The organism is Maridesulfovibrio pacificus (SeqCode) (genome assembly GCF_048612815.1).
GTDB lineage: Bacteria > Desulfobacterota > Desulfovibrionia > Desulfovibrionales > Desulfovibrionaceae > Maridesulfovibrio > Maridesulfovibrio pacificus.
On sequence record NZ_JBLZNE010000001.1, the window covers coordinates 3,304,045 to 3,392,500 of the forward strand.

Below are 88,456 nucleotides of genomic sequence, written 5' to 3' on the forward strand. Positions count from 1 at the left end.
TCAAGCAGGTTAACCCCGTGACAAACAGCACCAGCTGGTCTGCAATTATCGGGTACTTCCTGTCCTGCTTCTGGCTGGTTGTATGGTACGGTAACTTCCACGGCTGGTGGGGCCAGTTCATGGATGTTTCCGAGCTTCCCATCGCATTCCTGTACGTAATCTACATCTCCATCTACATCTGGGTGATGAAGACTTTCACCGATCTCGGCCCGATAAGCCGTTACCTCTGTCCGCTGCTGGCAGGGTGTGGTTCAGTCTACATCATCTGGGGTGCCATCCAAAAAGATATGTTCATCCATTTCCTGATTCTCTTCCTGCTTATACAGGGAGCAGGGGCCATGTTGATGAACAGCTCCAGAAAATAATGACAAAAGCCCGCACTACGCGGGCTTTTTTATTGATGTCTCCGATGGCTGGGTAAGGGCAACTTTTTAATAAGCTTTGCTTTTTCAAATTAAGACTTGAATAAAATTTGAAATTAGACGTAAGTTTTTTAAATAACGGAGGCATAAACATGGCTACACTTGACGAAAAGATTGCTGAGCTTAATAAGAGGTATGCTGTAGCTTTGAGCGGACGTGTTGCTGAGCTGGAAGGGTATTTGAAAGGATATGAAAACAGCGGATCTTTCAGTGATCTGGAAAAGCTGTATAAGAATGCCCATGCCGTAGCAGGATCGGCTCGCACATTCGGGCTTCCTGAAGTGACGGTCAAGGCCAAGGAGCTTGAATTGGCCGCTCGTGATGGTGTTGAAACAGAAATTTTACAAAAAAAATTATCAGCGTTGAAAGATTGTATTTCTTCCTGATTATTTAAGGGTTTAAAAATAACATTTAACTGCTGTGCATACGGATTCCGAATGGTGAAATTCCTGTTTCGGTGATTTTTTATGGTTGCATAGTGTTCTCTTGGTGGTTATAGGCTGCAAACTATGAGCAAAGATTTGATTGTTGTTGAGTCCCCGGCAAAGGTGAAGACTATCAGTAAGTTTCTTGGCAGGAACTATCAGGTTGCTGCGTCCGTAGGTCACGTACGTGATCTGCCCAAGAACAAGCTTGGCGTCGAAGAAAATGGTGATTTCACCCCCCAGTATCAGGTCATTCCCGGTAAAGAGGATGTGGTCAATAAGCTAAAGAAGGCAGCGGCTAAAGCCGACCATGTCTTCCTCGCACCTGACCCCGACCGCGAAGGGGAGGCTATCGGCTGGCACGTGGCAGCCATTATCAAGGAAGTGAACGAGAACGTCAGTCGTATCCAGTTCAACGAAATTACTGCAAGGGCGGTTAAAGAAGCCCTGGAACATCCGCAGCCGCTCAATGAACAGCTTTTTGATTCCCAGCAGGCCCGTCGTATTCTGGACCGTCTGGTGGGTTATAAAATTTCTCCCATCCTTTGGAAAAAGGTAAAAAGGGGCATTTCCGCAGGGCGTGTACAGTCCGTTGCGCTCAAGCTTGTAGTAGAGCGTGAAAAAGCCCGCCGTGCTTTCATCCCTGAAGAATACTGGCTCTTCAAAGCCCATGTGGAAGGTAAGAATCCGCCGCCGTTTATAGCCGATCTTTGGAAGGTTGATGGCAAAAAAGCTGAAATCGGTTCTGCCGATGAAGCCGAAGCTTTGCAGAGCAATGTTAAAGGCGTGCCTTTCGAGATCACTGATCTCACCGAAAAGGAACGTAAGCGTAATCCTTTGCCGCCTTACATTACCTCTACCTTGCAGCAGGACGCCAACCGCAGGCTCGGTTATTCCGCTAAGCGGACCATGACTCTTGCCCAGCGTCTGTACGAAGGTGTTGAGCTTGGTGATAAAGGTACCACCGCACTGATCACTTATATGCGTACTGACTCCGTTCGTATCGCCAACGAAGCGCGTGATACCGCCAAGAAGGTAATTCTTGAAAAGTACGGTGATGAGTTCTATCCGGCCAAACCGCAGGTTTACAAATCCAAAGGCGGTGCTCAGGATGCTCACGAAGCGATCCGTCCTGTTGACGCAACCATTCTTCCCGAAGACGTAAAGCCTTACCTGCCTGCTGATCAGTTTAAGGTTTACAAGCTGATCTGGAACCGTTTCATTGCTTCTCAGATGGCTCCTGCACGCTTCTGGGATACTGTAGTGACCATTCAGGCAAAGAACACCATCTGGCGTTCAAAGGGTGAAAGGCTGCTTTTCCCCGGTTTTATGCGTGTTACCGGAAAGACCGGTGATGAAAAGCTCATCGAGCTGCCTAAGCTGGAAAAAGGTGAAGTGCTCAAGGTTGATAAGATCGAGAGCGAACAGAAGTTCACCCAGCCTCCGGCCCGCTATTCTGAAGCTTCCCTTGTTCGTGAGCTGGAAGAGAAGGGGATCGGTCGTCCGTCTACCTATGCATCAATCATTTCCACCATTCAGGATCGCGGTTACGTGAATCTGGAGGAAAAGAAATTCATTCCCACAGAGCTTGGTTTTGTCGTCAGCGATCAGCTTTCCGAACATTTCAAGGAGCTCATGGATGTAGGATTCACTGCTGCCATGGAAAAGCAGCTTGATGATGTTGCCGAAGGCAAAATTGAGTGGACCTCACTGATGAAAGATTTCGTGGACGGGTTTTATCCCACCCTTGAAACTGCTGCCAAAGAAATGAAGCGCGGTGGTGAGGATACCGGGATAACCTGTGATAAGTGCGAATCGCCCATGGTCATAAAGTTCGGACGTACCGGAGAATTTCTCGGTTGCTCCAACTACCCGGAATGCAAAAATATCGTCAACTTCACTCGCGACGAGAAAGGCAAGATTGTCGTTCTTGAAGAAGAGCCGCCGGAAGAAACCGGTGTTTCCTGCGAAAAGTGCGGCAGCGCTATGGCTATCAAGCGGTCCAATCGCGGTGAATTCCTCGGCTGTACGGGATATCCTGATTGCCGCAACATCAAGAATTTTGAGCGCGACGATGAAGGCAAGATCAAGGTCGTTGAAACTCCCACATCTCAGATTGTCGGCAAATGTCCCGATTGCGATGATGGCGACCTGATCATCAAGCATGCCCGCACCGGCAGCCGCTTCATTGCCTGCTCCAATTACCCGGACTGCAAACACGCTAAACCTTTCTCCACCGGTGTTAAATGTCCCCGTGAAGGATGTAAGGGAGAGCTGGTGGAAAAAAGCTCCCGTCGCGGAAAACTTTTTTATTCCTGCGACCAGTACCCGGATTGTGATTATGCGGTCTGGTATCCGCCCATCGACGGTCCCTGTCCCAAATGCGGACATCCTGTGCTGGTCAAAAAGACCACCCGCGCCAAAGGTGAGCATATCGCCTGTCCCGAAAAAGGTTGCGGCTACGTTCAGGGTGAGGAAGAAGGTTAAATTTGATAAGTATTTGGTTTCACGTGAAACTAGAATTTTTTATGAAAAAATCTAGTTAAGTGTTAGATCAATAAAGACCTTTCCAAAAATACTTTGGAAAGGTCTTTTAGCGTTTAATCAGCCCGTTTCAGGAACGTTGTTTTTTGAAATTGGCCTAGTATCCATTTTTCGTGTATTTTGCCTTTGGCGTTCAGCGGAGAATCCAAAAAGCCGATAGCGAAAGCTTGATTAAAGTTTTTGGGATTCTTAAACCCCCTTTTCAAGAAGGGTTTAAGTCCTCGGAGAGCCGCCGGAGGCATCTTCAAAATAAAAGCGCGATAGCGCATCAAAATAAGGAAATAATATGTCTGAAGAATATAAATTTGGCTGGGTTGCTTTGATCGGCCCGCCTAACGCAGGTAAATCCACTCTCATGAACCACTATCTGGGCCAGAAGGTGGCAATTGTTTCACCTAAACCCCAGACCACCCGTAACCGCATCAGCGGTATTCTGAGCAATGAAAATTCACAGGTAGTCTTTCTGGACACCCCCGGTATCCACCGCATGCGCGGCAAGATGAACCGCTTCCTGCTCGATTCCGCTTGGGAAGCTCTGGGCAACGCGGATGCTATTGTGGTTCTTTTTGATGCTGCTCTTTACGCAGCTAAACCGCACCTGATGGAACAGGAACTGGCTCCGGTTGTTAAACCCGTGAACCAGTCCCGCAAAAAGCTGTTTGTTGCTGTGAACAAAGTCGATAAGGTTAAAGACAAAGCCAAGCTTCTTCCGGTTATGGAAAAGGCTCAGGAACTTTGGCCCGAAGCTGAGTTCATTCCTGTTTCCGCTTTGAAAGGTGATGGCGCGGATGTGCTGTTGGAAAAGGTTGTTGAGACCCTGCCCGAAGGCCCGCCCATGTTTCCTGAAGATCAGGTTTCCACTGTACCCATGCGTTTCATGGCTGCAGAGACCGTGCGTGAAAAGCTTTTCATGAGCCTGCAGCAGGAGCTTCCTTACTCCACAGCGGTTGAGATTGAATTCTGGACCGAGGAGCCGGAGCGTAATCTGGTTAATATCGGGGCGATCATCTACACCACCAAGAAGAATCATAAAGGCATGATCATTGGTAAGGGTGGACAGAATCTTAAGAAAATCGGCACTCAGGCCAGACGCGAATTGGAAGAAATGCTTGAGATGAAAGTTATGCTCGAACTTTGGGTTAAGGTGCGTGAAGGCTGGACTGAAGATGTCGGTTTCCTGCGCTCTCTTGGACTCGGTGAGTAGTCGATTCTGTGAAATATTGTCCTTTTGTTTTCTTTTTATTAAAGAAATTTATATAATCAACCGAATTTTACTGTATGCCGTTGCATAAAATGGCAGTGTGACGATGAGTAACAGGGAAAAAGAACTTATTGAAAATATCTCAGAGGTTAAGGAAGAAGTAGCTCAGGCCTGCCTTAGGGCTGGTCGAAAACCGGAAGAAGTGACCGTCATGGCGGTCTCCAAGCTTCACGCCGCCTCTGATATTGAGATTTTGTATAATGCCGGGCACCGCTGTTTTGGGGAATCCTATGTGCAGGAGGCCCTTGCCAAGCAGGAAGAGCTGTCCGGTCTGGATATAGACTGGCATTTTATTGGCGGTCTGCAATCCAAGAAGGCCAAGCAGGTTGCCGGGAAGTTCAGCGCCGTACATAGTGTGGACAGCTCTAAACTTGCCAGCCTGCTGAATAAAAAAGCTGAGGCTTTGGATGTTGTTCAGAATATCCTCATTCAGGTGAATACCGCTTGTGAGGGTCAGAAGTGCGGAGTGACTGAAGAGACACTCCCTGCTTTGGTTGAAGAGATTCAGGGCTATAAAAACCTTAAGTTGATCGGACTGATGGCTCTGCCGCCTTTTTTCGGAGACCCGGAAGGGGCAAGGCCTTATTTCGCGAGGCTGCGTATGCTTTCCGAAGGCATGGAAAAGCTTTTCGGAATCAAGCTTCCGGAACTTTCAATGGGTATGACCGGAGATTTCCGGGTAGCCATTGAAGAAGGTTCAACAATGATCAGGGTCGGTACTAAGATTTTCGGCACCAGACCGGGCTATTAAACTTTAAAACACCCACAGGCGGATTGAATGGATCTGGGTACAGTTATAGGAATAGTTCTATCTTTCGGGCTTGTTCTTTCGGCTATTCTGGTCGGAAGTTCGCTGGCTATTTTTATTTCCGTGCCCTCAGTGCTGATTGTTATCGGCGGGACCATCGGTGCATCGCTGGTTAACTATCCCATGGGGCATGTGCTGGGGGTTGTAGGGGTAATTAAAAAGACCTTTTTTTCCAGTCTTGAATCCCCGGGTGAGATCATCGATAAGTTTATGGATTTCGCTAACCGCGCCCGCCGCGAAGGTATTCTTTCCCTTGAACCTGCCTTGAAATCCATTGAAGACGATTTCCTGCGCAAAGGGCTGCAACTTACAGTTGACGGCCTTGAGCCGCAGGTTATTCAGGAAATTCTGGAAACAGAAATCCAGTACCTTGAGAACAGGCATGAAACCGGGGCTGAAATTCTTAAAGTTTTTGCTGACTTTGCCCCGGCTATGGGGATGATCGGTACTGTTATCGGTCTGGTACAGATGCTTCAGACCATGAGCGACCCGAGTACCATTGGCCCCGCAATGGCGGTTGCGCTGCTGACGACACTTTACGGTGCGATTCTGGCCAACCTTGTTTTCACGCCTATGTCCGGTAAGCTCAAGACCCGCAGCAAAGAGGAAGTCCTGCTTCGGGAAATGGTTATGGAAGGCATTATCTCAATTTCCAAAGGTGAAAACCCCAAAATTATCGAGGAGAAGCTGAACAGCTTCCTGCCTCCTAAAATACGTAAGATTACGGATTAACTGGCGTAACGTACTGAAACGTTTACCGGGGGATAAATGGGTAGGAAGAAGAAGCCGCCTGAGCCGGAGGGCCAGCCTTTATGGCTGATTACCTTCAGTGATCTCATGACCCTGATGCTCACCTTTTTTGTGCTTCTGGTGAGTATGTCAGTTGTTGATGAACGCCGTAAGCTTGTGGTCCTTGGTTCTATCATCGGTACTTTCGGGTTTGGGAGCAAAGGGTATGATGTTCTTTCCGATACCCAGTCCCGCAAGACTGTTCAGGTTGGTCCTATGGAATTGCAGGAAGACCTCGAGCCAATCAAACCGTTGCTCTGGGAATTTGCGGAAGAAGATTTGCGCTTTGAATCAAATCGTTTTGTGCAGATTCTTTCCATTGGTGCTGATGTCCTTTTTACTCCTGACAGCACCAGCCTTTCAATTGAAGGTACACGAATTCTCGATACCGTTCTTCCTGTTTTGAAAAGAGTGAAGCATCCTGTTCTTGTTGCAGGTCATACTTCTATCCTGCGCGATGAGCTGGGTGAGGATTACCGGGTCGAAGACCGGGATCTCACTCCTGATATTTCATGGAAGATTTCCCTGAACAGGTCTCTTGCTGTTTATAATTACCTGATCCGCAATGGTATGGATTCAGAGATGCTCAAGATGGAGGCTTTTGGTAAATTCAGGCCCCGGCATCCCAACTCCACTCCTGAAGGGCGCAAGATGAACCGCAGGGTGGACCTTGTACTTGATACTCGCAGTGCGGCTGTTTCCAAGGAAATCAAAGAGTATCAGCCTCCGCGTAAGGAAGATGATAAATTCAAGTTTGATGATTTTGTCTTCCCCATCGGTGATGCCGAAAAACCGCCTAAAGGTCAGTGAGAATGACTCATGGGTCGTGATAAAGTAAAAAAGCCGCCGGATCCGGGCGGAGGATGGCTTGTAACATTCTCCGATTTGGTTACCCTGCTTTTGACTTTTTTTGTGCTCTTGCTAAGTATGGCTTCAATGGACCAGAGTTTTATTACTCGGGTTACCATTATGCCTGCGGAACTCGGCTTTCTGGATAAGCGAGGTTCCGGGCGGGTAACAGCCAAGGTAAGGCTGGTCAGTGAATTTCTGGAGCGGCCCTGGGAAGTTCTGGAAAAACAGAATCGCATTAAGGATTTGCTTTTCCCGGATGATGTTTTGCCGCCGGATATGGATCGAGCCACTCTCGATGAGAACCTGAAGGTTCTTGCAAAACCCGAGGGTGTCGCGCTGGTACTGACGGATAAGCTTATGTTTCCCCTTGGTAAGTCAGAACTTGACGAGAGGGCAAAAATACTGCTTTACCAATTGGTTCCAGTACTTGATTATCTTGGGTCCGCTGATGTGAATATTGCCGGATATACCGATAATGTGGGCGGCATGAGACCTGCTAATTTTCGGTTATCAGGTGAGCGGGCCATGGCCGTGCTTACATATTTTGTGGAGCAGGGTATAAAGAATGACAGATTGACTGTTTCCGCTTGCGGGCCGACTTTTCCGTTGTACAGCAATACTACTCCGGAAGGGCGAGCCCAGAACAGGCGGGTCGAAATTTTGATAAAGACGACTCCCCCTATGGGGGGCTATTAGTTCAGAAAAAATACATAAGAAGGTGAATCATGGCTGATGAAGGTCAGGAACCGAAAAAGAAAGGCGGAATGCTGAAGTGGATAATCCTTATCCTGCTTCTTGCTATACTTGGTGGCGGTGGTTTTTTCGCCTACAAGAAATTTTTTGCCGCCCAGCCTGAAGATGCTGTGGAAGAACCTAAGGATAATCAGGCCGCTGAGGGTGAAGATCCGGGAACCCTTCCCGGTGACGGTTTTACCGTTACCCTGCCTACTTTTGTCGTTAACCTTGCTGACCCTCTCGGGCGTAGGTACCTTAAGCTTGGGGTGGATGTTGAGGTTATAAGCGAAGAGGCCGTGGCGGAGCTTTCCAAAAAAGAACCGATGGTCAAGGATACGCTTATCCTGTTGCTTTCCAGCAAGACCTATCAGGACCTTTCGACAATGGAGAGCAAGATTCTGCTGAAAAAGGAAATTGTGGACCGGCTGAACCAGATTCTGGGCGGCTCTAAGGTTTTACAGGTATATTTTACGGATATGGTTATCCAGTAGCACGGTTTTTGCTTAACCCATTGATGGTGTGTCGATTTTATGTCGTCAGGACTGTTTTTACGGGATGGCCAATGAATAATCCGGAGGTAGGCTGCAATGATGTCAGATGATCTTGATCAGGATAAATTAGCGCAGGAGTGGGCGGACGCACTCACTGACGATTCCGCAGGTGGTGACCCTCTGGGCGGTGATCCCGGTGACGGTAATGACGAGGCTTTAGCCGACGAATGGGCTGCTGCTTTGTCGGAGCAGGATGATAGCGGTGCCACTGATGATGAAGCCCTTGCCAATGAATGGGCTGCCGCACTTGGCGAGCAGGGTGATGAAGGTGGCGGTGATTTGGATCTCGGCGGCGGTGGCGGCGGAGATGACGATGCCCTTGCTGATGAGTGGGCTGCTGCACTTGCGGAAGATACCGGCGATGACATCCGCAAAGAAAAGGAACAGGAATTTCTGCGTACCCAGACCCGGGATGCAGATTTCAAAGACCTGACCAATGAAGCTAAGAATCCGCGTCATGACGGATCAAGGCGTGACCTTGATTTTATCCTCGATATTCCGCTGGATGTTTCCGCAGAACTGGGCCGGGCCAAGATGCTCATCAACGAACTTTTGCAGTTGGGAACCGGATCGGTTGTTGAATTGACCAAGCTGGCCGGGGAACCTCTTGAAATTTATGTTAACGGCAAATTGGTCGCTCGCGGAGAAGCTGTTGTTATTAACGAAAAATTCGGTATCAGGCTGACTGATATCATCAGCCCCATTGAACGGGTGAAGCACCTTGCCTAACGCAACTGCCACCGCATTTATGGCACCTGAGTCCGGGCTTGGTTCTGTGCTCAAGATGTCGGCAGCGCTTTTTTTCATTCTGGCAATGCTGTTGCTGGCGTATTATTTCATGCGCCGCTTGAATATCGGGGGATCTTTTCCCGGTGCCAGAAAGGGTGTGCTGGAAATTGTGGATCGGCTTCCGCTGGGGCCACGCCAGAATATTACTGTGGTTAAGTATCGCGATCAGGAAATTGTGGTCGGTGTTACTCAGGATAACATTACTCTGCTCCAAGCAAGGGATGAAGGGCATGCAAAGATTGATTCCGACTTTGCCGGATACCTTGAAAAAGAACGTTCCGGCTCTTCTGACTCTTAGCGCAATTTTTCTGCTGCTGATTCCGGCAGCCGCTTTTGCACAGGAGACAATACCTACACTTACGCTCAATCTTGCTGCCGGACAGGAAGAACCGGAGCAGGTCGCCAAGCTGCTGGAAATCCTGTTCCTGCTTACTATTCTGGGTATGGCCCCGTCTATTCTGTTGACCATGACTTCCTTTACCCGGATCATTATTGTATTTCATTTTTTGCGTCAGGCCATGGGAACGCAGCAGATGCCTCCCAACCAGATTCTGGCCTCTCTTGCCATTTTCATGACTGTGGTCATCATGATGCCTACCGGAAAGGCTATCAATGATTCAGCCCTGCAGCCCTACCTGAATGAAGAGATCGGATTTAGTGAAGCCATTGATCGGGCGCAGGTTCCCATTCGCACATTTTTATTCAAACATACCAGAGAGAAAGACCTTTCTATCTTTTATTCCATAACCGGGGAAAATAGACCGGAAACCAAAGAGGACGTTAACACAATGCTCCTTGTTGCCGCCTATACCATCAGTGAGCTGAAAACCGGTTTTACCATTGGCTTTCTGATTTATGTACCGTTTTTGATCCTCGATATGGTTATCGCCAGTATCCTGCTGGCTATGGGTATGATGATGCTGCCCCCGGCAATGGTTTCGTTGCCGTTTAAAATTTTACTGTTTATCATGGTTGACGGCTGGTCGCTTTTGACGGGTTCTATCGTCAACACATTCCAGTGACCCGGGCAGTAGTGCGTCTTTTTTACGCGGAGGCATAAAAAAATGACCCCAGAATTTGTTATCGGATTTGCTAAGCAATCTATTGAACTGGCCCTGACGCTGGCTTTGCCCATGCTCATGGTCGGGTTGGTTGTGGGTATTTTTGTTTCCGTTATTCAGGCCGCAACCCAGATTCAGGAAATGACCCTGACCTTTGTGCCGAAGATTGTTTCCATGTTTCTGGCGTTGCTCTTTGCCTTCCCGTGGATCATGGATAAAATGATCGATTTTACACGCAATATCTTTCTGAATCTGCCTAATTATATTAAATAAATATTTTCAAGTTAATTTGAAAAAAATAGCCCCCTGAAGAAAAGCTTTTCTTCAGGGGGCTATTTTATGTTTATCCAGTCAGAAATTAATAATATTTAGCCTAAACGTCTGGCAAATTCGCTGATCAGCATAGCTCCTGCCTGCGCAACGTTCAGGGAATCGAAGTCCCTGCGGAAAGGAATGTGGATAAGTTTTTGACAACGTTTTTCCACATTGAAACGAATACCTTTTTCCTCGTTGCCGAGAACGAGGATAGCGGGAGTGTGGATTTCTGCTGTGTAGGCGGATGAAGAGTCTTCGTCCAGCCCTGCGCCGTAAACATTGATTCCCATGTCGATGGCTTTGTCGAGGGCTTGGGAAATATTGTTTACCCGTGCAGTTGGCAGTTTATTCAGTGCTCCGGCGCTTGCTTTTACTGCTGCCGGTCCGAGAAATGCTCCGCCATGCTTGGCAGTTACAATCCCGGCCCCGCCCAGTGCGTAGAGTGAGCGGGCCAAGACTCCGACGTTGCCGGGGTCCTGAACCTGATCAAGGACGATAAGCAGGGGAAGTGGGGAATCAGCAAGGTTTTCCAGCATATCGTCGTAATCGGCAAAGGGCATTGCAGCCACGCGGGCGATCACTCCCTGATGGTTACCGGAAAAAACACGGCCCAGTTCTGCTTTGTCGGCAATTTTATATTTGATGCCGTACTTTTTGCAGCGCTGGATGGTGCGTTCGAAATTTTTGTCCTGACGCCCTTTTTGCAAGTAAAGCAGGTCAATCCTTTCAGGAGAGTCTAAAAGTAGCTCCTGAACCGGTTTGCGGCCCGCTATGATGGTATTATCGTCTTCTCTGGTCTGTTTTTTCATGCAAGATCTACCTTTTTATTTAAAATATAAAAATCTGCTCAGGGTGCGGATTTTTTGTATTTGTCTTTTTTTTGAATGAGAGTTGAATTCGGCTTACATTCAGATCTCATAATTGGCTAATTAAAATGCTTTGTTACGGTGAATACGATTTTCATTATTTTAACACCGAACCCGCTCAATACATGGGTATAATTGGCTGAAACCCTTGCGCCCGAACGGTTTGGGCAATCTATACCTTTCGTTTTACTATTGCAAACCCTCGCGCTTTAGTATAGCTCTACATATGTTTGAACAACTCAATTTTTTGCACTGAAAAGCTTTTATTTTTAAGCTCTTGAGCTTCTTTTTATGTGCCTAACCGGGTAAAATTTATAGTTTTTCTAGATAAATTATGGATAAAATCAATACGTTTGACGTCCACAGTGACAAGGAGTCGAAGATGCTGAAATCTTTTCGGTTAATCGCACTTCTGGCTTTATTTGCTTTTTTTGCCGGGTGTACTGCCAAGACCGCTCCGGTTGAAGAAGTTGCAATTGATGCCCAGACAGCGGCTGCGCTGAAAAGCGAAGCTTCAGTTGAAACCGAAGTTACGGATTCCGGGATTGAGCCTCTTGATCCTGAACTTGAGGCAGCACCGCAGGAAGCTGAAGAGCTGACCCCTGAAGAAGAGAAAGTCCTTCAGTCCAGCAACGGTATTTACTTTAACCTTGATGAGCATGATACCAAGGAAGTGCAGCAGTACTTCGGTTTCTTTACTCATAAAGCGCGTAAGACCTTTGACCGCTGGCTGCAGCGCTCCGAGCCTTTCCTGCCTTATGTGCGTCAGGTACTTTCCGAAAATAACATGCCTCAGGATCTGGCCATGCTGCCATTTGCTGAGAGTGGCTACAATGCCTGGGCTTATTCCCGTGTTGGCGCAGCTGGTATGTGGCAGTTTATGCCTTATACAGGTCGATTATACGGTCTGCGTGTGGACTGGTGGGTTGATGAGCGTCGTGATCCATATCAATCCACTAAAGCAGCAGTAGAATACCTCAAAGTCTTGCACGAAATGTTCGGCGATTGGTATCTGGCTCTTGCAGCTTACAATGCAGGTGAAGGTAAAATCGGACGGGCCTTGAAAAAGACCGGTTCCAAAGATTTCTTTGACCTGACCAAGAATAACCACAAGCTCAGTAGAAGAGCGAGGCTGCGCGCTGAGACCAAGAACTACGTTCCTAAATTTATCGCAATCTCCAAAATTTTCAAAAACCTTGATGAACTCGGTTTTACCAACATCAATTGGGAAAACGGTATTCAGGTTGAGACTGTTAAAGTTCCCGGTGGAACCGACCTGCTGGCCCTCGCCAAAGCCTGTGGTATGAAATGGAGTGAGTTCCATAAACTCAACCCTCATTTCCGCAGACAGGTCAGCCCGCCTAATGCTGTAATTAATGCCTACCTGCCTGAAAGGGTGATGGCTGATGCTTCAGATTATCTCGAATCCCCCAGTTCCCGTCCTTTTGCCGGGTATAAGCGTTACAAAATCCGCAAGGGCGATTCCTGGTACCGCATTGCCAGCCGTTACGGTATTCCCGTGGCTGTGCTTAAGTCTGTCAACAACCGCAGGTCAAACCTGATCAAGCCCGGTCAGTACATTATGATCCCGGGTAGAGGCTCTTCCAAAGCTATGTACGCTTCGAAGTCCAGCAAGACCCGCCGTACTGCACAGAGCCGCGCCAACTATCGGGTTCGCAAGGGTGATACCCTTTGGGATATCGCCAGCCGCTACAACGTAAGCGTTACCACCCTTAAGCGCGCCAACGGTATCTATTCTTCCAAGTTAAAGATCGGTCAGAAGCTCTACATTCCCGACAACAATGCCCGCAGTTCTGCACGTTCTGTTGCCAAGGCTGAGAACGTGAAACAGCAGATGGTTAAATACCGTGTACGTCGCGGTGACAACCTCTGGAAAATCGCTCGCCGTTTTGGAGTGAAAGTTTCTTCGCTTATGGAATGGAACAGCCTGAATTCAAAATCAATTCTGCGCCCCGGCGACAGAATCAAGGTTTACGTTCAGTAAAATCAGTTTTGTTATATGTAAAATAAAGGCGGTTTCCCAATGGGTGCCGCCTTTTTCTTTTGCCCCTTTCTTGTTAAGTAGCCTTTCCACGCATTATTCATATTCAGATCTCATTTGAGAAAAATCATATAAAATAAGGTATTGCCCCGATGGCTATTCAGAGTACCAATCCTATGACCGGAAAGGTCGAAAAAAATTTTGATGAATATAGCTCAGCTGAAACTTCTTCTATTTTAACCTCAGTTGCGGATGCTTATTCGACTTGGAAATTAAGCTCCCTTGAGCAGCGCGCGGATTGCCTGCGCAATCTGGCTGCTCTTCTTCGTGAACGCGCGGATCATTTTGCAGCACTCATGGCGGCTGAAATGGGTAAACCGCTTAAGTCAGGCAGGGCAGAAGTGCTTAAGTCTGCTACTGTCTGCGATTTTTATGCTGATAACGGTGCTACCATGCTCGCAAGTGAGCCCAAGACTGTGGACGGGATGCAGTGCTATGTTGACTATGCACCCATGGGAACAGTGCTGGCTGTAATGCCTTGGAACTATCCCGTCTGGCAGGTTATGCGTATTGCGGTACCGACTCTTATGGCTGGTAACACCATGGTCTTGAAGCATGCTTCAAATGTCCCACAGTGCGCTTTGGCTCTTGAAGAACTTGTCCGCGAATCCATCTTCCCTGAAAATGTATTTCGGACCCTGCTCATCGGGGCTGGACAGGTTGAAGATGTTCTTAAACATAATTCAGTTGTAGGTGTCTGTCTGACCGGTAGTGAAGGAGCAGGTCGCAAGGTTGCAGCCGCTGCCGGAGCTCAGCTTAAGAAGAGTGTTATGGAGCTGGGCGGAAGTGATGCATTTGTAGTTCTTGATGATGCAGATCTGGACAAGGCCTCAGCTATTGGTGCTGAGTCCCGCTGTTCCAATGCCGGACAGGCCTGTATTGCCGCCAAGCGTTTCATTGTCCACAATGATGTTTATGATGTGTTCGTCGGAAAGCTGAAAGAACGTATGGAAGCTGTGCCCATGGGCGATCCTCTGGATGAAAATACCGTTATGGGCCCTATGGCATCACATCAGTTCCGCAATGATCTGCAAGCACAGGTTGATGCGTGTATTAAAGCTGGCGGAAAGCTCGTAACCGGAGGGAGCATTCCTGAAGGTGAAGGTGCATTTTATCCCACGACTATCATCACTGATGTTCCTTTTGACAGTGAAGCGGGGCGTGATGAATTTTTTGGACCTGTAGCCCTTGTTTTCCGGGCTGAAAGCGAAGAAAAGGCCATGGAAATGGCTAATGATAGCGCATTTGGACTCGGCGGTTCTGTATGGACTCGTGATGAGGAGAAAGGTCTTAAGCTCGCTCGTCAGATCGAAGCCGGGCTGGTTTATCTGAATGGACGGGTCAGCAGCCGTCCGCCGCTTCCGTTCGGAGGGGTTAAGAATTCAGGTTACGGTCGTGAACTTTCCACCTACGGAATTCGTGAGTTCGTGAACGTTAAGTCTGTTTGTATTGGATAGCCTTCGGATGCCCCGCCTGGGGCCTTAAACCCTTCTTGTAAAAAGGGTTTAAGAATCCCAAAAACAATTATTAGGCTTCGCCTCTTCGTATGGAGAGGCGAAGTTTTTTTATAACTTCTCCAACAAAAGCTCCCGCGCTTTCTTCTCATCAAGTTTAATTCCCGTCCATAATCTGAACTGCTCCAGTCCCTGATGAACGAACATTTCGATTCCGTGGATTACTGTGCATCCCTTGGCTTTAGCTTCTTTGATAAAAACAGTTTCCATGGGATTGTAGACAAGGTCAAAGACGATGGTGTTTGCATCCTGATTATCCATGATCATAGGGTTGATCTCTTTAAATTTTCCAGACATGCCCAGCGAGGTGGAATTTACGATAAGATCGAAGTGTTGATCTCCACGAGCGTCCCAATCAAGGGCTGATATTTTGAATTCAGCAGCGAGATCATCCGCTTTGGATTTAGTGCGGTTGGTAATGAAAATTTCCTTGATACCCAATGACTGAAGTCCTGTGATCGCAGCGCGAGCGGCACCGCCTGCCCCGATCAGCAGAGCTTTTTTTACCTGATCAGAATAAGGACGCAGCGGTTCTGATACGCCTGCGGCATCAGTATTGTCTCCCACTATTTTATCACCGTCCCAATACAGAGTATTCACTGCTCCAACGGACTTTGCCCGTTCGGTTAGCTGATCAATGTAGTTAATTACGGAAAGTTTGTGCGGAATGGTCACACTGGCACCTGAAATAGGCAGATTTCTAAAAGTCTGCATGAAGTTTTCAACTTTCTCAGGTTCAGTGGGCCAAGCCATGTAAACTGCCGGAATTTTGTGTTCTGCGAATCCCCAATTGTGAAGCAGAGGACTCATGGTGTGTCCCAGAGGGTGTCCAATTATTCCAAAAAGCTTTTCAGGCTTGAATACTTCCATATTTAGCTCCTGAAGACGTTTGTGGTCTTTCGTAAAGTCAGTGTCGTTTTTTTGAAATAAAACGCTCAAATCAAATGATAAAATTAAGGGAAATTTTTAAAGGCAGGGCATTGCGTTTCTTTGGTCCCGTTGAAAGCGCCACCGGAGGCAAAATCTGTTTTATCAAATAGCGTGAAGCGCATCAAAAAGAAATGCCCCCAGCGATAATTCGCTAGGGGCATTTAAATTGTGCGTACTTAGATAGCTTCAGCGCCTGCTTTGAGGGCTTCTGCGTTTTTGGGGATGAGATGGTGGTAGTGAGCTGAGATCACGTTTTCGAGGGAGTCAATGACTGCCTGCATATCCATGATTCCGGTTGCCTTGATGAAGGCACCGAGTGCTACCATGTTTGCCAAGCGTGTATTGCCGAGTTTGTCGGCGATATCGTTGCAGGGCACCATGTAGGATTTGATGCGCTCGTTATCTACCAGCTCTGCATCAATAAGAGATGAGTTGACTATCTGGATACCGTCATCCATGAGCATGGGCTGGAACTTATCCAGAGAAGGACGGTTCATGATGATCAGGCTGTGCGGGGTGCGGATGATGGGGGAACCGATTTCGTCGTCGGAAAGTACGACTGTGCAGTTCGCGGTACCGCCGCGCATTTCAGGGCCGTATACCGGAATGTAGGTTACGTTCAGTCCGGCATTCATGCCTGAGTAGGCCAGCAGGTTACCGATGAGCATAACGCCCTGTCCGCCGAATCCGGCAATGATGCTGTCGAGGTATTTGCTCATCTTAGTCCTCCGCGGTTACGTCTTTGTAAACACCCAGCGGGAAGTACGGGATCATTTCATTTTCGATCCTTTCATTCGCCTGAATGGGGGTCATTCTCCAGTTGGTGGGGCAGGTTGCGAGCAGTTCGATAAAACCGAAACCGAGTCCCTGCTGCTGCACTTCAAAAGCCTTTTTCATGGCTTTCTTGGCCTTGCGAATGTTCTTCACATTGTTCAGGGCCACACGGGCGGCATATGCAGTACCACCGAGGGAGGCGATGATCTCAGCCATCTTGATGGGCATACCTTCCTTATCCCGGTTACGGCCGAGAGGGGAGGTTGTGGTTTTCTGGCCTTCCATTGTGGTGGGAGCCATCTGTCCTCCGGTCATACCGTAAACAGTGTTGTTTACGAAGATGATGGACACTTTTTCACCACGGTTAGCGCAGTGCATAATTTCAGCCATACCAATGGATGCGAGGTCGCCGTCACCCTGATAGGAGAGGACGAACTTGTCACCGCGGGCGCGCTTTACACCTGTTGCAACTGCCGGTGCGCGGCCGTGCGGAGCTTCTACACTGTCTACGTTAAGGTAGTTGTAGAGGAATACGGAACAGCCGATGGAGGTGACCAGAAGGGTGTTCTCGGTCAGGCCCATTTCGCTGAGCAGTTCACCCGCAAGTCTGTGGGCGATACCGTGCTGGCAGCCGGGACAGTAGTGGGTGGGAACGTCAACAATAGCGTCAGCCTTGTCAAAGGCGAGAATTTCTTGTTCGCTCATATCTATTTCCCTCCAAGGCTTTTGAGGATGGGTTCCTCGAAGTCGTCGGGGGTAGGCAGGTTTCCGGGCATAAAGCCGAAGAAATCACTGTCGGTAACGGTGCGGATGGAAAGACGTACGTCTTCAACCATCTGACCGAGGTTATGTTCAATAGTCAGGAATTTCTTACCCTGTTTGGCGAGCTTGTTCAGCTCTTCGGAGGGGAAGGGGTAGAGGGTGATGGGACGGAACAGACCGACCTTATGACCCTGTGCGCGCAGCTTGCGGACTGTGCTTTTTACGATACGTCCGATCGAACCGTAGGCTACTACGATGAGTTCAGCATCTTCAGTTTCGAAGAGTTCCTGCTTGGTGGATTTAGCCATGTCGTCATATTTGGCCTGCAGTGCCATGTTGTGACCTGCAAGGGAACCTTCGGTGAGGAACAGGGACTTGATGATACGATGATCACGGCCCTTGGCACCTTCAATGCGCCATTCGGCTCCTTCTTCCGCGTTCCTTTCTTCGGGAGTCCAGGTAACAACCGGTTCTTTCATCTGACCGACAATGGCATCACCGAGGATCATGACCGGGTTGCGGTATTTGAAAGCAAGGTCGAAAGCTTCGATAACCAGATCATAGCATTCCTGACAGGTACCGGGAGCGAGGACGAGAGTACGGTAGTCACCGTGGCCGCCGCCTTTGGTTGCCTGAAAATAGTCACCCTGACTGGGGCCGATGTCGCCAAGACCCGGTCCGCCACGGTTCATGTTGACGATGACCGCGGGAAGCTGGCTGCCTGCGAGGTAGGAGATGGCTTCCTGTTTGAGGGATACACCCGGGCTGGAGGAAGAGGTCATGCAGCGTTCGCCTGCAGCAGCAGCGCCGATGAGCATGTTTGCTGCAGCTACTTCACTTTCAGCCTGAACGAATTCACCGCCGACTTTCGGCAGTTCTGCGGACATGTATTCCGGAATATCGTTCTGGGGGGTGATAGGGTAGCCGAAATAACATTTAAGTCCGGCTGCAATCGCGCCGCGGGAGATAGCCTCGTTGCCTTTGATGAAAAGCTTTTCGCCATTCTTAGTCATACTATTCTCCTTTGGCCTTCTTGGTTCTGTAAACCCGGATAGCAATATCCGGACAGATCAGCGCACAGGAAGTACATCCGGTACACTTTTCCATATCCTCAGCCGCGACTTCAGCAACTTTGTAACCGTGCTGGTTGAATCGGTCGGATTGCCTTATGATTTCCTTTGGACAAACGGTAGTACAGAGCAGACAGCCCTTGCACCGTTCATCCAAAAATTCTACTCGTGACATCCTAAACTCCTGTTACCGTGGACAGAAAAGCCCGTTATATCAACGGGCTGGGACCAATAGAGTCTTATTTACTTGTAGGCAGCACATGTGAGAAATGTAACTGTTGAGAAACAAGGTATAGTTATTTGCAGTCAGGTGCAAATTTTTCCGGAAAAAATACGTCAGACCGTTATTCCTAACTTATTTTATATACATTGAATCGCCATAAGAGAAGAATCTGAATTTATTATCGACTGCTTCTGTATAAGCATTCAGAACATTTTTTCTACCGGCAAGAGCGGAAATCATAATGACAAGGGATGACTCTGGCAAATGGAAATTGGTAATCATGCGGTCTACTACCTTGAATTCAAAGCCGGGGTAGATGAAAATATTCGTCTCCCCCTTGAATTCACATATTTCCCCGGTCTGCTGGAAAGCTCCTTCCAGAGTTCGCGCAGATGTAGTACCCACGGCAATCACCGGACGTCCTTCTTCTTTGGCTTTGATCACTGCAGCAGCAGTTTCTTCCGGGATTTCAATGTATTCGTGGTGCATTTCATGATCACGGATATCTTCTGCACGCACCGGACTGAATGTTCCGTATCCTACATATAAAGTAACCTCAGCCCGCTCAATATTTTTGGCCTTGAGTTTCTCGTTGATTTCTTCTGAGAAATGCAGGCCAGCAGTAGGAGCCGCCACAGATCCGGCCTTTTCATCGCAGGCGTATAAGGTTTGGTAGCGCTCATTGTCAGTTTCATCTGCTGCACGGCGAATATATGGTGGCAGGGGAATCTTGCCGCATTCTTCAAAAATCTTTTTCAGATCTCCGGACCATTCAAGTTCAACTTCAGAAAGACCAAACTTGCCTTTGCCCAGCACTGCCAGCTTCAGGCCGCCCTCAAAAGAAATTACATCACCGGTTTTAGGTCCCTTAGATGCTCGTAGAAGTCCACGGGCCTGCGCTTTGTAACCGTCTGAAGTAGGTTCGGCTTCGATGAGCGGCAGGGGGGTCAGCAGCAGGAATTCTACCCGTCCTCCGGTAGGCTTTTTACCGAATATACGAGCCGGGACAACTTTTGAGTTATTGGCTACCAGCAGAGCGCCTTCGGGAAGCAGATCCACAATGTCGGTAAAGTTTTTGATTTCGGTTTCACCGCTTTTTTGATCAAGGACCATGAGCTTGGAACCGTGGCGCATTACTGCGGGACATTGTGCTATCTGTTCTTCCGGTAATTCAAAGTCGTAGCTTTTAAGGAAAAAGTCTTCTGTATTTATGTTCATTTTTTCAGTTTTCATTATTGATGATAATCTGGTAAGAATCTTTACAACAAACACCTTCAAGGTTTATGAATACTGTGTTTGTTCTTTGATTGCCCAGTCAAACAAGACTGTTTGATTGTCACGTTGATCACCAAATCCGGATTAGTTTATGAAATGGTTGTCAGTAGCTGAAATATCCAAGATTACGATGATCCCCGCTCCTACAGCAAGGCGCTATGCTTCGCTGTTCAAGGATTTCCTTTCCAGTAAAAAAATGGGCCGGGTTACCAAGTACCCGGAATCCGCTGTGGAAATCTTCAAGCGCATCGTCACATTATATAATGATGGGATGGTTACCACGGAAATTGAGCAGCAGTTGCGTTCCGAATTTCCCCGCACTATTGAGATCAGCCCTTCCGAGCGAGGCGTGCCTGCACAGCCGGCCATGAATATTCAGGCGGAACTGAGCGGAGCCTTTGCCGAGATGATGGACAAGATGAGCAAGTCACTTGAAGTGATTGCCGATCAGAAGTCAATCATTGAAGAGCAGCGTGAAGATATTTACAAGCTCAAAAAAGCTTTTGTTCTTCTTGCCCGCAGCCAGAAAAAAATCAAGGCTTTGCCGCAGCTCGATATTAAATCCATCACGGAAGAATATGATGAGCGGACTATTGCTTTGGAGCAAAAGGACGTTGAGCTTGAATCTGCCACTAATGAATTAGCTCAGGAAAACACCACCTTAAAGCATAAGCTTGAAGTTATGGAAGCAGAGCTCATTCGTTTGCGCAAGGACCGCCGGGAAATGGAAAATTATTTTATGGATAAGATCAAGCGGTTGAACGGTTGATTTTCCTGACTGCGGAATTGATTTTTTGTTCTCATGGCTGTAGAAAAAGTCTAGATGATGCAGTGGCTGTTTTGAAATAATGCTGCATTATTTTCGGGTTATAAATTACTGCCCAGCTCAGCTGGTCTGAATTTCAATATGCGTCGGCATTAAAATCGGAGGATTAAATATGCGTACTTTTATTAAAATGCTTCTCATTTCCATGATCTTTGCGGGGCTGACCGGTTGTCTGGCCGGAACTAACAAAACTTCTGAAGAACCCATCGTTGCTACTGCCGGTGCAACAGAAAGCTTCGAAGAATTTGTACCTTATACTGAATTTGATGATATTGCAGTTCCCAACGAGCTGAGCAGGGTACCTGACCAGTCATATGTTGCAGAAGACCAGGCTTTTAAGTATGGAAAAATCGTTTTGAAGGGACGTGTTGAAAACCAGTCCCTTATTGATTTCTTCGTAAATCAGATGGCAAAAGATAACTGGACTAAAGAAAGATCCATTACTTCCACAGTTTCCACTCTTTCTTTTACCAAGCCTTACAAAAGCTGCACAGTGAGGATTTTTGACGGATCTTACAATACTGAAGTCGAAATCTACGCCGTTGAAATGAAGTCTGCCCCTATGTCTTCTTCCGGCGGTATGCAGGAACAGAATATACAATAATGAATGAACATCTCAATTTTGACTGCTTTTTAGGAAAACGCATCCACCTTGGTGTCAGCGGTTCCATCGCAGCTTATAAGTCTCTGGACTTACTGCGCATGTTACGTAAGGCCGGGATCGAAGTAAGTGTGACGCTCACTTCAGGTGCGCAGGAATTTATCAGGGGCCTCAGTTATGAGGCCCTTGGTGCTTTTAAGGTCTGGGAAAAAATGTACCCGACCATGGATGACACCTTCGGCCATCTTGAACCCGGACAGGCGGCCGATGCCATGCTGGTTGCTCCGGCAACAGCTTCGGTATTGGCGCGCATGGCCCACGGTCTGGCAGATGACATGCTTTCCTGTCAGGCTTTGGCTTTCAGCGGCCCTAAGTTGGTTGCTCCGGCTATGAACCCGGCCATGTGGGATGCTCCGGCGACTCAGGATAACTGCCGTGTTCTTGCTGAAAGAGGGGTCGAATTCATCGGTCCTGACTGCGGAGATGTTGCTTGCGGTGATCATGGGCGAGGTCGTCTTGCACCTCTTGAATCCATTTATGCCCATAGCTTACGCGCTGTCGCTCCTGATGATATGAGCGGTAAGCACGTGCTGATAACGCTTGGCCCCACCCGTGAGAAATGGGATGCTGTCCGTTTCTGGTCCAATCCTTCTTCCGGTCTGATGGGTGCTTGTATTGCTATGGCTGCATGGCTTCGCGGTGCCAAGGTTACTGTTGTTTCCGGTCCGGTGAACTGGTGGTTTCCTGAAGATGTCAACGTGATCAAGGTTGATTCTGCTCAGCAGATGTTTGATGCAGCCACTGAAGTCTGGCCCACTTGCACTACAGGGTGTTTTACCGCTGCAGTTGCCGACTTCAAGCCCATTCCCCATGGAGAGGGTAAATTTAAGAAAGAGGGCAGCAGTGCATTGCGGGTTGATTTTGACACCAATCCAGACATCCTGAAGACCATCGGCACTATGAAAAAGGATGATCAGCAATTGATCGGTTTTGCGGCCGAGACTTCCAATATTCAGGAAGCAGCAAAGGGCAAGCTTGAGCGCAAAAATCTTGATTTGATTGTTGCAAACCCCATTAACAAGCCCGGAGCCGGATTTGAGTCATCTACAAATTCAGTCTATGTTCTGGATAGGGCAGGGCGTTCCGAAGAATGGCCCGATCTCCCTAAAACCGAAATAGCGTGGCGTATATGGGATCACCTTCTGCTGAATTAAATGTACTTGAAAGTGTCAGGCCGTGGTATCAAAACGGCCTGCAATATGTTTTCAAGGATGCACTGCCCGGTATCGAGGAACTTGAGAAACCGAAGCGGCAGCGTCCTGTTGCGTCTCCGCAGCAGCGTCAGCAGGCGCAGAGCAGACCGAAGCAGTTCGGACAACAGCAATCCGCTCAGCAACAGAGAGCAGGGCAGCAAGCCCCGGCACAGCAATCTGTTCCTCCACAGCAACAGCAGCGGCCTTCCTTTGACCGGACTCCTCCGCCTAAGCCTTCGCGTATGCCTGCGCAGCGTAAAGCTCCGGCTCCGGCTCAGGTTAATTATCCCGATCCGCAGTCTTGGCCGGCTCCTTGGTCAAACCTCGCTGCACGCATTACACCGCGTTTGCAGATTTTCTGGACCTACTCCCAGATGGGCCAGGACCTATCCGGTCAGGCTGATGCTGCACGTCGTAAGTTGTTTCAGTCTTTGATCGGTTACATGGGGCTGCCTAAGGGTGCCATTTCCTTTTGGCCATGTACTGCATGGAACGGCAGCGAGTTTGAAAACAAGGCTGACATTTTCTGGAAAGGTGTTGAGTCTTACGGTGTGAAGTTTGTGGCTTGTTTTGGAGATCAGACCAGATTCATCATTGCCCCGGATGCTCCTTCATCATCAGCTTCTGTACACACCAATGGAGTGCAGATGCTCATGCTTCAGGATCCTGATTTCCTAAAAAATCTTGCTCCTGACGAGCAGCAACTACTCTGCATTTCTCTTTTGCGCCTGCCGCTATTTTAAAGTTCATTTCTGTTTTTAAATTTAGAACCCCGTCTTGATAAGGCGGGGTTTTCTTTTTCCGTAGTTTATTTATTTCCCGCGATTTGGCATTATGAACCATAAAAGACTATTTTTACGGGAGTCGTTATGCATGGTTCAAAGAAGTGCTCAGTTTTCATTTATTGCTCGATCATCATTGCGATGCTTTTCTTATGCTTACCCGCAGAGTTATTGTTCGCCAAGGATATCAGTGTGCTGTCCCTTGATATACAAGGCGGCATAAGTCCGGCTCAGGTTCATTTGCTTGAAGACGGACTTGAGCAAGCTGGTGATGACAATCATGATCTTATCTTGCTTAGGATAGATACTCCGGGAGGTCTGGGTACATCCATGCGTGAACTGGTTAAGATTATCATGAACAGCAAAATTCCCATTTGCGTATGGGTCGGACCTGAAGGAGCCCATGCTGCTTCGGCAGGAACTTTCATTACTGCTGCTGCTCAAGTAGCGGCGATGGCTCCCGGTACATCTATCGGTGCAGCCAGCCCAGTTTCCTCTTCGGGAGATGAGCTCCCTGAAACCATGAGTAAGAAAGTTACCGGTGATATGGTTAGTCTGATCAAAGGAATCGCACGTAAGCGAGGGCGCAACATTGAATGGTATGCGAAGTCTGTTCAAGAAGGGATCAGCGTGGATGCACAGGATGCAGTGACCCTGAATGTTGTCGATTTCATGGCTCTTTCTGTTGATGATTTTCTTGAGCAACTGGGGGCAAGGGGAGTGCTTATCGATGGAAAGAAGGTTAAATTTACGAAATCAGATGTCGCTGTCTTTAAATTTGAACCGGGGTTTCGCTATGCGGTGCTTTCATGGCTCCTAGATCCACAGATTGCATATTTCCTTATGCTTGGCGGAATTCTGGGGTTATTTTTTGAGCTTACCCATCCCGGAGTAATTCTGCCCGGTGTGATTGGTGCTTTCTGCTTAGTCACGGGACTTTACGCCATGTCTGTCTTGCCTACCAATGCCGCCGGTTTACTTTTGCTCTTGTTAGGTGCGGTGCTCTTTCTGCTTGAAGTATTTATTGTAAGTTATGGACTGCTCAGTCTCGGAGCTGTGATCAGTCTCTTTGTCGGATCTTTAGTATTGTTTAGGGAAGGTACTCCGGGAATACCTTTGGGAACTATTTTAGGAACCGTATTCACTTTTGCCGCATTTATCGGAGTCATTGTTTATCTGGTAGCCAAGGCTCAGATTTCCAAATCAGGCGTAGGTATGGATAGTATGATTGGTCTAGAGGGCGAAGTTCTTGAGCTCAAAGGTGAGATTATGAAAGTTCGTGTGCGTGGTGAAATTTGGAATGCTGAGACAATTGATAAAACTTTTTTTAATCCCGGAACAATGATCAAGGTTGTTGAGGCACGTGGTCTGACCTTGATTATTGTAAGAAACAGCTGATCAAATAAATTTTTAGGGAGGTTTTTATGACTTTTGCTATTCCCGTTGCTTTACTGGTCGTGTTTTTTCTGATCACTGCCCTGAAAGTGCTGAACGAGTATGAGCGAGGTGTGATTTTTAGATTGGGAAGGGTGATAAATGCTAAAGGTCCTGGGCTGATAATACTGATTCCTGTTGTTGACCGGATGACTCGTGTTTCGCTTCGAATCATGACTCTGGATGTGCCCAATCAGGATGTTATCACTCGTGATAACGTTAGTATCAAGGTCAATGCGGTTGTGTATTTCAGAGTGACTGACCCGATCAAGGCTATTTTAGAGGTAGAGGATTTTATGTTTGCCACTTCTCAGCTTGCACAAACCACCTTGCGTAGCGTATGTGGAGGCGTTGAACTTGACGAGATACTTTCCCAGCGCGAAAAAGTTAACAGCGAAATTCAGGAAATTCTGGATACCCACACTGATCCCTGGGGCATCAAAGTAAGCACTGTCGAGCTCAAATATATTGACCTGCCGCAGGAAATGCAAAGAGCTATGGCCAAGCAGGCTGAAGCTGAACGTGAGCGTCGGGCCAAGGTTATCAACGCACAGGGTGAGTTCCAGGCTGCAGACAAGCTTTCTAAGGCCGCTGAAATCATCTCTGTTCACCCCGAAGCGTTGCAATTGCGATATCTGCAGACCTTGAGAGAGATGTCTGCTGAAGGAAAATCTTCCACCATAATTCCTCTCCCTCTTGATTTATTGAAAATGTTGGCGCCGAACAACGGCAGGGGAGAGGCAATGGATAAAAAAGACCAAGAGAGCGATTCATAATGAAAGTCCTTGTAACAGGAGCAGCCGGTTTTATCGGCTTTCACCTTTCCAAACGTCTTCTTGCTGAAGGCCACGAAGTAGTAGGCCTCGACATTCTTAATGATTACTACGATGTAAATGTTAAGAAAAACCGCCTCAAACAGATTGAGGACAACGATAAGTTCACTTTTGCCTACATGGATATGGCTGATCGTGAAGCTATGGAAAAACTTTTTGCCAAAGAAAAGTTTACCCACGTGGTCAACCTCGCGGCTCAGGCAGGGGTACGTTACTCCCTGATCAACCCGCAGGCATATATCGATTCCAACGTTGTCGGCTTCATGAACATTCTTGAAGGCTGCCGTCATAACGGAGTGGAGCATCTCGTTTATGCTTCTTCCAGTTCTGTTTACGGTCTGAACACCAACATGCCTTTCAGTATCCATGACAACGTTGACCACCCCATCAGCATGTATGCTGCTACCAAGAAGTCTAACGAACTGATGGCTCATTCCTACAGCCATCTTTTCAACATCCCCACCACCGGACTCCGTTTCTTCACTGTATACGGTCCTTGGGGTAGACCTGATATGGCTCTTTTTCTTTTCACTAAGGCCATTTTTGAAGATAAACCCATTAATGTGTTCAACCACGGCAAAATGCTCCGCGACTTCACATTTATTGATGACATCGTAGAAGGTGTTGTTAGGGTTATGAAAAATACCGCTACTTCTAATGCAGATTGGTCCGGCGATGCTCCCGATCCGGGAACAAGTCCCGCTCCTTTCCGCATCTACAATATAGGCAATAACCAGCCCACTGAGCTGATGCGCTATATTGAAGTCCTTGAAGATTGCATCGGTAAGAAAGCTGAAAAGAACATGATGCCTTTGCAGGCAGGTGATGTTCCTTCCACTTATGCAAATGTGGATGACCTTGTTCGCGACGTTGATTTCAAACCTGAGACCACCGTTGAAGAAGGTATTGCGAAATTTGTTGAGTGGTACAGAGGTTACTACAACGTGTAATTTTTAGATTCATATAGATTTATTTTAGGCCGCTTTTTAGCGGCCTTTTTTTATGATGATCAAATAATTTAAACTTTTTTTAGTTTGCTGAAATAGTTTATCATTTTTATAATTGTCGGTAATAATCAGCTGATATTCTAATTTTAACGAATCATTTTTGTCGTCACTTTTCTTGATTTAAAGTTTTTTTCAGACTAGCTTTGGCTCTGTTGTTTTTGTGTCAACTTAGTTGAGATGTTTCACGTGAAACATAAAAAATTGAAATCTCATTAATAAGGTGGTTTCAAGTGGCAAAGAGAATTGTTGTAGCCAACCAGAAGGGTGGAGTAGGTAAGACTACTACATCCATCAATCTTTCCGCTTCCCTTGCTGTGATGGAAAAGAAGGTCCTGCTTGTTGATTGTGACCCACAGGGGAACGGTTCAAGTGGACTCGGATTTTACCCCGGTGACTCCAGAGAAAATGTTTACTCTGTCCTTTTTGAGCCGGAGAGAGCACGGGACGCTATATATCAAACTGATATCCCCTACCTTTCACTCATGCCTGCAAGTCAGGATTTGGTCGGTGCAGAGATTGAACTGATCGACAAGATGGGGCGTGAATATTATCTGAAAGACCTCGTAGAGACGGTTGATGATGAATATGACTATATCATCTTCGATTGTCCGCCTTCACTGGGACTGCTGACCGTAAACGCACTTTGCGCAGCGAAGGAACTTTTGGTCCCGCTTCAAACTGAGTATTATGCCCTTGAAGGGGTGGCTCAGCTCTTGATGACTTTTGAGCTGGTGAAGAAAAGGTTGAATCCGGATCTTTCTGTGCTGGGCGTAGTTCTGACTATGTACGACAAGCGCAACAGGCTTGCTCGTCAGGTAAAGAATGAAGTGCGAAAAGCTTTTCCGGATAGTCTTTTTGAAACTATTGTTCCTCGAAATGTGCGCCTTTCTGAAGCACCGAGTTTCGGAAAGCCTGCTATCTCCTACGATGCAAAATCAAATGGAGCCTTGGCCTACATAAGTCTGGCACAGGAAGTCGTTAAGCGTCATAGCCAAGGTTAGTTAATAAAAAAAGGCCGACATTCCTGTCGGCCTTTGATTGTGCTGGCTTAGTGAAGCGATTAATAGCGAGCTTCAAAGTTCGTATTCTTTTCTTCAATGTAGGCTGTACATTCGACGGTGATTTCATCTTTGAAGTGCTTTTTGACTATGCGGGCATTGCACTGGGTGCATTTAAATGAAACAAGTCCACCGAGGTTGCAGGACATAAGTCTGAACTTGCGGGGATCATCCTTTTCCCAGTCTTCAGTTTTGTTACCGCAAAGTTCACAGTGCACATCTGTATCCACGGGGTAGGGAAAATCCCAGTACTCTTTCAAAGTTTCCCACTCGCCGATGGGTTCCGGACGTTCCGGCGGAGCCTCCTGCGGGAGCAGATCTTTAACCATTGGTTTTACCTTGGCCCAGAGATCTGCAGTGAGCAGGGCGCCGATCAGGTTGCCGTTTTTATCGAAAAGTTCTGTAAGATTGTCATCGTGTTTAGACATGTAGCCTCCGACGTCATTGTTATAGATGAGTTCGGGATACAATAATCACGGTTTCAATCAAGTCAAAGGAAATATTATCAGGCCCGCTTAATGGAGCCGAAAACATAAGGAGAATATCCATGGCAGGTGTCACTGGTGGTTTAGGAAGGGGACTTGATGCCCTTCTAGGTGGCGGCAAGGGTGTTGCAGAAGCGTCTTCTTCTGATCTTTCAATCGATGCGCGGAAGATCAATATTGATATGATCGTTGCCAACCCCAACCAGCCGCGTAAGGAGTTTTCTCCTGAAGCTCTGAAGGATCTTTCAGAATCTATCCGCGCAAAGGGTGTCTTGCAGCCTATTCTGGTCCGTCCTGTTGCTGGTCGTAAAGATCGTTTCGAACTGGTTGCTGGCGAGCGCCGCCTGCGTGCATCCAAGCTTGCCGGTCTGGGCGAAATCCCGGCGTTGGTTAAGGAAATGACAGACCTTGAAAGTATGGCCATTGCCCTGATCGAAAACCTGCAGCGTGAGGACCTGAACCCCATTGAAGAAGCCAAAGGTTATCAGGAACTGATCACGAAGTTCGGTCTTAGTCAGGAACAATTGTCCGGGCAGGTAGGTAAAAGCCGTTCCGCGCTTTCGAACTCCATGAGGCTGTTGACCCTTTCAGAACCTGTGCAGAACGCGATTGGCGACGGCAAGATTTCTGCCGGTCATGGACGAGCCTTGATGGCAATTGGTGATGATGATGCTCGTGATGAACTCTTTGAAAGGCTCATGAGCAACGGTATGTCCGTGCGTCAATGTGAAGGTGCCGCTACATATTTTAAGGAACACGGTGAGCTTCCCGAAGGCGAGGTGGTTGCAAAACCAAAGTCCAAAAAAAGTAAGAATAAGGAACCCAAAAAAGTTGACGAAGGCCTTGAGCGAATCAAAGGTCGACTTGAATCCGCACTTGAAACCAAAGTCAGATTCAGCGGTTCCCCCAAAAAAGGTAAGATGACTATCAGCTACGCCAACGAAGAAGAGCTTGAGCGTCTGGTAGCTATCCTTGAACTTCGTTCTTAAAGGGAAAAATAAGAATGGATAATAAAATCTTAAGTGTCCTCCCGGAATTAAAAGACCGCAAGGTTCTCATCATCGGCGATGTGATGCTTGATCATTATGTGATTGGTTCGGTTGAACGCATTTCCCCGGAAGCACCTGTGCCTGTTGTTCAGGTTACCGAAGAAAAATATCTGCTTGGCGGAGCCGGAAACGTGGCCCGCAATATAGCTGCCCTAGGTGGGGAGCCTCATCTGACCGGATTTGTCGGTCACGATGGAGAAGGGGAGGTCTTTGAAAGGCTTTGTTCCGAGGCGGGAATTCCGTATTCCCTGTATGAAGCCGATGATCGCCCGACAACCAAGAAGACCCGCGTCATGGCTCATAACCAGCAAATGGTTCGCGTTGACCGGGAAAAGACTGTCGATTTTGCCGATTCTCTCATGGATCAGCTCTTCACATTTCTTGATCGGGAAATTTGTGATTACAAGGTGGTCATCCTGTCTGATTATGGAAAGGGGCTCTTGTCAGATTCCTTTTTTGAAAGGTTCTGGAAACTTCTGGAAGAGAAGAGTCACAAGCCGCACATTCTGGTTGATCCTAAGACTGTTAACTACGACCGCTACAAATCTGTCAGCATGCTTACTCCCAACTCCAAGGAAGCGGGAGAGGGTGCCAATATGCAGGTCAAAACCCGTGAAGATGTTCTTGAAGCCGGACGCAGGCTCTTTGACCGTATCGATCCCACTCACTTGCTGATCACCCTTGGCGGGGACGGCATGGCTCTCTTTGAATCAAGAGATGTAGTCAAGCATGTGCCCACCTTTGCCCGTAAGGTATTTGATGTTACCGGTGCAGGTGATACGGTTATCGCAACTCTGGGACTCGGGCTTGCCGCAGGGCTTGATCCGTTAACCTCGGCAGTGCTGGCTAACTATGCGGCCGGTATTGTTGTCGGGCAGGTTGGTGCTGCAACAGCTTCTGTTGATGAACTGGCTGAGGCTGTACGCAACTGGCCGAAGCCGGAAGTTAATACCTGGAACGGATAAGATCTGTATAATTTAACAATTGATTGAAATAGTGTATGCTGCTCAGTCTGGGTAAATAATAGTACAGCTGATTCGGGGGGAGTCTTGAACACACAGGTTAACAGGCTAAAGAAATTGATTCAGGCCAACGAGGTATTGGCTAGTATTGAGTCTTTGGTTGATCTGCTGCCTCAATTATTGAGGCTGGCTCAGGATGTGACCGGAGCGGAAGCCTCCTCGATCATGCTTTACAATGAAAAAAAGAATGTCCTCGAATTCGCTTGGGCCATGAACGATGTGCTCGGTGATCAGGCGATGAAAAATCTGAAAACCGGATTTGAATTACCGATGGGGCAGGGTATTGCCGGATGGGTTGCTGATCATCGGGAAGCCCTGAATGTTCTTGATGCCCAGAATGATGATCGCTTTTCAAAGGCGGCGGATAAAAAATCCGGGTTTGTAACCAAGTGCATTCTCTGCACCCCCATTATTCATCAGGGCAAGCTCTTGGGGGTCGTTCAGGTTCTTAATTCTGTAGATAAGGAATGTTTCGGCAAAGAAGACGAAGAGCTTCTTGAGAGCTTCGGACATTTAGCCGGGGTTGCCCTTGTCCGTTCGGAACTTATGCTGCAACGCCTGAACCAGCAAAAGTTTGAAACTCAGCTGGAAGCAGCAGCACGTATTCAGAAACAATTTAATCCCTGTCAGCCAGAACTGGAAGGTGATAACCTCATCTGGGGCAGTTCCGTTCCGGCTCAATTTGTTGGCGGGGATTTGTACGATTTTATACCCAATTCCGACGGAAGCTGGTATATTTATGTGGCTGACGTCTCCGGTAAGGGTTTGCCTGCGGCTTTGATCATGTCCGCTCTGTGGACTAGAATCAGAGCAGAAGCGCTGGGCGAAAGGACTCCCGGTGAAATGCTCAAGGCAGTCAATGCCGGTGCATATGAATTTATGAATGGTGAAGTGTTCGCTACCATGGTTCTCTTGCGTTACTTTCCGGAAAGTGGAAAGTGCGAATTTGCTTTGGCTGGGCATCCCTCTCCAGTGCTGGTGGCTGATGGCAAAGTGGAGTCCCTCGAAAGACCATTCGGTTTGCCTGTAGGAATTTTAGAGGAAGGAGATTTTGGTACCAGCGAATTTGTGCTCAATGAGGGGGAGTCGTTGATCATCGTTACTGATGGTGTTGATGAAGCCCGGGCCGCGAATGGAGACTTTTTCGGAGAAGAGCGCATGGAAGAAATGCTCAGGCTGGGCGGAACTCCCGGAGCCGGAGAAAAGCTTCTTAAGGCTGTAGCCGATTGGAGAGGGGAGACCCCTCCTAATGACGATACTACTGTGGTTGAAATATACAGGGCTTAATGCTGCCTGACTGGCAGTAAGGAGATATTTATGGGTGTAGGCTGGAAAATGGAATCTTCGTTTGAAGAGGTCCTCATTAAAATCAGCGGTGAGGTTGATTTTACAGGGACCCCTGACCTCCGGGAGAAGATGCATGCTTTTGTTAAGCAGACTTCAGGTGAAGTTCTGGTGGACCTTTCCGAGCTTGAGTACCTGGACAGTTCCGGTTTGGCTTCGTTGATTGAGCTGCGCAGGATACTGAACAAGGACAGCCGTAGTGTTAAGATTATTGCTGTTACGGATCAGGTGGACAGGCTCTTGAATCTTACGCAGGTAAAGTCGTTGTTCGGGATGGACTGATAGGCTGTTCCGGCTGGGCAGGAAAGGGAGTTATTCGGTATGAATGGTTTGCATGTTCTTGCTTGGATGGTTTCCAGACTCCTTGGCTGCCTGCGCCTTACGCCCGGAAATAAAAAATCATTTTACCGTAAAAGACTTCTCCGTGATCTCGCCTCGGTCGGGGCGGATTCTATTCCTATCGTCAGTGTCATATCCGCCTGTACAGGCATTATCCTCGCTTTACAATCCGCCCAGCAATTGGAAAAGGTCGGTGCCATCAGTTACGTGGCCAACCTTGTGGGCGTTACCATTATCCGTGAGCTTGGCCCCTTGCTCACCGCTATCATCGTTACCGGCCGTTCCGGAGCCGCTTTTACCGCGGAAATCGCGACCATGCAGATTTCCGAAGAAATCGATGCCCTCGAAGTTATGGGCATCGAACCTGTGCGCTTTCTTGTTGTCCCCAAGATGATCGCCATGGTTATCATGGTGCCCTGTTTAACTGTATGGGCAGATTTTGTGGGCATCTTTTCCGGCGGAGCCTTTTCCGCAATCGCCCTCGGGATAAATGAAGTTACCTATTTTAATAATTCTGTAGAATTTCTCAAATTACACGACGTGCTGGCCGGACTGGTTAAGGCCGGGGGCTTTGCCGTAGCCATTACTCTTATCGGTTGCTGGCAGGGCTTTCTCGCCCGCGAGGGAGCAGCTGATGTCGGGCGCAAGACAACCAATTCTGTTGTTATTTCTATATTTATGATAATATTGCTGGACCTGTTCTTTACGGCACTCAACTTTATTTTCCGGTAGTCGATCATGAAATTATCAAGGATTGCACAAGACATAACGCTGAAAAAGCTCAGTCTGGGGTATCCGGGCAAGGTGCTCATGGAGGATCTTAATGCTGTTCTGCCAGCCGGAAAGATCAGCGTTATTCTCGGGGGATCAGGGTGTGGAAAGTCCACTTTACTGCGCCATATTCTCGGTCTGAATACTCCCGTGTCCGGTGAGATTTTTTTGGGTGATACAAATTTGACCGCTTTGAAAGATGAGCGTGAGTACAAGAAAATCCGTACCCGTATGGGAGTTCTGTTTCAGGATGGTGCCATGCTTGGTTCTCTGACTCTTGGTGAGAATGTAGCGTTGCCGATGCAGGAACATACTGAACTTCCTGACTCGATCATCGAGGAAGTTGTGCAGATGAAGTTGCGGATGGTCGGCTTGGGTGATTTCATGCATTATTTCCCCAGCCAGCTTTCCGGGGGCATGCGAAAACGGGCAGGGCTGGCAAGGGCCATGGTAATGGACCCGACCACGTTGCTCTGTGACGAACCGTCTTCCGGGCTGGACCCGATCACTGCCGCAGACCTTGATCAGTTGATCCTCAAGCTTAAAGAAACTTTCCAAGTGACTACTGTGGTGGTGACCCACGATCTGGACAGTCTTTTTAACATTGCGGATCACGTTGTGGTTCTGCATATGGGACGTTGTCTGTATCAGGGAAATGTTGAAGGACTGCAGCAGTCCGATGATAAATATATAATCGACTTTCTGGAACGCAGGCCTACGGAACTTGACCCAAGTATGGAAAGGGCTGTTAAGTTCCGAAGCAGGTCCTGATTAGGAGATATGTGATGGTTCTCAATCCGCGAAGCTCGGCTTCCGATATGATCAAAGCTGCTTTGGCTGCTCTTGCAGGGCTGACAGTTCTCGGCATGTTTATCGTATTTTTGGGCGGACATGATTTTTTTTCCGACTACTCGCAATACAAGATTCTTTTCCGCAATGTGAAGGACCTTACCCCCGGCCGTCCGGTTAAGTATGCGGGCCTTAGCGTGGGTAAGGTGGATTCAATCAATGTTGATGCTGAAAATCCGGGACGCATTTCAGTGATCATCAATGTGGACCATGACTTTCCTCTCTACCGTGGGACAACTGCCATGGTAACCCAGAAAGGGTTGGTGGGGGATAACTACATCCTTTTGGAGCTGCGCGGAGATGCAGGGCCAAAATTGGCTGACGGGGATTCAATTCCATCCGCGGTCATCATGAGTATGAACGAAGTGGCCGCTCAAATGGGCCGTTCGGTTGCTGATTTGACTCCACAGCTGGAAAGGGCCGTAAATGCCTTTGAGATGCTTTTTTCTTCTGAGAACATGTCCAACATCGGAAAAAGTTTAAAAATGGCTCCTGAGGTTCTTGCTGAAACCAATGCAACATTGGTCACTTTCCGTAACGAGTGGAAGAAATTGGCTAGCTCCGGTGCCGGTGCCATGGATAACGGTTCCAAAAAGATCACCTTACTGACCAATGAGCTGATCGATACCCTGCAGCAGGTTGAACAAGCAATTGTTACCCTGCAGGGAGATATGAGTCATACTCTCGGCGGTGTCGGAAATGATGTGACTCGTGCGGTTGACGGTATTGAGGGTTTGACCGCGGACCTGCGACGTAATGTTGAGTACGATCAGGAAGAACTTGAAATCATACTTACGAACATAAACCGTCTTTCCAGAGAGATGAACAGGTTGGCCCGGTCATTGCGCGAACGTCCGTGGCAGGTTTTGAATCCTCCGCAGGGAGCTGAAAATGAGCAGTAGATATTTATTCATAGCAATTTTGATTCTCGTAATTTCCTGCGCCGGTTGTATCGGCGGAAAATCTGTTGAGTCATCCTTTCTCCGGGTGGATGGTTATAATTCTGCGAGCGAATGCGACAGGGTTAACCCGGATATGCCGCGTCTGGCCCTTAAAAGATTCAGCAGTCTTCCCGCATTGGACCGTGAGACTGTGATTGTCGCTAACGGAAAGGTTATGAAGCCAGATTACCGGTGGAGCTGGGAAGGGACCCCGGCGGAAATTTTTGATCTTGTTGCCGGACCTGCGCTGACCTGCATGAACAGCTATGAGATTATAAGTCCTTATCGGCCGGGAATTGAAAAGGATCTCGTCCTTTCAGGAGTGATTACTTCGTTCGAAATTCAGCGTAGCGGGGGGGATGCTTTTAAGGTCGCAGTACGTTATTCACTCTGGGACGGAAGCGGCAAAAATCTGCTGGCCAGAAAGCTGGTTGAAGCGGAAGCTCCGGTCAAGTCCATGCGCGGTGAGGCAATTGCCCATGCTGCGCAGGAGGCTGTTGACGGAATTATGAAGAACACCATTGCTTGGATCGATGGATTGGGAGGGGAAATGCTCTCCCGTAACGCGGGGCGTTAATGTATTTTATCGCGGCAATAGCCGAGTCTCGGATTAAGGAAGCTGAGCGTAAGGGGGAATTTGAGGATCTTCCGGGCAAGGGAAAACCCCTTGAGCTGGAAGACGATTCCATGATTCCCCCTGAGTTGCGCATGGCGTATAAAGCCTTGAAGAATAGCGGCTACCTTCCTCCTGAGATGCAGCTTAGAAAAGATATTCATTCTGCTCTTGATTTGCTTGAATATATGGAAGATGAAAAGGAACGCTATACCCAGATGCAAAAAGTTAATCTGCTTTTTGAACGCATTAAGAACATGCGCGGAAAGGAAATAGCCATCGATGAAGAAGACGAATATTACAAAAGCATAGTTGAGCGCATTACTTTACAGAGCAGGACAACCAAGGAAAACGAGGGATGATTTCTAAAAATTTCAAGGTCGGCCTTACCGGTCTGGCTTTATTATTTGTTACAGCCGGGATGCCTGCGCAGACAAATGCAGCATCCAAGGAACGCGTGGGGCAGTCATACATTGACGTGCCTTCCCAGTTGCGGAAGGGAACTACAAAATCCCTTAAAAGTTATGTTTCCCAATTGCTGAGTAAAAAATATGTAAGTGCTAAAAAGCTCTATGAACCGCCCTTTGAAGGTTTGGAAGACAAGCTTTATATTTCTGTAAAACGAGAAAACGCCATGCCGATCATTGCCGGTGGTGTTGCTTCGTATGCCGGGAATGAAGAAGGATTAGCCGCAGCTCTTTATGACGGCACTGTACGGATATGGAGTAAGCATAAATGCAGTAAAGTCCGTCTCCCCGGAGGGGGAGGAGCCTTGCATACCGGATACGGTCCCGGCAGTCCGACACTGGCTGCAACCGGGCGTGATGGCGGAAATATTTATGTCTTCAATCTTGATGAGTGTTCAAGGATACCGGGAGAGATTCCGGTTGAGCATGGTCCGGTCAGAATGATGGCACTTTCCCGCACAGGTGAATGGCTAGGTGTCATCGATAGTTTCAATGCCCTGCATTGCGGTCCTGTTTCCGGTCCGCTTCAGGAAATTTCAATTCTCGAAGGAACTCCTCTTTATCTTGGATACACCCCGGGGCAGGGCGTTCTGGTGGCTGTGGAAGCTTCCGGCAGAATCGTCAAGCAGGGTATGAAGACTCAAACCCGCCTGGAGTCCGATGAAGTGCCCGGAGGACCTTTTGTTGATGCCAGAATGGCCGGATACGTGGTGTGCCTGACCCGTGATAACGGGAGTGAGGTCTATTGGGACCTAAGTAAAAGGGCGACAGTAAAAAAATCTGAAGCCCTGCAACAGGAGCCGGCTTGGATTTATAAACGTGATGGCGGGCTGGTCTATTCGACCGGGGTGGACCGCTGGAAGATTACCGAACATCTGGGCATGCCCATGTTCATTGTTTCCTATTCTGCCACAGAAAAGATGCTAAGGGTTCGTGACCTTGATCGCGAAACCCGTTATTATAGTGTCTTGGACGGTAAAGAGATTTCCGGATCTGATGCTGAAGACTGGAAGTTAATTTCTCCAAGTAAAGGTGTATACAAGGTTGGAAAGAAACAATTTCGCCTCTATGATAACATCTGCCAAAGGGGGACAATGCGTCTTTACGGCAGGCATATAGAGGATAAGGGGTTTTATCTCTGGTGGGAAAATATTGGTTCCCCGGCGCATTTGAATCCACATCCCATGGAGTTGCCCATCCGTGAGTCCATAATGGATGATAGCCCTGTCATGTGGGTGCCCCTTGTTCAAGGTGAAGTAAGATAACTGCTATTCACGACTGGCGGATTTAATTCCGCAGGAGGTTTGAAATGGTTAAAAAAGCTAACAAAGCAGAGCAGATAAATACCGAGATTCCGGTGTTGGGCAAGGCTAAAATCCCTTCTCCGCTTAAACGGTGTGTCTTCATTGAAGATAAGGAACGGACCTTGGTCAACCTCGCTGAAGAGGAAATGGATTCATCTTCCGGCAATGATGTTTATCAGGAATTTGAAAAAGCCGGTCCTCGTGCATTTACCTATTTTGATCCTTCAAAAACCAAATGTGCGGTGGTTACCTGTGGTGGACTTTGTCCCGGTCTGAATGATGTGATCCGTTCAATCGTACTTGAAGCCCACTACCTGTATAAGGTTCCGTCCGTAATTGGTATCAAGTTCGGCTTGCAGGGATTTATCCCCAAGTACGGACATGATGTTGTGGAGCTTACAGCCGATACTGTAGCAAATATTCATCAGTTCGGCGGAACTGTTCTCGGTTCCTCCCGAGGTCCACAGGACCCTGAAGAGGTTGTCGATGCTTTGGAACGCATGAATATTTCAGTGCTGTTCATGATCGGCGGTGACGGAACCATGCGTGCTGCTCAGAAAATTGTGGAAGAGATTGAGAAAAGAAAAATCAGAATTTCCATTATCGGTGTCCCCAAAACCATTGATAATGACATCAGTTTTGTTACCAAGTCTTTCGGTTTTGATACCGCTGTAGACAAGGCAACAGAAGCCATCCAGTCCGCTCATGTTGAATCCGTGGGTGTTGTTAACGGCATCGGTCTGGTTAAGCTTATGGGCCGTGAATCAGGCTTTATCGCTGCGCAAGCTACTTTGGCGCTCAAAGACGTAAACTTTGTTCTCGTTCCTGAGCATCCTTTTGAATTTGACGGGGAATACGGTTTGCTTCGCTCTCTTGAGAAGCGTCTGGATGAACGTCAGCATGCAGTTATTGTCTGCGCAGAGGGAGCAGGGCAGGAACAATGCGAATACACCGGGGAAAAGGATGCATCCGGCAACCCCGTGCTTTGCGATGTCTGCACCCTGATCATTCGCCGCATTAAGGACTACTTCAAGGATGTGGGCAAAGACATCACCCTGAAATTCATTGACCCCAGTTACATTATCCGTTCAGTCCCGGCTAATGCCAATGACTGCGTTTATTGCGGTTTCTTGGGACAGCATGCAGTACATGCAGCTATGGCAGGAAAAACAGGAATGGTAGTCAGCCGTTTGCAGGCCCGCTACGTGCACCTGCCGCTCAATCTGGTAACCATCAAGCGCAAGAAGTTGAACATCAAGTCCGACTACTGGCGCGCGGTTCTCGAATCTACCGGTCAGGGCCATCTGCGTAATGACATGGAGAAGGATATTTGTGAACTGTAGTTCATTTTTTAGAGTGAATTAAAGAAGAACGCCCTGTCGAGTTGATCGGCAGGGCGTTTTGGTTCGGTAAGAAAAAGCCTCTGGAACATATCATTCCAGAGGCTTTAATTTTTGGTATGAAGCTAAGTTTTAAGCTTTCTTAGCCTGATCGATAACGTACTCAATGGCTTCGTCCATGGTTGTTACGTCACCGGCAATCTGTGCTTTAAGCAGGGATTCGCGGATGATACCGACACCGGGACCGGGTTTGAGGCCGGTGTGCTGCATGATCTCGTTACCGTTGAGGAAAGGATCAAGAGCTTCTTCGGGGATATCTGCGCGCTCAAGCATTTTGATGTTGTGGTTGAATTCCTTGTAGGTGGTGTCGCGGGCTTTAATGTCAGCGCGAACCATCTCGATGAGGCGGGGATATTCGTCCAGAGCTTTGAACTTACGGATACCCTTGTCGGTGAGCATGAAGTGGAAACGCATGTGGTTGCGTACCAGATCGCAGATCAGGTCCACATCTTCCTGAGGGAAGTTGAGGCGGGTCAGGATCTTTCTGGTCACTTTTGATCCAACGCGGTGATGCTGCAGGAACTGCCAGCGTCCTTCCACTTCTTCAGCGGTGTAGAGTTTGCCCACATCGTGGAACATGCATGCTACTACACCGAACCAGTCGTAAGGCAGTTCTTCGGGGTAGAGGCGCATGACATCGAGAGTGTGGGTGAAAACATCTTCGGTTTCACCTGTCTTGCTGTTCTTAACCTGAGTAAGACGGGAAAGAGCTGCAAGTTCGGGAATCAGGCCGTGCAGGAGCATGGTTTCGAAGAGCAGGGAAACGAAAACGTACATGTTTTCAGCTTCAACCTTGCGCCATTCGTCCATGATTTCAGGCACGGGAACGTAATCGAGAATACGCTTGCAGGAGCGGATAATCGCGATTTTGGTATTGGTCTCAATGGGCAGGTTGTAGTTGGCCGCGAAGCGCAACGCCCTGATACCCATGAGGTAATCTTTTTTAAGAGTCTGATCCGGGATACCCAGCAGACGGACTTCACCGCTGCTCAGTTCAGCGAATCCTTCATAGGGGTCCTGCGCCTTAGGGATGTAAGGGCAGGCTGCAGACATGGGGATCTGGTGCTGTTGCTCCAACGCCTTGAGCAGTCTGGGAGTCATGCGGGATACGCATTCTTCAGGATGTGAAGAGTTGCTGGTCTCGGAAGTATAGAAATAAAAAATATTTCCGCCTTCCCTCAGAATAGCGGTAACGTCCTGTTGCTCAGTGGGCTGGATGTTGGGGAACAGTTTAGCCAGCCTTTTGAAATCAAGATCGGTGGAAATATCCAGTTCGACTTCTTCGCCTTTATCTTCAATGGTCAGCTTTTGCAGCCTTTCATTAATGATATAGGCATCATAGCCATTGCGCATGATGGTTTTGCAAATTCCCACCGCGTCCTTGAAAGGTTCGCTCATTAAAATCTCCTTATCAAAAATAAACCGTCTGTTGCCTTGGCAGCAGATGCAGATCAACTATATAAAATTATTAGTTTTTACCTTTGCACAACAGACTTATTCACTGTCTGTTAAAGAGGTCATACTATTTTTTTGCCACTAAGGAAATGGCTTATAACCCGTCCTTTCAGGGTTTGTCCGCGGAATGGAGTGTTTTTACCTTTGGAGTGCATTGTAGTCGCATCCAGCACCCATTCCTCGCTGGGATCAAAGAGGAAAAAGTCAGCCGGATCACCTTTCTTAAAGCTGTTCAGCGGCAGGTTGAAAGTTTCGCATGGAGCAGTGGTCCACATGCGAATGAAATCATCAAAGGTAATCTTCCCGGAGGCTACCAGCGACCATGTCAACGATAGGGCAGAATCCAAGCCGGAGATACCGCATGGTGCGTGCATGAATTCCACTTCCTTTTCATGTGCTGCATGGGGGGCATGGTCGGTGGCGAACATGTCAATTGTGCCGTCTTTAATGCCTGCCAGCAGAGCATCAACATCGTCTGCGGTGCGCAGGGGAGGGTTGACCTTGGTATCGGAGCTGTAGCCGTTCAAGGCATCTTCGGTGAGCAGCAGGTAGTGGGGACAAGTTTCAGCGGTGACTTTAACTCCGCGCTTCTTGGCCCATGCGATCAGGTCCACTGATTTGCGGCAGGAGATGTGCGCAAGATGTATGTGCATGTCCAGATATTCAGCCATGAGCAGGTCGCGGGCGACCTGTGCTGCTTCTGCAACATCGGGTTGTCCGGCAAGGCCGAGCACAGAAGAGACTTCGCCTTCATTCACTCCGACAGCTGGTGCAAGGTAAGGATCTTCGCAATGGTCGATAATCGGCTTTCCGGTATCTGAACCGTATTCCATGGCTCTGCGGAATAGCTCACTGTTTTTGACCGGGATACCGTCGTTGGAAAAAGCTGCACATCCGGCTTCAGCCATTTCATGCATGGGGGCCAGTTCTTTGCCTTCCAGTTTCTTGGTCAACGCACCGATGGGGAAGAGGCGCGGACCGCCTTCCGGGAAGGCTGCTTTGGCCTTACGCAGCATTTCATCGGTAACAACAGCATTGTCGTTGACCGGATCGGTATTGGCCATACACATGATGTTGGAGAAGCCGCCGTGAACGGCAGCTTTCAGGCCGGAGGCAATGTCTTCCTTGTATTCAAATCCCGGTTCGCGCAGGTGTGTGTGCACGTCGGTCATGGAAGGCATGAGCAGCAGACCTTTTGCAGCTACTACCTCCGCTCCTTCATACATGGTGTCGGAAGAGGGGATTACATCTAAAATTTTACCGTCAGCAACAAGGAGATCGACTTCTTCGCCTTTCCATACTGCCTTGCGGATAACAAGTTCAGGATGAGTCATATTTTATTCTCCTTATTTTTTGCGGGTGAGGTAGAGGTAGAGTAAGGCCATGCGGGTTGCTACACCGGATGCGACCTGATCAAGTACGAGGCTGGCTTCGCAGTCGGCAAGCTCGGAGTTGATTTCAACTCCCCGGTTCATGGGGCCGGGATGCATGATCTTTACATCAGGGTTGGCAAGCTCAATCTGTTTGTGTCCCAGACCGAAGTAGTTGGAGTACTCACGCAGGTCAGGTAGAAGGCCGTCCTGCTGACGTTCCAGCTGAAGACGGAGACACATGATTGCATCGACACCTTTGCAGGCTTCGTTGATGTCGGTGTAAACTTCTGCGTCCCATTTTCTGATCTGCGGAGGCAGCAGTGTGCGAGGGCCGCAGAAACGAACCTTGGCACCCATCTTGTTCATCAGGATCAGGTTTGAACGCGCTACGCGGCTGTGTGCGATATCGCCGAGGATGAGTATTGTCTTGCCTTCCAGAGATCCCCATTCCTGATAGAGGGTGAAACCGTCAAGCAGGGCCTGTGTGGGGTGGGCGTGGCGGCCGTCACCTGCGTTGATGATACTGCAATCGAGGCGCTCTGCCAGAAATTGAGACGCGCCGCTGGCCCAGTGGCGCAGGACAATGCCGTCCGGATTCATGGCCTGCAATGTCAGGGCGGTATCCTTGAGAGTTTCGCCCTTGGTCAGGCTGCTGGAGCTTTTGGCAAGGGAGAATGTGTCACAGGAAAGACGTTTCCCGGCCATGTCAAAGGAGGTCTTGGTCCTTGTACTTGCTTCAGCAAAAAAAAGGACCACACTATGGCCTTTTAAAGTCGGTACCTTTTTTACCGGACGGGAGTTGATTTCCTGAAAGTAAGTGGCAGTTTCAAAAATGTGCTGCACTTCCTCTTTGTTGAGCTGGGTAACATCCAGCAAATCTTTATGTCGCCATTCCATAAGAGTTCCTCTCAGTTGTGGTGCGAAAAAATATTAAAACAAAAGATCTTCAAGATGGGCGGGGATTGTAGCGTAAACAGCGCGTTTCCCCTTATCCAAAGATCCGTATAAGTCATCTATCTTCAAAGCCTTGGCGCTGTTTGTGGTTACAAGTGCCAGCGCTTCAGCCGTGGACAAGGACATTTTGATGTTTTTAAGCAGGTATTCCAGCTCGTTCCACATGGATAAGTCATGATTGGAAGCAATGCTGTCCGTTCCAAGACAAGTGTTTATACCAGATTTCAGGATCTTTTCCCACGGAGCACGGCCTTCACCTATGTATGTATTGGAACGGGGGCAAATGCAGACATTTACCTTGCGCTCGGCAAGGGTCTTTATGTCGTTTTCCGCAACCCGAACACAATGAACCGCAAGGGTCGAACCATCCAGTAAACCGATGGAATCTGCATATTCAACAGGGCGTAACCCTTTGTTGCCGCAATCGGCCAGCAGTCCGGCTCCTTTGAGCATTCCTGCGAATTCTCCGGTGCCGTGTGCTACGATTTCATCCTCTTCCTCATTTTCAGCAAGATGGACGGGGTAGGGCAGTCCGGCTTTGTTGTTGGCTGTTTTCACAGCCTGCAAAAGCGTTGCTCCGGTTGAGTAGAGGGAATGACCGGACCCGGCGCCGCGGCCGTGGTTGAATTTTTTTTGCGGGAAGAACTTTGCTCCTTCTTTTGGTTCCTGCACTCCGATTGCTTCGCAGCAGGCATAGAATCCCATGGCAAGTTCATCCATAATTCCTGCAACCTGAGCGCAGTTGCGGGTGGATATATCTACGCAGAATGCAGTGCCGTCAGCACGCATTTGCTGTACCGCGTCTCGAACGGCCTCGGTATCAAGATCGTAAAGGGGATTGGAAAGCAAAGATTTGATCCAATTGGTGAATCCCTGCCCCTGCACGGTCTTGCCTTTCAGATGGGAAAGCTCAAGGTGCACGTGGGCGTTGATCAGGCCCGGAACGATTGTCACATCGCCTAGGTCTTCAACTTCACCTGAAAAACTATCTTTCAGCGCGGACCACGTCCCTGTTTCCAGAATCCGCTCCCCGTCATGGATGAGGGCGAAATCATCGATAACCGGATTTTTTCCGTGGGCCATTGTTACGGCTCGTGCCGCTCTTATGCATTTGTTCATGGGCAAAAAAATGCCGGACCAAATAGGTCCGGCAGGAATAGTTAATTTTTAGCTTTGGGGTCTTCAAAGAAAACGTAATTGGTAGCGTAGTCGCTGAATTCAAAGTAGACCTTGTTTTCACCGGGGTCTGCTTTGCCGTTCAGGTTGGCATCAAGAATACCGTAACCAAATCGGTATGGTCGCTGAACGCGTTCCTTGGTGCCTGCGGCAGTGGAAAGCTTATCGATTTTTACAAATCGTTTGACCAGCTTGCCGCCGGAATAGATTTCAAGAACACCGTTTACCCCGGTCCAGTTCTGAATGGAACGACCGATGCGGTTCTGGGTTTCCTGAGTGCATGCGCTGAAAACAGCGAGAGAAAAAAGCAGGATGAGTGTAAGTGTCAGGCTGTTCTTTTTCATTTGGTTCTCCGTTTAAGAGTTTGCTGTCATCAGGTCAAACGGGCAGTTCATACATGTTTTTTTCTGGAATGCAAAGCAGTGCGACTATAATCATTCCGCTGCCGGGAGCCAGAGGTAATGAAACCCGGCTTTGGGCGGCATGAGGTTGCCGGCATCAATATTAATCAGCGCCGGGGAGAATGCTTGTGATGAAGCAGAGTTATAGAGAGTGTCGTTGGGGTAACTCTTGCGTTTGTAGGTAATAACTTGTGAATCTTCAGAAATTCCGGCCAGCTTACAGGCTGTTTTTACCGCGTCAGGAAGATATCCGAGGCTGTCCACCAGTCCTGTTTTCTTTGCACCCTGTGCACTGAAAACCTGCGCGGTGAAGATGGTCTTCAGTTGATCATCAGAGATGGGACGGTGCTTTTTGACCAGTCCCTGAAAACGGTCAGCGTAATCTTTGATAATATCGTCGATGATTTTTTTCTGTTCAGGAGTGTCCGGCTTGAAAGGGAAGCCCATGTCTTTGTTACGTCCCGATTTGGAAACTTCCACGGATACACCGATTTTGTCCATGAGTCCTTCAACTTTTGGGCGGATGAAGATAACCCCGACTGAACCGGTCAACGTGGTGGGGTGGGCCATGATATGGTCAGCGGGCAGGCTGACATAATACCCGCCGGAAGCAGCCACATCCATCATATTAACTACAACTTTAGCTTTAGTTTTTTCTTTGAAGCGCACGATCTCATTATAAAGGATGTCGCTGCCGGTAACTGAGCCACCGGGAGAATTAACCTTGAGCACAAGGGCTTTAATCTTGTCATCTTTGGCAGCAAGTTTGAGGCGCGATGAAACCTCCTGAACGAGGCTGGGGGAAGTTCCCAGCAGTCCTCGCTTGCCCTCATCGGAAATTGTTCCATCAATGGATACGACAAGAACCTTGTATTCCCCTTCGCCTTGCAGCTGCTTTTCAAGCAGGGGATCAGTTCCGTCCGGAAAAATATTCATCTTGGGCTGGCAGCCGCAAAGTGCGATTGAAGTGAGAATGAATATGGTCAGTAATATTTTTTTCATGGGTAACTCCTTTGGTTACCCGGAAACTAGCAGATGGGGGTGGTTAAATAAAGGGTGCTTACGCACCCTTTGTTTTATCTCTCATACATCGCCAGTTTAACCCCAAAGGCGACAAAGACTGATCCCAGTGCTCTGTCCAGCCATCTTTGCAGTTTTTGGCTTTCACGCAATCTTCCGGTGATGCGGTCTCCGGCATAGATTAACGGAGGCTCGACAAATGCTGCGGTGACGATGATCAATGTGCCGTGCAGCATGAGCTGTGCCCAGACTGGGCCGGCACCTTCAACTACAAATTGGGGCAGGAAGGCTATGAAGAATGTTGCAACCTTCGGGTTCAGCAGGTGGATGAACATGCCCTGTTTGAATATTGCGGAAGGGTCTAGCTGTTTTGAATTCTTGCTTATATTCAGCGGGCTGCCCTTAGACCTGAAAGCGCCGATAGCCAGCCAGAAAAGGTAGGCTACCCCGACCCATTTTACGATGGAGAAAGCCGTGGCGGATGCTGCAATAATGGCGGCAAGTCCAAGCGCAGTCAGGATCACATAGAGGAAAGCTCCAGACCATATTCCGAACATTGCGGCAAATCCGGCTTTTCTGCCTCCGGTGACGGTATGGCTGAGTATGTAGGCCATGTCCGGTCCCGGTGCGATGTTGAGCAGCAGGGCGGCCAGCAGAAAGGTTGTCCAGTGGGCAAGATCGTATTCAAACATGATTGAACCTCGGTAAGTTGAAAATACAGATGACCACGGCACATAAGTTGTGTCGCGTAGCATGACAAGGTTCTGTTTTTGGCGCGGGAAACAGGACTGCCATTTCAGGCGAAATGGCGGAAAGGCAAGTTGATATTATTTCAACCGGCTCGAAAAGCAAACCCCGGAAAGGGATTCTCAATTGAATAAAACCCGGTCCACTTGTAATTGATCACAAGGGACCGGGTTTAAATATGGCACCGCTTTACTTAAAAGCGGTTAAAGATCTATTCTCCGAAGACCATTGGAACAAAATCAATCAGCATTAATCTTGTTCCCCAAATTCATAAGAGCATGAACTTGAGCTGCGCAGTCCTAGCGGGACATACGTGCAAGCTGTCTGCGGTATTCGGGGGAGATTTCAAGACGCTCGATGTGGCGCAGGTCCACGAGGGAGCTTCTCATTTTTGCACGGTTGGTTTCGCGGATTGCAGCCACGGTCCAGACTGGAAGCCAGAGACCGAGGGTGGCAATGGTCAGCACAGCGTGAATGCTGTGGTTTACTTCGCCGCCGTTGCGTGCTGCGCGGGTAGCTGCCCAAGCCTTGATGGTTCCGATTGCGTACATATTATATTCCTCCAAAAAAATTTGGTTCAATTGTGTTGTTCACAATTCCCACCTATGCCCGAGACCACTGCAAGTCAACAGTAGGCAATGCAAAACTTAAAAATACATGGCAAATAATGTTCACTATATTTTTAGCTAATATAGTTATGAAAAAACAGTAGGTTATGTTTGTTTAGATAAGCTCATGAAAGGGCTGTGTCGGGATTCAGACAGTGTTGATTTTGAAATCAATACGTAGGTGAAAAAATTCTCAAGCGTGTCTTGTGGGTACACGCTTTAACAATATTGGGATAAGATAGGTTTTTATATCATATTGAAATAATATAACTAATTTTCAAAATAAGCAAAAATATTTCAAAATTGTAAAATTGCGGACAAGCAAACAAATGGTCAGGAAAAAGTGAAATTGATTGTCCTGTACTGTTTGTTCTCAGGTGGAGATGTAAGAGTGAATGCAGTAGTGATGTGCATTATGTGTTGTATTGGTGCTTACAACATTGATTTATAAAAAATTGCATTGGATATACATGAAAGATACTTTCATTAGAATATAAATCAAAATTCAACGAACTAAATTCACGCTTTTAAATAAAAGATCGTTTTTTAGGCGGTAATTCTGTGATGTGTCTGAATAAAATTCAGATGTTTTGCGGGCTGTCCAGTCTAAGGCGATAAATTATTGGTAGCAGAGGTTTTGGTACTTGCTTTAAACATTGCCCCAACTCCGGCAACTCTGGGCAGCTCAGTAATCCTTCCGTCCACTTCAAAGCGTGGAGAGAAAGGAACATTACGCTTGAGGGCCGTTTTCCAGCTGTTATCTTTCTTTGCTAGGGCTATATTTTCTGCGCCTATGGGATCAAAATTCAAGGCCACAGCATTCTGGGGAGAGTTGAGCATGTCCACCACCAGTCGGTATGAATAGTCGATGATGGAACGCAGGTAGGCTTGGCGAAAGGCCGGGACTACTTTTTTAGAAATTTTCAGGGACTTGCTGACTGCCTTGTATTCCAGCAGTCCGATGGTCTGATGGAATACCTTTTTCTTGAACAGGAAGCTGTATTTCTTGGCATCCATGTGTTTGCGCAAATTAAAGTCTGCATCCTGATTGGCCTTGCGGAAAAGACGGGCTGCTTCTTGTGCTGACCAGTCGACCCGGTCATCAGCAAGCATTTCTATGTAGACATGGCTCAACCTACCGCCGGATGGAGCCTGCGGCATGAGGTTGGGTACATAATAGTTGTGAGCAATTATGTCTGCTGCCAGATGGGAAAGGTAACCCAGAGAATAAGCTTTCAGGTGATCATCATCGGATTCATCCAGCAGATTGAATCCGGTCTGCCAGTTGTGGCTGTGCAATCGTTTGGCTTTGCTGCCTTTACCGATGAAAATATCCGCACTCAAGCAACCGTAAAGGAAGAGCGTTGAGTTGGAAAGAAGCAGCTTTGCCACGGTATCGGAAAGCTGCATGGTATTGGAAAGCACAGCATTGCCGATGGCCATGTGCACACCCGGACCCCAGGCAAAGCAGCTAGCTGCGAAACCAAGGACCAGCAGAATAGTAAAGAATAAAATCAGAGTCAGTTTTCCCATATCTATATGGTAAGTTCCGCTCCGTGTGAGGTCAATGAATTCCGCTTAAAGTAGCGGGGCGACCAGTCTTGCCGCTCCTTCAATGGTGTCACGGACCATTCCTACAGGAACAGTTCCCTCGGTGCTTACGTCAATAAGCCCCTGAACCCAGTCGCTGACCGGCTTAACATCAGCTTCGGAATAGGTGAACATGACTATTTCATAGTTGAGAAACAAGCTGCGCATATCCATGTTTGCCGACCCGACAACTGCCAGTCGATCATCGACAACAAGAACCTTGGCGTGGACCATGTGGGGATATTTTACCACCCGTCCGCCGCATTCTTCCAGATCACGCAGGTGGGTACCACGGGCAAGGTCAGCCAATTTGTGGTTTGATTTTGCCGGAACTACCACCCGCAGGTCCACACCGCGTAGAGCGGCCAGTCTCAGGGCCTGTGCAAGAGCTTCGTCAGGAACGTAGTAGGGAGTAACTATCCAGAGCCGTTTTTCAGCAGTGAAAGCTGCGGTGAGCAGGGCATCGTGAACGGGGTCGCGCGGGACGTCAGGCCCGGAAGGAACAACCTGCATGACCCCTTCCCCGCTGATCGCAGATCCTTTAGTGCAGGGTGGGATGATGTTAACTTTTTCTCCATGTGCAAAGAGCCAGTCGGATTGGAAAACTTCTATGTAATGGCGTACCGCAGGACCTTGCAATACAAAGGAAAGGTCAGTCCAGCGGTCTTCGCATGGCTCTGGTCCAATGTATTCATTGGCGATATTTGTTCCCCCGGCCAGCACTATTTTCTGGTCGGCGATGGCTACTTTGCGATGGTTGCGCAAGTTGCTGTTACCATGAAACGGCGCGCGGAAAAGGGGCATGAAATAGGCAACCTTGCCGCCGTTATCGATAAGATTTTTCAGGAAGCGGCGGGAGGTGAACATGGAGCCTATATCATCCAGCAACAGCCGTACCGTAACTCCTGACTCGGCTTTACGGGCCAGCCTTTCCACAATGTCTTTACCTACATCGTCCCGGGAGAGGATAAAGGTGGTAATCAGGATTTGGTGTTCGGCGTTTTCAATGAGTTTTACCAGCTCATTATAGATGTCGATGCCAGTAGGGCAGAGTTGAACTTTATTGCCGCTGGTTGCTCCGGGGATTCCGTATTCACGCAGCATGACGTCAATGGGATCGGATTCTTTTGCGGGAATTGTTTCCTGTACTTCAAGATGGATGTCCTCTTTGGTGTGGGCATCCCGTTTGAGCTTCCGTCCTCCGAAGATGAGGTAAAAGGGAACTCCGACGTATGGTACAAAGAAAATTGCCAGCAACCATGCAAAAGCAGCTGATGATGTGCGTTGTTTACGCAGGATGGACATAACCAGAATTGCAGCCAGCAAAAAACCGCCTACTACCGCGAGGTGTCCAAATAAGAGATTCCATTCCATGTCAGTTCCTGAAGTAGGTTTAATCATTTATTACTGGGCCTTGCTCAAGCCTGAGGTCAGCTTAGCAGTATTTCAATTACAAGGTAAACAATTAAACTGAGATTAAAAAGGAGCCGGTTTCTTAATAGCAAATGCTTGTATCATTAATGCTTCATTCTGGTATCCTTGAAGATAAATCCTGAGCGTATTGTTCTTTATCCTGATCTAATATATGATAATATGTGTTGTTGCTGTTTTTATAACCACAGGGGAAGTTCAATTTCCGATGGTATCAGGCTTCAGGTTCTGAGCTGTTATTTGTGAGTTTTTATTTCTCGCCCGGAAAAGGGCAATATTGAGGGGAGTTTCTTAATGGGGTCCAGCAGTCCTAACATCAAGTCCTTTTACAAGGGGCAGGAAATTTTCAAGGAAGGACAGGAGAGTTCTGTCGCCTATATGATCAAAAAAGGCGCAGTGAACATCTATAAAGTCCAGAATAATGAAAAGATCATTCTTGCCCGTCTCGGGGAAGGCGAAATCTTCGGTGAAATGGGCATTATCTCCAAGGGAACCCGTTCCGCCAATGCCGAAGCTGCCGAGTACTGCGACCTTGTGATCCTTACCGATCAGATCATTCTCAAACTTTTGGATCAGTGCCCGCGTACTGTACAGTACATGACCCGGTTGTTGGTAAAACGGCTGCACCGTACCGGTGAAATGATTTCCGCCAAGGGGCATCGCAGCAATTTTACCAGTATCTGCAATATCCTTGATCTTGCCTACCGGACCCACATCAGCATGGACCGCGAGCAGGCACGCAAGGAACGAAATCATGATCTCGGTCTTGATTACAACAAGCTCTGTAAAACAATTCGCAGTATTATTCTCGTTTCTCAAAATGAGATAGACGCAGTAATCAGCAAGCTCAAAAGCTTGAAGATTATCGACGCCATTGATCTCCGTACCGGAAAAGCCTTTCCTGATCGTTTTATCCAGATTTCCGATCCTGACAATTTTCTTGAAGTTGCCAACAACCTGTTCAAGGAATTGCAGCAGACCGCTTATACTCCCACATCTGAGCTGCAGATTGTGGATATCTATGAAATTTCTGAAATGCTGGATAGTGATCCCAAGATCATCTACAAAAAAATTGCACAGGAAGACTTCCCGGAAACCATGTTCATGTTTGACCGGAACAAGGTAAGTGACTGGGCATCTGAAAAAGAACCTGATTACTTCAGCAAGGTTAAGAAAAAGAAGAAGTCCATTGAAGAGTTGGAGGACATCGAAGATATCGTCTACGTGGACAACGCCACTCTCAAGGAAGTGTTCAACCGTCTTGGTTACCACAAGCTCGGCGTGCTGATGAGTATTGCCGAGGATGACGCCCGTAAGAAGATTCTGGCAAACCTCGCCAAGAAAATCGCCAAGATTGTGCAGGATGAGGTCCGCGATAACGTGGATGAGACTGAGGCCGAAGATGTTCTCACCGAGCTGTTTGAAATGGTCCGGGAAATTAAAGGGGGAGATAAAAAGTGAATATAGCCACCATAATCGGTATCTTCTTCGGTATCGCCATCCTTATGGTTGCCACTTACACCTCCACTGATTCAGTGGGTGTGTTTATCAATATCCCCGGTATCGCCATCGTCGGCGGGGGAACTATTGCCTCCACTTTCATCTGTTACCCTCTGCGTGAAGTAATGCGTGTGCTTGGGGTTTTCATGATGGCTATGGGTGCAGATGAACTTCCTCTTGAAAACTACATCAACGTTATTGTCGGTCTTTCCAAGGATGTAGCCAGCAAAGGAGAGGAACATCTTGAGGGCAGTCTTAAAAATATCGAAAACGACTTCCTGCGTGAAGGGTTGCAGATGCTTGTGGACGGATACTCCAAGGAAGAGATTAAAGAGATTCTCGATAACCGTATCCAGCAGTATCATGAGCAGGAATACAGTGCTGCCGGGATTTACCGGACCATGTCCACACTGTCTCCGGCCTTCGGCATTATCGGGACCCTGATCGGTCTCATCGCCATGATGCAGGGCATGGGTGCTGACATTGCCGCCATCGGTCCGGCCATGGCAACAGCACTGACCACAACTCTCTACGGCGCTCTTTTCGCCAACATGCTTTTTATGCCCATCGCTATTAAGGTTGAGAAACGCATTGACGAGATTACCCTGCTCATGCGGGTTATCCGTGACGGTATTCTGTTCATTAAGGATAAAACCCCGTCAGCTATCGTCATGGATAAGCTTAAGGGTTACCTGCCCCCGCGTAAGTGGGCTACCGTTAAGGCTAAGAAGTAGGCGGAAAAATTTATGTCGGATGATTTCAGCCTGAAAAAGCCCGCACAGGGCGGAGAGGAGGGCGGCTGGGCCCTTACTTTGGCAGATATGATGACTCTGCTACTCTGTTTTTTTGTGCTTTTGCTGGCTATCGCCGATGTGGATCAGAAAAAGTATAAGGATGTTTCCGATTCGCTGGCTTCAGCCATGGGAGTACCAGTTCCTCCTAAAGGTGAGGCAGATACTTTTGAAGGTGCTCCGGTTGCCCGCAGGGTGATCAGTGATCAGCAGCGCAATATTTTTGAAATGCAACTGGAAATGGCTCGTCTTGTAGGACGGGAATCTGATGCCCTTAAGATTAAGATGCGTCCCGATTCTGTAGCTATCGTGCTTAAGGGCGGTTTCTTTTTCCCAAGCGGACAGGCGGACCTGACTCCCGGAGCTGAAAGGGTGCTGGCTAAGATTGCGCCGACCCTTGCGAAGTCTCCCTATCAAGTTGTTGTCGAAGGTCATTCAGACAACATCCCCATGCGTTCAAAGCAGTTCCCTTCAAACTGGGAGCTTTCCTCTGCCCGGGCTAGTGCCGTCGCTCGTTACCTTCTTGATCATGGCTTCAGTAAGTCCCGCATCAAGGTACTGGGCATGGCTGACACAGCGCCCGCCTATCCCAATGAAGATGATAATGGTAATGCCATTCCCGCCAACCAGAAGCGCAACCGCAGGGTTGTCTTGCTGGTTTATCCACCTAAGAAGAAATAACTATTAGCCTTTATCGTTAATTCTAGCAGGCCTGTTCACTAGTTAAAGATGGAAGATAGAGTAGTTCCTCATATAATCTTTGAATGTGTTTTTTCAGATTAACCGCCAAGGGGTCGAGTAGCGTTATTGCGTCAAAGTTGATCTGCTCCGACAAAAGCATGTATATAAGGTAAGGCTTTGAGCTTGACAGGAAGTGACAGCCGACAAAGACTCCATTGAGTTTCGCCATTTTTTCATCGAGGCAGGGAGGAAGTGTTTTCCATGCCGGGATTGATATGGATACAGTACGTATCTTTGTCCACGAGAAGAATTTTTTTCGTAACTGTGAGTCCCAGTCTTTTCCTGTCCTATCTAAAAGGAGCATGGCGAAGCCTTGCATGGGAGAAAATTGGAGTTCGGTAAAAGATGTATCTGACGATGCGAGAGATTCATATTCGCTCCTGAAGGTTGGCTCGCATCCAATTTGGGCGAGCAGCGGGCGCATAACCTGATGATGCTGTTCGGGAAGATACATTGTTTTGAATTTCGGTTCGGCCTTCAGCCATGAATACATGGCTACTGTCTCCCTTTCGGATATTTTGATGCCCATGCCTCGATAATCCGTTGTGGGGGTACAGGAGAGTATGAGTGCGGTGCACCCTCCTTCTGCCTTTTGGCTGGCCTTTTGCGATCCCGTATGCGTAGTGACATTGGTACAGTAATATATCTCGGCTCCAAGTCTATTCTCGCTTATCACCTTTCTACTCTCTCTGAAAAGTGTCATTGCAGAACGGGTGTGGATGAATGCTCTACTTCCCATGAATGCGCCCATAGAAACGCATTCGTTAGTTAAGCGGCTAAATGTTACAAGACCGGTAATAATATTAAGTGTTTCCACTATGACTGGAATTGCCTTTCCATTTTCAATGGCGGCTCGCAGCTTGTCTAGATGGTAGTATGTTTCATCCAAATACGAATAACGATAAGTTTCGTGAACCAAATTCATGAGCTGCGGTGCATCGTCAGGGACGGCTTTTCGGCATGAAAATGCTAATTTCCCTTCTGGAACATTGTCTTTTTGCTTCTTGCGTAGCTCAAAGACGGGGGCGGAGAGCTGGTGATTAATGTCAATTCTCCATCCCTCTTTTCCAAGAGATTGGAATTGGCAATTGTCCACTGCTTCGCGTACCAGCAAGTACCATAGTCCGTTCAAGTTGTTATCTGTAGGGTTAAGGGGATTGTATCCAGCAAGCTTATCCAAGTGTATCGGGGGGCCGCTGTTTGCGATAATAAAGTGCACGACCCCGTCAGTGGTAAATTGAAATCTTACTTTGATTAATTCCCATTCCTCGGCATCAGGATAGGCCTCAATCAAAAAGGCCAGTGTTTCCTCAAGGGCAAGGCGCAATTTATTCAATTCGTCTTTCTGGGCTCCAACCAAAGTGGCGGCGGCAGAGGCCCAGTCCAATGTCGGTGAAAGGAAATTTATATTGTAGGGAAATTCAATGTTGGTTGCGAAATGTAATTGTATCTTATCGTCAGGCACTTGCGGTAGTACTCCAGCTGAATTTTAGATGATAAATTTCAATGTGAAAATCAATTCTGTCATATTGCTGCCTACCTAGACAAGGGTAAGGATGGTGTATATGTGCAGTTTTCTGATAGTATTCTCATATTTATGAATAAAAAACGGGTCAGTTGAAAGTTTCAACTGACCCGTTTTTTATTCAATTTTTAAAAGAGCTTACTCTTTCTCAACAACTTCCCGTATCTGATACGTTTTCGTCCCCATGACAGCGTCATAGGTGTTGGCCAGCGATTCAAGGATGAATCCTGTGGACATGAAGCCCAGTGAGCTCAGGTAGAGCAGGATGCAGCCCATGAATGGGGGGCGGGTGCCCATGTGGACTCCGAAGAAAACTTTTTCATAGAGCAGCCAGACCATTACAAGCGAGGCAAGCATGAACATGAGCAGACTGATACGTCCGAAAAGGTAAATGGGGCGCTGCTTGAATGAGGACTGGAACCAGAGCATGACGATGTCGAAAAGGACATCGATTGAGCGTGACAGCCCGTAATGGCTTTCTCCGGCAAAGCGCGGGGGAGCGGAAATGGGTACCTCGGAAGTGGAACCGCCCATGCCGTAAACCAGAGCAGGGATGAGCCTGTGCTGGCCTTCACGCAGGGTCATGGAGCGGGCCAGTTTGCCCTTGAGTACAGAAAGGCCGCCCATATCCTTTACCTGACAGCCGCTGGTTGCGCGCATGAGGTAGTTGGCGATTTTGCTGGGCAGTTTGCGCTTGATCATGGACTCGCCACGGTTGGTGCGGCAGCCGGAAACAAGGTCGTAGCCCTTGCGGATCTCCTCAATTAGAGACGGTACTTCTTCGGGCTTGTGTTGCAGGTCGCCATCCATGATAACTACATAGCATCCTTTACTTTCCTGAATTCCGGCGTAGATTGCGGTACATTGCCCACGGTTGCGGGCGAGCATAACTCCCTTAAGGTTGGGGTCGTCTGCGGCAAGTTCGCGGATGATGGATTCAGTGCTGTCGGTGGAACCGTCGTTAACCAGCAGGATTTCATAAGTGGTATTCATCCCCTGCAGGGCGGCAGTTATGCGTTTGTGGAATTCACGAACACAACCTTCTTCATTGTGCATGGGAGTGACAATGCTGACTTCGATCTCTCTTTTACATTCTTCAGCTTTCATCATTATTTAATCTCTCCGCTACGGGGATTAATCTGCCCGTAGTTGACAGGGGTCGCCCCCAGTTCTTTAAATATTTCCAGCCATTCCTTATGAAGCAGGGATTCGGATTCTTCTTTCCACTGGGCTTCCACCCGCATGGGGCCGAATTCAGACGGCAGCGGGCCGTCGCCCTCTTGCGGTAGGCCGGGATGGCAGACAATTTCTACTATTTCAGGTCGATATGTTTCGACATATTTCTTAAAAAGATGCGGGTCCAGATTTTCTTTCTGGTCTCCGATTCCCCATACGCAATCGGCTGTGCACGGCTTCTTATCAGGGAAACTTGCCCCGAGGCAGAGCTGTAGAAAACGGGTACGCAGCATGCCTTTATCAAAGCGGTTCAGGGGAGTGTGCTCAAACGGGCGGCGCATCCACTTGATGCCGTACTTGTTGGCAATTTTACCTGCCAGATTGTAGAGTCCGGGCCAGGCATGGATGTGCTTTTCGCTATCAAAATGGGTCAAACGGATTTTATGGTCAAGCAGATATTCAACCTGTGCCGACCACTCCTTTTCCACTTCGGAAAGCTTGATGCGACCGCTTAGGTAGCGCATGAGCAGGGATTTGTAGTTACCGAAAAGCAGCCCGTCATCATCCACAAGGCTGGGGATATGGTCCGGGTTGGAGATGGGTTTGCCGCGCAGCAGGTTTAAGTGTGCACCAAGTCCCAATCCTTCATGCTTGTCCTGCAAAAGTACGGATTCGGATAAATCCGGACCATTGGCAAGAGTGGTGGACGAGGTAACAACCCCGGCCTCGGCAAGTTTGTCCACTGCACGGCGAACAGCCGGATGCAGTCCGAGATCATCCACATTTATTACAACTAGCATCATACCTCCGGTTTCAGACCCGGCAGTTTAAATGCATGTGGCGTGAAGGTAAAGTAAAATGGTGTGGTAATGCGCTAGATCAGCCAAAACCGCTGATTTTGGCTTCAGAACGGACCAGATTAATGGCGATTTCTCCAATGGCAGGGCGATAGGTCCCGGCCCGGATCTGGTCGCGGAGCTTGCTGAGTTTTTCGCGCCGTTCTGCAGAATCCTCTTCATTGAAAGAAGCGGCCTGCTCTTCGGGCGTAAGTAGACAGGACAGCATATGGCTGTCAGCGTCAGTCTTGTCGAAAGTCATCTCCCCTCCCGGAGTTGTTTTCCAACTATACTGGTTATGGTTTTTGTGTGTGGTTAATAATCCTATCGTCCATCCGCGTAAGAAATTTAGTGTTAAAGTTTAAATATATCCATTAAAGAGGCAATGTATAATAGATTGTAATGATTTGTTTTTTTGGTGAGCACAAAGTTGTTTTGCATGCGAAGTTGCTGTAACTTATGTTTTAATTTAGTTTAGGCCGACTTCAGAAAAATATCTTCGCTAAGCGGCATTTTCACTACTAATCATCTAAACAAATTTTCATGAAATGAATGCAGATATATTAGGATATTTTGCTGCCGGGGCTGCTTTGGGTCTCGGTGCAGGAATGACACCCGGTCCATTATTGACCTTGGTTTTAAGTCAGGCAATGGCTCATGGTCCCAAAGAAGGAATCAAGGTTGCTTTTGCTCCACTGCTTACGGATTTACCTATTCTTTGTATTTCCCTACTGGCAATGTCGTGGATAAAATCTCATCCGGCATTCATGGGCATTGTTTCATTTGCCGGGGCAATTGTTGTCACTATGTTCGGGATCGATTGTTTTAGGACGAAAGCTATTACCTTGCCGGGGATCGAGGTTAATCCCGGTTCCTTGAAAAAGGGCATGTTGACCAACTACATGAACCCCCATGTATATATTTTCTGGGCCACTGTAGGGGCACCGACTATCCTTGGGGCAGGGGAGAAAGGTTTGTCCGGGCCGATTTTATTCCTGACGGGATTTTTCGGCTGTATTGTTGGCGTGAAGATAGGAATTGCCTGCCTTGCCGGACGATTTAAAACTTTGCTTTCCAGTAGAGCCTACCTGCTGGTCATGAGGTTCTTAGGATTGGCACTATTTGTTTTCGCTGCATTTCTGATTCGGGATGGTTACTATTTTTTAACTTCCTGATTTTTTTGTGCTTGTTGAAATTAAAGCGGCGGAGTCGTATCAATACGATTCCGCCGCTTTTTATTTTTATATTCTCAGCTATTACAATACGTCTACGAGATCCAGTTCAAGGCCGGATTCTTCCATAGCTTTCTTGCTGCCGAGTACGACTACATCGCCATGTTCAGCCACTGACTTGGCTGCTGCTCCGAAGTTACGGAAGTCCTGTTCGCTGCAATTCAGCACCTGATCACGGATACTCTGCCTGAAGGCTGCATCTTCACCGCTCAGGTGGCGGACCATGGAGGTGTATCCCTTGGCATCGGGCAGCATGTAGTTGTCGATTTCCCCGATTCCGCCGAGTATGGCTTTTTCCAGCTCATCGCTGTTCACTGCAAGCGTGTTCAGGTAATCGGCAACACCGTCGTAGGTGTCGAGGGTTCGGGTCAGGTTGGGGTCGCGGTAGGATACGAAGCTTAAACTGCCGGAAGCACGGTCAAACATGGAGAATGAACCGTAAGCACCGCCCTGTACGCGGACTTTATCCCAGAGGTAGCCGGTGCGCAGATAACGGCTGATTACGTGCGCTGCGCCGGAATATTCATATCCGTGCTCATAAACATTGGCACCCTTGGCAACATAGTTGACCTGTGCGGGAATGCACAGACCTTCGGCCTTGGAGAAAGCCTGTCTGTTACGGGTGGCAATGGATTTATTGCCGGCAGGCAGAGCTGAAACCATACCAGTGATGGAACTTTCAAGCGAACCGAAAGTCTTTCCGTCCAAAGTCACGTTGGTCAGCAGGTTTGCCTGATTAAGGATGGCAGTACGGATAGCTTCAAGATCAGCTACCACGGAATCAAAATCATTATCTACACGGTCAGCCAGCTCACGCAGAAAATCAAGACCGGAAATACCGTTCATGAGCTCGTTGATGTATCCGGCTTCATTGAAACGGGCTTTCATGCGTGTTGCAGCCATGATGTGACCGGAGGGGACAAGAGCCTGTTCCTTGCGGGCCTTGGATTCCAGTACCAACTGGCGGATGCGTTCCTTGTTGTCCAGAGAGGCTTCGCGGAGCAGCTCGCCCATGATGGAAAGGAGATCCGAACTGCGTTCGGTAGTGGCCTTACCGCGCAGCACAAAGCGGGTGTAGCTTTCGTCCAATCCATGTTTGGAACTGACTATGGAAGTCGGGGATATGCCGCCTGTCTTTGCAGCCATGCGTCTGGTCATGGTTACGAAGTCAGTGGATTTTGTTCCGGTCTGGACCAATGCCCGCCCGAAAAGGGGCAGGTAGGGCAGCAGTTTGTCTTCCAGCCCTGCGAAATCAAAGGCAAGGTCAAGGTAGATGATGCCGTTGGTATCCAGATCATGGAAAAGCATTTCCCCTTTTTCCTCGCAGACGATTTCCTTGCCTTCCTTGTCGAGGTCGGAAACCTTGAGTCGGGGGATGGTTGCCAATGCTTCGGGATCATCGTGGGCTTCTTGCTCCTTCTGGAGTTCTTCAGCCTTGGCGACCACTGCTTTGTATTCGGTATCGTCCATATCCGCACGGGCGGCGGCGAGTTTGGCTTTTTCCCTTTCTTCCCGCTCAGGTCCGACTTTACTGTCAGGGGTGAGGAGTACGGAAGTACGGTAATTGTTGTTCAGGAAAATCTCTTCGATAAGAGGTTCGAAAATCTTTTCGCCCTTTTCAATACGTTCTTTGAGGTCTACCAGAGGCTGTTCATAACGCACGTATTCAAGCGGATGTTCATCGTAGAGCCATGAAGTCAGGGCAGTAATCATCACTGAAAGACCACGCGGGTATGATCCTGTGTTGTTCTCGCGCAGGGAGAACTCAATGGTGTTCAGTGCGGCGTCAATGTCTTCGCGGGCAATACCTGTGGCAGCAAGATCCTTAAGTGTTGAAAAGACCAGTTCTTCCACCTTGGGTGCGTCCTCGGCATTGATTCCTTTGAGTCCGGTGGAAAAGTAAAGCTGGCGCAGTTCATTTTCGAGTCCGACGCCGGCCATGTCTTCACCCAGCCCGGAATCATTAAGAGCCTTGCGCAGTGGGGAGGAGGGCAGGCCGATGAGGATCTGCTCCAGCACGCTCAGTTCAAGGTCTGACATGGAATCGCGGTCGCGTCCGATGCCTAAGTTGACGGTGAACATAGCTTTCTGATTACCGTCATCGGAAGCGGCATATTTCTTTTCAACTGCCACGGGCTTTTCAAAAGGAGCCTGTACCCCGATCTCGGATTTGGGGTCGATTTTTTCGAACTGAGAAAAGTATTCGTCGAGCATCGCCAGTCGGTGCTGCGGATCATCATCACCGTAGAAAAATGCGTAAGCATTGGACGGGTGATAGTATTTTCCATGAAAGTCCATGAACTCATCAAAAGTCAGCTCAGGGATTACTTCGGGGTTACCACCGGAATCAAGTCCGTAGGTAATATCCGGGAAGAGGGAATTCTGGGTGGCTTCATAAAGCAGGCTGTCCGGGGAGGAGTAGGCCCCCTTCATTTCATTGAAGACAACACCTTTATAGCTCAGTGTGCCGTCTTCTTCGGGAACGTAATGCCAGCCTTCCTGCATGAGGGTGTTGGGGGTCAGGTTGGGGAAGAAGACAGCATCAAGGTATACGCCAACGAGGTTACGGAAATCCTGTTCGTTAGGGCTGGCTACCGGATAGACGGTTTTATCCGGGTAAGTCATGGCATTAAGGAAAGTCTGTAGGGAGCACTTCAAAAGTTCAACAAAGGGTTCTTTGACCGGATATTTTTTTGATCCGCAAAGTACGGAATGTTCAAGGATGTGCGGCAGTCCGGTGCTGTTCTCCGGGGGAGTACGGAAGCTGATGCCGAAAGTCTTGTTTTCATCATTATTAATAACGGACAGAACCCGTCCGCCGGTTTTCTCGTGTTCATAGATGACGGCCTCGCCGTTCAGTTCACTTAAATATTCTCGTGATATTTCTTTGAAGCCATGTTCGTTGGTCATTTATATCTCCATATTTTTGATGATGACCGGAAATTACCTAAAATAAAATTTCTTGGCAATGAACTAAACATTAATATTAGCTTGTCCAGTCCTTATAAAATCAAGCTTTTAAAAACTTAATGATAAAGATTACGATTATTGTTGACATGTGAAAAAGATTTTCATACTCTGCGTTCAACAGATGAGAAAAAAATGTTATTAAAATATTGATTTTGAATTTAAACACACAGGAGATAGAATATGAGTTGCACAGAAGTTTACGAAGAAGTCCTGACCTCCGCATCAATCGGTGAAACAGTTCCTGACTTTGTGATGGAAGCATATGATCCCGAAGATTGCGGATTTACTGAAGTAAAATTTGAAGACGTACGCAAAGCAGGTAAGTGGCTGGTACTGTTCTTTTATCCGGCTGACTTCACCTTTGTCTGCCCCACCGAGCTTGCTGACCTCGCAGACAAGCATGCAGAGCTCGAAAAATTGGGTTGCGAAGTCGTTTCAGTTTCTACTGATACCAAGTTCACACATCTGGCTTGGAAAAATGACGAAAGACTGCTCCAGAATGTGAAATACAAAATGGCAGCAGACCCCACCGGCGAAGTTTCCGACTTCTTCGGTGTGTATGATCATAACACCGGCCTCGCGCTGCGCGGAACTTTTGTAATCAACCCCGACGGAGTGCTGGTTTCTTCTGAAGTCAACTTCTACAATGTCGGCCGTAATGCTGAAGAGCTGGTACGTAAGATTGAAGCAAACGTATACCTCAAGGATCACCCGGAAGAAGCCTGCCCCGCAAAGTGGACTCCCGGTGAAAAGACCCTGACTCCCAGTGAAAAGCTGGTAGGTAAGGTTTACGAAGAACTTAACGGTGAATAGACAGGGACTTTCCTAGTTGTCTCTTCTATAGAATAAGAAAAGTTGACCAAAATTACAGTCTACCCTCGGTTAACATGATATAAACACACACCTCTCTCCTCATACCACAGCTGTGCGCCCGGAATCCTCCATGTTCCGGGCGCACTTGTCTTTTGTTTAGGTGGAAAAGTTTGACCGCAACACTCATGGAGTTTATCGTGAGAGTCTGAGTAGAACTGTTTGAATAAATTTGAGGTAGATATGGTTTGGGACGGTTTTGATGCGGAAAAATATGAGACATGGTTCAAAACCCCTGCCGGGCAGTTTGCCCTTGAGCAGGAGTTCGGACTTATGGATCACCTTATTTCCGGATGGCCACGCCGTAAAAGAAAGCTTCTGGAAGTGGGCTGCGGCACAGGGCTTTTCCTTGATCATCTGTACCGCTGCGGTTTCGATGTCAGCGGAGTGGATCATTCTCCGGTGATGCTTGAGGCTGCACATAAGCGTTTAGGCAATCGGGCTTCCCTGTATCTTTGCAATGGGGAGCACCTGCCGTTTACAGATAATGAATTTGATTTCACTGTACTCTGGACCGTGCTTGAGTTCTGTTCTGAACCCGAGGAAATGTTGCGAGAGGCCGTAAGGGTTTCTGCCGGGGGGATTCTCATCGGATTTCTAAACCGTCATTCAATTTATTTTTTCACCCACGGCAGGATGTGGCCCTGGGCTTCCCCCTCAACTCTGCGTCAGGCTCATTGGTACTCGCCTTCTGAGATGCGCAGCGCGGTAAAGAAAACCAGCGGTTACAGTCCGGCTATGACCCGTTCAGTTTTACCCGGTCCTATGTGGAGCTGGAAAAACAGGACTCCGCTTAAACAGTTAAATGGAATTATCTACCCGCCTTACTTTGGCGCTTTTACTGGATGCAGGGTCGATTTCCATAGCCGTCGCCCCATGAACCCGCTACATGCATGGAAGAACATGCCTTCTGCTGCGACTTCCACCAAAAGGAAAACCCTGAAACCGGAATGCTTCCGTGATTCAAAGTAAATTTGCTAAGGAGATTTTCAGATGAAAAAAATGATTCCGCTGCTGATTGTTTGTATTCTATTTGTTGCTTCCGGTTGTGCCAATAAAGCCCAGTCCGGTGCCGGAATTGGAGCGCTGGCAGGGGCGACCATCGGTGCGCTTACCTTTAAGAATAAGGCTTCCGGTGCTGCCATTGGAGCGGGTATCGGTGCGCTCATGGGGTATGTGGTCGGTAATGAGTGGGATAAAAAAGATGAGCAGCAGGTCTCAAAGACTTTGGAAAACAACCATTCCGGTCAGACTTCCAGCTGGACCAACCCGGATACTGGGAAATCATATAGCGCAACACCTTCTCCTGCTTATATGAATCAGGACAAAATCTGCCGCGATGTTACTATTACCGAAGACGGCGGTGAGCAGATTCTGGCCAAGGCCTGCCGTGGCGATGATGGTGTCTGGCGTCTGAAACAGTAGTTAATCTTTTCTAGAAAAAACGGCCGCTATCCTAATTAGGATCGCGGCCGTTTTTTTAGGAGGGCTGATTATTAATCATGAAACCATCGCCTGAATCAATTTATCAAGTTCTTTGGTCATCTCTGCAATTTCGTCAACTGAATGTGCTGCTTGGCGCATAGAACTACTGGTTTCTTGTGATATGCGGTCGACTTCTTCACTGGCTCTGGTGATTTGTTCAGCTGCAGCGGATTGTTCTTCGGATGCTGAAGCGATGGATTGCACCCGCTGGGAAGAATCATCAGAGTAGTTTACTATTTCTTTAAGGACTTCTCCTGCCTTATCAGCTAGTTCCGTACTTGTGTTAACCGATTTTACCGCAGCTTCAGTAGATGAGATGTTTTTGCGGCTTGAAGTCTGAATTGCGGTGACTGCATTGTTCACTTCTGTGGTTGCTGTCATTGTCTTCTCTGCAAGTTTACGAACTTCATCTGCTACAACAGCAAATCCGCGCCCGGCTTCACCTGCACGGGCGGCTTCAATTGCGGCATTGAGTGCCAGCAGGTTGGTTTGGTCTGCAATATCACTGATGACTTCAATGATACTGCTGATTCCTTCAGCGTACTTGCCCATTTCAACGGTATCCGCCCGCAACCCGTCTGCCTGTTTTTGGATGTCTTCAATAGCAACCACAACATTACCAACAACTGTTGCGCCATCTTCGGCCTTTGTTCTGGCAAGGTTGGTGTTTTCTGCTGCTTCTGCCGCATTACGGGCAACTTCCACTACTGTGGCATTCATTTGTTCCATAGCAGTAGCTGTTTCAGCAGTTCGTTCACTTTGAATTGCTGCTCCCCGACTCGCTTCATCGACTTGTTGGTTTAGTAATTCCGATGAAGATGCCAGTCTTTCAGAAATAGTGGAGGCCTGTTCGGCCAGAGCCTCAACTTTGCGCTGCATACCGATAACTTCTGTCTGGTCGACAATGATTTCAAATACTCCGGTAAGTGATCCCTTGTTATCTGATATGGGAATACCGGTATATGATACTGTGGTGTCGGGATTGATGCTTGCTTTGTGGACAAGGTCGTCAGCGCTCAGGATTTTTTCGAAGTGGTTCCCATTAGTATTATTACTTAGCTGACCGATGCATTCCTTTCTATTATCTGCGGAAGGGATGAGTTCTGCAGATTGCGCAGCTTTGTTGCTGAACAAAACGGTTTGATCTTTGCCGATGCAGGTGATGGGATTGGCAATATCATCAAGATAATCAACAAGGGAGTCAGCAAGAGTATTGGCGTTGTTCATTATTCCGGCAAAGAAACCTGAAAGAGTGCTGCTATCGGCTCTGAAGCGCAGATCGCCGAGTTTGATTTTTTCTACTGTTTCTTCTAGTTCTCTGGAAATTGAAGTCAGGCTGTCGTTGATGCCCAGCATGGCAAGGCTGACTCCTTGAGCTTTCTCTCTGACAATTTCTTTGGCTGCATCAAGGTCTCCAGCTGCAATTCTGGTGGCGATATGCTGAATTGCCTGAGGTTCTCCTCCAAGCTGAGACATAATGGAACGACCAATCAGGATGGTAACCACGATAGAAATAAATATAGCGGCAACAATGATCGCAATCATCGTATTTTGTCCTGCTGCGTAATCAGATTCAGCCTGATGGTATACTTTTTCGGCAACAACGAGCTGTACATCAATGAGCTTTGCAATGACCTCGGTCACTGGATCGATGACCGGGTAAAGTTCTTGTTGGATGTAGCTTACAAGATCCTGTTCGTTCTTTTCTTGTATAATTGAACGCAGTTTTGCTATGGATTCATCGGCAAGCTCTAATTTAGGTTTAAGTTCGTTGACCAGTCTTTCTTCATCTGCAACCAACTCCGTGCCCAAGTAAGCCTCAAGCTCATTTTTTATATTTTTTTGAGCTGTATCAATATTTTCAATTCCCTGATTCCAGTTCAAAGCAGTGCTGCGAACCTTGTGCGATGTATCGACAATGTTGACAGCATATTCATCGGAAATGATTTTAAGCTGTTTCAGTGGAATAATTCGGTCAAGATAAACAGTTTTAAGCCCTTGGTTGGAATTTGATGTTAGTTTCAGTCCTAAGGCTGCAGAGAATACCATCATCAGAACTAAAGCGGTGGCAAGTATCCCTATACGAATACTGATGCGCATGTTGCCGAGAATATTCATAATACCCCTCCAATATTGTGAGACCTATCAATAATTACTATTGATATTAACACAAATATCCCTAGGCAGGGAGGAGTATTTGGAAAGATTTAGTGAGGGATGTAGCTGCTGAAACGTCAGTAAGAAATGTTAGGAAATAGGAGTGAGTACTGATTATAATAAATAGAATAGGTTGCACTCAGGTTAAATGGAAGCTAAAGGAAGTGCTTGCTCCTATGTTGGAAAGAAGACCACTCCCTGGGGAAGTGGAAGAATGGAAGTGGCCTTCTTTTCAGCGGAATCCCGCCAACTATTTAACGATTAGCAATTGGACGTCGCAAACGTTAGTGTTGGTGGGGCCTGTTTTAAACAAGGCTCCTACCATTTGAAGGAAGTGGTAGGAGTCGTTGTTTTTTAAATATTCGGCAATGGAAAGTCCCTTTTCTCGTGATTTTTCCAGAACCGCAGAGTCGGCAAAGCCTCCGGCTGCGTCAGTTGGGCCGTCGTTGCCGTCAGTTGATGCGGCGAGGAAGTGTATGGACTCGCCGTTAAGCTCATCCTGTCCCAGTCGCATAAGAAATTGCAGGGCCATTTCCTGATTGCGGCCGCCCTTGCCGTTGCCTTTCAGGGTAACCACTGTTTCACCGCCTACAATTATGCAGGCCGGTTTCTTTTCCAGAAGTTCCCACTCCCGCTCATCCTGAGCTACAGCCCAAAGCATGTCTGCTGCATCAGCAGCTTCTCCCTGCAGGCGAGAGGTCAGCATACGGACATTATATCCAAGCTCTTCGGCTTTATCGCGCGCACCGAGCAGGGCGATGCGGTTGGTGCCGATGAGGATGTTATCGGCCCGGATTTCACTGAACTCATCTTTCTTCAGGGTTTCAAGCAGCTTGCCTGTGTTGCCCAGCTCTAAGGCCCTGACAACGTTGGCTGGGATTTTATCGCGCAGTTCGTAATTATCAACGATGGACATGGCATCACAATAGGTGCTGCGGTCATAGCTGGTCAGTCCGGAAGCGATAGTGTCGAGGTTGTCACCTACAACATCAGAAAGAATGAAGTTCAAACTGCGGGCAGGGCGCAGGCAGCGCAAAAGCCGTCCGCCCTTTAGGGATGAAAGATGTTTGCGGATGCAGTTGATCGCGCTGATATCAGCACCACAGGCCAGCAGTGCCTTAGTGGTATTCTGCTTGTCCTCAAGGGTTACTTCGATTTTCTCCCCGTCCACCTCAGCATGCATAGGGCTGGAGAGCAGGGCGGAACCGCCACCGGAAACAAGGTTGATTACCAGAGTTTTGTCGGTGGTGGAGCAAGCCAGTTCTTCGATTTCACGGGCAGCACGAACGCTGTTGTCGTCCGGTACCGGATGGGCTGCTTCGATGGTTCGGATATATTTGAGCTCTTCGGTGTGTCCGTATTTTACCGAGATAAGACCTGATTCAATGCGCGATCCTAAAATTTTTTCAATGGCGAGGGCCATTTTGGCTGTAGCCTTACCTGTACCGATAACAACAATGCGCTCGAATTCCTGAAGATCGACAGTCACATCACCCTCGTCCATAGCGACAGTCAGGATTTCTCCTTTTAGGGAAACCCTGTTGGTGATGATTTTATATGGATCAACGCGGTCCAGAGCTTCGGCGAATATCAGCCGGAGATGTTCCTGTTCGTTGGTCATCATAATTTGATCCTCAAGTTTGTTTTTGCAAGGAAGGCAATGCGTGTCTCCGCCATATGCAACCTTGCCGCATGCAGGGTTACAACACCTTCCGGCAGAGAATGCCCGCTAGCCGCGCATTGCCTATTTATTCAAACCGGCATCGCCCAGAGCTTTCAAGGCTTCACGTAAATGGGAAGCCATCAGCTGTGCGGCCAGTTCGCCATCTCGGTTCTTGATTGCGGCCAAAATCTCTTCGTGTTCTTTCAAGCTTTTGTTGGGCTGCCCCGGAATTTTCAGAGGAGCTTTCCAGCCTTCAATCATTGATTTGTAAAGAGCATCCATAATGGATGAGAGAACCTTGTTGCCTGTGGCCTTACCGATTAAGCGGTGAAATTCCGCATCAACCATGATCGCGCGGGGCAGATCCTCTTCTTCGACGGTCTTCTTGAATTCTTCGTGGGTTTTCAAAAGTTCCTCAAAGTCTTCATCAGAAATCCGTTCCGAAGCCATGCGGGCCGTGCTGGGTTCCAGCAAGGAGCGCACTTCGAAAAAGTGGCGTAAAGCTTCGTAATTGTCAGTCAGCCATGTGGAGAGGGGGCTGAAAATATCCCCTTCGTAGCTTTTTACGAAAGCTCCGATTCCGGGCTGTGTTTCAATGAATCCCTTGATCTCCAGAATTCTAAGTGCTTCGCGGATAGAACCCCGGCCTACCTGCAGTTCCTTCATGAGTTGGCGCTCGGAAGGGAGCGGTTCGCCTTCGGCAAAAGTCTTGTTCTGAATCAGTTCTTCCAGCTGTTTGGCTGCTGTTTCAGAAACCCTGACTTTCTTGATGGGTTTAAACATTTTTGCGCACATATAATGATTCTGGTCTCTTGTGTGTTTGAAACGGGATTCCTTTTATTGTTGGTCTGACATCTTACTGTCTACTGGTCCTACCAGTATAACTGAGAAAGAAAATAGTCAAGTAAAGCCTTATTTCAAGAAGCCATAATGATAGAAAATATATTTTTGGGTATTCCTTTAGATAGTTCAATGTGTTAGATTCTGAGAATGTGAGGGGGTAAGTAATCACAGCGGGGAGTGTGATTTATGGTGCTTTAGAGGAGAGTGTACTATGAATTGGAAGAATTTAAGATTAGCCTATAAATTTGTAATAGGCTTTGGGGCTGTATTGTTGTTGCTGGTTCTACTTGGGGGGTGGTCCATATCCGGAATCGGCACAATAGTTGGAAATGCAGAAGAGGTTATTGCGGGGAATAAGCTCCGGGGAGATTTTGTACAGAAAATTGTCGATCATCTGAACTGGGCCAATGAAGTGAATAGACTACTGACAGATAAGGATGTTCACGAAATTGATGTTCAGGCAGATCCTCATAAATGCGGTTTCGGTAAATGGTACTACAGTGAAGATCGCAAGAAAGCGGAAGATTTGGTTCCTGAGATCAAACCGTTGCTGGCAAAGATCGAGTCACATCACAACAAGTTGCACAAATCAGCCATTGCGATTGAAGAGAAGTATGAAAATGTAGACCCGTCCATGGGCAGCTTTTTGAGAGAAAAGAAAGTGGACCACCTAAATTGGATGGTTGCTGTCTTGAAGCAGCTCATGAATACTGATTCCAAATCCATAACTGTTCAGGCAGATCCGCATAAGTGTGGATTGGGTAAATGGCTTTATTCGTCAAGGGTTAAGGAGATGGGAAGAGAGCACCCTGAATTCGGAGCTCTTTTGGAAAAGGTCTATGAACCGCATACTAAGCTGCACGATACTGTAAAAGCTCTTAATTCATATCTCGCCCGTGGAGATAGGGAAGGAGCACAGAAGTATTTCTCTGCAAATGTTGAAAAGTATGCCGCTGAAACTTTGGATAGGATTGAAGCCCTTATCCAGTGGCATGAAGGTGAAACAAAACTTCTTGCTGAGGCTACTGATATCTATGCAACAGTCACGGTCCCGGCACTTAAACAGATTCAGTCCATATTGACGGAAGTACGCAAGACGGTTGCCGATAATATTATGAGCGATCAGCAAATGCTTGATGCCGCAGCCGCAACGAGACAGATCATCGTTGTTGTCAGCCTTGTAGCGGTAGTTATCGGTATCCTTATGGCATGGATTATTGCGAAGGGAATTTTAGGTCCTCTGAATAAGGGCTTGGATTTTGTCGCTGATGTAAGCGAAGGCGACCTTTCCGCAGATGTGAACCTTGATCGCAAGGATGAACTCGGTAAGCTCGCAGATGGAATGCGTAATATGGTTCATAGGCTGCGGAGTGTTGTCGCTGAGGTAAATAGTGCTTCCGACAGTGTTGCCAGCGGTAGTGAGGAGCTTTCTGCTTCTGCTGAAAGTCTTTCGCAGGGAGCGACAGAACAGGCTGCCTCTATTGAAGAGGTCTCATCATCCATGGAAGAGATGGCTGCCAATATTAAGCAGAACGCTGATAATGCTGTCCAGACCGAAGGGGTTGCAGAGAAATCTCAGGTTCAGGCTTCCCAGAGTGCTGAAGCCGTAGGTGAAGCGGTGCAGGCGATGAAAAGCATCGCTGAGAAGATTATGATTATTGAAGAGATTGCCCGTCAAACCAATTTGCTGGCACTTAACGCTGCCATCGAAGCAGCCAGGGCAGGTGAGCACGGTAAAGGCTTTGCCGTAGTTGCCGCCGAAGTGCGCAAGCTTGCTGAACGCAGTGGTATCGCTGCTGCTGAAATCAGTGAACTCTCTTCATCTTCTGTCGTTGTGGCGGAAAAAGCAGGGGAGATGCTACAGGAATTGGTACCCAGTATCAGTCGTACAGCCGAATTGGTGCAGGAAATTGCTGCAGCCAGTAATGAGCAGAATACCGGCGTAGGTCAAATTAACAAGGCTATTCAGCAGCTCGATACTGTTATTCAGCAGAATGCTTCGGCCTCTGAAGAAATGGCTTCCACCGCAGAAGAATTGTCTCGTCAGGGGCAGCTTTTGCAGCAGGCTATGTCTTTCTTTAAGTTAAGCGGTGGTCCTGCTCCCATGCTTCCTGCGGGTAGTTCTTCTCTCGAAGATGATGGTTTTGACAGGTTTTAAGTAGATAAGAAACGTTCTGGAAAATTAAAAGGGTATCAATTTTTAAATTGATACCCTTCTTTATTAGAATGAAATTTATGTCTTATTATTTTGATAGCTTCACAACTACGTTTGCCATTCCTACTTTTTTCAGCATTTGATACCTTGTTTCAGGATTGCTGATTTTTTCAATGGCTTTTTCAATACTGAGGTATAATGGCATGGGAGCTGTGCAGCTTGTATGTCCAAAGAAAGGTTGGACTTTGAAGCCAGCCTTGGTTCCGAGTTCGGAAATGCTGCGGTATGTGGGCAGACCGATGTGTTCCGGGATATGTTGTCGGACGTTGTAAAGGTGCGGAGCGCGGATGTAGAAGATACCGCCTTCTTCCAGCATCTTATACATGGATTTGAGATGGTCTTCCTGCAACTCGTAGGGGAGATGTTCAAACATATCAAAGGAATATGCGATATCAAATTTTTCATCGAGAGGCTTGGTTGCATCAAGGGGCAGGCAGCGGACACAGACATTGTGTCTGTCGGAAAGGGTCTGGGTCTGGCTGACATTTGTTTCCGAAAGATCAGTGGCGGTGACTTCTTTCCCTTTCAGGGCAAAGAAAACAGCGGAAGAACCAAAGCCGCATCCTACTTCCAGAGTTTTTGTCTTTTCATTCTTAAGGATGGCAGTGAATAGGGATTTGACCTTGTTTGGATATTTGCCTTTAAGATAACGGGCAATGTGTTTTTCTTCATTGTTCATGTCCAGCATATGAGGCTCTCAGTATATTTAGTTGGCTGTTAATTAGAACAAAAAACACAATCATGATTTATACAATCCGAGTCAAGACTTTTTGAGTTTTCGCCAGATACAGAAAAAGGGCATTTCATCTTAGATGAAATGCCCTTTTCTTTCAAAATGGTGGGTCGTGCTGGGCTCGAACCAGCGACTCTCTGCTTAAAAGGCAGATACTCTACCAACTGAGTTAACGACCCGTATATTTTAAAGCGCGTCTATCAAGATTATCAAGTTGCTCGAAGCTTGTCAAGAACTTTATTAAACGGGTTTTGATAGACCGCCGTTTTGAAAGATCATTTCCGCTCTCGCGGAATTTGTTCGGGTGGTGGGTCGTGCTGGGCTCGAACCAGCGACTCTCTGCTTAAAAGGCAGATACTCTACCAACTGAGTTAACGACCCTCTCCGTGCGAACGAAGAAGCTTTTATCCAGACAGCATCTTCCTGTCAACCAAAAAAATGAAAAAAGTTTATTTTTTCTGGTTTTAGTGTTAGAATCTTTGCTCTCTAATATACCTCTTGAATTCTTGTTGTTGTGTTTTTTAATTGCATCTACCTGAAATAAAAAGATAAGTTGTAAAAAAGTTGACAAATGTGTTTTGTTTTCCTATATTGGCTAAGCTGAATGGAGTGCCGACACCTATTTGGCAATAAATTATGGAGGAAACCTATAAATGACTCGTAAAGACCGTACCGAAGGCATCTATAGCCGTCGTGAAGTTCTTGATGAAGGTGAAAGACGCCAATATTGCGCCCTGCAGCTTAAAGAACTTTTGACCTATGCCTACCGTTATTCTGAAGACGTCAAAAAACGTTTCGACAGAGCTCAGTTTCAAGTCGATAAGTTCAAAGAACTTTCCGATCTTAAGCATATACCTATATTAAAGAAGAAAGAATTAATCTTCCTGCAGTCCATGGGACCACGTCTCGGCGGATTGCTGACCAAAGACCTCGGCGAACTGCGCCGCATCTTCCTTTCTCCCGGTCCTATCTTCGATCCCGAAGACCGTTCCGATGATTACTGGGGATGGACTGAAGGTTTCTACGCCGCCGGATTCCGTTCCGGTGATGTAGCTCAGGTTACTTTCAACTATCATCTGGCTCCCGCCGGACTTATGTTTGAAGAACCCCTGCGCAATCTTAACTGCGCAGTTGTTCCTGCTGGTCCCGGTTCTACCAACAGCCAGCTTGAAATCATGCAGAAGCTTCGTGTTACCGGTTATGTCGGTACTCCCAGTTATCTGATGCATCTGGCTCAGAAGGCTGAAGAAGCCGGCCTGAACCTGCGTAAAGATCTGTACCTTGAAGTCGCATTTGTTACCGGTGAGAAATTCTCCGAGAAAATGCGTTCCGATCTGGAGAAGAAATTCGACCTGATCATGCGCCAGGGTTACGGAACCGCTGATGTAGGTTGTATCGGTTACGAGTGCTACCACAAGAATGGTCTGCACATCACCAACCGTGCTTTTGTTGAGATCTGCCATCCCGATACCGGTATTCCGCTTAAGGACGGTGAAGTTGGTGAAATCGTAATCACCGCTTTCAACAAGACTTACCCCCTGATCAGACTCGCCACCGGCGACCTAAGCTACATTGACCGCACTCCTTGTCCCTGCGGACGTTCCACACCGCGCCTCGGAAACATCGTAGGCCGCGTGGATACCACTGCACGTATCAAGGGTATGTTCGTCTACCCCCATCAGGTGGAACAGGTCATGGCACACTTCGAAGAAGTCAAACGTTGGCAGATCGAAGTTACCAACCCCGGCGGCATTGATGAAATGATCCTCAACATCGAGGTTTCCAACTTTAAGCGTGAAGATGAGCTGCTGCACATGTTCCGCGAAAAGATCAAGCTGCGCCCAATCCTCAAGGTTCTGACTCCCGGCTCACTGCCTCCGCAGATCAGGCCCATTGAAGATAAGCGTAACTGGGATTAGCCCGGGTATGACTTTTAATACCATCAACAAGTGCGCAAGGGCCGTTCTGGTCCTTTGCGCACTTTTTTTTGTGCTTGGCGGTTGTGTGAAGAAAAACATTCCACCAGAAATGGCGGTTTCTTTCCTGCCTTGTTCCGGGGATTATATTGATCCGGTAGGAGATCCGCTTCCTTTCGATAAGCTCATGGTTGAAGCCTCGAAGGCCGACTACGTGCTCATCGGGGAAGGGCATACCTCCATCTGTGACCACAAGGCTCAGTTTGAGATTCTTGAAGGTTTGACCCGTGGGCACACTAAGGTCGCAATCGGTCTTGAGATGGTAACTGCTCAAAAGCAGGATATTCTGAATCGTTTCAATTTAGGTCAGATTCCGGTAGCGGAACTGCCCAAGGAACTTGATTGGGAGAACGGCTGGCGTTTTGACTTCAATATGTTCAAGCCGATTTTCGAACTGGCGGAAAAGCGCAGGCTGACCGTAGCCGGATTGAACTTCCCTTTTCGTGTGGTCAAAGAGGTTCGCGAGAAAGGTCTTGAAGGGCTTTCCCCGGAAGACAGGGCCATGCTGCCGGAAGAAGTAATCCCCCCCGCGCCTGAACAGGAAGAAGGTTTAAAAGAGATTCTCGCCATGCATCAGGGGCGCGATGCCACCGACTCCAAGCAAATTGAGCGTTTTATTCTTGTCCAATCCCTTTGGGATACGGGAATGGCGGAAAAGGCTGTGCAATTGCGCCGAAGTTCCGGTCATCCGGTAGTGATTCTAGCCGGGGGCGGACATGTTGAGCACGGTTGGGGCATACCCCGCAGGCTGAAAGTACTTGACCCGCAGGCTAAAGTTATGACCATCATGCCTTGGCGTGGTGATGAATTTTATCCCACAGCAGCGGATTCATTCTTTTATTGTCCGCCGGCTTATGAAAGTCGCATGGGCATGACTATTGAAATACGTCAGGGAAGGGCGGTGATCACCGCTGTTAAACGAGACCGTAAGGGCTACAAAAAAGGATTGCGCCCCGGCGACATTATTGCCAAAGCTCAGGGTATTCCCGTAACCAGCCTGACTGCCATGCACATGGCCGGGTCCAAGGCCCACAAGGAAGACAAGCCGTTGGTCTTCACCATTGACCGCCGCGGTGAGTTTTTCGATCTTGATATGGGCATGCTGAACCGCATGAAGAAAGATAAATAAGATATTTCAGGAAGTGTAAAATGCCAGAATTGCCGGAAGTAGAAGTAATATCCCGTGGGCTTGCCAAATCTCTTGAAGGCAAGACAATTGAATCTGTTAAAATTCTCAACCACAGTTCTGTAAAAATGCCGTGGTATCTGTTTTCCTCACGCGTAGCCGGGGAGAAGATTACCCGCATTCATCGTCGCGCCAAGCTGCTGATCATGGATCTTGGCGAAAATTTGCATGTAACTTTTCATCTTAAGATGACCGGACGGGTTCTGGCCCATGATGGCCCAACCACCCCCGAGCCGCACACCCGTATTGTTTTCGGTCTTACCGACGGCGGTTCTATTGAATTTCACGATACCCGCAAGTTCGGTGAAGTACGTGCATTGAACAATGAAGAGCTTCAGGAATGGGATTTCTACAAAAATCTCGGTCCCGAGCCGCTGGAAGTAACTGCCGAAGAGCTTGCGGAACGCATCACCGGACGCAAGGCCCAGATCAAAGGATTGCTGCTCAATCAGTCCATAGTGGCCGGGTGCGGAAATATTTATGCTGACGAATCCTTGTTTCGTTCCGGCATTCATCCCAAGGCAAAGGCATCAGATCTTTCCAATGAATCTCTGGTAAGACTTTTCACTGAATTGCAGGCTGTGCTTAAGCAGGCTATTCAGGAAAACGGCAGTTCTATCCGCGATTACGTGGATGCGGGCGGCGATGCCGGAGGCTTTCAGAACAGCTTTAAAGTTTATGGTAAGAAAGGCGAGCCCTGCCCTGATTGCGGAAAGATTTTTGAAGGAGCTACCGTCGCAGGACGTTCGTCTACTTTTTGCAGCAATTGCCAGAAAATGAAGGATTAGGGGGCGATGACCGCTGAATCCAGTAAAATAGTCCGCAACGCCTCGGTAGTAGCCGGGGCGACTTTGCTTTCAAGGGTCCTTGGCTTTGTCAGGGACCTTATTGTTGCGTTCGCGCTGGGCGCAGGCCTGCCTGCGGATGCTTTTTTTGTGGCTTTTCGTATTCCAAACCTGCTGCGCAGGCTGTTTGGAGAAGGCTCCTTGACCATGGCTTTTGTACCGGTTTTCAGCCGCGTGCGTAAGGAACAGGGGGATGCTGCGGCCTTTGAAATGGCAAGGTCTTCCATGCTTTGGCTGCTGCTCATTCTTGGAGCACTTACCGTGCTGGCAATTGTCGGTGCTAAATACATTGTGCTGCTCATTGCTCCCGGATTTATCGGAAACCCGGAGTTGATGTCTCTTACAGTTGATTTGGTAAGAGTTTGTTTCCCTTATGTAATTTTTATTTGCGGTGTTGCGCTTTGCATGGGCATCCTGAATAGCATGGGTCATTTTCTGGCTCCGGCACTGGCTCCGTGTATGCTCAATGTTGCTTTGATCGGATCGGCACTGATCGGCTATTTTACCGGAAATAGCGTGGCTCTGTTCATGGCTTGGGGTGTGCTCATCGGCGGAGTGCTGCAATGGATGCTGCAACAGCCTTATCTTAAGCGTATCGGGCTGTATTGGCGCGGCAAGGCGGAGCTTGATAATCCCGGTGTAAAACGCATGGGGAAACTCATGCTGCCTACCGTTCTGGGAGCGGCTGTCTATCAGATCAACGTTGTGTTGGGGACTTTGCTGGCTTCGTTTCTTCCTGTGGGATCGGTTTCATATCTATATTATGCAGATCGACTTGTGCAGTTTCCTCTGGGTGTTTTCGGTATAGCTGTAGGTACAGCGGCCCTGCCCAGTCTGGCAAAGCTGTATGTGGAAGGGCAGCATGATGATTTCGCCAAGACCCTCAAGCAGAGTGTCGGCTTGATCCTGTTTATTTCCCTGCCTGCAATGGCTGGTTTGGTCTCCCTTGCCGAGCCTCTTATCGGTTTACTTTTTCAGCGCGGGGCCTTTGATGCACAGGCGGTGACAGCGACTTCGCAGGCGCTTATGGCTTATGGAATCGGCCTTCCGTTTATTGCCATGTCCCGTCCGCTGGTTTCTGCATTTTACGCGCAGGAAGATACTCGTACTCCGGTTAAGGTCGCCATCTTGTGTTTGCTGGTTAACGTCGGCGCAGGTTATTTGCTCATGCAGCATATCGCCCATGTGGGGCTGGCTTTGGCGGTGTCGCTTTCCTCCATGCTTAACTGCCTGCTGCTTTCCATTATTATGGGCCGCAGGACCGGACTTTTCCCGATGCCGTTTGGGAGTGTGGCAAAGAGTGTGTTGCTCAGTGCATTGATAGGTGCAGGGGCATGGTACAGTGCCGGGTATGATATTATATGGTTCGCACTTATCCCGGTTTGGATGGTAGTTTATGGAATTGGTTCGCTGCTGCTCAAGTCAGATGATGCCCGCATGTTGGTTGGAACATTGCGAAGAAAGATTTGATGCGCCTCGCGTTTTTTGATGGATTGATTTTGCCTCCGGCGGCGCTTTCAGCGGGTCCAAAGAAACTTTTATTAGTTTTGGTTTGTTCTTATGCCTCAAATTTCCAGAGAATATTTTCCGCGCGGGTTAGTTCAGCCTGAAACAGGTTTCAGATTTTCCACTGATTCATTATTGATCAGCAGTTTCGTGTCTGTTCCTAGTCGGGCTCGTGTGCTTGATCTTGGAACTGGCAGCGGAGTTATTCCGCTGGGCATTATGCTGCGTCATCCGGATAAAGGGCTTACCATCACCGGGCTGGAAATTAATCCTGATATGGTTGCGGCTGCGGAAGAGAATGTGCAGCGTCTGGGCTTTGCCGAGGAAATCGGTATTGTGCAGGGCAATGTTTGTACACCGGATTTTGCGCCAGCCGGGAGTTATGATCTGGTGGTTTCCAATCCGCCGTACCGTAGCGAGGGCAGGGGGAAAGCCTGCCCCGACGATGATCGTAACAAGGCCCGCTTCGAGGTTGATTGCGATCTTGATGCATTTGTTGCTACGGCTTCACGCATGGTCCGTAACCGGGGGCGGGTCTGCTTTGTTTTTCTCGCAGAACGGCTGACCGAACTGATGGATTCCTTCACCCGTCACAAGCTGGAACCCAAGCGCATGAAATTTATTCACGGGCGTATAGATTCCCCATCAAAAGTAGTGATGCTGGAAGCTGTAAAGGGCGGCAAACCGGGATTGATCATGGAACCGCCGGTAATTTTATTTAAGAAGGATAATTCCTTAACCCCATCTTCAATTGAATACTGCCCATTTATTGCAAAGTAGATGATCGACAGGTAATGAATTACCAGAACAAATTTCAAAGGCTGCTCTTAGTTGACAGAGCGAAGCCTATTAAAAGTTTTCCCCCTCTGGTCGCCGAAGGCATAAATGATCAAAAAAATCTTATTAAAAAATTTCTTGGCCCATGCGGAAACCGAGATTGAACTCGGTCCGGGCATGACCGTGCTGACAGGTCCCAACAACAGCGGTAAATCTTCCATTGTTGAGGCTTTGCGCTGTATTGCTACTAATCCGCTGCCGAAACATTTTATTCGCCATGGTGCCAAGCAGGCCCGTGTTGAATTGGAAATGGATGACGGCGTTCGTGTTGCATGGATTCGTAAAAAGGCTACTGCGTGGTACGAAGTATTGCGCCCCGGTGAAGATGAATGGGAAGTTTACGCCAAGTTCGGGCGTAATACCCCGGAAGATATTTTGAATATTCTGCGTCTTAATCAGGTTCCGCTGGAAGGCGGCAAATCGCTGGATGTTCATATCGGCAACCAGCGTAATCCTATTTTTCTGCTTGATCAGCCTTCGTCTGTTGCTGCCCAGTTTTTTGCTTCGTCTTCGGAAGCCTCACATTTGCTTGCTATGCAGACCGAACTTAAAAACCGTGTCCGCGCTGCCAAGCGGGAGAAAAGTTTCCAGCAGCAGAAACTAGATGAAATACGCACTGAGCTTGATGAATTACAAACCCTTCCTGATGTAAATCTGGAACTTGAAACCGCCCGTGAACTGAAAGGGCGGATGGATGTTCTGGATAATGAAATCCCGGCGGTAGAAAAATATTTGCAGCGTAAGGGCGAGCTTGAAAATTATAAAGCCAGCCTCTGCGCGCGGGAAAAAGAATTGTCGGAATTGCAGGAAGCACCCGAACTTTTCCCTTCAGCACCTTTGGAGCGTGTTGTTTCAGGCATGGAACGTTTGCGTATTCATGGTCAGGCTCTCAAAGAAAGCTCCAAATCTCTTGCCGGATTACAAGTACCTCCCGAACTTTTCCCGGTACAGCGTCTGGAAGCGGAGCTTGTGCGGCAAAATCAACTTACTTCTGCAGAAGAAAAACAGAAGGCACTACGTAAGGTGCTGGAACCGCTAGCATCTCCTCCTCTGCTGGAAGATGTTACTGCTCTTTCCGCAACTATCCGCAATGTGGCCGGCATCTCTTCGGTAAAAGATGAGATTCTCCGCCGCACTGCCGTGTTGGCTCCGTTGAATGACCCGCCGGAACTTCATGACTTCTCGGGTGTTATGCAGGTTATGAACAATCTTTCCGCTTTACGTAAAGCACAGACAGACGCACAGGACCGTTTGACCGAACTTGAAAAGTCCGAAGCTGACCTTAAGCAGAAAATTGAAGCCCGTCTGGCTGAAATCGGGAATTGTCCACTCTGCGGCGGTGATCTTGATGCGCAAAAGTTGATCGGGGAGGAAAGTAATGAGTCTTGAGAAAGTAAAAGCTAACGGGCTTTTCCTTATCGGAGATCCTCATATTGCCTCCACCCCTCCGGGCCAGCGTCTGGGAGATTTTGCTGCGGATGTGTTGGATAAATTGGAAGCTTGTTTTGAGCGGGCTGCTGAATTGGACATGGTCCCGTTAATTTTAGGTGATCTTTTCCATTGGCCGCGCGATAACGGCAATTCATTGCTGGTGGATATGATTGGGCTGTTCGGTAAGTATAAGCCGTTTGTGCTGGTGGGTAACCATGACAAATATCAGGCCCGTTTCACTCCGGATGTTTCCATGGCTGTGCTTGATGCCGCCGGGGTAATTAACTTAATCAGCGAACAGGGTCCTGCCTTTGAGCTTGAGACACCGCAAGGGCTGGTGCTGATTGGTGCGTCCCCGGATTCTACACCCATTCCCAAGGAACTTGATCGTGAGGATGGGAAGTATATTAAAGTAGTATGGGTGACTCATCATAATATTTCTTTTCCCGAATGTGAGAAAAAACAGCACGCTATTAAAGAAAAAACGGGCATAGACTGGATAATCAACGGACATATTCATCGCCCGCGTGAATCCATCACCAAGGGAATGACCACTTGGGCCAATCCCGGCAATATTACCCGGTTGGTGTTTTCCCGGCTTGCCCTTGAGCGTAAACCGCAGGCTGGAATCTGGACCCCGGATTGTGATGATCTTGAGAAATGGGAGATTCCGCATCGTGATTTTTATGATGTTTTTCCTAATCAGGAATTTTTGCCCGAGGCCGAAGATGCGGCAGCAGCTGAATCAAAATTTTTACAGGGCCTTGAGCGTCTGGCATGGAAACGGACCCATGAAGGCGAGGGGCTTAAGCAGTTTTTAACAGATAATATCGACCCGGAAGAGCCGGAAAGTACTCTCATCTGGGAATTATATACGGAGGTTACCGATGGCAATGGGTAATGGAATGAATAACGGTGCAAATCAGCCTGTAAATGGACTTGAGCAGGAACTTAATCTGCTCAAAGATCAGCATAAATGGTTGCATGACAAGAAAATACGTACTGAGCAGGAGCTTGCAAGCACCACCACCCAGCTTGCCGCGCTGGAAGAAGAATCCAAGGCTCAATACGGTACCAGCGATCCGCAGGAGTTGAGCAAGCTTTTGGAAGAAAAAAAAGCGGAAAACGCACGATTGGTTAGCGAGTATCGTGCTCACATCATGTCGATTAAAGAAGGCTTGGATAATCTGGAAGGCAATAATTAATGCCGCCGGAGGCCTATATGGAACAGTCTGAAATTACGCTAGAATCCTTAGAACGCCGTGCCGATCGTTTGAGCGCGAAGGCTTTATCACGCATGGATGACTGGATGTCTTTGCGTGAAGAGGGGCGCAAGGTTGATGAATTTCTGGAACTTGCTCCGGGCGCGGCTGATCGGCTGGAAGAGCTTTCCACCGCTTTGTTCGGTGAACTTTTAAGCGAACTTGAGACCAACCTGACTCATGCCATCCGTGAAATTCTCGGGCAGGATCGTGAAGTTAAGGCTGTAGCTTCCATCCGTGATAAAAAGCTGCAGGTTGATTTCCAGATTTTAAATCAGGGCGGCGAAGAAGATATCATGGTCGGGCAGGGCGGCTCGGTTTGCAATATCTTATCTGTGGGATTGCGGCTTATTGCTTTGTCGCGACTAAATCCCGAAGCGCATAGGCCGTTTCTGGTGCTGGATGAGCAGGATTGCTGGCTGCGTCCTGACCTTGTGCCCGGATTCATGGAATTGATTAGAACCATTGCTGAGAGGCTGGGCTTTCAGGTGCTCGTTATCAGTCATCATCCTTTGGATTTATTTTCCGAAAGCGCGGATGCAATTCTGGCTTTGCAACCACAGAAAGAAGGTGGTCCGTCTGTGGAAAGGGTTAAGTAAGGGGCTGAAATTAAAGAACTGGTCTTTTGCTGGTTGTTTGCGGATTTTTGCTGTATCCTGCCTTCAGTTAATCAAGTTTTTTAGCGGAGTTTATATAAAATGGCTGAGCAAAGTCTGAAACGCATTCTGGATATCCCCCTTGAAGTTAAAGTTGAAATGGGACGGACCAAGCTTTTGGTCAACGAGATTATCCAGTTCGGTCAGGGTACGGTTATCGAGTTGCATAAACTGGCCGGAGAACCGCTGGATATGTACGTGGAAGGCCGTTTGGTTGCGCGTGGTGAGCTTGTTGTAATCAATGAGAATTTTGGATTCAGGGTTACCGAGATAATCAAGCCCGAGGACAGGATTAAGAAGCTGGGACTTTAACCGGAGCCAGACTCAGTCCGGGAAAAGTTTTTTGGAATGCTCCGCCCCCTGCTAACGGGGGCTTTGTTTTTGGTTTTATCTGCCGTAAAACGGGCTGTTGTTTTCTTATGCAGCCTCGGATAAGTAGTTTCCTCGCAAGGAGGTCACATTAAGTGTCATCATTAAATGATTCGTTTAAAAGTAAGCCCGTAATCTGGGCTGTTGCCATAATTTTTATCAGTACTTTTGCCCGCCTCTGGTTTCTAGGAACAGGGCAGCTCAACCTTGTGCAGGATGAATCTCAATATTGGGATTGGACCCGGCACATGCAGCTTACCTATTATTCCAAAGGGCCGCTCATTGCTTGGATTATCAAGCTTTGGACTTCTGTTTTCGGTAATACTGAATTCGGAGTCCGCTTTGGATCGGTGGTTGGATCGTTTTTAACTCAGATTGTGCTTTTCTGGGGCGTTGCCCGTATGTGGAAAAGACCTGTCGCTGCGGTCTGGACCCTGATTATCTATAATTCCATGCCTGTTTATCTGGCTCTTGGAATTCTGATGACCACGGACAATCCATTTATTCTATGCTGGAGTTGCGCTCTTTTCGCTTTGTACAAAGCATCCATCCCGCATCCTCCGGGGCTGGACCGTGATTCCAATGAATCGCAGACCAAACCCTTTTTTCTGATCAGTATTTTCTTTGGGATAGGAATTCTGGCTAAGTACACCATGCTTGGCTTTGCCGGGCTTTCGGTAATGTACGGACTTTTGCTCATGCGCAGGGAACGGTTGCCGCGGGGATTCTGGCGCAAGCTGTTCCTGTCGCTTACAGGCGGTGTTTTCCTTGGTTTTCTGCCGACCCTGATCTGGAACATGCAGAATAATTTTGTGGGTTATAAACACGTTCTGCATTTGGTTGGTGCTTCTGGGAACAAGGCTTCCCACCTGTTGCGTTTTGATCGCTTTCTGCCGTTTTTGGGTGAGCAGGTCGGTATGGCTACCCCATGGTGGCTGGTTTTCATGTTTATCGGTGGATTTGCAGCTTTAGCCTTTGTTCTTACAGGCAAAGGTCGTAACCTTATGAATTTGAATCACAGGCAAAGTGCACTGCTCTCTGTGTTTTTTCTACCTGTCTGGATTTTCTTTTTCCTCTGGAGTTTTCATGCCAAGGTGCTCGGCAACTGGGCAGTCATATCATATGTCAGCGGAGTGATGATTGCCGGTTTTGCTTTTGAAAGTTTCTGGGGCCGTAAAGGACGTTTTCGCTCTTTGTGGATGTCTTTGAGTCTCGTGATTTTTGTAGTTCTCCATTTCCAGAACCTTGTTCCCTTGCCGGATCATCTCAACCCCACGCATCGTCTCAAAGGCTGGACTGACCTCGGTCAGCAGGTGGTGGAGCTGGAAAGAACGCAGTTCAAGGACCCCTCTAAAGTTTTTGTCATGAGTGATGAGTATGATATGACTGCGGCTCTGGCTTTTTATGTGCCGGGGCAGCCTCGTACTTATTGCGCATGGATTGACCGGCGTATGAATCAGTATGACCTTTGGCCCGGTCCTGTGGATAAGATCGGCTGGGATTGCGTATATGTTATTAAAAAATTTAACAGCAATTCCAATGAAGAAATGAAGAAGATGTTTAAACGAGTCAGTTCACCCATCTTTATTCAGACCACTTTCCGCGGGAAACCGTCCAGAAAGTTTACCGTCTATCTCTGCTATGACTATAACGGATATTGGCCGCGTGATCCTCGTTTGAGATTCTAGGCTATCTCCAGCAAGATGTAATTAAGCCCTTTCGGTTCTGCCGAAAGGGCTTTTTTTTACTTTTTTTTAAAAAAATAAGAAATTTATTTTGAATGTTTGATTGCAGATGGTTTTCAGTGGAGAGTGCTTTTTGGGTTATTTCCTTTGTAATTTCGGTTGATTTAATGCTTGTTGGAGTATTGTCGCAGAAATAAAGAGACAGGAATGCATTTCTTTGACATTTTTTGACAAATAATGTCATAACGTCTACATCGTAGTGTAATTTTGAAAAATCAGGACAAGGCTTTGACTCCATCGCCTACGCTATACACGGTACGTGAGATTGCCGACACGCTGAGAATCCATCCTAGAACAGCCTACAGGTTGGTTCAGGAGGGGAAGATCCGCGGTATAAAGGTTGGCAGCCAGTGGCGTGTACCGGAAAGTTCCCTGCTGGAATATATTGAGTCCGGTTTGCAGGCGGCTCCCAAGAAAGGGAAGGATGACAAGAAAGGTTCTGAGCAACTGAAACTGCCCATTTGAGAAACATCGGTGGACAAGGATCATGAAAAAGTCAGCTGCCCTTAAAAGGGTGACTCTGGAAAATGATTTTGGTGGCCAGATTTCCTTCGTCGGAAAACTTGAAAATGAATCCCTCAACTACAACGAGGACAGCGGGGAGCTGGTATCTGAAAAGATTTACAGTACCGAGAAGGGGCGCACAGGCTATTCCATTGCAACCAGAAATGGTGAGGAGCGAGACAAAAGGGCTTATCTGATGGAAGATCAGGGTAAAACCTGTATTGTATCCAACGGTTCCATTCTGCTGGGACTTGATACAGATGTAATGCTTACCTTCTGCGCTCAGGCTCTGGCTGAGCAGGCTGCGACCAAATCTGAAGACGAACTGGAATTTGTAAAAAAACAGCTGCAGGTAGTTAACGGTTAAACCGTTTTCGCAGCATTCGATTAACAAGCGCGAAAAGAAATCCCCGGAGTAAGGTTACTCCGGGGATTTTTTGTTTTTAAGTTCAATGACAGTTTGTCATTCTTAATTCTTTTTCAATTCCTTGATAAAAGCGTCAGCTTCATCGATTGAACGCTGCATTTCCTTGATCAGCCTGCCGATGTCAGCTTCAAGGGTGTTCAGTTCAGATTTGAGTGAGGCAATGGCCTGAGCATTCAGGTTATGTTTCAGGTAGAGCACCTGATCCCGGAAAACATTGAGCACAGGGTCAATTTTCTTTTCAGCCTTGCGCATGGCGGAGAGCAACCGCTTGAATTTACTTTTGGTCTTGGAAAGTTTTACCCGGCTTTCGTTGCGGAGCTTTCTGCTGGTGTACTGGTCAAGCTCAGCATTCCATTCGTCAAAAAGATCGTTTCCAACTTCTTCAACCGCATCAATTCTTTTGCGTACTTCCAGTGCGGCTGCTTCGCTGTTCTCATATTCATCGTTGAGGCGTTCGTAGGTTTCCTGAAGATCGCCGCCGTGGAATCCGGTCAGGGCACTGAATTTTTCGAGCGCGCTTTTAAACTGTTCGCTGGCCTCTTCCTGTGATTCCCGAGCCTTTTCGACGTTGGAAACAAGGATGTCTCGTTTGTGGTAGCCGAAGCTTTCCATGGTTTTGTAGTAAGCGGACTGACATCCGGCCAGTCCGAGTGTCAGGGCAATTATGAGTGAAAGGGCGATTTTATTCTTCAGGTTCATGGAATTTCCTCCGGGAATATTTTTAGAAGCTTATAGTATTCACTTACATAAAAGTTCGAAGTTGGGTTGTCAAAAAAAATACCCTGCCACATGGTGACAGGGTATTATAAATGATTAAACTTAACATCTGATTATTGCTTAAGCTCTTCAGCCTTGATGATAGTGATTGGTTTCACCGGGACATCGCTGAAATGTCCCTTGCGGAAGGTTACGGTCTTGGCTATTTTGTCGACAACCTTCTTGCCGCCGATGACTTTACCGAAAACAGCGTAGCCCCAGCCGGAGCCTGATTCTGACTTGAAGTTGAGGAAACTGTTGTCCTTAACATTAATAAAGAACTGGTCTGTGGCTGAGTGGGGATCATTGGTGCGGGCCATGGCAATGGTATATTTGTCATTGTAAAGGCCGTTACGGGCTTCGTTTTCAATGGGAGCGTGGGTGGGCTTCTGTTTCATGTTTTTGTCGAAGTTGCCGCCCTGAATCATGAAGCCGTCAATTACGCGGTGAAAGATGGTTCCGCTGTAGTGTCCTTCATTTACGTAGCGCAGGAAGTTTTCCACAGTAATGGGAGCCTTGGCTTTGTCGAGTTCGAGCACTATGTTACCCATGCTGGTCTGCAGTTTAACGAAAACTTTAGAGCCTGCTGCGTTAGCGGTTCCTGCGAAAAGGGCCGCACAGAAAAGAGCACTGACCAACAATATCTTGAAAAATTTCATTTTTAATTTCCTCCTTAAATAGGGTTTATAGCGGTTTACCAGAAACGCTCTTTGCGGGCAAACTTGATATGGCAGTAATATATGTTTACTGGCCTCGTACATTTATGTTGAGAGAATGTCAGAAATCAATGTCTTTTAAAAATAATACGTGAATAGGAGTTAGGATGCCGATTTTAGAATGGAATGATGATTACTCGGTCGGGGTAAGCATCATAGATACAGAGCATAAACAGCTAGTAGGTATGATTAACAAAGCTTACGACTCGGTTAAAAATATGGAAGAGGAGAAGGTCCTCAAGATTTTAGTTAAAGATATGTGCGATTATGCGGTAAGCCATTTTTCCACTGAAGAAAGGTTTATGGAGAAATATGGTTATCCTGATTATGAAGAGCATGAAAAAATGCATCATGACTTTACTACGAAGGCTGAGGCTCTTGATCTGCTTGTAAAATCCGGAAACCCTGTCGAGCCGGTTAAGGTCTTTAAGTATCTTGCCGACTGGTTGCGGAACCATATTATGAAAACAGACAAGGACTTTGGCAGATTTTTGAACGAGAAAGGCGTGGAGTAAATTTAAATGGAAAAGGCTCCCCGTGGTAGAGGGAGCCTTTCTCGAGGGGGGTGAAGGAGTGAGGTCTTCTTTTATTCGTTGGTAATTTGTATCTTGCGGGGCTGAACTTCCGGCATCTTGGGCAGGAATAGTTCCAGCACACCGTTTTTCAGGTTGGCTTTAATGTTCTCTCGATCAACAACATCCGCGATGGTAAATCTTCGGGTGTATTCGCCTTCGCAGAATTCCTGATCAATGAATTTTTCATCTTCGCCCAGTGCAGTAGCAGCCTTACCGGAGACAATGAGTGTGTTTTCATCAAGGTCTATTTCAAGGGCTTCTTTACTTACGCCGGGCAGGTCAACATACATGTAAAAGCCCTGTTCACTTTCAACAATGTCTGTTGCGGGACTGAATTTTTCCATATTTTTTTCAGTAGTCATATTAATCCTCCCTTACTCAACAGTAATTCCGACTTTTCTGGGAACGGAAGCTTCAGTTTTTGGAAGAGTAATATTAAGTATTCCGTCTTTGGTTGATGCAGTGATTCTGTCTACATCTACAGTAGTGTTGATGGATACAATTCTTTGGAATACTCCAGACGGTCTTTCCTGACGAAAGTATCTTCCTTCAGGAAGTTTTCTCTCTCCCTTAAGGACAAGATTCTTATCTGTGACCGTAATCTCCATATCTTCAATGGAAATTCCAGGTACTTCCGCACGAATATATATGTTGTTTTCATCCTCTACGATATTCAACGGAGGATATGATACTTTTCTCCGTCTATGGTGATGAGGATTAAAGACGTCGTTGAATATTTTATCAAATTCATACGGAAAGTTATAGAATGAACCAAAGTCGATAACCATAAATAACCTCCTGTTTTCTTCGTCTGCATTACAAATATGCATTCGGTTTAGGTTGTCAACGTTGGAACAATAATATTTTACAGGATAAATGAAGATTTTATATGTAAGTTGTCGACATAAAAGAAAAATCCCCGCAGAAAGATTCCTACGGGGATTTAATTCTTCTCAATTGGGCTCTAAACCCATGAAAAATTAAGACATGATTTCAAGCAGTTCAATCTCGAAAACCATGGTCTGACCGGCGAGAGGGTGGTTGCCGTCGAGGACAACTTTCTCATCGGATACGGATTTAATTGTTACGTTGGTAACACCCTGGTCGGTGTTAACCTGGAGCATCATGCCCACTTCGGGGTTGATTTCAGGCGGAATCTGGTTGCGGTCTACTTCGAAGGTGTGTTCCTCGTGGTAGGGGCCGTAGCCTTCTTCGGGGCTGATGGTAGCTTTTACCTTTTCACCAACGGAAAGGCCTTTGACAGCGTCTTCAAAACCCTTGATCAGCATACCCTGACCGAGAACGATCTCAAGAGGTTCGTCTCTTTTGTAAGAGGAATCAAATTCGGTACCGTCTTCGAGGGAGCCGGCATAGTGGACGCGGATTTTGTCGCCGTCTTTGGCTTGGGACATGGAAACTCCTTGTGGTGTCGCGGTTAGCCAATAAGGCTGTTCCCGCATTGTTTAGAATTGTACTTATTTATTTTCCCACTGGTCAGCGGGAACGGCTTCATCAACGAGCATAATCGGGATTTCGTCTTTGACCGGATAGATAACATTACAGGCATCACATTTGAGCCCTGTTTCACCGGGAAGAAGCTCCAGCTCGCTTTTGCATTTAGGGCAGACGAGTATGTCGACCAGTTCTTTATTCAGAGTCATAAAGGTACTCCTTGCACATTGTTTGATCCCTACCCTATAACTATAGAAAAAGAATTCCTCAACCCCGCATTTTCTGCGCTACTACCGGAGATTATTATGTCTGCCATTGATCTGCATACCCACTCCACCGCTTCAGACGGAACATTTACTCCCAAAGAACTTGTTAAGGCTGCAAAAGAAGCCGGACTCACCGCTATTGCTCTTACCGACCATGATACTATGGAAGGATTGCCCGAAGCCCTTGAAACCGGGGTGAAAACCGGAGTTGAAGTTGTGCCCGGCTGTGAATTAAGTGTTGAGAGCAAAGTAGGAGTTTTGCATATTGTCGGACTTTGGGTGGACCCGTATTCTGAGCGTTTGAAGCGTGTTTTTGATGAAGTCCGCGCCAGGAGAATCGAGCGCAATGAAGCAGTAGTAGCTAAGTTGCAAAAACTCGGCTTTGACATCTCTATGGAAGAGGTGCAGGGTCAGGCCGCCGGAACCCTCGGCAGGCCGCATATGGCCCGGGTCATGCTCCAGAAGGGGTATGTGCATAATTTTGATGAAGCTTTTGATAGTTATCTGGGTAAAAAAGGTAAGGCCTATTATCCCAAGAACAATATTTCAGCTGAAGAAGCCTTCAACCTGCTGCGTTCAACTGACGCTACAGCTATTCTTGCCCATCCATTTCTGCTCAGTTCTGATGAGGAAGAATTGGATCGTGAAGTAGGGCGTTTAAAAGAAATGGGATTGCAGGGAATCGAAGTTTATTACAGTTCGCACTCCATTGAAATGACCGGGATAGTCAAAGGTCTGGCCCGCAAGTATGATTTGCTTCCCAGCGGAGGGTCTGATTTTCACGGTTCTGTAAAGCCGGATATCAAGCTCGGTAAAGGTACTGGAAATCTTTTTGTACATCACAGCGTACTTGACGGGATAAAGGCCTTCAGGCAGTCCAGAGGACTCAAAATTTAACACTATTAATCTTACTATGAATACATCTACAGAAAATAAAACAGACAATCCTGATATCGCCCGTCCGATCCTTGGTGAAATGCCGGAACTTCTTTGTCCTGCCGGTAATATGGAAAAACTCGAAACCGCTGTGACTTATGGTGCAGATGCGGTTTATCTTGGAGCAGGGGATTTGAACCTGCGTTCCGCCGGGGCGGGGTTTAAGTGGGAGGAGCTTCCCGCGGCCTTTGAGCTCTGCCGTAATAACAATGTGCAGGTTTATTTTTGCGTTAATGCCTATCCTAAAGAAAAAGACCTCGCCAAGGTCCGAGCTGATCTTGAAAAGCTGGCTGAATGCCCACCGGACGGACTTATTATTGCCGACCCCGGAGTGCTCATGCTGGCAGCAGAGGTCCTGCCTGACATTCCGGTGCATATCAGCACTCAGGCTAATACCGGAAACAGCGAAGCCGCAAAATTCTGGCAGAAGTTCGGAGCTTCAAGGGTTAACCTTGCGCGTGAGCTTTCCGCTGCTGATGTAACTGACATTGCCGGGAAATGTCCTGAAATGGAGTTGGAAATGTTTGTGCACGGGGCCATGTGCATGGCTATTTCAGGGCGTTGTTTTCTGAGTGCATGGCTTAATGACCGTTCTGCAAATATGGGCCGCTGCACCCATCCCTGCCGTTTTGAATACAAGGCTACAGGAATGCGGGTGGAGGAGAAGACCCGTCCCGGTCAGGATGTTTGGGAAGCGGTTGAACATGACGGTTATACAGAATTTTTTGCAGCGGAAGATCTCTGCCTTGTGCATTATGTGCGCATGCTGGCCAAGCTGGGGATCGCATCCTTGAAGATCGAAGGGAGGACCAAGAGTTCTTCCTATCTTGCGCAGGTAGTGGATGTATACCGCACGGTCATAGATAAGGCCAAGGCGGGCGGTTCACTGCCCGGAAATGCCTTGGACGAATTGACCAACGCCGCAACCCGTCCTTTGACAACTGCTTTTTTTAAGAAATCCGGTCCCAGCACCATTGCTCTGCCTCCCTCCCAGGAAGAGCGCAAGCCTGTTGTGGGGCGTGTGTTGGAGCAACGTGAAGATGGAAGCTGGCTCATCTCAGTAAAAGCCCGTTGGGAAAATGATTGTGATGTGAATATTCTTGTTCCCGGTTT

90 protein-coding genes, 2 tRNA genes and 1 pseudogene (2 of these 93 running past the window's edge) are annotated in these 88,456 nt (G+C 47.8%); 58 read left to right on the forward strand and 35 right to left on the reverse strand.

What is annotated here, in order from left to right; genetic code table 11:
• The 13 genes from ACNI23_RS15225 to fliQ form a co-directional block, all read left to right on the forward strand.
• Nucleotides 1-365 carry the end of an APC family permease gene (locus tag ACNI23_RS15225; RefSeq protein WP_420249956.1) on the forward strand. It extends 961 nt beyond the left edge of the window, so 365 of the gene's 1,326 nt are visible here — the last part of the coding sequence; the start codon falls outside the window, past its left edge; its stop codon occupies nucleotides 363-365.
• Nucleotides 366-514: 149 nt separating this feature from the next.
• Nucleotides 515-808 (forward strand): Hpt domain-containing protein, encoded by a 294-nt coding sequence (locus ACNI23_RS15230; RefSeq protein ID WP_420249957.1) that lies wholly within the window; start codon nucleotides 515-517, stop codon nucleotides 806-808.
• 123 nt (nucleotides 809-931) lie between these two features.
• Complete coding sequence (gene topA, locus ACNI23_RS15235; protein ID WP_420249959.1) at nucleotides 932-3,334, forward strand: type I DNA topoisomerase; 2,403 nt, start codon at nucleotides 932-934, stop codon at nucleotides 3,332-3,334.
• 343 nt (nucleotides 3,335-3,677) lie between these two features.
• Entirely contained in the window at nucleotides 3,678-4,595 is a 918-nt protein-coding gene (gene era, locus ACNI23_RS15240) for a GTPase Era (RefSeq protein WP_420249960.1), read from the forward strand.
• A gap of 103 nt (nucleotides 4,596-4,698) precedes the next feature.
• Nucleotides 4,699-5,403 (forward strand): YggS family pyridoxal phosphate-dependent enzyme, encoded by a 705-nt coding sequence (locus tag ACNI23_RS15245; protein ID WP_420249962.1) that lies wholly within the window; start codon nucleotides 4,699-4,701, stop codon nucleotides 5,401-5,403.
• Nucleotides 5,404-5,430: 27 nt separating this feature from the next.
• Complete coding sequence (locus ACNI23_RS15250; RefSeq protein WP_420249963.1) at nucleotides 5,431-6,192, forward strand: motility protein A; 762 nt, start codon at nucleotides 5,431-5,433, stop codon at nucleotides 6,190-6,192.
• Between the two features lie 36 nt (nucleotides 6,193-6,228).
• Complete coding sequence (locus tag ACNI23_RS15255; RefSeq protein ID WP_420249964.1) at nucleotides 6,229-7,059, forward strand: OmpA/MotB family protein; 831 nt, start codon at nucleotides 6,229-6,231, stop codon at nucleotides 7,057-7,059.
• A 9-nt stretch (nucleotides 7,060-7,068) separates the two neighbouring features.
• A complete protein-coding gene (locus ACNI23_RS15260) occupies nucleotides 7,069-7,797 on the forward strand; it encodes an OmpA family protein (RefSeq protein WP_420249966.1) in 729 nt (242 codons plus the stop codon).
• Nucleotides 7,798-7,826: 29 nt separating this feature from the next.
• Nucleotides 7,827-8,327 carry a flagellar basal body-associated FliL family protein gene (locus tag ACNI23_RS15265; RefSeq protein WP_015853675.1) on the forward strand — a complete coding sequence of 167 codons (501 nt, stop codon included), beginning with the start codon at nucleotides 7,827-7,829 and terminating at the stop codon, nucleotides 8,325-8,327.
• 96 nt (nucleotides 8,328-8,423) lie between these two features.
• Nucleotides 8,424-9,116: a flagellar motor switch protein FliN gene (gene fliN, locus ACNI23_RS15270; RefSeq protein WP_420249968.1), complete on the forward strand. Its 693-nt coding sequence runs from the start codon at nucleotides 8,424-8,426 to the stop codon at nucleotides 9,114-9,116.
• The gene (gene fliO, locus ACNI23_RS15275) at nucleotides 9,109-9,474 is read left to right on the forward strand and encodes a flagellar biosynthetic protein FliO (protein WP_420249970.1); all 366 of its coding nucleotides are present in this window, start codon (nucleotides 9,109-9,111) and stop codon (nucleotides 9,472-9,474) included. Before fliN (ACNI23_RS15270) ends, fliO begins: the two co-directional genes overlap by 8 nt.
• Nucleotides 9,407-10,198, forward strand: coding sequence for a flagellar type III secretion system pore protein FliP (gene fliP / locus ACNI23_RS15280; protein ID WP_420249972.1), 792 nt, complete (start codon nucleotides 9,407-9,409; stop codon nucleotides 10,196-10,198). The genes fliO and fliP overlap by 68 nt, the downstream gene beginning before the upstream one ends.
• Before the next feature lie 42 nt (nucleotides 10,199-10,240).
• Entirely contained in the window at nucleotides 10,241-10,510 is a 270-nt protein-coding gene (gene fliQ / locus ACNI23_RS15285) for a flagellar biosynthesis protein FliQ (RefSeq protein ID WP_015853679.1), read from the forward strand.
• Nucleotides 10,511-10,605: 95 nt separating this feature from the next.
• Here the strand turns inward: fliQ and rlmB are convergent, their stop codons facing one another.
• Nucleotides 10,606-11,361 (reverse strand): 23S rRNA (guanosine(2251)-2'-O)-methyltransferase RlmB, encoded by a 756-nt coding sequence (rlmB, locus tag ACNI23_RS15290; protein ID WP_420249974.1) that lies wholly within the window; start codon nucleotides 11,359-11,361, stop codon nucleotides 10,606-10,608.
• A 439-nt stretch (nucleotides 11,362-11,800) separates the two neighbouring features.
• On the opposite strand from rlmB, the gene ACNI23_RS15295 reads away from it, so the two are divergent.
• The gene (locus tag ACNI23_RS15295; protein ID WP_420249975.1) at nucleotides 11,801-13,423 is read left to right on the forward strand and encodes a LysM peptidoglycan-binding domain-containing protein; all 1,623 of its coding nucleotides are present in this window, start codon (nucleotides 11,801-11,803) and stop codon (nucleotides 13,421-13,423) included.
• Nucleotides 13,424-13,572: 149 nt separating this feature from the next.
• Nucleotides 13,573-14,937 carry an NAD-dependent succinate-semialdehyde dehydrogenase gene (locus tag ACNI23_RS15300; protein ID WP_420249977.1) on the forward strand — a complete coding sequence of 455 codons (1,365 nt, stop codon included), beginning with the start codon at nucleotides 13,573-13,575 and terminating at the stop codon, nucleotides 14,935-14,937.
• Nucleotides 14,938-15,045: 108 nt separating this feature from the next.
• Here ACNI23_RS15300 and aroE read toward each other — a convergent pair whose 3' ends face one another.
• The 6 genes from aroE to queA all read right to left on the reverse strand — a co-directional run bounded on the left by aroE (nucleotide 15,046) and on the right by queA (nucleotide 19,971).
• On the reverse strand, nucleotides 15,046-15,864 hold the full coding sequence (aroE, locus tag ACNI23_RS15305; protein WP_420249979.1) for a shikimate dehydrogenase: 819 nt from the start codon (nucleotides 15,862-15,864) through the stop codon (nucleotides 15,046-15,048).
• A gap of 236 nt (nucleotides 15,865-16,100) precedes the next feature.
• A complete protein-coding gene (locus ACNI23_RS15310; protein WP_420249981.1) occupies nucleotides 16,101-16,643 on the reverse strand; it encodes a 2-oxoacid:ferredoxin oxidoreductase subunit gamma family protein in 543 nt (180 codons plus the stop codon).
• Nucleotide 16,644: 1 nt separating this feature from the next.
• Nucleotides 16,645-17,403 (reverse strand): thiamine pyrophosphate-dependent enzyme, encoded by a 759-nt coding sequence (locus tag ACNI23_RS15315; RefSeq protein WP_420249982.1) that lies wholly within the window; start codon nucleotides 17,401-17,403, stop codon nucleotides 16,645-16,647.
• 2 nt (nucleotides 17,404-17,405) lie between these two features.
• The gene (locus tag ACNI23_RS15320) at nucleotides 17,406-18,473 is read right to left on the reverse strand and encodes a 3-methyl-2-oxobutanoate dehydrogenase subunit VorB (protein WP_420249984.1); all 1,068 of its coding nucleotides are present in this window, start codon (nucleotides 18,471-18,473) and stop codon (nucleotides 17,406-17,408) included.
• A 1-nt stretch (nucleotide 18,474) separates the two neighbouring features.
• Nucleotides 18,475-18,705 carry a 4Fe-4S binding protein gene (locus ACNI23_RS15325; protein ID WP_015853687.1) on the reverse strand — a complete coding sequence of 77 codons (231 nt, stop codon included), beginning with the start codon at nucleotides 18,703-18,705 and terminating at the stop codon, nucleotides 18,475-18,477.
• 180 nt (nucleotides 18,706-18,885) lie between these two features.
• Nucleotides 18,886-19,971, reverse strand: a complete 1,086-nt coding sequence (gene queA, locus ACNI23_RS15330) for a tRNA preQ1(34) S-adenosylmethionine ribosyltransferase-isomerase QueA (protein ID WP_420249986.1) — start codon at nucleotides 19,969-19,971, stop codon at nucleotides 18,886-18,888.
• 148 nt (nucleotides 19,972-20,119) lie between these two features.
• On the opposite strand from queA, the gene ACNI23_RS15335 reads away from it, so the two are divergent.
• From ACNI23_RS15335 to ACNI23_RS15370, 8 genes are all read left to right on the forward strand, one after another.
• Nucleotides 20,120-20,797 carry a hypothetical protein gene (locus ACNI23_RS15335; protein ID WP_420249988.1) on the forward strand — a complete coding sequence of 226 codons (678 nt, stop codon included), beginning with the start codon at nucleotides 20,120-20,122 and terminating at the stop codon, nucleotides 20,795-20,797.
• A gap of 169 nt (nucleotides 20,798-20,966) precedes the next feature.
• A complete protein-coding gene (locus ACNI23_RS15340; protein ID WP_420249990.1) occupies nucleotides 20,967-21,458 on the forward strand; it encodes a hypothetical protein in 492 nt (163 codons plus the stop codon).
• Nucleotides 21,458-22,669 (forward strand): bifunctional phosphopantothenoylcysteine decarboxylase/phosphopantothenate--cysteine ligase CoaBC, encoded by a 1,212-nt coding sequence (gene coaBC, locus ACNI23_RS15345; protein WP_420249992.1) that lies wholly within the window; start codon nucleotides 21,458-21,460, stop codon nucleotides 22,667-22,669. The genes ACNI23_RS15340 and coaBC overlap by 1 nt, the downstream gene beginning before the upstream one ends.
• A complete protein-coding gene (locus ACNI23_RS15350) occupies nucleotides 22,645-23,451 on the forward strand; it encodes a hypothetical protein (RefSeq protein WP_420249993.1) in 807 nt (268 codons plus the stop codon). Before coaBC ends, ACNI23_RS15350 begins: the two co-directional genes overlap by 25 nt.
• 210 nt (nucleotides 23,452-23,661) lie before the next feature.
• Nucleotides 23,662-24,888 (forward strand): NfeD family protein, encoded by a 1,227-nt coding sequence (locus tag ACNI23_RS15355; protein ID WP_420249995.1) that lies wholly within the window; start codon nucleotides 23,662-23,664, stop codon nucleotides 24,886-24,888.
• Nucleotides 24,889-24,914: 26 nt separating this feature from the next.
• The gene (locus ACNI23_RS15360) at nucleotides 24,915-25,700 is read left to right on the forward strand and encodes a slipin family protein (protein ID WP_420249996.1); all 786 of its coding nucleotides are present in this window, start codon (nucleotides 24,915-24,917) and stop codon (nucleotides 25,698-25,700) included.
• A complete protein-coding gene (locus ACNI23_RS15365; RefSeq protein ID WP_420249997.1) occupies nucleotides 25,700-26,707 on the forward strand; it encodes an NAD-dependent epimerase in 1,008 nt (335 codons plus the stop codon). Before ACNI23_RS15360 ends, ACNI23_RS15365 begins: the two co-directional genes overlap by 1 nt.
• A gap of 287 nt (nucleotides 26,708-26,994) precedes the next feature.
• Nucleotides 26,995-27,765, forward strand: coding sequence for a ParA family protein (locus ACNI23_RS15370; RefSeq protein WP_420249999.1), 771 nt, complete (start codon nucleotides 26,995-26,997; stop codon nucleotides 27,763-27,765).
• Between the two features lie 59 nt (nucleotides 27,766-27,824).
• On the opposite strand, the gene ACNI23_RS15375 is transcribed toward ACNI23_RS15370, so the two are convergent.
• Entirely contained in the window at nucleotides 27,825-28,250 is a 426-nt protein-coding gene (locus ACNI23_RS15375) for a hypothetical protein (protein ID WP_420250000.1), read from the reverse strand.
• A gap of 119 nt (nucleotides 28,251-28,369) precedes the next feature.
• On the opposite strand from ACNI23_RS15375, the gene ACNI23_RS15380 reads away from it, so the two are divergent.
• From ACNI23_RS15380 to ACNI23_RS15430, 11 genes are all read left to right on the forward strand, one after another.
• On the forward strand, nucleotides 28,370-29,296 hold the full coding sequence (locus tag ACNI23_RS15380; RefSeq protein WP_420250002.1) for a ParB/RepB/Spo0J family partition protein: 927 nt from the start codon (nucleotides 28,370-28,372) through the stop codon (nucleotides 29,294-29,296).
• A gap of 14 nt (nucleotides 29,297-29,310) precedes the next feature.
• Nucleotides 29,311-30,321, forward strand: coding sequence for a D-glycero-beta-D-manno-heptose-7-phosphate kinase (gene rfaE1, locus ACNI23_RS15385; protein ID WP_420250004.1), 1,011 nt, complete (start codon nucleotides 29,311-29,313; stop codon nucleotides 30,319-30,321).
• An 84-nt stretch (nucleotides 30,322-30,405) separates the two neighbouring features.
• Nucleotides 30,406-31,665, forward strand: a complete 1,260-nt coding sequence (locus ACNI23_RS15390) for a SpoIIE family protein phosphatase (protein ID WP_420250006.1) — start codon at nucleotides 30,406-30,408, stop codon at nucleotides 31,663-31,665.
• A gap of 30 nt (nucleotides 31,666-31,695) precedes the next feature.
• Nucleotides 31,696-32,004: an STAS domain-containing protein gene (locus ACNI23_RS15395; protein ID WP_420250007.1), complete on the forward strand. Its 309-nt coding sequence runs from the start codon at nucleotides 31,696-31,698 to the stop codon at nucleotides 32,002-32,004.
• A gap of 39 nt (nucleotides 32,005-32,043) precedes the next feature.
• Nucleotides 32,044-32,793, forward strand: a complete 750-nt coding sequence (locus tag ACNI23_RS15400) for an MlaE family ABC transporter permease (protein ID WP_420250009.1) — start codon at nucleotides 32,044-32,046, stop codon at nucleotides 32,791-32,793.
• Between the two features lie 6 nt (nucleotides 32,794-32,799).
• The gene (locus tag ACNI23_RS15405) at nucleotides 32,800-33,603 is read left to right on the forward strand and encodes an ABC transporter ATP-binding protein (RefSeq protein ID WP_420250010.1); all 804 of its coding nucleotides are present in this window, start codon (nucleotides 32,800-32,802) and stop codon (nucleotides 33,601-33,603) included.
• A gap of 14 nt (nucleotides 33,604-33,617) precedes the next feature.
• Entirely contained in the window at nucleotides 33,618-34,583 is a 966-nt protein-coding gene (locus tag ACNI23_RS15410; RefSeq protein WP_420250012.1) for an MlaD family protein, read from the forward strand.
• Nucleotides 34,573-35,199, forward strand: a complete 627-nt coding sequence (locus ACNI23_RS15415) for a hypothetical protein (RefSeq protein ID WP_420250014.1) — start codon at nucleotides 34,573-34,575, stop codon at nucleotides 35,197-35,199. The genes ACNI23_RS15410 and ACNI23_RS15415 overlap by 11 nt, the downstream gene beginning before the upstream one ends.
• Nucleotides 35,199-35,597 carry a DnaJ family domain-containing protein gene (locus tag ACNI23_RS15420; RefSeq protein ID WP_420250016.1) on the forward strand — a complete coding sequence of 133 codons (399 nt, stop codon included), beginning with the start codon at nucleotides 35,199-35,201 and terminating at the stop codon, nucleotides 35,595-35,597. The genes ACNI23_RS15415 and ACNI23_RS15420 overlap by 1 nt, the downstream gene beginning before the upstream one ends.
• Entirely contained in the window at nucleotides 35,594-36,967 is a 1,374-nt protein-coding gene (locus ACNI23_RS15425) for a WD40 repeat domain-containing protein (protein ID WP_420250018.1), read from the forward strand. The genes ACNI23_RS15420 and ACNI23_RS15425 overlap by 4 nt, the downstream gene beginning before the upstream one ends.
• Nucleotides 36,968-37,011: 44 nt before the next feature.
• Nucleotides 37,012-38,349 carry an ATP-dependent 6-phosphofructokinase gene (locus tag ACNI23_RS15430; protein ID WP_420250020.1) on the forward strand — a complete coding sequence of 446 codons (1,338 nt, stop codon included), beginning with the start codon at nucleotides 37,012-37,014 and terminating at the stop codon, nucleotides 38,347-38,349.
• Nucleotides 38,350-38,478: 129 nt separating this feature from the next.
• On the opposite strand, the gene ACNI23_RS15435 is transcribed toward ACNI23_RS15430, so the two are convergent.
• From ACNI23_RS15435 to ACNI23_RS15480, 10 genes are all read right to left on the reverse strand, one after another.
• Nucleotides 38,479-39,804: an HD domain-containing protein gene (locus ACNI23_RS15435; RefSeq protein WP_420250022.1), complete on the reverse strand. Its 1,326-nt coding sequence runs from the start codon at nucleotides 39,802-39,804 to the stop codon at nucleotides 38,479-38,481.
• A 119-nt stretch (nucleotides 39,805-39,923) separates the two neighbouring features.
• Complete coding sequence (locus ACNI23_RS15440) at nucleotides 39,924-41,195, reverse strand: dihydroorotase (protein ID WP_420250024.1); 1,272 nt, start codon at nucleotides 41,193-41,195, stop codon at nucleotides 39,924-39,926.
• Nucleotides 41,196-41,207: 12 nt separating this feature from the next.
• On the reverse strand, nucleotides 41,208-42,131 hold the full coding sequence (locus tag ACNI23_RS15445) for an aspartate carbamoyltransferase catalytic subunit (RefSeq protein WP_420250026.1): 924 nt from the start codon (nucleotides 42,129-42,131) through the stop codon (nucleotides 41,208-41,210).
• Nucleotides 42,132-42,164: 33 nt separating this feature from the next.
• Nucleotides 42,165-43,271: an amidohydrolase family protein gene (locus ACNI23_RS15450; RefSeq protein ID WP_420250028.1), complete on the reverse strand. Its 1,107-nt coding sequence runs from the start codon at nucleotides 43,269-43,271 to the stop codon at nucleotides 42,165-42,167.
• Nucleotides 43,272-43,348: 77 nt separating this feature from the next.
• Entirely contained in the window at nucleotides 43,349-43,708 is a 360-nt protein-coding gene (locus ACNI23_RS15455; protein WP_420250030.1) for a hypothetical protein, read from the reverse strand.
• 90 nt (nucleotides 43,709-43,798) lie between these two features.
• On the reverse strand, nucleotides 43,799-44,767 hold the full coding sequence (gene sppA, locus ACNI23_RS15460) for a signal peptide peptidase SppA (protein WP_420250031.1): 969 nt from the start codon (nucleotides 44,765-44,767) through the stop codon (nucleotides 43,799-43,801).
• Nucleotides 44,768-44,841: 74 nt separating this feature from the next.
• Nucleotides 44,842-45,477, reverse strand: coding sequence for a LysE family translocator (locus ACNI23_RS15465; protein ID WP_420250032.1), 636 nt, complete (start codon nucleotides 45,475-45,477; stop codon nucleotides 44,842-44,844).
• A 354-nt stretch (nucleotides 45,478-45,831) separates the two neighbouring features.
• Nucleotides 45,832-46,083, reverse strand: coding sequence for a hypothetical protein (locus ACNI23_RS15470; RefSeq protein ID WP_012765620.1), 252 nt, complete (start codon nucleotides 46,081-46,083; stop codon nucleotides 45,832-45,834).
• Between the two features lie 663 nt (nucleotides 46,084-46,746).
• Nucleotides 46,747-47,673, reverse strand: a complete 927-nt coding sequence (locus tag ACNI23_RS15475) for a zinc dependent phospholipase C family protein (protein ID WP_420250034.1) — start codon at nucleotides 47,671-47,673, stop codon at nucleotides 46,747-46,749.
• A 45-nt stretch (nucleotides 47,674-47,718) separates the two neighbouring features.
• Complete coding sequence (locus tag ACNI23_RS15480; RefSeq protein WP_420250036.1) at nucleotides 47,719-49,104, reverse strand: phospholipase D-like domain-containing protein; 1,386 nt, start codon at nucleotides 49,102-49,104, stop codon at nucleotides 47,719-47,721.
• Nucleotides 49,105-49,455: 351 nt separating this feature from the next.
• Between ACNI23_RS15480 and ACNI23_RS15485 the strand changes: the two genes are divergently transcribed.
• From ACNI23_RS15485 to ACNI23_RS15495, 3 genes are read left to right on the forward strand one after another with little or no spacing between them, the layout of a single operon-like run.
• Entirely contained in the window at nucleotides 49,456-50,622 is a 1,167-nt protein-coding gene (locus ACNI23_RS15485) for a cyclic nucleotide-binding domain-containing protein (protein WP_420250037.1), read from the forward strand.
• Nucleotides 50,619-51,395, forward strand: coding sequence for a motility protein A (locus tag ACNI23_RS15490; protein ID WP_420250039.1), 777 nt, complete (start codon nucleotides 50,619-50,621; stop codon nucleotides 51,393-51,395). Before ACNI23_RS15485 ends, ACNI23_RS15490 begins: the two co-directional genes overlap by 4 nt.
• 12 nt (nucleotides 51,396-51,407) lie before the next feature.
• The gene (locus ACNI23_RS15495; RefSeq protein ID WP_420250041.1) at nucleotides 51,408-52,133 is read left to right on the forward strand and encodes an OmpA/MotB family protein; all 726 of its coding nucleotides are present in this window, start codon (nucleotides 51,408-51,410) and stop codon (nucleotides 52,131-52,133) included.
• 22 nt (nucleotides 52,134-52,155) lie between these two features.
• Here ACNI23_RS15495 and ACNI23_RS15500 read toward each other — a convergent pair whose 3' ends face one another.
• From ACNI23_RS15500 to ACNI23_RS15515, 4 genes are all read right to left on the reverse strand, one after another.
• Nucleotides 52,156-53,658: an ATP-binding protein gene (locus tag ACNI23_RS15500; protein WP_420250043.1), complete on the reverse strand. Its 1,503-nt coding sequence runs from the start codon at nucleotides 53,656-53,658 to the stop codon at nucleotides 52,156-52,158.
• Nucleotides 53,659-53,856: 198 nt separating this feature from the next.
• Nucleotides 53,857-54,828, reverse strand: coding sequence for a glycosyltransferase (locus ACNI23_RS15505; protein WP_420250044.1), 972 nt, complete (start codon nucleotides 54,826-54,828; stop codon nucleotides 53,857-53,859).
• Complete coding sequence (locus ACNI23_RS15510; RefSeq protein WP_420250045.1) at nucleotides 54,828-55,694, reverse strand: ChbG/HpnK family deacetylase; 867 nt, start codon at nucleotides 55,692-55,694, stop codon at nucleotides 54,828-54,830. Before ACNI23_RS15510 ends, ACNI23_RS15505 begins: the two co-directional genes overlap by 1 nt.
• A 79-nt stretch (nucleotides 55,695-55,773) precedes the next feature.
• The gene (locus tag ACNI23_RS15515) at nucleotides 55,774-55,992 is read right to left on the reverse strand and encodes a flagellar biosynthesis anti-sigma factor FlgM (RefSeq protein WP_012765628.1); all 219 of its coding nucleotides are present in this window, start codon (nucleotides 55,990-55,992) and stop codon (nucleotides 55,774-55,776) included.
• Nucleotides 55,993-56,278: 286 nt separating this feature from the next.
• Here ACNI23_RS15515 and ACNI23_RS15520 point away from each other — a divergent pair, with 286 nt between their 5' ends.
• On the forward strand, nucleotides 56,279-56,905 hold the full coding sequence (locus ACNI23_RS15520) for a LysE family transporter (protein WP_420250047.1): 627 nt from the start codon (nucleotides 56,279-56,281) through the stop codon (nucleotides 56,903-56,905).
• Between the two features lie 81 nt (nucleotides 56,906-56,986).
• Here the strand turns inward: ACNI23_RS15520 and ACNI23_RS15525 are convergent, their stop codons facing one another.
• Entirely contained in the window at nucleotides 56,987-59,872 is a 2,886-nt protein-coding gene (locus ACNI23_RS15525) for an insulinase family protein (RefSeq protein ID WP_420250049.1), read from the reverse strand.
• Between the two features lie 240 nt (nucleotides 59,873-60,112).
• Here ACNI23_RS15525 and ACNI23_RS15530 point away from each other — a divergent pair, with 240 nt between their 5' ends.
• The 3 genes from ACNI23_RS15530 to ACNI23_RS15540 all read left to right on the forward strand — a co-directional run bounded on the left by ACNI23_RS15530 (nucleotide 60,113) and on the right by ACNI23_RS15540 (nucleotide 62,227).
• Nucleotides 60,113-60,745, forward strand: a complete 633-nt coding sequence (locus tag ACNI23_RS15530) for a peroxiredoxin (protein WP_420250051.1) — start codon at nucleotides 60,113-60,115, stop codon at nucleotides 60,743-60,745.
• A 219-nt stretch (nucleotides 60,746-60,964) separates the two neighbouring features.
• Nucleotides 60,965-61,774, forward strand: a complete 810-nt coding sequence (locus tag ACNI23_RS15535) for a class I SAM-dependent methyltransferase (RefSeq protein ID WP_420250053.1) — start codon at nucleotides 60,965-60,967, stop codon at nucleotides 61,772-61,774.
• 21 nt (nucleotides 61,775-61,795) lie between these two features.
• A complete protein-coding gene (locus tag ACNI23_RS15540; RefSeq protein WP_420250054.1) occupies nucleotides 61,796-62,227 on the forward strand; it encodes an RT0821/Lpp0805 family surface protein in 432 nt (143 codons plus the stop codon).
• Nucleotides 62,228-62,302: 75 nt separating this feature from the next.
• Here ACNI23_RS15540 and ACNI23_RS15545 read toward each other — a convergent pair whose 3' ends face one another.
• The 3 genes from ACNI23_RS15545 to ACNI23_RS15555 all read right to left on the reverse strand — a co-directional run bounded on the left by ACNI23_RS15545 (nucleotide 62,303) and on the right by ACNI23_RS15555 (nucleotide 66,890).
• Complete coding sequence (locus ACNI23_RS15545; RefSeq protein WP_420250056.1) at nucleotides 62,303-64,405, reverse strand: HAMP domain-containing methyl-accepting chemotaxis protein; 2,103 nt, start codon at nucleotides 64,403-64,405, stop codon at nucleotides 62,303-62,305.
• A gap of 289 nt (nucleotides 64,406-64,694) precedes the next feature.
• Complete coding sequence (locus tag ACNI23_RS15550) at nucleotides 64,695-66,068, reverse strand: glycerate kinase type-2 family protein (protein ID WP_420250058.1); 1,374 nt, start codon at nucleotides 66,066-66,068, stop codon at nucleotides 64,695-64,697.
• Nucleotides 66,069-66,188: 120 nt separating this feature from the next.
• Nucleotides 66,189-66,890, reverse strand: a complete 702-nt coding sequence (locus ACNI23_RS15555) for a FadR/GntR family transcriptional regulator (protein ID WP_157046898.1) — start codon at nucleotides 66,888-66,890, stop codon at nucleotides 66,189-66,191.
• Nucleotides 66,891-67,161: 271 nt separating this feature from the next.
• On the opposite strand from ACNI23_RS15555, the gene ACNI23_RS15560 reads away from it, so the two are divergent.
• Entirely contained in the window at nucleotides 67,162-69,108 is a 1,947-nt protein-coding gene (locus ACNI23_RS15560) for a methyl-accepting chemotaxis protein (protein ID WP_420250059.1), read from the forward strand.
• 85 nt (nucleotides 69,109-69,193) lie between these two features.
• On the opposite strand, the gene ACNI23_RS15565 is transcribed toward ACNI23_RS15560, so the two are convergent.
• The 3 genes from ACNI23_RS15565 to ACNI23_RS15575 form a co-directional block, all read right to left on the reverse strand.
• On the reverse strand, nucleotides 69,194-69,853 hold the full coding sequence (locus tag ACNI23_RS15565; protein WP_420250061.1) for a class I SAM-dependent methyltransferase: 660 nt from the start codon (nucleotides 69,851-69,853) through the stop codon (nucleotides 69,194-69,196).
• A gap of 148 nt (nucleotides 69,854-70,001) precedes the next feature.
• Nucleotides 70,002-70,077: transfer RNA gene (locus tag ACNI23_RS15570), tRNA-Lys, on the reverse strand.
• A gap of 126 nt (nucleotides 70,078-70,203) precedes the next feature.
• A tRNA-Lys gene (locus ACNI23_RS15575) sits at nucleotides 70,204-70,279 on the reverse strand.
• Nucleotides 70,280-70,551: 272 nt separating this feature from the next.
• On the opposite strand from ACNI23_RS15575, the gene ACNI23_RS15580 reads away from it, so the two are divergent.
• From ACNI23_RS15580 to ACNI23_RS15640, 13 genes and pseudogenes are all read left to right on the forward strand, one after another.
• Entirely contained in the window at nucleotides 70,552-71,817 is a 1,266-nt protein-coding gene (locus tag ACNI23_RS15580; protein WP_420250063.1) for a phenylacetate--CoA ligase family protein, read from the forward strand.
• 7 nt (nucleotides 71,818-71,824) lie between these two features.
• Nucleotides 71,825-73,003 carry a ChaN family lipoprotein gene (locus ACNI23_RS15585; RefSeq protein WP_420250065.1) on the forward strand — a complete coding sequence of 393 codons (1,179 nt, stop codon included), beginning with the start codon at nucleotides 71,825-71,827 and terminating at the stop codon, nucleotides 73,001-73,003.
• Between the two features lie 20 nt (nucleotides 73,004-73,023).
• Nucleotides 73,024-73,848, forward strand: coding sequence for a bifunctional DNA-formamidopyrimidine glycosylase/DNA-(apurinic or apyrimidinic site) lyase (mutM, locus tag ACNI23_RS15590; RefSeq protein WP_420250067.1), 825 nt, complete (start codon nucleotides 73,024-73,026; stop codon nucleotides 73,846-73,848).
• 6 nt (nucleotides 73,849-73,854) lie between these two features.
• Nucleotides 73,855-75,375: a murein biosynthesis integral membrane protein MurJ gene (gene murJ, locus ACNI23_RS15595; RefSeq protein WP_420250068.1), complete on the forward strand. Its 1,521-nt coding sequence runs from the start codon at nucleotides 73,855-73,857 to the stop codon at nucleotides 75,373-75,375.
• A 90-nt stretch (nucleotides 75,376-75,465) separates the two neighbouring features.
• A complete protein-coding gene (locus tag ACNI23_RS15600; RefSeq protein WP_420250070.1) occupies nucleotides 75,466-76,191 on the forward strand; it encodes a tRNA1(Val) (adenine(37)-N6)-methyltransferase in 726 nt (241 codons plus the stop codon).
• Between the two features lie 105 nt (nucleotides 76,192-76,296).
• The gene (locus ACNI23_RS15605) at nucleotides 76,297-77,637 is read left to right on the forward strand and encodes an AAA family ATPase (RefSeq protein ID WP_420250072.1); all 1,341 of its coding nucleotides are present in this window, start codon (nucleotides 76,297-76,299) and stop codon (nucleotides 77,635-77,637) included.
• The gene (locus ACNI23_RS15610) at nucleotides 77,627-78,580 is read left to right on the forward strand and encodes a metallophosphoesterase (RefSeq protein ID WP_420250074.1); all 954 of its coding nucleotides are present in this window, start codon (nucleotides 77,627-77,629) and stop codon (nucleotides 78,578-78,580) included. Before ACNI23_RS15605 ends, ACNI23_RS15610 begins: the two co-directional genes overlap by 11 nt.
• Entirely contained in the window at nucleotides 78,567-78,884 is a 318-nt protein-coding gene (locus tag ACNI23_RS15615; RefSeq protein WP_420250075.1) for a hypothetical protein, read from the forward strand. Before ACNI23_RS15610 ends, ACNI23_RS15615 begins: the two co-directional genes overlap by 14 nt.
• Before the next feature lie 17 nt (nucleotides 78,885-78,901).
• Nucleotides 78,902-79,540, forward strand: coding sequence for an AAA family ATPase (locus ACNI23_RS15620; RefSeq protein WP_420250077.1), 639 nt, complete (start codon nucleotides 78,902-78,904; stop codon nucleotides 79,538-79,540).
• A 114-nt stretch (nucleotides 79,541-79,654) separates the two neighbouring features.
• Nucleotides 79,655-79,909 (forward strand): annotated as a pseudogene (fliN, locus tag ACNI23_RS15625) (flagellar motor switch protein FliN); the annotation flags it as partial.
• A 152-nt stretch (nucleotides 79,910-80,061) separates the two neighbouring features.
• The gene (locus ACNI23_RS15630; RefSeq protein ID WP_420250079.1) at nucleotides 80,062-81,654 is read left to right on the forward strand and encodes an ArnT family glycosyltransferase; all 1,593 of its coding nucleotides are present in this window, start codon (nucleotides 80,062-80,064) and stop codon (nucleotides 81,652-81,654) included.
• A gap of 264 nt (nucleotides 81,655-81,918) precedes the next feature.
• Nucleotides 81,919-82,176: a helix-turn-helix domain-containing protein gene (locus tag ACNI23_RS15635; RefSeq protein ID WP_420250080.1), complete on the forward strand. Its 258-nt coding sequence runs from the start codon at nucleotides 81,919-81,921 to the stop codon at nucleotides 82,174-82,176.
• A gap of 22 nt (nucleotides 82,177-82,198) precedes the next feature.
• Nucleotides 82,199-82,582: a hypothetical protein gene (locus ACNI23_RS15640; RefSeq protein WP_012765650.1), complete on the forward strand. Its 384-nt coding sequence runs from the start codon at nucleotides 82,199-82,201 to the stop codon at nucleotides 82,580-82,582.
• Nucleotides 82,583-82,684: 102 nt separating this feature from the next.
• On the opposite strand, the gene ACNI23_RS15645 is transcribed toward ACNI23_RS15640, so the two are convergent.
• Together ACNI23_RS15645 and ACNI23_RS15650 are read right to left on the reverse strand one after the other, a co-directional pair.
• Nucleotides 82,685-83,341 (reverse strand): DUF2959 domain-containing protein, encoded by a 657-nt coding sequence (locus tag ACNI23_RS15645; protein ID WP_420250082.1) that lies wholly within the window; start codon nucleotides 83,339-83,341, stop codon nucleotides 82,685-82,687.
• 131 nt (nucleotides 83,342-83,472) lie between these two features.
• Nucleotides 83,473-84,057, reverse strand: a complete 585-nt coding sequence (locus tag ACNI23_RS15650; RefSeq protein WP_420250083.1) for a peptidylprolyl isomerase — start codon at nucleotides 84,055-84,057, stop codon at nucleotides 83,473-83,475.
• A gap of 164 nt (nucleotides 84,058-84,221) precedes the next feature.
• Between ACNI23_RS15650 and ACNI23_RS15655 the strand changes: the two genes are divergently transcribed.
• Entirely contained in the window at nucleotides 84,222-84,629 is a 408-nt protein-coding gene (locus tag ACNI23_RS15655; protein ID WP_420250085.1) for a bacteriohemerythrin, read from the forward strand.
• 71 nt (nucleotides 84,630-84,700) lie between these two features.
• Here the strand turns inward: ACNI23_RS15655 and ACNI23_RS15660 are convergent, their stop codons facing one another.
• The 4 genes from ACNI23_RS15660 to ACNI23_RS15675 all read right to left on the reverse strand — a co-directional run bounded on the left by ACNI23_RS15660 (nucleotide 84,701) and on the right by ACNI23_RS15675 (nucleotide 86,350).
• The gene (locus ACNI23_RS15660; protein ID WP_012765655.1) at nucleotides 84,701-85,051 is read right to left on the reverse strand and encodes an Hsp20/alpha crystallin family protein; all 351 of its coding nucleotides are present in this window, start codon (nucleotides 85,049-85,051) and stop codon (nucleotides 84,701-84,703) included.
• Between the two features lie 12 nt (nucleotides 85,052-85,063).
• Nucleotides 85,064-85,477 (reverse strand): Hsp20/alpha crystallin family protein, encoded by a 414-nt coding sequence (locus ACNI23_RS15665; RefSeq protein ID WP_420250087.1) that lies wholly within the window; start codon nucleotides 85,475-85,477, stop codon nucleotides 85,064-85,066.
• A gap of 192 nt (nucleotides 85,478-85,669) precedes the next feature.
• Nucleotides 85,670-86,101 (reverse strand): FKBP-type peptidyl-prolyl cis-trans isomerase, encoded by a 432-nt coding sequence (locus tag ACNI23_RS15670; RefSeq protein WP_420250088.1) that lies wholly within the window; start codon nucleotides 86,099-86,101, stop codon nucleotides 85,670-85,672.
• 63 nt (nucleotides 86,102-86,164) lie between these two features.
• On the reverse strand, nucleotides 86,165-86,350 hold the full coding sequence (locus tag ACNI23_RS15675; RefSeq protein ID WP_420250090.1) for a Trm112 family protein: 186 nt from the start codon (nucleotides 86,348-86,350) through the stop codon (nucleotides 86,165-86,167).
• 96 nt (nucleotides 86,351-86,446) lie between these two features.
• Between ACNI23_RS15675 and ACNI23_RS15680 the strand changes: the two genes are divergently transcribed.
• Together ACNI23_RS15680 and ACNI23_RS15685 are read left to right on the forward strand one after the other, a co-directional pair.
• Nucleotides 86,447-87,304: a PHP domain-containing protein gene (locus ACNI23_RS15680; RefSeq protein WP_420250092.1), complete on the forward strand. Its 858-nt coding sequence runs from the start codon at nucleotides 86,447-86,449 to the stop codon at nucleotides 87,302-87,304.
• 16 nt (nucleotides 87,305-87,320) lie between these two features.
• Nucleotides 87,321-88,456, forward strand: the 5' portion of a protein-coding gene (locus ACNI23_RS15685) for a peptidase U32 family protein (RefSeq protein WP_420250093.1). The gene runs 145 nt beyond the window's last position; the window shows 1,136 of its 1,281 coding nt (coding positions 1-1,136); its start codon is at nucleotides 87,321-87,323; its stop codon lies off the right edge, out of view.

Excerpts from the sequence above, each read along its gene's own strand:
- ACNI23_RS15230 (WP_420249957.1), top strand. The coding sequence starts at position 515 with ATGGCTACACTTGACGAAAAGATTGCTGAGCTTAATAAGAGGTATGCT.
- topA (WP_420249959.1), top strand. The coding sequence starts at position 932 with ATGAGCAAAGATTTGATTGTTGTTGAGTCCCCGGCAAAGGTGAAGACT.
- era (WP_420249960.1), top strand. The coding sequence starts at position 3,678 with ATGTCTGAAGAATATAAATTTGGCTGGGTTGCTTTGATCGGCCCGCCT.
- ACNI23_RS15245 (WP_420249962.1), top strand. The coding sequence starts at position 4,699 with ATGAGTAACAGGGAAAAAGAACTTATTGAAAATATCTCAGAGGTTAAG.
- ACNI23_RS15250 (WP_420249963.1), top strand. The coding sequence starts at position 5,431 with ATGGATCTGGGTACAGTTATAGGAATAGTTCTATCTTTCGGGCTTGTT.
- ACNI23_RS15255 (WP_420249964.1), top strand. The coding sequence starts at position 6,229 with ATGGGTAGGAAGAAGAAGCCGCCTGAGCCGGAGGGCCAGCCTTTATGG.
- ACNI23_RS15260 (WP_420249966.1), top strand. The coding sequence starts at position 7,069 with ATGGGTCGTGATAAAGTAAAAAAGCCGCCGGATCCGGGCGGAGGATGG.
- ACNI23_RS15265 (WP_015853675.1), top strand. The coding sequence starts at position 7,827 with ATGGCTGATGAAGGTCAGGAACCGAAAAAGAAAGGCGGAATGCTGAAG.
- fliN (WP_420249968.1), top strand. The coding sequence starts at position 8,424 with ATGATGTCAGATGATCTTGATCAGGATAAATTAGCGCAGGAGTGGGCG.
- fliP (WP_420249972.1), top strand. The coding sequence starts at position 9,407 with ATGCAAAGATTGATTCCGACTTTGCCGGATACCTTGAAAAAGAACGTT.
- fliQ (WP_015853679.1), top strand. The coding sequence starts at position 10,241 with ATGACCCCAGAATTTGTTATCGGATTTGCTAAGCAATCTATTGAACTG.
- rlmB (WP_420249974.1), bottom strand. The coding sequence starts at position 11,361 with ATGAAAAAACAGACCAGAGAAGACGATAATACCATCATAGCGGGCCGC.
- ACNI23_RS15295 (WP_420249975.1), top strand. The coding sequence starts at position 11,801 with ATGCTGAAATCTTTTCGGTTAATCGCACTTCTGGCTTTATTTGCTTTT.
- ACNI23_RS15300 (WP_420249977.1), top strand. The coding sequence starts at position 13,573 with ATGGCTATTCAGAGTACCAATCCTATGACCGGAAAGGTCGAAAAAAAT.
- aroE (WP_420249979.1), bottom strand. The coding sequence starts at position 15,864 with ATGGAAGTATTCAAGCCTGAAAAGCTTTTTGGAATAATTGGACACCCT.
- ACNI23_RS15310 (WP_420249981.1), bottom strand. The coding sequence starts at position 16,643 with ATGAGCAAATACCTCGACAGCATCATTGCCGGATTCGGCGGACAGGGC.
- ACNI23_RS15315 (WP_420249982.1), bottom strand. The coding sequence starts at position 17,403 with ATGAGCGAACAAGAAATTCTCGCCTTTGACAAGGCTGACGCTATTGTT.
- ACNI23_RS15320 (WP_420249984.1), bottom strand. The coding sequence starts at position 18,473 with ATGACTAAGAATGGCGAAAAGCTTTTCATCAAAGGCAACGAGGCTATC.
- ACNI23_RS15325 (WP_015853687.1), bottom strand. The coding sequence starts at position 18,705 with ATGTCACGAGTAGAATTTTTGGATGAACGGTGCAAGGGCTGTCTGCTC.
- queA (WP_420249986.1), bottom strand. The coding sequence starts at position 19,971 with ATGAACATAAATACAGAAGACTTTTTCCTTAAAAGCTACGACTTTGAA.
- ACNI23_RS15335 (WP_420249988.1), top strand. The coding sequence starts at position 20,120 with ATGAAATGGTTGTCAGTAGCTGAAATATCCAAGATTACGATGATCCCC.
- ACNI23_RS15340 (WP_420249990.1), top strand. The coding sequence starts at position 20,967 with ATGCGTACTTTTATTAAAATGCTTCTCATTTCCATGATCTTTGCGGGG.
- coaBC (WP_420249992.1), top strand. The coding sequence starts at position 21,458 with ATGAATGAACATCTCAATTTTGACTGCTTTTTAGGAAAACGCATCCAC.
- ACNI23_RS15350 (WP_420249993.1), top strand. The coding sequence starts at position 22,645 with ATGGGATCACCTTCTGCTGAATTAAATGTACTTGAAAGTGTCAGGCCG.
- ACNI23_RS15360 (WP_420249996.1), top strand. The coding sequence starts at position 24,915 with ATGACTTTTGCTATTCCCGTTGCTTTACTGGTCGTGTTTTTTCTGATC.
- ACNI23_RS15365 (WP_420249997.1), top strand. The coding sequence starts at position 25,700 with ATGAAAGTCCTTGTAACAGGAGCAGCCGGTTTTATCGGCTTTCACCTT.
- ACNI23_RS15375 (WP_420250000.1), bottom strand. The coding sequence starts at position 28,250 with ATGTCTAAACACGATGACAATCTTACAGAACTTTTCGATAAAAACGGC.
- ACNI23_RS15380 (WP_420250002.1), top strand. The coding sequence starts at position 28,370 with ATGGCAGGTGTCACTGGTGGTTTAGGAAGGGGACTTGATGCCCTTCTA.
- rfaE1 (WP_420250004.1), top strand. The coding sequence starts at position 29,311 with ATGGATAATAAAATCTTAAGTGTCCTCCCGGAATTAAAAGACCGCAAG.
- ACNI23_RS15395 (WP_420250007.1), top strand. The coding sequence starts at position 31,696 with ATGGGTGTAGGCTGGAAAATGGAATCTTCGTTTGAAGAGGTCCTCATT.
- ACNI23_RS15400 (WP_420250009.1), top strand. The coding sequence starts at position 32,044 with ATGAATGGTTTGCATGTTCTTGCTTGGATGGTTTCCAGACTCCTTGGC.
- ACNI23_RS15405 (WP_420250010.1), top strand. The coding sequence starts at position 32,800 with ATGAAATTATCAAGGATTGCACAAGACATAACGCTGAAAAAGCTCAGT.
- ACNI23_RS15410 (WP_420250012.1), top strand. The coding sequence starts at position 33,618 with ATGGTTCTCAATCCGCGAAGCTCGGCTTCCGATATGATCAAAGCTGCT.
- ACNI23_RS15415 (WP_420250014.1), top strand. The coding sequence starts at position 34,573 with ATGAGCAGTAGATATTTATTCATAGCAATTTTGATTCTCGTAATTTCC.
- ACNI23_RS15420 (WP_420250016.1), top strand. The coding sequence starts at position 35,199 with ATGTATTTTATCGCGGCAATAGCCGAGTCTCGGATTAAGGAAGCTGAG.
- ACNI23_RS15425 (WP_420250018.1), top strand. The coding sequence starts at position 35,594 with ATGATTTCTAAAAATTTCAAGGTCGGCCTTACCGGTCTGGCTTTATTA.
- ACNI23_RS15430 (WP_420250020.1), top strand. The coding sequence starts at position 37,012 with ATGGTTAAAAAAGCTAACAAAGCAGAGCAGATAAATACCGAGATTCCG.
- ACNI23_RS15435 (WP_420250022.1), bottom strand. The coding sequence starts at position 39,804 with ATGAGCGAACCTTTCAAGGACGCGGTGGGAATTTGCAAAACCATCATG.
- ACNI23_RS15440 (WP_420250024.1), bottom strand. The coding sequence starts at position 41,195 with ATGACTCATCCTGAACTTGTTATCCGCAAGGCAGTATGGAAAGGCGAA.
- ACNI23_RS15445 (WP_420250026.1), bottom strand. The coding sequence starts at position 42,131 with ATGGAATGGCGACATAAAGATTTGCTGGATGTTACCCAGCTCAACAAA.
- ACNI23_RS15450 (WP_420250028.1), bottom strand. The coding sequence starts at position 43,271 with ATGGCCCACGGAAAAAATCCGGTTATCGATGATTTCGCCCTCATCCAT.
- ACNI23_RS15455 (WP_420250030.1), bottom strand. The coding sequence starts at position 43,708 with ATGAAAAAGAACAGCCTGACACTTACACTCATCCTGCTTTTTTCTCTC.
- sppA (WP_420250031.1), bottom strand. The coding sequence starts at position 44,767 with ATGAAAAAAATATTACTGACCATATTCATTCTCACTTCAATCGCACTT.
- ACNI23_RS15465 (WP_420250032.1), bottom strand. The coding sequence starts at position 45,477 with ATGTTTGAATACGATCTTGCCCACTGGACAACCTTTCTGCTGGCCGCC.
- ACNI23_RS15470 (WP_012765620.1), bottom strand. The coding sequence starts at position 46,083 with ATGTACGCAATCGGAACCATCAAGGCTTGGGCAGCTACCCGCGCAGCA.
- ACNI23_RS15475 (WP_420250034.1), bottom strand. The coding sequence starts at position 47,673 with ATGGGAAAACTGACTCTGATTTTATTCTTTACTATTCTGCTGGTCCTT.
- ACNI23_RS15480 (WP_420250036.1), bottom strand. The coding sequence starts at position 49,104 with ATGGAATGGAATCTCTTATTTGGACACCTCGCGGTAGTAGGCGGTTTT.
- ACNI23_RS15485 (WP_420250037.1), top strand. The coding sequence starts at position 49,456 with ATGGGGTCCAGCAGTCCTAACATCAAGTCCTTTTACAAGGGGCAGGAA.
- ACNI23_RS15495 (WP_420250041.1), top strand. The coding sequence starts at position 51,408 with ATGTCGGATGATTTCAGCCTGAAAAAGCCCGCACAGGGCGGAGAGGAG.
- ACNI23_RS15505 (WP_420250044.1), bottom strand. The coding sequence starts at position 54,828 with ATGATGAAAGCTGAAGAATGTAAAAGAGAGATCGAAGTCAGCATTGTC.
- ACNI23_RS15510 (WP_420250045.1), bottom strand. The coding sequence starts at position 55,694 with ATGCTAGTTGTAATAAATGTGGATGATCTCGGACTGCATCCGGCTGTT.
- ACNI23_RS15515 (WP_012765628.1), bottom strand. The coding sequence starts at position 55,992 with ATGACTTTCGACAAGACTGACGCTGACAGCCATATGCTGTCCTGTCTA.
- ACNI23_RS15520 (WP_420250047.1), top strand. The coding sequence starts at position 56,279 with ATGAATGCAGATATATTAGGATATTTTGCTGCCGGGGCTGCTTTGGGT.
- ACNI23_RS15525 (WP_420250049.1), bottom strand. The coding sequence starts at position 59,872 with ATGACCAACGAACATGGCTTCAAAGAAATATCACGAGAATATTTAAGT.
- ACNI23_RS15530 (WP_420250051.1), top strand. The coding sequence starts at position 60,113 with ATGAGTTGCACAGAAGTTTACGAAGAAGTCCTGACCTCCGCATCAATC.
- ACNI23_RS15540 (WP_420250054.1), top strand. The coding sequence starts at position 61,796 with ATGAAAAAAATGATTCCGCTGCTGATTGTTTGTATTCTATTTGTTGCT.
- ACNI23_RS15545 (WP_420250056.1), bottom strand. The coding sequence starts at position 64,405 with ATGAATATTCTCGGCAACATGCGCATCAGTATTCGTATAGGGATACTT.
- ACNI23_RS15550 (WP_420250058.1), bottom strand. The coding sequence starts at position 66,068 with ATGATGACCAACGAACAGGAACATCTCCGGCTGATATTCGCCGAAGCT.
- ACNI23_RS15555 (WP_157046898.1), bottom strand. The coding sequence starts at position 66,890 with ATGTTTAAACCCATCAAGAAAGTCAGGGTTTCTGAAACAGCAGCCAAA.
- ACNI23_RS15560 (WP_420250059.1), top strand. The coding sequence starts at position 67,162 with ATGAATTGGAAGAATTTAAGATTAGCCTATAAATTTGTAATAGGCTTT.
- ACNI23_RS15565 (WP_420250061.1), bottom strand. The coding sequence starts at position 69,853 with ATGCTGGACATGAACAATGAAGAAAAACACATTGCCCGTTATCTTAAA.
- ACNI23_RS15580 (WP_420250063.1), top strand. The coding sequence starts at position 70,552 with ATGACTCGTAAAGACCGTACCGAAGGCATCTATAGCCGTCGTGAAGTT.
- ACNI23_RS15585 (WP_420250065.1), top strand. The coding sequence starts at position 71,825 with ATGACTTTTAATACCATCAACAAGTGCGCAAGGGCCGTTCTGGTCCTT.
- mutM (WP_420250067.1), top strand. The coding sequence starts at position 73,024 with ATGCCAGAATTGCCGGAAGTAGAAGTAATATCCCGTGGGCTTGCCAAA.
- murJ (WP_420250068.1), top strand. The coding sequence starts at position 73,855 with ATGACCGCTGAATCCAGTAAAATAGTCCGCAACGCCTCGGTAGTAGCC.
- ACNI23_RS15600 (WP_420250070.1), top strand. The coding sequence starts at position 75,466 with ATGCCTCAAATTTCCAGAGAATATTTTCCGCGCGGGTTAGTTCAGCCT.
- ACNI23_RS15605 (WP_420250072.1), top strand. The coding sequence starts at position 76,297 with ATGATCAAAAAAATCTTATTAAAAAATTTCTTGGCCCATGCGGAAACC.
- ACNI23_RS15610 (WP_420250074.1), top strand. The coding sequence starts at position 77,627 with ATGAGTCTTGAGAAAGTAAAAGCTAACGGGCTTTTCCTTATCGGAGAT.
- ACNI23_RS15615 (WP_420250075.1), top strand. The coding sequence starts at position 78,567 with ATGGCAATGGGTAATGGAATGAATAACGGTGCAAATCAGCCTGTAAAT.
- ACNI23_RS15620 (WP_420250077.1), top strand. The coding sequence starts at position 78,902 with ATGGAACAGTCTGAAATTACGCTAGAATCCTTAGAACGCCGTGCCGAT.
- ACNI23_RS15640 (WP_012765650.1), top strand. The coding sequence starts at position 82,199 with ATGAAAAAGTCAGCTGCCCTTAAAAGGGTGACTCTGGAAAATGATTTT.
- ACNI23_RS15645 (WP_420250082.1), bottom strand. The coding sequence starts at position 83,341 with ATGAACCTGAAGAATAAAATCGCCCTTTCACTCATAATTGCCCTGACA.
- ACNI23_RS15650 (WP_420250083.1), bottom strand. The coding sequence starts at position 84,057 with ATGAAATTTTTCAAGATATTGTTGGTCAGTGCTCTTTTCTGTGCGGCC.
- ACNI23_RS15655 (WP_420250085.1), top strand. The coding sequence starts at position 84,222 with ATGCCGATTTTAGAATGGAATGATGATTACTCGGTCGGGGTAAGCATC.
- ACNI23_RS15660 (WP_012765655.1), bottom strand. The coding sequence starts at position 85,051 with ATGACTACTGAAAAAAATATGGAAAAATTCAGTCCCGCAACAGACATT.
- ACNI23_RS15665 (WP_420250087.1), bottom strand. The coding sequence starts at position 85,477 with ATGGTTATCGACTTTGGTTCATTCTATAACTTTCCGTATGAATTTGAT.
- ACNI23_RS15670 (WP_420250088.1), bottom strand. The coding sequence starts at position 86,101 with ATGTCCCAAGCCAAAGACGGCGACAAAATCCGCGTCCACTATGCCGGC.
- ACNI23_RS15675 (WP_420250090.1), bottom strand. The coding sequence starts at position 86,350 with ATGACTCTGAATAAAGAACTGGTCGACATACTCGTCTGCCCTAAATGC.
- ACNI23_RS15680 (WP_420250092.1), top strand. The coding sequence starts at position 86,447 with ATGTCTGCCATTGATCTGCATACCCACTCCACCGCTTCAGACGGAACA.